This window comes from Citricoccus sp. NR2 (genome assembly GCF_027594385.1).
Taxonomy (GTDB): domain Bacteria; phylum Actinomycetota; class Actinomycetes; order Actinomycetales; family Micrococcaceae; genus CmP2.
In genome coordinates this window covers 2,108,843-2,224,185 of the sequence record NZ_CP115154.1, presented here as the reverse complement: position 1 = coordinate 2,224,185, position 115,343 = coordinate 2,108,843, and the positions used below count along the sequence as shown (strand labels likewise).

Sequence of the window (115,343 nt, the reverse complement as noted above, 5' to 3'; positions counted from 1 at the left end):
TGGAGGTCGGCAGGTTCTTGCCCACGAAATCGGCGCGGATGGGTAGCTGGCGGTGGCCGCGGTCGACCAGAACGGCGAGACGCACGGAATCGGGACGGCCAATATCAGAAAGGGCATCGAGGGCGGATCGCACGGTGCGCCCGGAGAACAGCACGTCGTCGACCAGTACCACGGTGGCACCGTCGATGCCGCAGGCGGGGATCGAGGTGGGCTGTGGGGTACGTGAGGTGGAGCGACGCAGATCGTCCCGGTACATGGTGATGTCCAGTTGACCGACGCGTTCTTCTGCGGCAAAGCTGGGGTCAATACTCGCCAGGCTCCCGGCCAGACGGCGGGCCAGCGGATATCCCCGACGCGGGATTCCGAGGATCACCAGTGAATCGGCGCCGCGGTTGGATTCGAGAATCTCGTGCGCAATGCGCTTGACCGCTCGATCAATGTCGGCCGCGGTCGCCACGGTACGGGCAGGTCGGACGCTCATCGAGAGCGCGTCTTCTTTCGGCATGCTGGAGTCAGCCACCGTCGGTCTCCTTTCCCGCCTCACAGGACGGAGTTTAAAGGAACCCTCCCCCCGTGTTCGGGGGTGGTGTTCTACGTTCTGAAGCTTAGCACCGTGGCGACGGTGCACCGTCACCGGTTACGCCAGCAACGTCGGCTTGATTTGTTGCAGTCGGCCGAGCAGTCCGTTGATGTACTCGGGCGAGGCATCCGTCGAGTAATCGCGGGCCACCGCCACTGCTTCGGCCACGGCTACCCCGTCTGGGATCTCGTCGTTGAAGAGCAGCTCCCAGGTACCCACGCGCAGGATGGAACGGTCCACAGAGGGCATCCGTTCCAGGGTCCAACCTTGAGCGTAGGTGGAAAGGATTTCGTCGATCTGCTCGCGCTCAGCCACCACCCCGTGCACCAATTCCACGGTGTAGGGGTTGATGGTCTGGTCGGTGCTGTCCCGACGCTGTTGGATCCCCTTCAGCGGATCGCTGTCACGCTGCTCTGCTTCGAAAAGGATTTCCAATGCACGACGACGGGCGCGACCTCGAGCGCTCACGGTGCTACGGTAACGCGCGGGCTGTGCCGGGTCAGAAGGTGTGGTCTCGCCGGTCATTAGTCGTTGACGCGTCCCAGGTAGTCGCCGGTGCGAGTGTCGACCTTGACCTTGGTGCCCTGCTCCACAAACAGCGGCACCTGAATGACGTAACCGGTTTCCACGGTGGCGGGCTTCGTGCCGGCTGAGGAGCGGTCGCCCTGCAGGCCCGGCTCGGTGTAGGTAATTTCCAGCACCACGGAGGCCGGCATGTCCAGGTACAGCGGGGTGCCCTCATTCATGGCGATGGTGACCTGCTGGTTCTCCAGCATGAAGTTCGCGGCGTCGCCGACCACGCTAGCGGGGACCAGGATCTGGTCGTAGGTCTTCACATCCATGAACACGTAGTCGTCGCCGTCGATGTAGAGGTATTCGTAGTCCGAGCGGTCCACGGTTGCGAACTCGACCTTAGCGCCAGCGTTGAAGGTCTTGTCAATGATCTTTCCGGAGGTGATGTTCCGCATCTTGGTGCGGACGAAGGCACCGCCTTTGCCCGGCTTGACGTGCTGGAATTCCTGCACGTTCCACAGCTGGCCGTCAATGAGCAGCACGGAGCCGTTCTTAATGTCGTTAGTCGTTGCCATGAGGCGTTCTCCTCGAAAAGTCGGTGCACCGGATTCTGGACCGCACTCCAGTGTAGTGGAAAGAACCTACTCGGCGATCTCCTGGTAGGCGGCGAAGAGCAGCGAGGTGTCCGGCACGTCGTAGGTAAAGGGCTGGGCCAGGCCGTCAAGCAAGACGAAACGCAACTGATCACCCCGGTTCTTCTTGTCCCGCTTGATGCCGTCCAACAGGGCGGACCAGCGGTCATTGCGGTAGCTGGTGGGCAGTCCAAGGCTCTCCAGAATGCTGCGGTGCCGGTCCGCGGTGGCATCATCCAGGCGCCCCACGGAACGGGCCAATTCTGCGGCGAACATCATACCCACGGACACTGCGGCACCATGGCGCCACTGATACCGTTCCGCCAGCTCGATGGCGTGGCCCAGCGTGTGACCGTAGTTGAGAATCTCCCGGCGACCGGATTCCCGCAGATCCTCGCTCACTACCTCGGCCTTGACCCGGATGGCGCGCTCGATCACGTCCCGCAATGCATCAGAATGTGGGTTGAGCACCTGGGCTGGGTCGCGTTCAATGATGTTGAGAATCTCGGGGTCGGCGATGAAGCCGCACTTGGCGACCTCGGCCATCCCGGAAACAAGCTCATTCTTGGGCAGAGTGAGCAGGGTGTCCAGGTCTGCCAACACACCGGCCGGACGGTGAAATGCCCCCACCAAGTTCTTGCCCTCGGCCGTGTTGATGCCCGTCTTACCTCCGACGGCGGCGTCGACCATGCCCAACAGAGTGGTGGGCATGTGCACCACACGCACGCCGCGTAGCCAAGTGGCGGCCACGAATCCTGCGGTATCCGATACCGCACCGCCACCAACGGAAACGATCGCGTCGGATCGGGTGAAGTCGTTTTGGCCGAGGACCTGCCAGCAGAATGCGGCCACCTGAATGTGTTTGCCCTCTTCGGCGTCCGGAATCTCTGCGGTGAGGGCGGTGAGACCGGTTTTCTCCAAGTCGTCTTTAACAAGATCACCCGTGGAGCGCAGCGCACGCGGGTGGATGATGAGCACGCGGCGCACCTGGGGTCCGAGCAGGTCGGGAAGCCGCTGTAGTAGCCCTCGTCCGACGACGACGTCGTACCCGGCAGCCTCCGTTTCTCCGGTGACCGGAATAACTGTGGCGTCTGGTGCGGCTGCGTCTGTCATGACATCCTTTCGATGATGGCGTGGGCGACCTGTTCTGTGCTCAGGCCGGAAGTGTCAATAGTGTCGTGGGAGATTTCGCGGTAGAGGCCTTCGCGTTCCCGCAGGATCCGAAGCCAGTTGCGCACCGGGTCTCCGGCGAGCACGGGACGGCCGACTCCCCCGTCCAGGCGGTCTAAAGCGGTGTGCTCGTCGACGACGAGGTTGACCACCCGGCAGCCGCGTCCAAGCCGAGACCGGGTCTGAGCCGAGAGGACCGAGCCCCCGCCGAGGGAGAGCACGAAGGGTTCGTGGTGCGAAAGCACCTCGCCCACCAGCTCTTCTTCGGCGGCACGAAAAGCTGGCTCACCATGGGCTTGGAAGTAGTCCGGGATCGGGCCGTGCACGCGGACAAACAGCTGATCACTATCGAAGCGAGCCAGCCCCAAATGGTCGGCCAGAACCGACCCTACCGTGGACTTGCCCGCCCCCATGGGACCCACCAACACAATCCGGACGGCGGCGCCGCGCTGGAACGGCGTACGATCCTGCTGGGCACTCTCCACCTCAGAAGCAATATGTCGGTGCATGTCGGTGTAGACACCGGTCGACCGACCTGGTGCCGCCGTCACTGGAGCGGATCGCCCATCGATCCCGTCGCCTCATCCTCAGAGATCGGTTCGGGGATCGGTGCCAGCGCGGCGCGGAAGGACTCAAGATTCCGGCGTGTCTCCGACACAGAATCTCCCCCGAACTTCTCCATCACGGCGTCGGCGACGACGAGTGCCACCATGGCTTCGGCAACCACGCCGGCGGCTGGAACCGCGCACACATCCGAGCGCTGGTGGTGTGCCTTCGTGGCCTGACCGGTGGACGTGTCGACAGTGGCCAGTGCCCGTGGCACGGTGGCAATCGGTTTCATTCCGGCACGCACGCGCAGCACTCCCCCGGTCGACATGCCGCCTTCGATACCGCCGGCGCGGTTCGAGGTGCGCACTGGGTCGCCCTGCTCGCCGCGAACAATCTCGTCGTGGGCCTGGCTACCGCGGCGGGTGGCGGTGGCGAAGCCGTCTCCGACTTCCACTCCCTTGATCGCTTGGATACCCATCAACGCGCCGGCCAGACGTGAATCGAGTCGACGATCCCAGTGCACGTGGGAGCCCAGTCCCACCGGAGCCCCGTATACAAGCACCTCGACGACACCGCCCAGGGTCTCGCCTTCCTTGTGTGCGGCATCAACTTCGGTCACCATGCGGGCCGAAGTGTCGGCGTCGAAGCACCGCAGCGGATCCGCGTCCAAGTAGTTGACATCGCTCGGTGCCGGCAGCACGGCATCTTCCGGGGAGCTCACGGTTCCGACAGCGGTGGTGTGTGAGACAGTAGTGATTCCGAGCTCCTGCAGGAAGGCTTGTGCCACTCGCCCCAGCGCCACACGCGCGGCCGTTTCACGGGCGGAAGCGCGCTCCAGCAGCGGACGGGCCTCGTCGAAGCCGTATTTCTGCATGCCAGCCATGTCAGCGTGGCCGGGGCGGGGACGGGTCAGCGCAGCGTTGCGCGCCAGACCCTCCAGTTCGGCCTGATCCACCGGATCCGGAGACATCACCTTCTCCCATTTGGGCCATTCGGTGTTGCCGATCTCAATGGCGATGGGTGATCCCAGCGTGGAACCGTGGCGCACGCCGCCAATCAGCGTCACCTGGTCCTGTTCGAACTTCATCCGGGCACCGCGACCATAGCCGAGACGACGACGCGCCAAGGCGTCTTGGATCTCCTGCGTGGTGACAGGGATTCCCGCGGGCAACCCTTCGATCATCCCAACCAGAGCCGAACCGTGCGACTCTCCTGCTGTAAGCCAACGAACCATGGGGTTGATTCTTTCATGTCGAGGATCCCCCTGGGGGATCATGTCGAATATCTCAGTGACGGGGAGGCAGACCTACCGCGTGGGCCATCGCCGCGGTCATAGCTGACCAGTCGACGTCGGTGTTCTCGTCAACTCGCGCGGTGAAGAGCTTCACCTGCTCCACGGCCTGATACAACAGCATTTCCAACCCGGAGACCACCTGCCCGCCGCGCTCATTCCAATCGAGAGCTAAACGGGAGGGCCAGGGATCATAAGCGGCATCCAGCAGCGGCGGCAGTGCTCCAGCTGAGATCGTGGACGCAACCTCATCCGCTGCGCGCGGTGGCAGAGTGGAGACCAGCGCCCGGTGTCCCGGGGCTTCGGTTGCGAAATCATCCAGATGACCCACGGTGGCTTCTAGACCATAACTACGAGCCAATTCCAGATGGTCCGTGGCTTTGTCTGGGGTGCGAACCAGCAGCGACACCCCGTCCATCTGCATCAGATGCGCGGCCAGAATCGCGGCTGCAGCGGTACCGCCGCCCCCGAGGATGCCCATGGTGCCGCCCACCCTGGTCGCGTCATCGCCGGCGAAGCGCAGGGCCTCGACAATGCCGTCGACGTCGGTGTTGTGCCCGGTCGCACGCCCGTCGGCGTCGAAGACCACGGTGTTAAGGAAACCCAGTCGCTGTACGCGATCCGAGAGCTCGTCCATCAGCGGCACCATCTCACCCTTGAGGGGCATGGTGACGGAGAAACCCAACCAGTCCGAGGTATTCCGGTCTTCTGAGCGGATCCCCGCGACGAATCCTGGCAGCTCGTCAACCGTCACGTCGTGCCGGCCGTAGTTGATGTCACGCTGCAAGTAGTCATAGGCGGCGGTATGCAGCGGTGGGGACTTCGAGTGGTCGATGGGGTGGCCGAGGACGGCTGCCTTCCGTTGGGGCACGGTGGTTTCTACTTTCAGCAGTAATCCGGGTTGTCTGCGCAGTACTGGCGGAATTCCTGCTGGTACTGCTGGTGCTCCGCAAGGGTTTCGGAGAACTTTGTCTCACCGGTCTCAATATTGGTCGTGATCCAGTAATAGTACGAGTTGTCCTCGGGCTCGGCCGCGGCGTCAATCGCCGCAATGGAGGGAGCACCGATCGGGCCCGGAGGCAAACCTGGGTGGACGTAGGTGTTGTACTCGTTGGACGCGTCTTGTCGCTCTTCTGCCGTGAACTGCAGGTTGCGGATGCCCAGGCCGTAGATCACCGTAGCATCGATCTGCAGCAGGCCATTGGTTTCGCTGTTGTCCGGACGCAGGCGGTTATTGATGATCCCGGCCACGCGGGCATAATCATCAGGACGCGCCTCCGCTTCGAGAATAGAAGCGATGGTGACGAGATCATACTGTTCTTGCTCGTCGGTGATGCCCAGACGCTCGAACTCCGTGATCGTCGGATCCACCGTCTGCTGAAGGATCTCCTCGGGACTCAAACCGCGTTCGAATCGGTACTGACCAACGGCGATGTAGCCTTCCAGGCTGTTGGCCTCCGCCGGGAGCCCAAAAACGGTGGGGTCCGCCGCGGCCTCTTCGAATTCCTCTACGGAATACGACGTCTGTTCTGCCAGGGCTTCGAAGACCTCGGTGATGCGCATTCCACTGTTGACGGGCACGTAATCCACGCTGGCGGCGCCGACGCGCAGTAGCACTGCGGCAGCATCCGAGGCCGGCATTTCCTCACGCAGGGCGTATTCACCGGGCTGAATGGTTTGTGTGGTGTCGACTTCGTCGAGCGCATTGAGGAACGCCTGGGTGGAAGCGACGATGTCTTCTTCCACCATGCGGTTGCCGATAACGATCGCGCCTTCGCCTGGGTTCACGGTGAAGGTGACTTCCTCGCCACCCGGTCCGGGGAAATCGTCGGGCTCGCCCAGATTGAACATGGATCGGATGCCGTAGGCCAAGCCCACCAGCACCAGGACGAACACCAACAGCGACGATGCCATCACGATCATCATGCGACGACGGCGACGCCGACGCTCTTCGAGGCGTTGCTCACTGACCGTTACTGTGCCACCGCCCACGGTCTGATACCCCGGTGCTGGAGTGACCGGCAGAATGGTCTCCGCCGCATGATGGTCCGCGTCGGCTGCGTAGTCGTCATGACCGTCATGACCGTCAACAGCAGCGTCAGCGTCTGGCCCGGCAGGTGTCCTTGTCGCCTCGGCCGGCTCAAATTCTGTGGGGTACCGGCGCTCATCGCGGGGGAACGGCGGGACGTCGCCGAGCCCGCGATCGCGGCTCGGCACCGGTGCTGGCAAAATCCGTTCAGGCGCTGGCGAGTTCTTTTCGTCCATATTACGCTCAGTGGGCTGAGGTGGTTCACCTGGCTCGGATGACCCGGCTTGCGTGGGTTTGGGCGTGGCCGCCTCTTCACGGGCCAACTGCGCGGCTCGGTCACGCTCGCGCAGTTGGCGGCGTGTTAGCGGCGGGGAGTCGCCCTCAGGACGAGGTGCATCATCACTCATGCGACTGTGCCGACCCTTCCGTGCGTTGTGGCGTTTCGGTCATGACAACCACACGCCCGATGTTCTCACCCTGAGATTGTTCCATGTCCAGGGCGTGTTGAAGAATATGAACCGCCGCCACCTGGTCGATCACCGAACGCTGTTCCCGCGTGGTTCTCCCGGCTTCATGCAGGTCACGGCTAGCGCTGACCGTGCTGAGCCGCTCGTCCACCAGGCGGACTTCGATCCCCGATTCGTTCCTGTCTAACAGTCGGCGCAGCTGTTCGGCGTACTGCACCGCATCGAGCGTGGAGGCAGTCTCCTCCCCCTGGAGATTGAGCGGGTGTCCCACGTAGATCAGGGTTGCCCCGCGCTCGACCGCTTGTTTGACGATGATGCGCTGGTCGAACCGCTTCTTGGGGTCACGGAAGAGTGTCTCCACCGGAGTGGCCAGGATTCCGCCTGGGTCACTCGCGGCCACCCCCACCCGCGCGCGACCGACGTCGATGCCCAAGCGGGCACCGCGGGGGCGCTGAGGCGGAGTGGTGGCGGTGGTGCGCATGGTGTTCAGCTCTGATTCTGCAACGTAGCGTCACGCAGGGCTTGCAGAGCCGTCTCGACCTGGTCCAGCCGGGATCCACCACCCTGGGCCAGATCGTCTTTGCCGCCGCCGCCGCCACCGAGTACACCGCAGGCGATCTTGACCAGCGCGCCAGCTTTGACACCGGCGTCACGTGCGCCCTGGTTGGTGGCTACCACCACGAGGGGACGGCCCTTGGATTCGGCGGTCATCGCGACGACGACCGATTCCTTGCCCGCTTGTTCGAGTCGCGCACGCAGGTCCATGACCACGCTGCGCAGGTCATCGGCAGACGCCACGGCGCCGAGGTGGCGGGACAACAGAGTGACGGAACCGACCGGCTCGGCGGCGTCGAGCATGCGCCCGGCTTCGGCCTGTAGCTGCGCCGAACGCAGGGTGGCCAGTTCTTTCTCCACCTCGCGCAGCTTTGCCAGGGTCGCAGCGACCCGGTCTGGAACCTGGTCGGCGGGTGCCTTCAGCATCTCGGTGAGCTGGTTGAGCAGGGTGCGCTCCGCAGCGAAGTGCTGGAAGGCGTCCAAGCCGACAAAAGCCTCCACACGTCGGTTGCCGGAGCCCACGGACTGTTCGCCGAGCAACGCAAGGGTTCCGATCTCTGTAGTGGCCCCCACGTGGGTGCCGCCGCAGAGTTCACGTGACCAAGCGCCGTTGATTTCCACCATGCGCACCTGGTCGCCGTACTTCTCACCGAAGAGCATCATGGCACCGGCCTCTTTCGCCTGGTCCAGCGACATTTCGCGGGTCACCACGGTGTGGTTGTCGCGGATGGCAAGGTTCGCGATCTCTTCGACTTCCTGCTTGGCGGCATCGCTCAGGGCATCCTGCCAGCGGAAGTCGAAGCGCAGATAGCCTTCTTTGTTGAAAGAACCGGCCTGGGTGGCCTCGTTGCCCAGCACCTGGCGCAGTGCCGAGTGGATGAGGTGGGTGCCGGTGTGGGCCTTCTGTGCGTCGAGACGACGGCGCAGGTCGATCTGTCCCAGGGCGTTGGCCCCGGCGGGCACCTCGCCCTCCTTGACGACGACGCGGTGCACGCTCAAACCCTTGACCGGCGCCTGGACGTCCTTGACCTCCAACACGAACCCGTCACCGGTGATCAGACCCGTGTCTGCAGCCTGGCCACCCGATTCAGCGTAGAAGGGGGTGGCGTCGAGGACGACGTCGAGCTCCTGACCGGACTGCCCGAAGCCAACCGGCTGGCCATCCAGCAACAGGCCTCGGATCTGTGATTCAGTGGTGTGCTCGGTGTAGCCGGTGAACACCGTGTCGCCAGCGGCGTGGAGTTCTCGGTAGGCGCTGATGTCGGCATGGCCAGCTTTCTTAGACTTCGCGTCTTGGCGGGCCCGGTCGCGCTGCTCGGTCATCAACCGGCGGAATTCGGTCTCGTTGACGCTGACTCCGGCCTCAGCGGCCATCTCCAGAGTCAAATCGATCGGGAAACCATACGTGTCGTGCAGCTCGAAAGCATCGGCGCCGGACAGGGTGCCATTGTCTGCGCGTGCGATGGACACCGCCGTTTCCAGGCGCGAGGTACCGGCCGTGATGGTGCGCAGGAAGGCCTTCTCCTCTGCGTAGGCGATCCGGGCGATGCGCTCAAAATCATTCTCGACAACCGGGTAGGTGCCCTTCATGGCATCGCGGGACACCGGCAGCAGTTGCGGCAGCACCGGCTCGGTGACTCCCATCAGGCGCATGGCGCGCACGGCACGGCGAATGAGGCGGCGTAGCACGTAGCCGCCGCCTTCGTTGCCGGGGACCACACCGTCGGAAATCAGCATCAGCGCGGAGCGGATGTGGTCGGCCACCACGCGCAACCGGACGTCGTCGTCGTAGCTGGGGTCCTGCGGGTCTTCCGAGGAGGTGTAGCGCTTGCCAGCCAGCTCGGCGGCACGGTCGAGCACCGGACGCACTTGATCGGTCTCGTACATGTTGTTGACGCCCTGCAGGATCATCGCCAGGCGCTCCAGTCCCATGCCGGTGTCGATGTTCTTGTGCTTGAGCTCGCCGATCACGTCAAAGTCCACTGCGGAGCGTACCTCACCGAGCTGGTACTGCATGAATACCAGGTTCCAGATCTCGATATAGCGGGTGTCATCCACGGCCGGCCCGCCGTCGAGCCCATATTCGGGACCGCGGTCGTAGAAAATCTCGGAGTCTGGTCCGCCGGGGCCGGAACCGCCGGTGTGCCAGTAATTGTCTGCAGCACCCAGACGCTGGATTCGCTCGGCGGGTACACCCACAACGTCGCGCCAGATGCGCTCGGCTTCATCGTCTTCCTCGTAGACGGTGACCCACAGCCGCTCCGGGTCGAGACCGAAACCGCCGTCGGCCTGAGAGGTAGTGAGCAACTCCCAGGCCATCGGGATGGCGGTCTCTTTGAAGTAGTCCCCGAAGGAGAAGTTGCCGCACATCTGGAAGAACGTGCCGTGACGTACTGTCTTACCGACTTCTTCAATGTCGGCGGTACGAATGCATTTCTGCACGCTGACAGCCCGAGAGAAGGGCGGGGTCTGCTGACCCAGGAAGTACGGGATGAAGGGCACCATCCCGGCGATGGTGAACAGCAGGGAAGGATCTGGAGACACCAGGGAGGCCGAGGGCACCACGGTGTGGTTCTTCGATTCGAAGAACGTCGTCCAGGTCTTCGCGATCTCGTGCGACTTCATTCCTGCTTATGCCTGCTTCCGGGGGTGAGACGGGTCAGTGGGAGTAACGGTGGACGACGTACGCGTGACATCCGATGCGGTGCCGGTGATGATGTCGTCGGCTTGAGTGGACCAGCCGGGAATCTCGGCGCGCAACTGGCCAATGAACGATCGGGCACCTTCGGTCAACGCGGTGGCGGCTGCCTGGCCCGCGGTACGACCGAGGTTCTCGGGCGCAAAGGTGGTGCGGAGGGATTCTTCGGCCTGCACGACGGCGGCGTCGCGGCCTTTGTTGATCAAGGAGTGTCCGAACCACCCTGCGGCGGCTCCCACTCCGATCAGCAGTACGCGCTTGATCACCGGCACGTCCTTTCCCGCAGGCCGAGCAACTCTCGTCCTGCCGTTCGTTCACACATCCTGGACTACTGTACCGAAATTCATGGAGGTTAGATGAGAACGCGGTGCAGCTGCGCCCTGATTTCCGGGGAAAAGCTTCGGCCCGGAACACCAACAGGTGTTCCGGGCCGAAGCGGTATCAACGGCTGGAGCCGTCGAGGATCAGCGTGCGTAGTACTCGACCACGAGGTTCTCTTCACAGGTCACGGGGACCTCGGAGCGCTTCGGGGCGCGAGTCAGCTTAGCCTGCAGCTTGTCGATTTCAACGTCCAGGTAGCCCGGGGTGGCGGGCAGCACTTCCTGGTGAGCGCCGGTAGCGGCGATCTGGAAGGGGACCATCTTCTCGGAGCGGGTGTGCACGTGCACCAGCTGGCCCGGCTTCACGCGGAACGACGGGCGGTCCACGCGCTGGCCGTCGACCAGGATGTGGCGGTGCACGACGAGCTGGCGTGCCTGTTGGATGGTGCGGGCGAAGCCAGCGCGCAACACGAGGGCGTCCAGACGCGACTCGAGCAGCTCGATGAGAGTCTCACCGGTCAGACCCGACTGGCGCTTGGCCTCTTCGTAGTAGCGGCGCATCTGCGCCTCACGGATGTTGTACTGAGCGCGGAGACGCTGCTTCTCCTTCAGACGCACAGCGTAGTCGGAGTCAGCGCGACGACGGGCGCGGCCGTGCTGGCCGGGACCGTACGGACGGCGCTCCATGTACTTCTCTGCCTTGGGGGTCAGAGCGATGCCGAGCGCGCGCGAGTGGCGCACGGTGCGGCGGGTGCGAAGGGTGCGGTTAGCCACGAGGGACCTTTCTTGTCATACGGCATGATCTGGTTTGTTATCGTTCGGCGACAAGGAACACCGCAGAATGGGTGAACGAAGAGCCGGCGAATCCTGGCCTCCGCAATGAATCAACACCGGAGAGCTGAGGGGCATGCCGTCGCCCGTCATTACTACCAACACGTGCTCAGTGAACACAGTTGTGCCAGACAGCAGACCATCCTAGCACGATCAAGCATTGAGCCTGAACCAGGCGACGCTAGCCCCGCTCGCCTCGAAGCAGGCGACGAAGCGCGGCCACTCGGTCCGACAGGGTTCGCTCCACGCCATTGGACGTTGGCTGGTAATACTCGCGGTCGGCCAGAGTGTCAGGCAGGTATTGCTGGGCAGCCACCGAGTGCGGGGCGTCATGGGCGTAAATGTAGCCTTTTCCGTGACCCATCGCCGCGGCCCCCGGATAGTGGGCATCACGCAGATGCAGCGGAACGACACCGCCCTTGCCCGCCTGAACATCCGCCATGGCCTTGTTGATGCCCTCGTACGCTCGGTTCGACTTAGGCGCGGTGGCCAGGTGCACCACCGCCTCGGCCAGCGGGATCCGCCCTTCCGGCATCCCGATCATCTGCACCGCTTGGGCCGCCGCAACCGCAGTCTGCAGCGCGGTCGGGTCAGCCATCCCAATGTCTTCGGACGCCGAGATGATGAGTCGTCGTGCGATGAAGCGCGGGTCCTCACCGGCTTCGATCATCCGCGCCAGATAGTGCAGCGACGCGTCCACGTCAGATCCGCGGATGGATTTAATGAATGCACTGATCACATCGTAGTGCTGATCGCCATCTTTGTCGTAGCGCACGATGGCCCGATCCATGGCGCGTGCGGCGTCGTCCAGGGTCATCGGAACCGGGCCTTCGGGGTTGTCGGCCTGGTCCAGCGCCACCCCCGCGGCTGCTTCCAGTGTGGTGAGCGCCCGACGCGCATCGCCCTGCGCCATGCGGACCAGGTACTCGACCGTCTCTTCGTCGGCGACCACTCCCCCGCCCAGACCGCGTTCGTCATCGATGGCGCGGTGGATGAGACCGGTGATGTCCTTATCGGTCAGCGGCTTCAAGGTGAGCATCAGTGATCGCGAGAGCAGTGGCGAGATCACGGAGAAGGACGGATTTTCGGTGGTGGCCGCCACCAGAACAACCCAGCGGTTTTCCACCCCGGGCAACAGCGCATCCTGCTGCGCCTTGTTGAACCGGTGGATCTCGTCGAGGAACAAAATCGTGGTGCGTCCGTGGAGGTCCCGATCGGTCAGCGCCTGATCCATGACCCGGCGTACGTCTTTGACCCCGGCGGAAATGGCGGAGAGTTCGACGAATTTTCGCCCGGTACCGCGGGCGATCACCGTGGCTAACGTTGTCTTTCCGGTCCCCGGAGGCCCGTAGAGAATCAGCGAGGAGGGTCCGGTCGCAGAACGCAGGCCCGAGGGCTCGGATTCGACCAGTTTGCGCAACGGCGAACCCGGTGCCAATAAGTGTTGCTGTCCCACCACATCGTCCAGAGACCGCGGACGCATGCGCACGGCCAAGGGGGCGGCGGAGTGTCCGGATCCGGACATGGTGGCGGATTCCACCTCAGCGGGGCCGTCGGAGGGCTCGACTCCGCCGATCGAGCTGAAGAGATCACTCACCATTCCAGCCTAGCCCTCTCCTTGACGCGGCGCATTGCGCCTCTTCGATCGAACGAGCCTGTGCCTACACTGTTCGCATGAAGGCAGTTGTACAACGAGTCCGTCGCGCCCAGGTCACCGTCGATGATGAGGTGGTGGGACAGATCGACGAACCTGGACTGACCGTACTGGTCGGTGTCAGCACCGTCGATACCGAGTCGGAGGCCGATCTCCTCGCGGAGAAGCTCTACCGGTTGCGCATCTTGGAAAACGAGGCGTCCTGCGAGAGCTCCGGTGCACCGTTGCTCGTGATCAGCCAGTTCACCCTCTATGGCGATGTCCGCCGTGGTCGGCGTCCTTCGTGGTCCGATGCGGCGCGCCCGGACCAAGCAGAGCCGCTGTACCGCCGCGTCGTCGAGACGCTACGGGGTTTTGGCGCTCGGGTTGAAACGGGACGTTTCGGCGCCATGATGGACGTCAGCTTGGTGAACGCCGGACCCTTCACGGTGCTCATCGATAGCGATGAGTTGCGTAGGCCCCGGCGCTCTACCAGCTGACGAATTACTCGGACTCGGGGGCTACTTCGTCCTTCTTCGGCTCCGGCTTTGCGTCGACGCCAGCTTCCTTCCGCTGCTGCGGGGTGATGGGAGCTGGTGCCGCGGTGAGCGGATCAAAGCCGTTGCCCGTCTTCGGGAAGGCAATGACGTCGCGAATGGAGTCGGTGCCGGCCAGCAGAGCGACGATGCGGTCCCAGCCGAAGGCGATACCGCCGTGCGGCGGAGCCCCGTACTTGAAGCCCTCGAGTAGGAAGCCGAACTTCTCATCAGCTTCTTCTTCGCTGAGGCCCATCACGCCGAACACACGCTTCTGCACATCCTGGCGGTGGATACGAATGGAGCCGCCACCAATTTCGTTGCCGTTGCAGACGATGTCGTAGGCGTACGCTAACGCCGAGCCGGGGTCCGTGTCGAAGGTGTCGAGGAACTCGGGCTTGGGCGAGGTGAACGCGTGGTGCACCGCGGTCCAGGATCCGGAGCCCACGGCAACGTCGCCGGAAGCCACCGCATCGGCCGCCGGCTCAAACAGCGGAGCGTCCACAATCCAGACGAAAGCCCAGTCCTGCTCTTCGATCGGCACCTCACCGGGGGCCTTAATGAGTCCCACACGGTGACCGATCTCCACGCGCGCTGCACCGAGCAGTGCACGAGCGTCCTTGGCGGTTCCGGCACCGAAGAAGATGCAGTCGCCCGGCTGGGCACCGGTGGCTTCGGCCAAACCGGCTTTCTCTTCGTCGGTGATGTTCTTCGCCACGGGGCCACCCAGCGAGCCGTCCTCCTGGATCAGCACGTAGGCAAGTCCCTTGGCGCCGCGTTGCTTCGCCCATTCCTGCCAGGCGTCCAGGGTGCGGCGCGGCTGCGACGCACCACCGGGCATCACCACGGCGCCGACGTAGTCGGACTGGAACACGCGGAACGGGGTGTTGCGGAAGTACTCGGTCAGGTCCGTCAGTTCCAGACCGAACCGCAGATCCGGCTTGTCAGAACCGTACTTTTCCATGGCCTCGGCGTAGGTCATTCGGCGAATCGGGGTGGAGATCTCGACCCCGATCAGTGACCACAGCGATGCGATGATCTTCTCGCCCAGGGCGATGACGTCGTCTTCCTCCACGAAGGAGGCCTCGATGTCGAGCTGGGTGAACTCGGGCTGACGATCAGCGCGGAAGTCCTCATCGCGGTAGCAGCGAGCGATCTGGAAGTAGCGTTCGACGCCGCCGACCTGGAGCAGCTGCTTGAACAGCTGCGGTGACTGCGGAAGGGCGTACCAGGATCCGGGCGCCAGGCGGGCTGGGACCAGAAAGTCGCGCGCACCTTCCGGGGTGGAGCGAGTCAGGGTCGGGGTCTCGACCTCGATAAACCCTTCCTCGTGCAGCAGGTCACGCGCAGCACGGTTGACGTCCGAGCGCAGTCGCATGATTTTCGCCGGCTGCGGGCGACGCAGGTCCAAATACCGGTGCCGCAGGCGGGCTTCCTCGCCCACCTCCACGTGTTCATCAATCTGAAACGGAAGCGGATCGGCGGTGTTGAGCACCTCGACGGTGTCGGTGATCAGCTCGATCTCGCCGGAAGGCAGGTTCGGGTTCTCGTTGCCGGCAGGACGTTTCTCGACCGTCCCGGTCACACGCAGCACGAATTCGTTACGCAGCGGATCGAAGTCCTTCTCGTCACGCACCACCACCTGGGCGAAGCCCGAGGCATCACGCAGGTCAACGAAGGCCACGCCTCCGTGGTCGCGTCGACGGGCGACCCATCCAGCCACGGTGACGGTCTGTCCAATGTGCTCGGCGTTGAGCTCGCCGAGCTGATGCGTGCGCAGCACGGTTGTCCTTCCGGTAGTGAATACTTCGCTGAAGTTTAGTTGATGTCCGACGTCGGCGCGGACACGGTCGGTGCCAGGTCCTCGGCCGCCGGAACCCACGTCTGAGGATCGGCCGCCACCTGTTCGCCGCTGCGAATGTCCTTGACCTCGTGGTTCGGTACGCCGTCGTTGATGCTGGTGAACCAGACGTACGGAATTCCGCGGCGGTCCGCGTACTTGATCTGCTTACCGAATTTCTCGGCGCGCACCGCCACTTCGGCCGCCACCCCACGAGAACGCAACAGGGCCGCCGTGTCCAGGGCGGTCTCCCAATCCTCATCCTGTGTCAGCGCGACGTACACCGCGGTGGGGACGGAACGAGAAGCCTCAGCCATCTGTTGCGAAAGCATCCGCATCACGAGACGCGTCACCCCGATGGAAAGTCCCACGCCGGGGAAGGTCCGGTTGCCCTTAGTCGCCAGCGAGTCATAACGGCCACCGGAGCAAATAGAGCCAAGCTGTTCATGTCCATCCAGCATGGTCTCGTACACCGTGCCCGTGTAGTAATCCAGACCCCGCGCGATCGACAGATCCGCCACAGCGCGACCCGGCATCCGCCGGTGCAGTTGCCCGATCACCTCGGCCAGCTCGGAAAGACCTTCTTCGAGAAGTTCATCATGAACGTCAAGGGCGCGGACCTGATCGACGAAGCTGGGATCTTCGGTCCGGATCCGGGCCAAGGCGAGTGCCTTCTGTGCTTGCTCATCGGTAGCGCCGATTTCTTCGCGCAATAGGCGAGCCACTTCGTCTTCACCGATCTTCTCGAGCTTGTCGATGCAACGGAGCACGCCTGCGGTGTCGTTCAGACCGACCCCCCGGTAGAAGCCCTCGGCCAGTTTCCGGTTGTTGATCCGAATGGTGAAATCGCCGATGGGCAGTTCGGAGAGTGCTTCGGCCATCACCAGCGCGACGTCGACGTCGTACCGGAACGGCAGCGTGCCCTCGCCCACCACGTCGATATCCGCCTGGGTGAATTCGCGGGCGCGTCCTTCTTGAGGGCGCTCGCCACGCCACACCTTCTGAATCTGGTAGCGGCGGAAAGGGAAAGCCAGGTGACCGGCATTCTCGGTTACGTAGCGGGCGAAAGGCACCGTCAGGTCGAAGTGCAGGGCCAGCCGGTTCGGATCCTCAGCCTTCTCGGGTGCCTCACCTTGCAGTCGCGATACTGCATAAACCTCTTTATCGATCTCGCCCTTGCGCAACAGCGTTCCCAGGGTCTCCACCGCACGCGTCTCGATATTGGCGAACCCATGAAGTTCGAAGACACGACGCAGCGTGTCCTGAACATGCAGTTCCACCAGCCGTTCGGCGGGGAGCCACTCGTGGAAGCCAGACAGGGACGCTTTGCGTGACATGAATCAGCACTTTCTGGTCGTGCAACGGGGACGAAGGTCATGGATTCGGCGCTCAGGCGCGGAACCCACCTGTCATTCTATGCCGTTGACGGTAGGCTGTTCGTGACCATGTTTCGTCTCGACGTGCTCAAGCCAGCACGATCCAGCACAGAGAGTTCCAGCGGTGACCCACAGTCAAGAATCCGACGTCCCCCATTCCGAAGCACAGCAGGACGTTGACGACGCTCTGAAGTCAACGGCAAGCACCGAGGCGCATCAGCCGACCGACACGCCGGCTGTTCCCGAAAAGACGGCTCCCCAGAAGCCGCGTCCCGTGCCCTCTCCGGCTTCGGTTCGCCCCGCTCAGCCCGCTTCCCCGGCTTCGATTGCCAAGCCTGCCGCCGAAGCGCATGCAGCGCAGCAACCACCGGTAGCCCCCGCCGTGCCGACTCACCGCACTGAGGTGGATGACGCACGCCAGTTTGCCGAAGTCACCGAAGACGGACATGTGGTGCTGATCGACGGCAACGATCGTATTCCCGTCGGGCAGGTTCCCGATGTTCCTCGGGATGAGGCGCTGGCCTACTTCGTGCGCAAGTACGACGACGCGATGTCGCAGGTTCTTCTTCTGGAGCAGCGTCTGGCAACGGACACCTCGACCGCTGACCTCCGCAAGGCTCTGGGACAGTTGCAGGCCACTACCGATGAACGCAAGATGGTCGGTGACATGGTGGCGCTGCGCAAGCGCATCGCGTCGCTGGAGACCACGCTGGAGGTGCGCCGCACCGTCGAGAAGGAAGCGCATCACAAGGCAGTCGAAGAACAGCGCACGGCTCGTAAAGCGATCGTCGATGAAGCGGTAACCATCTCCGAGCAGGATCCGCAGCGCACTCAGTGGAAAGACTCCTCGCGCCGCATGACCGAGCTTTTCGAGCAGTGGAAGACGACCCAGAAGAAGGGTCCCCGACTGCCGAAGCCCGAAGAGGACGAACTGTGGAAGCGATTCCGTGCAGCACGCTCGACCTTCGACAAGCACCGCCGCGCCTTCTTCTCACAGCTGGATCAGACCAATGCGGAAGCTAAGAAGGTCAAGGAACGCCTCATCGCACGTGCTGAAGAGCTATCGTCGTCCACAGACTGGGCGACGACCGCGATGAAGTACCGCGATCTGATGTCGGAATGGAAAGCCGCACCCCGCGCCTCACGCCGTGAGGACGATGCATTGTGGACACGTTTTCGTGCCGCGCAGGACGTGTTCTTCAATGCCCGGAAGTCGGCCAATGACGAAATCGACCGCGAATTCGAGGAGAACCTGAAGGTCAAGGAGGCCATTCTCGAAGAGGGCAACAAGCTGCTGCCGTTCAAGAATGTCGATCGTGCCCGGGCCGCCATCAATGAGCTGCGCGGACGGTGGGACGACGCGGGCAAGGTTCCGCGCAAGGACATCGGACGGATGGAATCTGGTTTCCGTCGTCTCGAGGAGGCTCTCTCTCAGGCGGAGCAGGAGCACTGGCAGCGGACCAACCCCGAAACCAAGGCTCGCACGAATTCCGCTCTGTCCCAGCTTGAAGACGCCATCGCCGGACTCGAGCAGGATCTGGCCCAGGCCCAGGAACGCAACGACGAGAAGGCCATCAAGAAGGCCCAGGAAGCACTCGATGCCCGCAAGCTCTGGTTGCAGACCCTGCAGGCATCTGCAGATTCCAACTGATTCTTGATCTGATGCTCCGGGGTCGTCCACAGCGCGGGCTTCCCCGGTGAGTCATCCACAGCGGTGGTCCTGTTTCGACAGGGCCACCGCTTTTTGCTGGGACGATCACTTCATGAAGAATCTCGCCATCCCGGTTCAGAGGACCGGTTCAAAGGAGGGGCAACCACCGTGGCTCTGGACTCCAGGGCCCGGCCTCATACATGCCGAGCTCCAGTCGATGGCCCGCACTGGACTACTTCGCCGCGGATTGGGCGACTGTTATGTGAGTGCGGACCAGCCCGACACGGCTGAAACTCGGGCGCATGTAGTGTCGATCATGGGGCAACGACTGATCGGTGGTTTGTGGACGGCCGAACTCCAAACGGCCCGGTGGATCCATACGGGTGGATGCCCACCCATCTGCTTCGAAGCATCCGTGCCTCGGTATCATCGGCCTTCCCGGATACCGACAGAGTTGCCGTTGAGACTGCGCCAGGGAGTCACCGGTGGCGCCCTGGTTTCAGGCAAGGGCTGGGAGACCGATGTTCAGATGATCGGGCCGGTACGGTGCACGATCCCCGAGCAGACGATGGAGGATCTTCTTCGGCTGTCGCCGATAGATGTGGACCCGGTTCAATTGCGACTACTGTTGCGTCACTGCTCTCGTGACGAGTTACTCGCTCGCTTTACCTATCGCAGTTACCAAGCCGGCATGGCTCGCGCGATCCAGCGATTGAATGAGTTGCTCGATGCGACCGCCGAGTGACGGTGTTAGGTCTTACGCTGTCCCTTATCCGAGGTACGGAAGACGTCGTAGACGCCGTCAATGCGGCGGATGGAGTTCAACACGTGCTGAAGATACGCTGGATCGCCCATCTCGAAGACGAATTGCGACTCCGCAACTCGATCCCGCCGCGTCTTCACGGAGGCCGAGAGAATGTTGACGTGGTGCTCGGCGAGAATACGAGTCACATCGGACAGCAACGACTTGCGGTCGAGAGCCTCCACCTGGATCTCCACGACGAACACAGAGTCTTGGGTCGGAGCCCATTCCACGTCGACAAGACGATCCGGCTCGGCTTTCAGGTTCTCGACGTTCTGACAGTCAGTCCGGTGCACGGAGACTCCCGAGCCGCGGGTGACAAACCCGACGATGTCGTCTGGTGGAACCGGAGAACAACAGCGGGCCAGTTTAGCCATAACTTCGCCAGTGCCCGGAATAATGACACCAGAATCTGAATGCCGACTGGGCAGACTGACCTGCGGCATCGCGCCAGTATCGAAGTACTCTTCTTGAGCCGGCTCCGGTGGCTCAAGAAGTGCCTGGATATGTTCGAAGACATTCTGGGCGGAGACGTTGTTTTCGCCGATAGCAGCGTAGAGCCCGGAGACGTCCGCCAGGCCCAGCTCTTCAGCCACCGTGCCCAATGCGTCTGTGCTCATGACTTGGCTCAGCGGCAACGATTGTTTGCGGGCGTATTTGGTCAGCGCGTCTTTTCCGACTTCGATGACTTCGTCGCGGCGTTCCTTGGAGAACCAATGCCGGATCTTGTTGCGTGCGCGGGCACTGCGTACGAACCCCAACCAATCTTGGCTGGGGCCCGCGTCTTCACTTTTCGACGTGAAGATTTCGACAGAGTCGCCATGATTGAGCGGGGAATTCAGTGGTACCAGACGCCCGTTGACCCGGGCACCGATGGTCCGGTCACCGACTTCTGTGTGCACCGAATAGGCGAAGTCCACGGGGGTAGATCCAGCAGGGAGCACTTTAATCTCGCCTTGCGGAGTGAAGACATAGACCTCGGCCGCTCCGATCTCGGTGCGCAATGAATCCAGGAAGTCGTTCGGGTCCTTGGCGTCCTTCTGCCAGTCCAGGACGGCACGCAACCAATTCGGTGTCGCGTCGCCGTTCTCCTCAGCACCAGCATCCTTATAGCGCCAGTGAGCGGCAACGCCGTATTCAGCTCGGCGGTGCATTTCATGCGTGCGAATCTGGATCTCAACACGCTTGCCACCGGGGCCGACGACGGTGGTGTGGAGCGATTGATACATGTTGTACTTCGGCATCGCAATATAGTCTTTGAACCGGCCCGGAATCGGAGACCACTTCGCGTGAAGAACACCCAGTGCCGCGTAGCAGTCCCGTACAGAATCGACCAACACGCGGACACCGAGAAGATCGTAGATCTCGTCAAACTCTTTTCCGCGCACGATCATCTTCTGATAGATCGAGTAGTAATGCTTGGGCCGTCCTGACAGCGTTGCCCGAATCTTGGCGTCACGGAGTTCGCGCTCGATCTGTTCGCTGAGCTGGGCAACATTCTGTTGCCGTTCCGGGGTTCGCTCCCCGACCAACCGGACGATCTCCGAGTACACCTTGGGCCACAATGCAGCGAAAGACAGGTCCTCAAGCTCCCACTTGATGGTGTTCATTCCGAGACGATGCGCGAGCGGCGCATAGATCTCCAGGGTCTCTTTCGCTTTGCGGGCGCTGGACTCGGGCGGCACGTAACGCCAAGTTCGGGCATTGTGAAGCCGGTCTGCGAGCTTGATCAACAGCACGCGTACATCCTTGGCCATGGCCAAAACCATTTTGCGGACGGTCTCGGCTTGCGCCGCAGCGCCAAACTTCACTTTGTCCAGCTTCGTCACACCGTCGACCAGTAGCGCCGTTTCCTCACCGAATTCGCGACTGAGCTGGTCCAGTGAGTAGCTGGTGTCTTCGACAGTATCGTGCAAAAGGGCGGCGGCCAGCGTAGTACCTGTCAGACCGAGTTCCGCCAGAATGGTCGCCACCGCGACCGGATGGGTGATGTACGGATCGCCGCTTTTCCGCTTTTGCCCCTCGTGATACTTCTCTGCGACGGCGAAAGCACGGATAACGAGATCAAGATCCGATTTCGGGTGCCGAACTTTCAACGTGCGGATCAGTGGTTCCAAGATCGGCGAGTACCCGCCGACCACTGGGCGACCGGTCAGACGCGCAAGGCGTCCTCGTGGGCGGCGAGAATTGACAGCAGCAGACGTTGAGGACGCGTCCGATGACGTAGCGTCGGTGGAATCCGTCATGTCGTCCCCTCCCCTCATGGCGCCCAAGGCGACCAAAGCATGATCCCTGTCACCGTTACCGGTGGGTGAAACATTAGTCCCAGTTGCCGCCCAATACCAATATTGGGCGTAAGGACAGCCTAGACGTGAGAGACTGCGCTGGGCTCGGTGACGGGCGCATCACCTTCACCGCTACCAGAGCGACGCTTACGCAGGATCCGCGCGTCGTGTTCCTGAACATTTTTGTCACGGCGTCGAAGCAGCGCATACAACGGTGCCTGGATGAACAAAGTCGCCAAGGTGCCAACGATAATGCCGACGAAAATCGCCAGCGAGATATCGCGCAAGGTACCCGCGCCTAGAAGCCCGGCACCAATGAAGAGAATTGAACCGACCGGCAGAATTCCGACGATCGAGGTGGTGATAGAACGTACCAAGGTCTGGTTCACCGCAAGGTTGACGTTCTCAGAGAACGTGCGTTGAACGTCTTCTTCTAGGTTGTCCGTATTTTCGCGAATTTTATCGAAGACCACGACGGTGTCATACAAGGCATACGACAGAATAGTCAGGAAACCAATGATGGCCGATGGTGTGATTTCGAAACCCGTTGAACCATAGATACCAGTCGTCAGCGCCACAACGTAAAACAGTCCGATAATGGCAGCGAGAGACATCTTCCAGGTGCGGAAATACAACGCCATAAGCAACGCGACCAGCACCACGAAAATGATCAGACCGATGGCAGCCTGCTGGCTCACCGCCTGGCCCCAGGTAGGGCCAACGAACGTGGAGGTCACATTGTCGGCACCGACCCCGTATGCCTCCTGCAGGTTCGCTGCGACCTCGAGCGTCTGGTTGTCGTCCAAATGCTCAGTCTGAACCCTCATGGTGTTAGGTGCAATGTTCGTCGCAGTGACCACGGTTTCAGGCACCACGTCGGTCACGGCGGACTCCCCCGCAGCGGGGTCCGTGTCGGATACGCCGGAGACGGTGAATTCAGATCCGCCGCGGAATTCAATGCCCATGTTGAAGCCGCCGCGGGCCAACGTGAGCCCTCCGGAGATGACGAGAAGGATGGCAGCAATGACGAACCACAGCTTCCACCGGTGAACAAAGGGATAGGACTTCTTGCCTGTGTAGAGCTCGTTGCCCCAGGTCGCCAAGCGGCTCATTTCTTTCCCTCCGACGATCCTGCGTCCACTGACTCAGATGTCTGCTGTCCCGAAGACAGTCCTAGCTGGTCTTCACGTTCCAGACGCCGTTTCTCGGCGATGGTCTGGCGACGTTGAGCTTCCTTCGAAGAACCTTTATTACGCTTACCCCGCGCGGGCGCAGCCTGCTCGACGGTCTTGAATTCGCGGACTTTACCTGCCCCCTTGTACAGCGGCTCCTGGCCGAGAAGTGAGGGATCCATTCCAGACAGCGGGTGGCCCGAGGCGAAGAATCTCGTACGTGCCAACAGCTGCATCACCGGATGCGTGAACATGAAGACGACCAAGAGGTCGGCCACGGCGGTCAGACCCAGCGTGAATGCGAAGCCACGCACGTTGCCCACGGCGGCGAAGTACAGCACCACGGCCGCTAGTAGGTTCACGGCCTTTGACACGGTGATTGTCCGCTTTGCGCGCGCCCAACCGTATTCCACGGCCTGTGCCAGTGGCCTTCCGGCACGCATTTCGTCCTTAATGCGCTCAAAGTAGACGATGAAGGAGTCCGCTGTCAGACCAATAGCAACGATAATGCCGGCGATACCGGCCAGGGACAGCCGGTAATTATCGGACCATCCCAAGAGAACGATCGCCAGGTAAGTCAGGATGCCCGCCACGACCAGCGACGACAGTGTGACCAGTCCCAGTGCACGATATTGATAGAACTGGTAAGCGGCAACGAGGATTAAACCGATCAAACCGGCTATCAGACCCCAATACAACTGGTCTTGACCCAGAGTTGCCGAGATCTGCTGCTCCGACTCGATATTGAAGCTAATCGGAAGCGCACCGTACTGCAATTGCTCGGACAGTGCCTGTGCTGTGACTTCGGTGAAGTTACCCGTGATCTGTGCCCGACCGTCTGCGATAACAGCGTTGGACGACGGAGCCGAAATGATCGTGCCGTCGAGCACGATGGCGAACTGATTGCGGGGGCTCTCCAGCGGGGTAATTCGCTGAGTGACCTCACGGAATGCGCTCGTACCTTCGCTATCGAACGACAGGTTTACGGCCCACTGGTTTGTGGAAATACCGCCCGGAGCGGAGGCCATACCGAAGTCCGCATCCGAGATCTGGGTACCGAAAACTTCAACCGGCCCCAGGATGTACTTCATGCCGTACTGCGGGTCACACGAAACCATCGGTTCATCTTCAGGCACCGGCTCACGATTTCCTTCGGCGAGGAAGGCATCACAGTCGAGCTTCTGGAATTCGTCGGCCAGTTCTGGGGTGACCCAGTTGAAATCGGAACCACTTGTCGGCTCTGCCGTAGGCTCTGGGAAATCTTCCAGTGCCGTCTGGTCCTCTTCTGGTGTCGCCGTACCCTGTGCGCCGCTGATCACCGCGCGGAATTCCATATTTGCCGACGCCTGGATCAATTCACGCGTCTGTGAGTCCGGAGTACCTGGCAAGGACACCACAACCGTGTTGCCGCCCTGAACATTGATTTCTGCTTCCGAAACGCCTGAGCCATCGACACGTTGGCGGATAATCTCCACTGCCTGGTCCATCTGCTCAGAACTGACCTGCTCTCCCCCGGCCGTCTCCGGAGACAGCACCATCTGGGTACCGCCTTCGAGGTCGAGCGCAAGAAGTGGAGCACCAGTGGTCTGGTTTGTGGCGATGCCGATGCCAAGTACGGCCGTCAGCACAACGATGATAGCTCCCAGCCATCCGAGTGTGCGTTTGGGACGGCCGGAGCTTGTCGATGAGGACATAGTGAGCTGGACTTTCAGTTAAGGCTGGGTGGACCCACCCGGGCAATACGAGGCGCTTTCAATCCGCCGCGGTGTTACTTCTGGTCCGCGTCGCCGCGGGGATCCTCAGGATTCAAGCTCGGCTTGGTGTCCTTGGAATCTGTGGTTGCGGGGCCCCCGTACTCTTCACCGTTGAGGTCGTACGTGCCATCCACATTCTCGGCCTCGGCCGACGCAGCCGGCTCGGTTGGTTCGATCACCTGACCGATGGCCTGAATGTGCACCGTGACGTTGTTTCCAGGAGACAGCTCAAGGACCACCTTGTTCTCGTCCTGGTTCACAGCGACAACGGTGCCGAAAATGCCCGCACCGGTCATCACCTCCTGGCCGGGGGCCAGCGAAGAACGGCGCTTCTGCTGTTCCTGCTGAGCCTTCTTCGAACGGCGGAACATGAAGAAGATCAGCAGACCGAAGACGGCCAGCATGATGATGAAGAAGGGGTCGAATCCCCCTGTCGGTTCACCGTCCTGGGACAGCAGGCCTGCATCGACGGTAAAAGGACTCAGGGTCATAAGGAGACACCACATTCTGTGTTCGGGACATAAGTCAACTCAGTCAGTCTAGTGCCTGAGTCTGGACTATCCCAGAAGACATGACGAGCCGAGTGCCTTCGACGGCTTCCGAGGGGCTAGTTGACCTCATCTTTGGAATCATCGTCACCATCAATGAGCGACCAGGCACCCACCACCGGGGAGTCCTTCGGCACTGACAACCCCAAGTGTTTCCATGCCGCTGGCATCGCGATACGCCCGCGAGGCGTCCTACCGAGTAGACCTTCACGCACGAGGTACGGTTCGGCGACTTCCTCGACGGTCTCCGTTTCCTCGCCGACCGCGATAGCCAAGGTGGACAGTCCCACCGGGCCGCCGCCGAATTTGAGGCACAGCGCTTCGAGAACGCCACGGTCTAAACGATCCAACCCTCTGGAATCGACCTCGTACATGTCAAGTGCGTTTGAGGCGGCCCGCGCGTCGACCTGTTCAAGCCCTTTCACCAGGGCCCAGTCGCGGACGCGGCGCAGCAGTCGATTCGCGATACGAGGCGTTCCTCGCGAACGGGAAGCAATCTCGCTGAAGGCCGCCGAGTTTAGCTGCATATCCAGCATGGCCGCGGATCGACGCAGCACGAGTTCCAGCTCATCGGAGCCGTAGAACTCCAAATGTCCGGTGAAGCCGAAGCGGTCACGAAGCGGCCCGGGCAACAGGCCCGCGCGAGTGGTCGCTCCCACAAGAGTGAAGGGCGGCAGTTCCAAGGGGATGGCTGTAGCACCCGCGCCTTTACCCACAACGATATCGACACGGAAATCTTCCATCGCCATGTAGAGCATTTCCTCGGCAGGACGAGACATGCGGTGGATCTCATCCAGGAAGAGCACCTCACCTTCGGTCAATGAGGACAAGATGGCTGCCAGATCACCGGCATGCTGAATTGCTGGACCCGAGGAGATCCTCAACGGCGCGTTCATTTCGGCAGCGATGATCATCGACAGCGTGGTCTTGCCCAGCCCAGGAGGACCCGAAAGCAAAACATGGTCAGCGCTTCGCCCACGTAGTCGGGCTGCTTCCAAGACGAGCGAGAGTTGATCACGCACGCGGCGTTGACCCACGAAGTCATGCAGGTTGCGAGGCCTCAGGGCTGCTTCAATTTCACGTTCCTCGGTGTCAGCGCCTGCACTGATGACACGATCATCGCCGCGACCTGGACCTTGGCTCACCGGCTACCTCCTGTACTGCGGTCGCGACCGAGCCGACTCAAGGTGGCTCTGAGAATACGTGCCACATCCTGGGTTTCAGCCAGTTCGGGCTCATCTCGGACGGTGGTCTCAAGTGCTTTCTGAGCATCCTTGTCGTTCCAGCCCAAGCCGGTCAGGCCGCCGACGACCTGGTCCATCCATTCTTGGCCTGCAGGCGAGGTGCCTTCTGAAGCTGCCGTCGGAGGCGCTTCAACCGGAGTGAGCTTCCCGGAGAGCTCCAGGAGAATGCGGCGTGCGCCTTTCGGCCCGATACCGGAGACCTTGGTGAACGCTTTTTCGTCGTCATGGGCCACCGCCCAGCGAACAGCGTCCGGTGCGTGAACAGCCAGGACCGCCAGAGCGGTACGGGGGCCGACTCCCGAGACACCCATCATGATCTCGAAAATCTCACGCTCGTCCGTCGTAGCGAAGCCGAAGAGCGTCATGGACTCTTCTCGAACGATCATGGAGGTCAGGACTCTGCCCTGCTCCCCTTCCCGCAAGGTCGCCAAGGTTTGTGGAGTCGCTGAGAACAGATAGCCAATCCCGGACACGTTCAACACGGCCTGGTTCAGTCCCACGTGCTCGACTGTGCCCGTCAGCGATGCAATCACCGTTGTCTCCTCTGTGTCCGTCACTTCGCTCGCTGGCAACACGGATTTGTGGTGCCACGTTCGATTCGCCACTCACAGCTTAGAACATTATTCCGATAAACATGAGGAGCGCGACCTGTGTCAGCGCGTCACCGGCTTCCGCGCTTTTCAGCAGCCAACCATGCCTGCTGGGCCGGGGTCAGTGAACCCGTCTTGTTCGCGGTCGGGAATTTGGAGGAGGTACGGCGGCTCGTCAGCTTTCCGGTGTCGAGCCCACGACCGTAGAGTCCGCCGCGCCAGGCATGGGCCACGGCCAACGCAATCGCATCGGCCGCGTCCGCCGGACGTGGTGGCTCGGCCAGCCGCAGAATACGCGTCACCATCGAGGTGATCTGATTCTTGTCAGCGTTACCGTTACCCGTCACCGCCGCTTTGACTTCGGAAGGAGTGTGCAAAGCCACGGGTACCGAGCGGCGTGCAGCCGCGGCAATGACAACACCGGAGGCCTGAGCGGTCCCGATCACGGTCGGAGTGTTGTTCTGCGCGAACATTCGCTCCACAGCCATGTGGTGGGGCGCGTACTGATCAAGCATCGATTCCACCGCCTGATCGATCACGGCCAAACGGTTACCAATCGCCTCGGTATTGGCGGAGCCCACGACTTTAACGTCTACCAAGGTGGCGGATCGGTTCTGCGCAATGTCAACGACGGCAAGGCCACATCGAGTGAGCCCGGGATCCACCGCAATGACCCGAAGTGGAGATCCGGGTTCACGCATATTTTCAGTCGTCCTTCTCGAGCTCCGCCATGACCTCGGGGCTCAGGTCAACGTTGTCGTACACGCTCTGGACGTCGTCCAGATCCTCGAGGGCATCCGCCAGCTTGAGGAACGTGCGAGCATCCGAGGCATCCAGCTCGACATGCATGGTAGGTACGAATTCCACTTCATCCGTGTCGTAGTGAATGTCTGCGGCATCCAGGGCTTCCGCTACGGCACGCAGATCTGAGGGATCCGACATGATCTCGAAGTTGCCACCCGACTCGACGACCTCTTCGGCGCCTGCTTCCAGGACCGCCATCAGGATGTCATCCTCGGTCTTGCCTTCAGCGGGCAGGCGAACCACGCCCTGCCGATTGAAGAGGAATGCCACCGACCCAGGGTCGGCGATGGTGCCACCATTGCGCGTCACCGCAACGCGTACATCGGAGGCAGCCCGGTTTTTGTTGTCGGTCAAACACTCGACCATCAAGGCAGACCCGTTGGGTCCACGCACTTCGTAGATGATCTCGGTGTAGTCGATGACCTCACCGGTTAGACCCGCACCGCGCTTCACCGCACGGTCAATATTGTCGTTGGGAACGGACTGCTTCTTGGCCTTATTGATAGCCAGGTCCAGGGCTGGGTTACCAGCAATATCAGCACCGCCGGCGCGTGCCGCCACCTCGATCGCTTTGATGTACTTAGCGAAAGCCTTAGCCCGCTTAGCGTCAATTGCAGCCTTTTTGTGCTTGGTCGTGGCCCATTTGGAATGCCCAGCCATCTACGCTCCTTTATGCCGCCGACGCCGGAAGTCCCGTGCCGACCGTTCGTGCAGAATCTGGATTCCAGTCTAGTGCCTGAGAGGACTATTGACGGTGATCCCATCCACACGAAACAGTATGGTCATGTCGAACCCCCTGCTACAGCAGTCTGAGTTGCCCTACGGCCTCCCCGATTTTCGCGCCATCAGCGATCAGGATTTTCTCCCAGCCTTCCGTGAAGCCCTCGATGAGCATCAGCGGGAGATCCGAAAAATCACCGCGTCCCCGTCCCCGGCCACGTTTGAGAACACCTTCGTCGCGTGGGAGCGTTCCGGACAGCTTTTGCGGTGGGTCAGCGCGGTGTTCTTTACGGTGCTCCCCGCGGATCGCACCGCCGCTCGTAGTGAGATCGCCGCCGTGATCGAGCCGACGTTGGCCGGACACTGGGACGCTCTCTACCTGAACGAAGAGCTATATCGCCGGATGAACGGCGTAGACATCGACCAGCTGGATGGAGAAGAGCGCTCCCTTGCAGACCACGTTTTGCGCCAATTCCGACTCCATGGCGCCGAGCTGACCAAGACCAACAGGGTCACGCTCGCTGACATCAACACGCAGCTGGCTCGGATTGGCGCCGCATACTCGCAAGCCATGATTGCGGGAAACACTGCGCAAGCCCTTCTGGTCGAACAAGAGGATTCCCTGGCTGGTCTCTCTCAGCAAGAGAAGGATGCCGCGGCCGAAGCAGCCCAACAAGCTGGGCACTCGAGCGGTTGGCTCCTCGAACTCTCGATGTTCACCTCCCAGCCGCTGCTCGCTCGACTGGAAGATCGCGAAACTCGTCGCCGTCTTTACGAAGCAGCATGGAATCGCGGCACCGCGGGTGAACACGAAACGCTCTCCTTCGCTCGCCAGCAAGCAGGACTCCGTGCACGCAAGGCTGAACTTTTGGGATTCAAGAACTTCGCAGAGTATGCGCTGGAAGACCGTACTGCTCCCACTGTGGAAGCAGTCTGGTCCCTGATCGAGAGGGCGCTGGAACCGGCCATGAGGAATGCCCGCACCGAACGCGACATTCTCCAGCAGCGTGCAGGATTCGAACTTGAGCATTGGGACGTCCCGTTCTATTCCGAACAGCACGCTGATGAGTGTTTCTCCGTGAGCACCGAGCGGCTACGTCGCCATTTCGAGCTGGATCGAGTACTGAAGCACGGAGTTTTTGAGGCTGCTCATCGTCTCTACGGAATCACTTTTCAGGAGCGATCCGACCTCCACGGATATCTTCCCGACGCCCGTGTGTGGGAGGTATTCGACCACGATGGAACCGCAATCGGACTGTTCCTCGGCGACTTCTACACCCGCCCCACGAAATCCGGTGGCGCATGGATGAATTCCATCCGTGTCGGGTCGACGGAATTCTCCGAGCAACCGATCGTCGTTAATAACCTCAACATTGCCCGACCTCACGCCGGTGATCCGACGTTACTCACCCTCGATGAGGTCACCACCCTCTTTCACGAGTTCGGACACGCGCTCCACGGACTCTTTGGACGGGCAAGGTTCGCTTCGCTCTCTGCGACCCAAGTGCCTCGAGATTTCGTCGAGTTCCCCTCACAGGTCAACGAAATGTGGATCCAGCATCCCGAGCTGCTCAGCGGTTATGCTCTCGACGTTGATACCGGCGCACCACTGAGCCAGGACATCTTGAACGCGCTCGACGACGCCGCACTGTGGGGTGAGGGCCTACGGACCTCGGAGTATCTCGCCGCCGTCATTGTGGATTTGGCGTGGCACAGCATCGGCCCCGATGAGGTCATCCCAGACCCGGAAGCCTTTGAGAAGAAAGCCCTGGCATCGCGAGGAATCGACGATTCGCTCGTCGCCCCGCGCTATCGAAGCAGCTATTTCAAGCACATTTTCGCTGGCGGAGGCGGATATGCGGCTGGCTACTACTCCTATCTCTGGGCAGAAGTGCTGGATGCCGATGCAGTGGGTTGGTTCAACACCAACGGGGGCCTATGCAGAGACAACGGGGATCATTTCCGAAACGAGCTACTCTCTCGAGGCAGTGTGCGGGATCCGCTCGAATCGTATCGTCAGTTCCGCGGGCGGGATGCCGAAGTAGAGCCGCTGCTGTCCCGCCGAGGTCTGCTCGATTAGACCGGAGCGTCCTGCGCTACTTCAAGTGCCTGCATTCCTGGCCGCGGAGATGAGAACGTGGACTTGAGCCATACACGTACAGCGGTGTCCCAGCGTTCCGGGTCCACGTTCCATTCGCGAGTGTGGCGAGCCTGAGTGAATCGAACAAAAGTCACCAGGCTTGGATTCTTCTGTGCCAGCTGCAGGCTGGGACCGACAGGTACATAGGTGTCGTCCTCTGAATGAAGGATCAGGGTGGGAACGCGCAGCTGATCAGCCCGTGATACCCAGTCCATGGTTTTGAGATCCACCGGCGCCGCCAATCCCGTGATGCGGCGGCCGGCACGAGAGGTGATCATATACTGCCCCAGTCGACCCACCGCCTCCGGTAGCCGATTCAGCCGGGCTTGATGAGCCAGAACGTCAATCCAATTGATCACCGGACCAGACAACACCAGCGCGGCTACGCGCGGAGCGAGTTTCGAGCGGTCGGTCAGTTGCAGACAAACGGCGGCACCCATAGACCAGCCGAAAAGTACGATCTCGTCGGCGCCGTGGTCCAGCGCATACTGGATAGCGGCTTCCACATCCCGCCATTCAGTGGCGCCCAAACCATACTTGCCGTCGTCCGCCGACGGAGCTTCTCCATCATTACGGTAAGAGATCAACAGTGAGGTCATTCCCATGGCGCGTGCCGTAGCAATGGCGCGAATGCCCTCGGGACGTCGTGCCCCACGCCCATGCACCATGATTGCCCAGGTGTTTGCACTCACGCTGACCTGGTCTTCATGTACATGTCGCCCACCAGCTTCCGGGCGGACCAACCATGCCGGCGCCGAGCCACGTTCCACCGGGATGGCGACGTCTTCGGCGTCGAATCCCATATCGGCGGGGGTCGGGTAAATGAAGCCTGTCCACCGGCCTCGCAAAGCGTTGGCCAAGTCGCCGCTGTAGACCTCTTCAACCACGCGTTGCACGGTTCCATCCGCGGGATCAAAGCTGGTGATGCGACCAATGCGAGCCACACCGCGGCCGCCGTCGAACACCAAGGAATAGGTTCCGGGGACGGTGGTCTCCTCCGTCGCGGGCAGGATGATCTCCTGGCTGTGCGCCACGTTCTTCACGCTGACAACGGCCAGAATCTCCAAGTCCTCGGCGTGATTTTTGACCGGGGTGACCACGGTTCGAGCGAAGACCGAGGCCAGCCCAGAGATCGTTCCGGCTACCAAAGACCCCACCACGACACCGGCCGTCGCCGCTGTAGTCGACCACCTCAACACCGGCGCAACCTCTTCAACGGTGCGACCCATATGACGGGCGACTTTCCGAGCGCTTCTTCCACTCAACAGTTTCGTCACCTTCGGTTGACCCTTCTGACCCATACCCATCATTCTCTGCATCCCGTACCAATTTTTCCAGGCCCGACCTTTCACACCATCAACACATGACCCACGGAACAAATTCACCGGATTCATCGTTGTTCAGGTGTGAGCAATGATTCAGACACCCCAGCAGACCTTCGACACGTCTCCGATGAGGAATGGCGCCAGCGACTAAGCCCCGCCGAGTACAGCGTCTTGCGTCAAGCCGGAACCGAGCGTCCCTTCACCGGCGAGTACTGGGATGAAGAAACCGAGGGGGTCTACGCCTGCCGAGCCTGCGGCGCTGAGTTGTTCCGATCGCAGGAAAAGTTCGATGCCCAATGTGGTTGGCCGTCGTTCTTTGCCCCCTTGGCCGAAGACCGCGTCGAGTACATCGAGGATTCCAGTTTAGGGATGCGTCGCATCGAGGTGCGTTGCGCGAACTGTGCTTCGCATATGGGACACGTTTTCCAGGGCGAAGGGTTCCCCACCCCGACGGATCTGCGCTATTGCATCAATTCAGTGTCCCTTCGTCTGGAGCCAGCTACATCCGCCCGAGGAAACACTGATAGCCAGATTTCTTAAACACTCAGGAGGACGTCGGTGCGGCGCGCCGCACCGGAATCCTTCAACTAGGGGTTTAACCTCGAGATGTGACCGTGATCAAGTCCTTCACACCGAGCGTTGCGGACCTGCCCGAGCCCTTCCGGCGAGCACTCCGCGGAATCCGTCAAGCCAGCATCCGCAATGAAGTGGTGTTGCACGAGATCCCAGCACCCAAACGGTTGGCACCCTACGCGGTCGCCCTCGGTGCCCAAGTTTTCGAAACGATCGGCGGCCCCGAACTCGCCACCGGACGGTTCATTCTGCTTTACGATCCAGCTGGCTCAGAGGTCTGGCAGGGAGCGTTCCGTGTGGTCACCTACATCCGCGCCTCGCTGGAGTCGGATGTCGGCACCGACCCGATGGTGGGAGCTGTGGCCTGGACGTGGCTAGTCGAAGCATTGGAAAATCACCAAGCCGACTACGATCACGCTGGCGGGACGGCCACTCGCGTGCTCTCCGAGAGCTTTGGCGGGCTAGCCACTCAGCCAGATACCATTGATATTGAGCTCCGCGCTTCCTGGACACCCGGGAGCCCGGAAGCTCAGGATCATCTCGAAGCCTGGGCCGATATGGTCTGCGCCTTCGCCGGATTGCCACCGGTGCCTGAGGGGGTCACCGCAATGCCACGTATCCGAAGGACCTGAATCATTTCGTCTCGCAACGACAACACCGCCACCTCAGAAGCAGCACCGAAACCTGAACTGGTCACCCGGCCAAAAAGTGGCACCCCCTTTATTACCGATACTTTTTCTGAATTAGAACGTTGTGCCCAAGACCTGGCAGCCGGGCACGGCCCGGTCGCCATCGACGCCGAGCGAGCATCAGGTTTCCGATACGGCCAACGGGCGTTCCTCATTCAGATCAAACGCGAGGGTTCCGGGTTGTGGCTCATCGATCCCGAGGCCTTCTCTGATCTGCGCATCATCCATGATGCGTTGCGTGGCGTTGAATGGATCCTTCATGCCGCAACACAAGATCTCCCCTGCCTCGCAGAAGTCGGGATGTGGCCCGACCGACTCTTCGATACCGAGCTGGCCGGTCGCCTGGCAGGATTCCCCCGCGTGGGGCTCGCGGCACTCTTGGAGAACAAGCTCAACCTGACCTTGGCCAAAGAACACTCGGCCGCGGATTGGTCGGTCCGTCCACTACCAGCTGATCTGCGCGACTATGCTGCGCTAGATGTTGAGTTCCTCGTCGAGCTCCGTGCCGCCATGGTCGAAGAACTAACTCAGCAAGACAAACTCGCTATTGCCGAGGAAGAGTTTGCCGCTATTCGGAAGCGCCCACTGCCGGAGCCCCGGAAGGATCCTTGGCGCAGGACCTCTGGAATCTCCTCGATTCGCACACCGGAAAAACTCGCCATTGTCCGTTCCCTCTGGACTGCTCGCGAAAATCTCGCTGAATCCCGTGACGTCGCTCCGTCACGTCTCATCAAAGACCAAGCCATCATTGCCGCAGCTACCGCAGAGCCGACGACAGTCCCGCAGTTGCTCAAACTTCCGGCGTTCGTGGGACGTGCCGCATCCAAAGAAGCCCCGCGATGGTTGCGCGCAATTCGCGAAGGACAGCGGCAGGCCGAACAGCCCGACGAATTGCCCGCATTGCGCGTCCATTCAACCACGCCGCCTCCCCCACGCGCTTGGTCGGATCGAGACCCGTTGGCCGCACGACGTTTGCAGACAGCGCGCTCATGGATCGGGAGGGCTGCCGAAGCGAACAACATGCCGACGGAGAACCTCCTTACCCCAGCGACTCTCAAAGAAATCTGCTGGCGGCCCCCGGCCAACATCACACCCGATTCAGTGCGTCATCATCTCGTTGAGTTAGGCGCGCGAAATTGGCAGGTGGAGATCGTCTCCCCCATCCTGACGGTGGCACTACTCGACCCAGATCCACTCGACTGATTTTCCTCGCACCCTGCCCACGCTCGTCTCGTTGTGTCTAAGAACACAGAACTTTGCGATACGGTGGAAGGTGCACGTCGTACTGACGAGTACACTTCACCATCGATTGATGCGCAAGGGAGAAGCATGCCCACCGAGAACACAGACCGGTTCAGCGAATTCGAGTATGTCGCGGCAGAATTCGCCGACGAGATCATCACCCACTCCGTCGTCACGGACATCGAGCTCCCCGAGAACCTCGGCCGACTGGCCCTCATCACCCTGGACAATAACGCTGGCCCCAAGCGGCCCACCACCCTCGGTCCCGGGACCTTGATCGAATTCGGGCGCGCCGTCGATGCTCAGGCAGAACGAGCCCGTGCCGGAGAAATCGTCGCCCTGGCACTGATTGGAAAGCCGGGATTCCTGGTCGCCGGGGCCGACCTCGGAAGCATGAAGTCCGTCTCGGACCCCAAGCTCGGCGAAGCCATGGCGGAGCTAGGCCACGCGGCCTACGACGGCCTGCTGGACTTTCCGGTTCCCACCTTCGCTTTCATCAATGGTCTGGCTCTCGGCGGCGGCCTGGAAATTGCTCTGGCCTGCCAGTATCGCACCGTTTCCACGCACGCCAAGGCACTGGGGCTGCCGGAGGCATACCTAGGCCTCGTCCCCGGCTGGGGAGGCGTCTTCCAGACACCGTATTTATTGGGTCCGGAGAACGCGCTCACCGTCATGATCAAGAATCCGCTGAACAACAACCGTACGCTCAACGGCAAAGCCGCATATGAAATCGGCTTAGCAGATGCGCTCTTCGACGGCGGCGATGATCCGTCCACGACCGCTCCGTTCCTCGACGCATCGGTTGCTTGGGCCACCCGAGTGCTACAGCAGGACGCCGAGACCATTGAAGCGCTAAACTCTCATCGCGACCATGATTTCTCCCCCGAAGCCTGGGATCGAGCCCTCGCCGAAGGACGCGCCATTGTTGAGGCGAAGACCGGCGGTTACGTTCCCGCTCCCGCCGAGGTCATGGACCTGTTCGAAGCAGCCCGCACCTCCACCCGTAAAGAATCAGCGAAGGCCCAGTGCGCGGCTCTGTCAAAGCTGATCGCCAGTCACGAATTCGCCAACACCGTCTACGCGTTCCTCGACGTCGTGCAGAAGCGTAGCAAGCGGCCGGCTGGGGCGCCGGATCCTCAACTGGCCCGCCCTCTCAAGAAGGTCGGGGTGGTCGGTGCTGGTCTGATGGCCGGTCAGTTGGCCCAGGTCTTCGCAACGCACCTGAAAGTTCCAGTAGTGATGACCGATCTGGATCAGGAGCGCGTGAATCGTGGCGTGGCCGCTGTGCGGGCCAACTTCGAGAAACTTGCGGCCAAGGGTCGCATCTCTGCAAGCGACGCCGAACAGCTTGCCTCGTTGATATCTGGGTCTGTTTCCCAAGACGTCTTCTCCGATGCCGACTTCGTCATCGAGGCGATCTTTGAGGAGATCGAACTCAAGAAGAAGGTGCTGCGCCAGTTGGAGACGATCGTGTCGCCAGAGTGCATTCTGGCGTCCAATACGTCGTCGCTGTCGATCACCGAAATGTCATCCGCTCTGGAGCACCCGGAGCGCATGATCGGCTTCCACTTCTTCAACCCCGTTGCCGTCATGCCATTGGTTGAGTTGGTTCGTGGACCAGAAACAACCGAGGAGGTCTTGGCTACCGGTTTCGCCACAGCTCAGAAACTGCGTAAGACGGCTGTGTTGGTCCACGATGCACCGGCCTTCGTAGTCAACCGCATTCTGTTGCGCATGATGGGCGAGGTGCAGAACTCCTTCGATGAAGGCACCGACGCCCACACCGCCGATCACGCATTGGATCCCATGGCGCTTCCCATGACGCCGTTCACCCTGCTGGCCATGGTCGGCCTCCCCGTGGCACAGCATGTCACCGAATCACTCAACACGGCCTTCGGCGATGAACGGTTCCCCGTATCTCCGAATATTCAGCGACTCATCGATGGTCAGAAGACCGCGATCTGGGCCAAGGATGATGCCTCCTCTGACGACAAGACGGAGACCATCCCTGCAGAAACCATGGATCTCATGAGCTTCGGAGATTCCCCCCAGTCCGCTGAAGAGCTGCTCACCCGGGTTCAGGATGCACTGGCAGAGGAAATCGGCTTGATGCTGGATGAAGGCGTCGTCGCCGATCCAGAAGACATCGACCTGTGCATGATCACCGGTGCTGGCTGGCCCCTGCATCTAGGCGGCATTACGCCTTACCTGGATCAGGCGGGCGCCTCAGAACGAGTCAATGGGCGTACGTTCCACTAAGCGATAGCACGCTCCCGATACGACGCGGGCTCCGACTGGCAAGTTTTCCAGTCGGAGCCCGCGTTCTTTCAGCTACCGGATCTGCTCCCGCCGAACCGCATCACCCCGTTTAAGCTCATCGTCAGAAGTCCGTTGCAGATCACGAAAGCTCTTTCGCGCGAGATTGACGCGCTTTGTGCGGTCATTCGGGTCCCAGTCTGGTTGCTCCTGGCGACGGCGGGGGTAGTACCAGTACCGCCACCACAACCACACCGCTGGCCCAACCAAGGGCAACACGAAAATGGTGGCCACCCAGATCAGGCGACGCTGGGAATCAAGCGGTGATCTCAGCAGCGAAATCACGGCTACGATCACCAGCACCACAAGTGCCACTCCGACCGCCTGAAGCAGGATTTCCAGACCGGTCGGAATCAAGGGTCCAGGAGCGGTGGTAGCGATCAAAACAGTGCGACCTTTGGTTGGGACGGAAAGAGCTCGTCCAGCTGCTTGCGTTCATCCTCATTGGGAACCCAGCGGACAGCCTGCGCATTCTGCTGAACCTGTTCAACGCGAGTAGCTCCTGCGATCACCGATGAAACGGGTTCCTGTGCGGCCAGCCAACTGAGGGCGAGGTCCACTTCCGTCAACCCTCGCACGCGCGCGAACTCCCCGTAGGCGGCCAGCTGGTCCAAGTCCGCACCGGTCACCATCTCAGTGCGAACGCGCGAGAGACGGGTGCCTTCCGGCGCAACGCCCTGGGAGTACTTACCCGTGAGCAGGCCATTAGCCAACGGGAAGTATGGCAGCACGCCTAGTCCATATGCTCGAGCTGCCGGAAGCACCTCAAGTTCCGCTCGCCGATCCAGAAGGTTGTAGTGGTTCTGCGCCGAAATAAAACGTTCTGTGCCCAGCGCGCGGGCCACGTATTCGGCTTCCGCGATTTGATAGCCGGCGCGGTTCGAATGACCGATGTAGCGGACCTTCCCGGACTGCACGAGTGCGTCCAAGGCGGAGAGAGTCTCTTCAATGGGGGTCTGCGGATCAGGAGTGTGAAACTGGTAGAGATCGATCCAGTCAGTCCCCAATCGCTTCAGGGACGCTTCGACGGCCTTGATGATGTATCGGCGCGATCCTCGAGCACCCCAGTCAGGCCCGTTGCTGCCCTGCATGTCCATCCCGAACTTGGTGGCTAGCACCACGTCGTCACGGTGACTCCCGAGCGCTGTACCCAAGCGTTCTTCGCTGAGGCCCGGCGTAGATCCATAGATGTCCGCCACGTCGAAGAGGGTAATCCCAGCCTCGAGTGCGGCGCCGACAACCTCGTTCGTTCCGTTTTGGTCTTCGGTGTGTGTGCCGGGACGCCCAAGATTATTGCATCCCAGCCCGACGACGGACACGGTGAGGCCGGAAGTACCAAGGCGGCGATATTGCATGGTCATGGGGTGCGATGTCGCTTTCTTTGAGAAGGCAGTAACTGAGTTCAGCCGCGAGCTACGGTGATTTTCGACAGCTGGACTCCGGCCGTTTTGGCGGCGGCCGGAATCTCGGCCTCGGCCTTCCGCGCGTGCACGGCCGCAATCAGCAGCTCAACCGCGTTGTCGGCCGGTCGGGTCTCCTGTACTTCGCCCAGTCCGCGCCATGCTAGACGGTGAGTCATCTCGGTCTCGAGTTTCCGAAGCAGAGTTTCTTCTACAGATGTGGGCGTGGAACCTTTGAGGCGGTAGCTCACCGTCAAGAGCTGATGGTCATCTTCCGTGAGCTCTCGGTACCCGTCCTCGATGCACTGCGCCGAGAATCCGGCGAGTAGTTCTTCGCCAGCTTCCGAGTCGATGTTGCTCTCAACTTTCGTGGTGCCCGGTTGCCCCACAGCACCGAAGTGAACGACGAACTCGGCAACAGCCTCGTCGTACCAAGCTTCACGATAATCAGTAGCGCGTGCGATCTCTTCAGAGAAACGATACGTGCGGACAATACTCACTGGGGCTCCTGTTCGATGGGTTCGGTCCAGTCTATCCGTCGGCCGGCGCCCCACGCGTCGCCCCGGTGCCGTGGTGGCATTTGATGCCCAACCCTGTGAGCAGGGCCGTGAACTGCATGCCAAGATCAGGCTGTACACGTGCCGCGATCAACGGAAACTGCTCACGTAGAGCTTCGGCCTCTAGGAGGGCATCCGTCCCACTGGCCCAACCGCCGCTGTTCAAGGCGGCACTGCCGAAGAACCACCCCATGATGGCGTCATGCGCGTCGCGGCGACTGATGGTTGCTTCTGCGCATAGCTCCATGACCGTCTCGCTGAGTTGAAAGGAGTGCAGGCCCAACACGGGAGCATGGAACATCAAGGCCAGCGTGCCAGGCTCGGCATAGAGTCGTCGGGACCGTTCCATGAGTTCTCGCAAGGCGCAATGTGCACAGTCGCGCGCGAGCGTATGAGGTTCTAGACGACCTAGCCGATCATCACCCAGTTCATGCCAGAGCTCCCCCAGATTCTTGAAGTAGGTGTAGATAGCGTTCGCCGCAATGTCCAGACGTTGAGCGATCATGCGCAACGACACCGATTCGATACGCCCCTTCTCGATCAAAAGCTCATCCGCTGCGCGTTTAATCCGTTCACGATCCAAGTCACCTCGTGGACCTCGTTTGGTCACGTTTCGCCTCCTCGACTCTTGCCAAAGCGTAGACCCCACCTTAGATTGTACAGCGTACAAATGGATCCAGGAGGTCATCATGACTACGTCGATTCCATCCCCGCGTCCAGTACGCGAATCCATTACCTACATCCTCTGTGCCACCGTGGCTTCAACACTCGTGGCGTCTCCCATGCTCCTCGGATGGTTCACGGGTGAGCTGTCCGGGCTGCTCATTCCCGTCGCGCAGCTGACACCTTTCGCCGTCGGTCTCATCTTCTTTCTGTTCTGGCGGCCCGCTTCCTTCGCGAAAGTATTCGCATTGCGGTGGAACGGCACGTGGTGGGGATTGCTCGTGGGATTCTCCGCCGTGATCGCTATTTCTGCCGTTCAGCTGCTCGTCGTCTCGTCCTCGGTTGGCAACCGCGCCCGCTGGACACGATCGTGGTTGCGCTCATCGCGGTGATCCCGTTTTGGTTGCTCCAGTCGGCGTTTGCGGTCGGGGAAGAATGGGGCTGGCGGGGCTGGCTGGTATCTCGCACCCAGGAGTTGCCGGTGGCCCGGGTGTGCGTGATTTCTGCCGTGGCGTGGACCGTCTGGCATCTTCCAGCATTGCCTTTAATCCTGCAGGATGCCCCGATCGAGGTTGGCGTCGCGTATTTGGCGTCGATTTTCTCCTGGGCTCCGGCGCTGGTGGTGCTTCGGCTCGTAACCAACTCGGTGTGGCCGGCCGTTTTTGTCCACGGTGGACTCAGTAGCCTGAGGGTCTTCATTCTCCAGTCCGTGGCCGAGTCGGGCGGGGTCAATTGGAACGTGGAAGCGCTCGGTTGGATCCTCTGGATCGGAGCTGCCGTGGTGATGTGGAAGCTGGGAAACATGAAGCGGGCCCGAGACTCAGCTCGGGCCCGCTTCAGTGAAGGGTGATCAGTAGTCGGTCAGCCGATTAGGAAGCCGCGATCTGACGCAGAACGTACTGCAGGATACCGCCGTTGCGGTAGTAGTCGGCCTCACCGGGGGTGTCGATGCGGACGACAGCATCGAACTCGGTGACCTTGCCCTCGGGGTGCGTCGCGGTGACCTTAACGGTCTTCGGCGTCTTGCCCTCGTTCAACACGGTCACACCGGTGAAGTCGAAGGTTTCGGTACCGTCGAGACCCAGGGACTCGGCGTTCTCTCCTGCAGGGAACTGCAGGGGCAGCACGCCCATACCAATGAGGTTGGATCGGTGAATTCGCTCGAACGACTCGGTGATGACGGCGCGCACGCCCAACAGCGCGGTACCCTTAGCAGCCCAGTCACGCGACGAACCGGAACCGTATTCCTTGCCACCGAGCACCACCAGCGGGGTGCCGGCCGCTTGGTAGTTCTGAGCAGCGTCGTAGACGTAGGCCTGCGGTGCGCCGTCCTGCGTGAAGTCGCGGGTGAACCCACCTTCGACGCCGTCCAGCAGCTGGTTCTTGATGCGGATGTTCGCGAAGGTACCGCGGATCATCACCTCGTGATTACCACGACGGGAACCGTAGGAGTTGAAGTCCTTGCGCTCCACACCGTTCTCCAGGAGGTAGCGCCCTGCGGGAGTGTCCGACTTGAAGGAACCGGCCGGGGAGATGTGGTCGGTGGTGACCGAGTCGCCCAGCTTCAGCAGGACGCGTGCGCCCTGAATGTCGGTGACAGGTTCCGGCTGGTGCTTCATGCCCTCGAAGTATGGGGGCTTACGCACGTAGGTCGACTGGTCATCCCACTCGAAGGTCGCACCGGTGGGGGTCTCCAGGGACTGCCAGCGCTCGTCGCCATCGAAGATGGTCCCGTATTCCTTGGTGAACATCTCGGTGTCGATCGAGGCATCAATGATCTTCTGCACCTCGGTCGGGTCCGGCCAGATGTCTTTCAGGTACACGTCGTTGCCGTCAGCGTCCTGGCCCAGAGCATCGTTCTCGAAGTCGAAGTCCATGGTTCCAGCCAAGGCGTAAGCGACCACTAGCGGCGGCGACGCCAAGTAGTTCATCTTCACGTCCGGGTTGATGCGGCCTTCGAAGTTACGGTTACCCGAGAGCACCGAAGTCACCGAAAGGTCGTTGTCCTGGATGGCCTGCGAAATCTCGGACTCCAGTGGACCGGAGTTGCCGATGCAGGTGGTGCAACCGTAGCCGACGACGTTGAAGCCGAGGCCCTCGAGGTACGGGATGAGCCCGGACTTCTCGTAGTACTCGGTAACGACGCGGGAACCGGGAGCAACCGAGGTCTTCACCCATGGCTTGGACTTCAGGCCCTTGTCCACCGCGTTGCGGGCCAGCACAGCAGCGGCCATCATCACGGAGGGGTTGGAGGTGTTGGTGCAGGAGGTGATCGAGGCGATCGAAACGGCACCGTGGTCGAGCTCGAACTCGCGGCCGTCTTCCATGCTGACACCAACCGACTTGGAAGGACGACCTGCGCCCAGTTCGTCGGTGTCGGCGTAGTTGTGGATGTCCTTGCGGAACTGTTCCTTGGAGTCGGACAGCTCGATGCGGTCCTGAGGACGCTTCGGACCCGAGATGGACGGAACCACGGTGGACAGATCCAGCTCCAGGTACTCGGAGTACTTCACCTCGACCGAAGGATCGTGCCACAGGCCCTGTTCCTTGGTGTAAGCCTCGACCAAGGCCAGGTTCTCTTCGGAGCGTCCGGTCAGGCGCAGGTAGTCGAGGGTGACCTCGTCGATCGGGAACATCGCGGCGGTAGAACCGAACTCGGGCGACATGTTGCCGATGGTCGCGCGGTTCGCCAACGGCACGGAGCCAACGCCTTCACCGTAGAACTCGACGAACTTGCCGACCACGCCGTGCTGACGCAGCATCTCGGTGATGGTGAGCACCACGTCGGTGGCTGTAGCGCCGGACGGGATGGAACCGGTGAGCTTGAAGCCAACCACGCGAGGAATCAGCATGGACACCGGCTGGCCGAGCATAGCGGCCTCGGCCTCGATGCCGCCCACACCCCAGCCCAGAACACCCAGGCCGTTGACCATGGTGGTGTGAGAGTCGGTGCCGACACAGGAGTCAGGGTAGGCGCGCAGCACGCCGTCGACCTCGCGGGTCATCACGGTGCGCGCCAGGTACTCGATGTTGACCTGGTGGACGATACCCATGCCCGGAGGCACGACCTTGAAGTCATCGAATGCGGTCTGACCCCAGCGCAGGAACTGGTAGCGTTCGCCGTTGCGCTCGTATTCGATCTCCATGTTGCGCTCAAGGGCGTCAGCGGTGCCAAAGTTGTCGATCTGGACCGAGTGGTCGATGACCAACTCTGCCGGTGCCAGCGGGTTCACTCGCTCCGGGTCACCGCCGAGATCCGCGATGGCCTCGCGCATGGTCGCCAGGTCGACGACACAGGGCACACCGGTGAAGTCCTGCATGATCACGCGAGCGGGGGTGAACTGGATTTCAGTGTTCGGCTCGTCGGCCGGGTTCCACTGTGCCAGTGCCTGGATCTGCTCCTTGGTGACGTTGGCACCATCTTCCGTGCGCAACAGGTTCTCCAGGAGAATCTTCAAGGAGTAAGGAAGGGTCTGATAGCCCTCCACTTCCTTCAGCCGGAAGATCTCGTACTTGGCGCCGTTGACGTCGAGGACGCCCTTGGAACCAAAGCTATCAACAGTCGTCACAGTGGACTCCTCTTCCCGCCCTCATCAGGGCGCTTAGCCTTACGTGCGTGATGACCCGCTACGTCCCCTCAACGCAATGCGCGAGTCAATCGCGGCGTTATCGGTGCGGTGCCGTCTGATCTGTGGGCTCAGAGCACACAGACCAGTGGCCTCCACAACATTCTAACCAGTTTCTGGAGTCATTCTGCGCGCGTGAACACGGCAACTGACTCCATGTGATGTGTGTCGGGATACAGATCGTAGACATCCGCTGAATCCAGCGACCATCCAAGTTCCCCCAGCCACCGCGTGTCGCGGGCGAAGGATGCGGGGTCGCACGAAACGTAGACGATCTTGGTCGGTGCCAGCTGATGAATCCGCTGCACCGCTGCCTTTCCGGCGCCGGAGCGTGGCGGGTCCAATACCACCGTGTCCACGGAACGACCGTCCAAGCCGCCCCGGTTGAGAGGCGCCTCGGAACGATTGATCCACGAGCCGACCACACGGTCCGTGCGGCCGTTCAAGACATAGGCCTGCGGGGTCGAGTGCAGGTTCCTGCGCGCGTCGCGGCTGGCACCAACAGAAGCCTCGACGGACAACACACAACCATCTTCACCCACGGCGTCAGCCAGGAAAGCCGAAAATAGGCCGGCTCCGGCGTAGAGGTCGGCAAGCACTTCTCCTGGTTGGGGCGACGCGGCCGCCATCACGGCGTCAACCAGCGTTGCGGGTGCTTCACGGTGGACCTGCCAGAATCCGGGGCCACTCACGCGGAAGGTCTTGGAGCCGTATTTCGCACTCGCAACGACTTCCTTGACCCAGGTACGTCCACGCAACCGGGTCAATTCGATGGGGCCGCCGAGTTTTTCCGATTCCAAGGCGACCACGGCCGAAACGGATTCGGGATAGGTGGACAGCTGTTTTTTCCACCGCTTCATGCACTCATTGAGCCGAGCGTCTTGTGCGGCTGTGTCCTTCGACGGAATCACGATGATCAGGGCTTCGTCACCCGTCGAGGGGGTGGCTACCTCAACACGATCCGCGCCGGTGAAATCAATATCCCAAAGGTGCAGGTCATCCAGGGCAGATACCGCCAGCGGGATGTTCCGCACGGGAATGGTCGTCATGCTGCGGTGCACGTGCATAGCGATGCGACCGCTGGAGGTCACAGCGAACGCGTTGCGGGTGCGCCAGTGCAGACCCGTCGGTTCGTCGGATTCGAGTCCGCTAACCCCGGCCTCGACCGTTTGCTTGCCAATGCGCGACAATGTGTCTCGGAAGACATGTGCCTTCAGTCGACGCTGATGTTCCAAGACGATGTGGCCGTATTCCGCCCCACCAATGGGTTGACGGCCGGCGTGGTAAGCGCGCAACGAATCCGCGAGCTTCCACTGGTGCGAGCGACGGAATTCCGAGGCTCGGATAATCTCGACGACGTCACCGCGCCAATACCGGGCCTTGTCACCGGTCTCGGTGAGCTGTGCGACGACGATCTCCCCCGGGATCGCGTGGCGCACGAAAATGACCCGTCCTTCGTGTCGTGCGACGCAGTGTCCTCCATGCGCCATAGGTCCGACTTCAACCGTCACCGTCTCAGGTGCTATCACTCCTGTGAGGTCTTCCGGAAGGTCAGCCTGGGCAGCTGACCGGATGGTGCTTGTCATACGCTACTTTCTCCTGCCACAACAACGGAAGGAACGGCATTGCCCAGTGTCTCCCCCACTCCTACACCGTTCCAGTGACAAGTCTACTAGCAGTTGTCCAACCCGAGAATTCGGGGCTTCGCACCCGTCAACTGGAGGGGCTTTGCTCCACTTCAGCCGCCTGTTGGTCCTTCGCCGTGGGTCGGGACACCATCCAAGCCAGCCACAGTGCCATCGCATACAGCGGGATGCCCATCAGCAGTCGCGCAGTGCCCAACGCGACGAACTCCCCAGCGAAGTACAGCGGCAATTGCACAGCTAGTCGCGCCACGAACATGGCAACGATGAACCCCGTGGCCACCTGGTAGCTGCGCCTACGTCGCGGTTGCTGGCGCCAGGCCACACCTTCAGAACGCAGGAATCCGAAAATGAGCCCCATCAGCGGCCATCGCGCGATCATTGAGATGATCATCGCAGCACCATAGATGGCGTTGGTGTAGAAACCGGGAACGAAATAGTCTTCGGCGTCGCCCGTGAACAGTGCGACAGCAACACACAGCACCACACCGGCCAGCCCGGTGAACGCCTGCAGTGGTGACTGGCGTTGGATCAGCCGGGCAATGGCGAATACCACGGCGATGGCGGTGGCGCCGATTCCAGCCGCCCAAATGTCCTCGACGAGAATAAACGCGACGAGGAAGACCGCCGAAGGCAACACCGATTCCACGAGTCCGCGCCAGCCGCCGATCGAGGCCATCAGGTCAAGCTGGCCGTCATCGTTGACGGAGGCGCGCCGACTCAATTGTTCAGCCACGGAGAGCATCTGATCAGGACGCTCGTCGTGGGGCTTGTCCTGTCTCACTAGCGAATCTCGGTGATCTCAGGCCCGCGCTTCGGCATCGGTGCCGCACTCTTCGGGGCAACGGTCTCGGCTTCGCCTTCGGCGTCCGGACGCCGTACAGGCTTCATGTTGGCCGGTGGGGTCAGCGGCAGCAGCTCTCGCGGCGGCAAGGGGGTCTCACCGCGATGAACGACCAGTTGCGCGAACATGTCCTCCAGCTCAGCAGCTGCTTCGTCACTGAAGGCTGCCTTTCCGCCGAAGACGCCGCGCACAAACCAGCGGGGGCCGTCGACGCCGATAAAGCGAGCCACCCGCCAGCCGGCCTTGCCGTCGGGCATGGCGGCGGGGATGCGGGCGAGCACCTCGGTGCCGAAGCGGCCCTCTTTTTCTCCGGCCTGAGCGCCGTCATTCTTCTTGATGGACTCGACAATTTCGGCGCGGATCTCATCCCACAGTCCGGAGGTTCGAGGCGCGGCGAAGGCCTGCACCTGCAAGGTCGACTGATTCGAGGTCAGCGTGACTCCGATGATCCGCTTGCTCGATTCTTCGACGTCCAGACGCACCGGCACTTGGGCGCGCACCGGAACCTTCAGCGCACCGAGGTCGAGCAGACCTTTGACGTCGGGACGCGTACTGCGGTCGAACGGACCCTCCTGTGCCGGAGTCTCGGCCGTGTCTTCCGTCTCCTGCAGGTGACGCAGGTTCTCAGGCAGAGACACCGTCTCAGCTTTCACATGGCGATTTCGCCCGAAGAGCATGGCGTGATTCTCCCGTTTCTGTGGTGCATTCGCTCGCGATAGTCGTTGCCCAGCCTAATACAGGGCGTTGAGCACTCCCTGGCCGAGGCTTTAGCTGGTGACGAAACCGCCGGTCGATCCGAAACCGCCGTCGCCGCGCACCGACTCCGAGAGTTCCTCAACCGGAGTGAAGGAGGCTTGGAGCACCGGCTGGATCACCAGCTGGGCGATGCGATCGCCGCGGCGCAGGGTAATGGCCTCGTTGCGGTCCGTGTTCAGCAGCGGCACTTTGATTTCACCCCGGTATCCGGCGTCAATAGTGCCCGGAGAATTCACCAAGCTCAGCCCGTGACGCACGGCCAGCCCGGAACGAGGATGAATCAGCCCGACCAGACCTTCCGGGAGGGCGATCGCAATACCGGTGGGCACCAGGGCGCGCTCCCCCGGTGCCAAGACCACGTCAACGGTGGTGCGCAGGTCAGCACCGGCATCACCGGGCAGGGCATAGCTGGGCGGCTCGATTCCGTCGTCCAGCATCTTCAGCTCCACGTGCACCTTTTCCATCTCGGGCCTCTCTTGCATCCACTCTCGTCTCGGCGACTGACTGCCAAGCTTTCCGGTCAACCGTGGACACTCTATCGCCTCTGCTGGCCGCCTCCGGCTTCCATCGAGACTCGATGCGCGGTAGGACACCGTCGATGTGGGAACCTAGTGTTATGACAGATTCGACTCCTCCTGCATCCTCGCAGCCCACCGGCGAGCTCTTCGTGGAGCGGCTTTGGCCTTCGTGGTGGCTGTGGATCGTGGCCCTGATGTTCGCGGGTCTCAGCTACATGGTGCTCGCACCCGTGGGCGTGGCCTGGGGTATCGGCGCCGCGGTGGGAATGTACCTGCTGTGCACCATCATCCTCATCGCCACCACCCCGAAGATTGTGGTCACCGAGACTACCTTGCAGGTGGGCCGCGCCGGGATCGAGCGGGAGCATCTGGGGCCGGTGACCGGTTACCGCGGCGACGACGCCACCTACCAGCGCGGACCGGGCCTGCATGGGCTGGCTTTCCTCTGCTTGCGGGGCTGGATTTCGCCGGTGGTGCGCATCCAGATCACTGACCGTCGAGACCGGACCCCGTACTGGTTGACCTCGACGCGGCGTCCCGAGGAACTGGTAGCCGCCCTGAACGGTGCCATGTTTGCCGATGTGGTCGCCGACGTCGACGCCGAACCGGACGAGAACGACATTGAGGGCCGGATTCGCCGCGAGCTGAACGAACATCACGAATACTGAGCACCTCATACCGCAAAACAACGCTAGGGCGCTTCCTCACCATTGAGGAAGCGCCCTAGCGTTTCTTCTGATCTTGGACGAGCGACCGAGGAGGCTCAGCCTTCGCAGTCGGTGCAGTACAGCAGCCCGCCCTCTTCTTTCGCTACCTGCGAACGGTGACGCACCAGGAAGCAGGAGGCGCAGGTGAATTCGTCAGCCTGGGCCGGTAGCACGCGCACCTGCAGTTCTTCGTCGGAAAGGTCCGCGCCGGGAAGCTCAAACCCTTCGGCGGCTTCGGCCTCGTCTTCATCCACCACGGCCGACTGCGTATCGGTCCGGCGCGTCTTCAACTCCTCAATGGAGTCCTCGCGGATCTCGTCTTCGTTCTTGCGTGGGGCATCATAATCGGTCGCCATTGTTTTCCCGCTCCGCTCGGTCAGCATGTGAATGGTGAGCACCTTCGCAACAACGGGTCAGTCCCCGGAATTCCCAGTGCTCGACGGCGTGAAGAATCAGCGTGTCCCGCGCTCCGTCGCCGCATGTTTCGCTGAGATTTTTCCCTAACCGCTCGGAAAACACAAATCAGGTCCTTCGAGGATCTGTCACACAAAGACCGAGAGTATCTCCAGAGGTTTTCTCACGAGGATCCTCGGCTAATCGGCGACGCACCGCGGCACAGCAATGCACCTGACATAGAATCATGGCAAAGTTCACCCTGAAAGCCATTGGAAAGCGGAGGCACGGCATGGACACACCCCAGCAGCAGCTACGTCTTGTCGGGGTGCACGAGGACGGCGAACATCTTCTGCTCTCGGACCCGCAGGGCACCGAATTCACCCTGGAGATCACCGACGCGTTGCGCGCAGCGGCAACCCGCCCCATTGGGCGTCCGTCTGCCGCAGCTGCAGATGATGCAGCCACGGTGCTGTCACCCAAGGACATTCAGGCAAAGATCCGCGCCGGTGCCACGGCCGAGCAGCTGGCCGATTCCCATGGGCTCGACCCGGCCCGGTTGCGCACGTACGAGGCGCCCGTGCTCGCCGAGCGCGGCTGGATCGCCACACAGGCCCAAGGTATTGAGGTGTCCTCCCCTCAGCCCGGCAATGATCTCTACCGGTCGGTGTTCGGTGACGACCCCGCCGCACTGGGTCCGATGGTCCGCCACCGACTCACGGCGCTGGGTTTTGATGCCAGCACCTTGCAGTGGAACGCCTGGCGCGAAGAGGGTGAAACCTCCTGGACGATCTCGGCCGAGTTCTCCACGGAGGGCGGCCGCGCCGACATCGGCGATCACCCCCCGGCGCTGTGGAGCTTCCGCCCGGCCTCGAAGCAGGTAGGCAATCTCAACCGGTGGGCACAAGTGCTCTCGGAACTGGAATCGGACTCCCCCTTCGGCACCCGCCGACTGTCGGCGGTCAACGATCATCCCTTCGACGTCGATGCTGCCCCGGCCCGGGAGCCGGAGAAACCTGCTGGTCCCCGTCCCGCCGTCGACCCTGAGGCGCAGGAAGAATTGCTCGACGTATTGCATGCCCGGCGCGGTCAGCGACTCGGCGTGGATGAAGAGGGCGACGACGAACTAGCACTGATGTTGACCCGCGAGGAGCACCCCTCCACGTGGACGCGACCGCAGCTGGTCGTGACCCCGAACGACGCCGCTGAGAACGGTGATTCCTCCGAATCCTCGGGCGCCGCAGACCAGGCTGAGACTGACGACGCGGTGACGGCTGAAGACGAGCACGTTGCTGGCACGGAGGCGGGCGATCAACACACAGAGCAGGACTCCGCGACTTGGATTCCGCGCCTGCACTCTCACACCTCGCTGAAAACGGAACAATACGAGGTGAGCTCGGAAGAGATCGAGGGGCAGACTGATGCTTTCGAGGGACTTTCCGAAGACGAGACCGGTCAGGCGTTGAAGTCTGAGCGGTCCTCCCGGGTGAAGAACCGTAAGAACCGTCCGAGCGTGCCCAGTTGGGATGAGATCATGTTTGGCACCAAGTCCGACTGACCCCAAGACCATCATCGGTTCACGAGGCCAGGCGCAGTAGCGGCACCTCGCGCTCTGCCTTCGTGGGTGCCCCGTGGTGGCCCACCATCTCGAACGCCCCCGGTTGCACACGGCGCCCGTCATAGAGCGCCAGTGGCTCAAACGGTGCCACGATCAGCTCTCCCACCCGCGGTAGCACGCGCGGATCCACCGCACCGAACCATCCCGTGTCCACCGCTTCGGCCCGGGTGAGCACCCAGGCACGGTCACCGTAGGCCCTCCCCCAGGACCGCCGGGTGGACTCGCGAACGGCGTCGCTGGCGTCGTCGGCGAAATGGAGCTGCACAAACCGTGGCTCGCCGGCGGTGAACTGCACCCCGTCGATGAGCCGCGGTTCCAACGAGTAGTCGATGCGGTGCGCCTCGGGTACGTCAATCATCCCGTGGTCGCCGGTGGCCAACAGGCCCGTGCCCGAGGGTAACTGCGCCGCCAGACGACGAGCCGCCGAGTCCAGTTCCTCGAGCACCTCCAGCCAAGCTTCAGAGCCTGGACCGGCAGCGTGACCGATCTTGTCCAGCTCATTAACGTAAAGATAGATCAACCGTCCGGGGTCTTGGGCTTCGCGTCGAGCGGCGGAGAAGCGGTCGGCCAATGATTTGGCGGGCACAAAGCGGCTCCCCGTCAGTGCCGCGCGGGTCAGCCCCGAGGCGGCGAAATTCGGCAGGGACACCGTGACCGGTTCGATTCCGAGTTCGGCTAGCCGCGTAAACACGGTGGGGTGCGGTTGCCAGAGCTCAGGAACCGTTCCGGGGTCCCAGCCGCCGAGCTGGTTCACCACCACCCCGCGATCCGGGTCGAGGACGTCGTAACCGATGAGCCCGTGTTGGCCGGGCGCCAGGCCGGTGCCCAGGGTAGCCAGGGAGGCGGCCGTCGTCGTGGGAAACGCGGAGGACAGCGTGTCTCGTGCGGCCGAGGAAAGGAACGGGGCGTGACCGGCGTAGCGTTTCAGCAGGGCGGAACCGAGCCCGTCGATCATCAACAGGCAGGTGGTCTTCACTTTCGGTAGGCGCAGAGTGTTGGGCAGAGCGGCACCGAGGCTGGCCCCCATGGAGGGTAGCACGGCAGCAAGGGACCGGCTCGGGTAGGCAGGACCGACGGGGACGGGCTGACTCATCGACCTGCCCACTGCACCGCGGCACGCCGCAGGGCACGGGAGAATGTGAGCGCCTGGTTGACCGCGGCCTGGCCTTCCGCTTCGGCGGCGACCCGCAGGGTGAGGTCTTCGCGCGAGGCGGTGCCAGTGTAGCCGTGGTCGGCGGTGCACTCGGGGTCCGCGCAGCCAGCCGGAGCCAGGTCGAGGCGCTGGCCACCGGCCCAGGTCACGGCCAGGGTGACCTCGGCGACCGCATCATTCGGGCGGTGCCGGTGAGGCTCATCATGCTGGGTGGTGAGCACCACGGAGTCCAGGCGTCGCAGCGGGATCAGCTCGGTGGCGACCTGGGCGCGCATCCGGTGTCCGGCGTCGTCGAGGGGGAAATCCGAGAGATGTACGGCGGCGAGCACGTCCTCGGTTAGCGCGAGCACGGTGATGTGCCGGTGCACGTCGTCGTAGTCGAAATGGGTGTCCACGTGCACCAGATGCTCGATGACGGCGCGCCCGTCCAGTTCCTCGCGCAACGCGTTAGCCACCAGCTGCGGGTAGAAACCGGTGCGCTCCAGGGCAGCGCTGAGTTGAGCCGTCGCATCAGGGTGTCGAGTCATGCTCACCATGGTAGCGGGCACCCCGGGGTCAGGAATCGCGCATGGCGCGGCGCGCGGAATCGGTGCGCTGCGCGGCATTGGCGACGTCGATCTCGGCTTGCAGCACAGTCACCGTCGATTCCGAGGCCAGCACCGGGTTGAACCGCATCCGCGCGACCTGCGGCAGGTCGTCTTTGAGTGCCACTATGCGGGCCAGCAGGTCCTTGAGCGCCTCGGCGTCCACCGCCGGCATGCCGGAGTGACCGAAGAGCCGGGCTGCGGCCCGCGGGGTGCGGATCATGTTTTCGAGATCCTGGTCCGTCAGCGGCGGCACCATGTGTACCCAGTCGTCCAGCAGCTCGACGGCATCTCCAGAGAGACCGAAGGACACCACCGGGCCCAGCAGCGGGTCTTCCAGGGCGGTCACGGTGCAGCCTTGGCCGGTCGGCGCCATGGTCTGGATTTCCAACTGGGGATCCCCATAGGGCGCCAGCACGGTGCGCATATGCCAGATGTTGTGACGCAGCGATTCCTCGTCCGGGATGTTGAGCCGGACCCCGCCCAAATCGAGGCGGTGGCGCAGGAATGAATCCACGGCTTTGATGGCCACGGGCCAGCCGAGCTCGTCGGCGGCGGCCACGGCCTCGTCGTCGGTGTCGAAGCTGCGCGACCCTAGAACGGAGATGCCATAACAGTCCAACAACTCCTGGGTTTGGGCGGGGTTCAGGCGCAGCAGGTCGGTACCTTGCACCCCGGCGACCCAGCCCGCGACCAGGGTCTCGGCCCGCTCTCGGTCGACGTCGGTGAGGTCGACCACGGTGCCGTGTTCGGCGTCTCGCCAGGCCCGATAGCGCACCAGCTTGGAAAGCATGGTGGCGGCTTGGCTCGGATTAGCGAAGACGGGCACCCCGGTTTGGAGCTGCACGGCGGCGGTGGCTGGGTCTGTTTCTGGCTCCGGTTCTGTGTCGGCTTCGGGGGCAGCGGGCAGGTCGGTGCGGTCGAGTACCCGCTCACCGCGGTCGGCGCCGGCGATCCCGGAAATACGGAACTCGTCGTCGAGCACCGCGGTGAAGGACGTCACCACCGTCACGGCCGAGTCTTCGCTGGCTTCGGCGATGGCTTCGGCCAGATCCGCGGTCTGGCCGGGCAGCTGATGCATCCCCGACTGGACCACGACGACCAGCCCGTCGATCTGCTGTGATTCCACGGCATCGCGTACGGCTCGTGTGAAGGAGCGAATGGCCTCGTCGACGGTGTGTCCGGCGTCGAGGGCGTCGATCAGATCCACCCGGGTGACTTTCATCCCCTGGCGCTGAGCGGCGTCGATGACGAGACGGTTCATCGCCTCCGCGTTGCCCAACACGCCGATGCGCTCACCAGCCGGAATCGGTTGGCAGGCCAGCACCTGCAGCAGGTCCATCAGATCCGAGTGGTTGTCCACCTGAATCACCCCGGCCTGGTCCAACATGGAGTTCACCGTGGCGGGCGGGGCTTGGGTGGTGCGAGTAGAGTGCCCGGGAGGGAGTCGGCGTCCCATGGCGTTGGAGCGGGAGACGATCACCGGCTTGGAACGGGAGAGCCGGCGCACGATGCGGCTGAATTTACGCGGGTTGCCGAAGGACTCCAGGTACACCCCCACCGCCGCCGAGGAGGCGTCGTCCTCGAAGTACTGCATGGCGTCGTTGCCGGACACGTCGGCGCGGTGTCCAGCGGAAATCATGGCGGTGAGTCCCAGCCCGCGGCGATGAGCCGCAGCGAACAGGGTGGCGCCGATGGCAGCCGACTGAGAAAAAACACCGATGGGGCCGCGGGCGGGCATGAACGGTGCCACTGAGGCGTTGAGGCGAGTGGCCGGGTCGGTATTGATCACCCCGGCGGAGGCGGGACCAATCACGCGCATCCCCTGGCTGCGAGCAGAACCCACCAGCCGGCTTTGCAGCGCCAAAGATTCTTCGGAGCCGTCGAACACTTCGGTGACCACCAGTAGCCCGCGCACATTGTTGCGCGCACAATCCTCGATGACAACTTCCATGCGTTCCACCGGCACCGCAATGACGGCCAGATCGATCTGCTCGGGCACTTCCTCCAGGGATCCGAGGGAAATCATCCCGGCTAGCTCCATCGCTTCGGGATTGATCCCGTAGACGGAGCCGGTGAATCCACCCTCGATGATGTTCTCCAGCAGCGCGTACCCCACGGACCCCCAGCTGCGAGAGGCACCAATGACGGCAATGGAGCGGGGGTTCAGCAGCTCGCGAACCGATTTGGCCTCGGCACGGTGCTCGCGGGATTCCATCACGGCGCGCACCTTATCCGTGGGATGGATGGAGAATTCGACCACCACGACGCCGTCGTCGAATTTTCGCGACACTTCGAATCCGGATTCTTGGAACACGGAGAGCATCTTGCGGTTTTCGGGCAGCACCTCGGCCGAGAAGCGACGGATCCCATTCTCCCGGGCGGCCGCCGCCAGGTGTTCCATCAGGATCGACCCGATGCCGCGGCCCTGATGTGCGTCGGCAATATTGAATGCGACCTCGGCTTCCAGCGGATCATCGAGGCGGTCATAGCGGCCGATACCCAGAATTTCAGCGCCGCGCAAGATCACCAGTGCCACCCGATCCACATAGTCCACGACGGTGAATCGCTGCAGTTCCTTCGCCGTCAGCGAGGACTTGTAGGTAAAGTAACGCAGGTAGATCGAGCTCTGTGATTGTCCGGCATGCATGCGCTGCACCGCCTCGGCGTCATCCGGGGTTATGGGCCGCAGGCGCGCGGTGGCACCATCGCGCAGGACGACATCGGCTTCCCAATGCGCCGGATATTCACGGTTTTGAGTCTGCTCAGCCATATGATCAGCCTAAACGCTCATCAGCCCCAGAGATAGCAAACACCGAAGAGGATCATGGCACGCACGTCGAAGAACCGCTCACAGGCTTCCTCCGCGGCAGCACCGGAGATGGTGCCGCTGGACGAGCAGAACATTCTCGACGTCGACGTCTCCTCGGAGATGGAGACCTCTTTCCTGGAGTACGCCTACTCGGTGATCTACTCCCGCGCGCTGCCGGACGCCCGCGATGGGCTCAAGCCGGTACAGCGCCGCATTCTCTACATGATGGCGCAGATGGGCCTGCGCCCGGACAAGGGTCATGTGAAGTCCGCCCGCGTGGTGGGCGAGGTGATGGGTAAGTTGCACCCGCACGGCGACTCGGCGATTTACGACGCAATGGTGCGTCTGGCTCAGCCGTTCTCGTTGCGGCTGCCGCTGGTGGACGGCCACGGCAACTTCGGCTCTCTCGACGACGGACCGGCCGCCCCACGGTATACCGAGGCACGCATGGCTCCCGCCGCGATCGCGATGACGGCGGACCTGGATGAAGACGTCGTCGATTTCATCCCCAACTACGACAACAAGTTCACTCAGCCTGAAGTACTGCCCGCGGCTTTCCCTCAGTTGTTGGTGAACGGCGCCTCCGGTATCGCCGTCGGTATGGCCACCAATATGGCCCCGCACAATCTGCGCGAGACCATCAACGCGGCCCGGCACCTGATTGCCCACCCGGATGCCACCCTGGACGACCTGATGGAACATGTTCCGGGCCCGGATCTGCCCTCGGGCGGGCGCATCGTGGGGATGCAGGGCATCCGTGACGCGTACGCCACCGGACGAGGCTCCTTCAAGATGAGAGCCAACGTCTCCGTCGAGCAGGTCTCCCCGCGCAAGACCGGCCTGGTGGTCACTGCCTTGCCCTATGGGGTGGGCCCGGAGAAGGTGATCGAGAAGCTCAAGGACGCCGTGAATGCCAAGAAGGTCTCCGGCATTGCCGACGTGCTGGACCTCACGGACCGCAAAAACGGTCTGAAGATGGTTATCGAGCTGAAGTCCGGCTTCAATCCGCAGGCCGTGCTGGCCCAGCTCTACAAGTTCACTCCGCTGGAGGAGTCCTTCGGCATTAATAACGTGGCCCTCGTGGAGGGGCAGCCGCGCACCCTGGGGTTACGCGAGTTACTCGAGGTCTACGTCGAGCACCGAATCTCGGTGGTGCGCCGCCGCACGGCGTTTCGGCTGAAAAAGAAGCAGGATCGACTACACCTGGTCGAGGGCCTGTTGCTGGCTCTGGTGGACATCGACGAGGTCATCGAGATCATCCGGTCCTCGGACGACACTGCTGCGGCACGCCAGCGATTAATGATGGTGTTCGACCTGACCGAGATTCAGGCGAATCACATTCTTGAGCTGCGGCTGCGTCAGCTCACCCGGTTCTCTCGGATCGAGCTGGAAGCAGAGCAAGACGAACTCAAGCGCGCCATTGCCGAGCTAGAAGCCATTCTTGCTTCGGATGAGCTGCTGCGCACGACGGTCTCCGATGAGCTCGCCGAGGTGGCTGAGCTGCACGGTGACGACCGGCGGACCCAGTTGCTCGAGTCGGAAAACCTGGCACCGCTGCCCACCCCGGCTGCAACGGCGAAAGCCAAAGCTGCCGGCCAGGACACCATGATGGTGGCCGATGATCCGTGCTGGGTGCTGCTGTCGACCTCCGGCCAACTGGTGCGCACGCGCGATCGGACTCCCCTGACCGGCCACGGGCGGCGTCAACGCCACGATGCCTACCGGTCCGTCGTCGCCACCACCGCACGTGGTGAAGTGGGCGCGCTGATGTCCTCGGGACGGATCCAGCGGATCAATGTGGTGGACGTGCCCAGCCTGGCCGAACCCACCGAATCCCCGAATCTGGCCTCCGGAGTGGCGGTCAAGGACTTCGTCACGCTGCAGCGCGGCGAGACACTGGTGGCCCTCGTACCCCTGAATACCGTGCTCGCACTCGGCACCCGCGCCGGTGTGGTCAAGCGTGTCCGCCCGGACTGGCCCCTGAATGCGGATGAATTCGACGCCATCGCTCTTAAGGGCAAGGACGAGGTGGTGGGCGCGGCCGCGGCCGATGACGACTCCCAGCTGGTGTTCATCACCACGGGCGCTCAGTTGTTGCGATTCTCGGCCTCCGCGGTGCGGCCTCAGGGGCGCACCGGCGGCGGGGTGGCCGGGATCAAGCTCGGCGCCGACGACCAGGTGCTGTCCTTCTCGGTGGCTCCCGACCACACAGTCACCGACGATCTGGACGCCACAGCATTGGCTGTGGTGGTGACTGTCACGGCGGGCGAGGAAGACCTGATCAGTTCTGCCGGTTCCGCAAAGGTGACTCCGCTTGCCGAGTATCCTGCCAAGGGTCGCGCTACCGGTGGTGTCCGGGCGCACCGATTGCTGAAGGGCGAATCCGGGCTGCGCACCGCCTGGGCTGGTCCGAGTCCGGCATTGGCCGCCTCCGAGAAGGGCGTAGCCCGCACGCTCCCGCTGGAGTTCGGCCGTCGCGACGGCTCGGGCATCCCGCTGGACAACGGCATCGACGTCGTGGGGCTGGGCGCAAGCCCCACGTCCGCGGCTACACGGGCGGCCGCGGACGCTGATGAGAGCATCGAACCGGCATCATCAGCACCGGTGCATGACGACAACGGTCCCGTCCAGGGCTCACTGCTCGACGGCTGAGTCCCGAGCGGCGACGGCTACACGGACGTGTGACTGTCTCTGCGGCCGAGCTCCAAGTGCTGGGTGCCACGTTCTGCGAAGCGCTCATCATGGGTCACCATGATCACGGTGTGCCCCTGCAACGCGCGGCGCAGATCATCCACCAGTTGGGCGGCTTCGTCGGCACCCAGGTGCGCTGTAGGTTCGTCCAACAGGACCGTGTGCGAGCGATTTAGCAGCGCCCGCGCCACCGCTAGGCGCTGGCGCTGACCTCCCGAGAGGAAATGGCCTCCCGGCCCCACCCGAGTGTCCAGTCCCTCGGGAGTCGCCGCCAACCACGGACCCAGCCCCACCAGCTCCAGAGTCTGAACCATCTCGGCATCGGTGGCGCGGTCTTCCGGATCGCGGGCCAGCAGCAGGTTTGAGCGCAGCGTGGAATCAAACAGGTGTGCGTCCTGGGGACACCAGGCCACCCCCGCCCCATGCTGGTTATCGTGGCTGGTGCTACCGAGACGAAGGTGCCCGGCGTGGGGTGGCAGAAAGCCCATCAGCACCGCCAATAGGGTCGATTTTCCGGATCCCGAGGGACCAGTCACCACCACGAAGTCACCTAAGCGTGCCGACAGACCGAGGTCTACGAGCACGGGGCCCTGGCCGTAATCTGCGCTGAGATGACGCATTTCCACCACACCGTCAGGGGCAGTTTCGATGCCGGTGATCGTCGGGTCGTCGCCGTTCCTGGTGATCAGCGGTGCCAATACCGCCAGCTGACGCCGCACCACTGACACCGACTGCGCGGCTGCGGCTACTTGTCCGAAGGGCTCGGCCAGCGCCAACACCATAAACACCGCCAATGCCGCGGACGGAGCATCCACCGCCTGGCTGACACAGATCCAGAGCACCGCCAGCGCGGTCAGCCCGGCCACGGTGGCGCTGAGCGATTGACCGAGACCCGCCACCCAGGCGCTGCGTTGCAACCGGGCGGCTCCGGCTCGATCTTCCGCACCGAAGCGGAAAACAAGTTCCTGTCCGGTACCGGTCCCCTGAATGTCCGCTGCTGCGGCAAACAACACAGAGGTGCGTTGCATCAACCAGCTGCGGTGTGCCGCACTGGCCGCTGTGGCGCGTCGGTCCAGTCGCGCGGCAGCCCATGGAACCAGCACCAGCCCGAACAGCCCAGCCAGCGCCACAGCCCACCACGCCGGCGGCGCCATATACGCCACCACCACGATGCTCAGCCCCCAGGCCAGCACCGCTGCCGGGATGGGAACCACCACGCGTGGCACCGCGTCTCGGAGCTCATCGATCTCCGACACCAGCACTGAGAGGGAGCCGCCAGCATGACGCAGCCGATTCCAGCCCTCGACCCGATACCCCAGTCCATCCCAGACCGCCAGCCGCACCCGGTGCGCCCACCGCAGCACGGCCTGATGCACGCTGAGTCGTTCGAGATAGCGGAACAGAGCGCGGCCAATGCCGAAAAAGCGCACGCCCACAATCACAGAGAGCAGGAACAACACCGGCGGCTCATAAGAAGCCTGTACGATCAGCCACCCCGATAGCGCAGACAGCAACGCACCGGCCAACAGCGCCGCCACCGCCCAGGCAATCCCGGAGCGGAATCCTTTCTCGCCCCAGGGCAGCGCCCGGAACATCTTGCGTAGCTGCAGCGGCTCCACTCGCTGGTTGTTCGGCGCGGCTGGTCCTGACAGTGCCACCGCATGTTCCGTGTTTGGCTGTGCATCGCCGTCCGGCACGGTCACGGACACGGCAGGGACGGGCTCGGCGACATCGAAAACGTCAACGGTATCGACAACCTCAAACACGCCACCCAGGTCACCCTGCACCAGCACGTCCGCCTCGGCGTGTAGGCGGGGATCGTGCGAGGCGACCAGCACGATGGCATTCTGGTCTCGCAGCCTGCGCAGGGCAGCACGGACGCGGGCGGCCGAGTCCGGATCCAAGTGGGCCGTCGGTTCATCGAGAAGCACCAGCCACGCCGGTCGCGCACTCTCGTCACTGCGCACCCGCACCAGGACACGGGCCATACCTAAACGCCGTGCCTCCCCCGGACTGAGATCCATACACGCCTGGTCGCCCAGGCTTTCCAATCCCAAGGTCGCCAGGACCTCCTCGATGAGTACCTCATCGGCGGAGACATCGGTGTCATGATGTGTCTGACCGCGTTCGGCGGCCAGCACCAAGCGCACTTCCTCGGCTACGGTGGCTTCGGTGAAATGTGGATGCTGATCCAGCCACGCGATGCGCCGATCCGCCAGCCCAGAGATTGTCCCCGAGACGACGATCTCGTCGTCACGCAACGCCCCGGCCAGGGCCCGTAACAACGTGGACTTGCCCGTCCCCGAGGCGCCCCCCAACACGGTCAGAGTCCCGGCAGGTGCAGTGAGCGATACCCCGCCCACGACTGCTTGACGTCCGGGTTCGTCAGATGCCTGTCGACTGCGGTAATTCAGCTGTAGCTCGTCCACGACGAGGGCATCGGCAGTACCCGATGCTGTCGTTTCAGACTCTGCGTCCAGGGCGTCTGCGAGGCGTTCTGAACGCGGTGTAGATAGTCGCTGGCGGGCGCGCCGCAGCGCCTCTACCCCGTCCTCGGCCGCGTGATAGGCCGAACCCACCTCACGGAACGGTAGGTAGATCTCCGGGGCAATGATCAAAATGAGCAGACCCACCGCCAGCTCCAGATCTCCGTCGACCATCCGCACGCCGATGAACACCGCCACCACAGCCACCGACAGGGTGGAGATCAGTTCAAGGGCGAACCCCGACATAAAGGCGGCACGCAGGGTCTTCATGGTGGTCGCCCGATACTCTTCGGCCACCGTCGTCAGCGAGGCGCGCTGCACCCCTGCCCGGCGTAGCCCCACCAACACGGGCAGCCCCCTCGCTAGCTCCACTAGGTGGTGTGAGAGTCGATCCAGCCCCTCTGCAGCCTCGTCCACGCGCTCCTCAGTGTGCCGTCCAATGAGAATCATGAACAGTGGGATCAGCGGCAGAGTCAAAAGGACGACGATCGCCGAGATTAGATCGTGCAGAAGCACCCAGAAGCCCAGCACCGCTGGCACCACGACGGCCGAAACGAGAGCCGGCAGAAAATCCGTATAGTACTGGTCCAGCTCGTCGAGCCCATGCGAGGCCAGCATGGCGTCTTCTGCAGCAGAGTCCGACGTTGAGCCCCCTTCGTCGAGGTGCCGACGCACCAGCTGAAGGCGCAACCGCTCCTTCTCCCCCAGTGCGGCGCGACGCGACATGACCTGTTGGCCCCATAGGGCAACCCCGCGTACGAGCACCCCACCCAGCCCGAGCTGCAGACTGCGCAAGAAGCCGCCCGACTCAGCCAGCGCGCCCAATTCCGAGCGTTGTTCTTCGGTGGCCGGCAGCGGGTTGAAGAGCAAATGCAGTAACCGCGATGCGTCGGGAGCCGTCAGCGCATCGGCCAGCTGGCTCAGCACTGTGGCCGCGGCGGTGGCCAGCATGATCCAGCCCGCCGATTTCACTACTGCGAGCGCGGTCAGCCAAATCAAAGCCCAGCGGCCTACCTTGGATTCCGGTAGTTCCGGCCTCACACCGGGGTCACCACATGGTGTTCGGGAATGTGCTGTTCGCTCAGGCGCTGACGGAAGATCCAGTAACTGTACGCCGTGTAGGCGAGCACCAGCGGAATGAACACCGCTGCCACCCAGGCCATCACCGTCAGCGTGTAGCCACTGGATGAGGCGGTTTCGATGGTGAGGTGGAACGCGTCGTCCAGTGTCGAGGGCAACACCACCGGGTAAAGGCTTCCGAAGATCGCGGTTACCCCGGCCGTAACCGTGACAGCCATGGCCACGAACGACCAGCCTTCGCGTTGACGTAGCGCCCAGGCCCAGGCGAGCAGCGCCGCCAGGACGGCCACCACCAGCGCGCACCAGGTCCAGACCCGGCCGGCATTGAGCACCACAAGGAGCGACCAGGCCAGGAGGGGCAGCAAGTACAGGATCCCGAAGCGGCTCAGATGCCAGCCGGCGGCTTCGCGTGGGGCGCCCAGCGTCTTGAGGCCAAGCCAAGCCCAGCCCATGGCCAAGGAAATACCCAGCACAGCGAGCCCACCCAGTACCGCATAGGGGGTCAGCCAGGCGAAGGCCCCGCCCACTCGATCGCCGTTGGCGTTGAGGGGAAGCCCCGTGGTGGTAAGCCCCAGCAACGCACCAATAAAGAAGGCCGACACCGCGGAGCCGCCAAAGAGACACCAATCCCAGATGGTGCGGGTGAACACGGTCTCAGACTTACTGCGGTAATGAATGGCCACCGCTCGCACGATCAACGCCAACAGGGTCAGCGTCAAGGGAATGTAGAGGGCGGAGAAGATCGCTGCGTACCAGAGCGGAAAGGCCGCAAACATGGCACCGGCCGCGGTGATCAGCCATACTTCGTTTCCTTCCCATACCGGTCCAATGGTGTTGAGAAGCACGCGGCGTTGGGATTCGTTGCGGGCCCACACCTTCATGAGCATGCCCACGCCGAGGTCGAAGCCCTCTAGCACCAGGTACCCGGTCCAGAGCACCGCGATAAGGATGAACCAGACTGTCGGAAGAAATTCCATCGTCATCAGCCCTTCAGAGATTCGGTGGTGATATCGGGGTGGTCAGTAGGCAAACGCGAGAACGTCTTTGTCATGGCGCTCCTCGTCGTCATTGTCTTCATCAGCTAATAGTTCGGGCATCCCGGCGGGCACTCCGCCGCGAATGTAGCGAGCCAGCAGCCAGAGCTCGACCACCAGCAGCACCGCGTAGATCAGGGTCAATGCGATCAGAGAGAAGAGGATTTCTCCCCCGGAGACGCCCGGAGATACAGCCGCGGCGGTATACATCCAGACTTGGTCGATCCCCGTAGGGTCGGGATTGGGCGCGACGACGAACGGCTGGCGCCCCATTTCGGTAAAGATCCAGCCCGCGGAGTTAGCGAAGAACGAGAAGGTGATCTGTACCAGGGCCAGGCGCATCAGCCACTTATTGGTTGGCACGGTGCCCTTGCGACCCAGCCACAATCCGATGGCAGCAGCCAGGGCAGCCATGCCACCGAAGGTGATCATCAGTCGGAAGCCCCAGTACGTCACTTCCATCACCGGCAGGTAGTCGATCTCGCTCCCAGCTCGGTCCCCGTACATGGGGTCGTCGGGAAGATGCGTGCCGTACTTCTCCTGATACTCGGGGATGAGCGTGTTGACGCCGTCCACCGGGGTGGTGAAGTCCTCATAGGCAAGGAACGAGAGCAGTCCCGGAATCTCGAAAACGCCCACGATGTCGTCACAGGTAGTCGCCCCATCGGTGTTGCGCAAATCGGCGAAAGAAAACACGGAGAACGCCGTGCCGTCGTGACACGCTGCTTCGGCCGCAGCCATCTTCAGCGGCTGCTGTTCGATCATCAGCTGTGCCTGAGCGTGACCGGAAAACGCCGTACCGAGGAACGCCACCAAGGCAATCCAGCCTCCCCAACGGAACGAAGTGCGCCACACGCGGTAGTCGGTTTCGTCGCTGGCCTTGGATCCCGTGGTGCCGACCATGACCTTTCCGTCCGCGTCCACGGAGTCGATGCCCTGCACACGACGTCGGTAGAGGTGGTACCAGGCCACACCGAAGAGGAACCCACCGGCCACGGCCAGGGCACCAAACACGGTGTGTGGGAAGTGCACGAGCAGCGTGTTGTTGGTCAGCACCGCCCAAATGTCGGTGAGCACGGGCCGTCCGTCCACCATCTCCACGCCCACGGGATGTTGCATCCACGCGTTGGCGGCCAGAATGAAGTACGCCGAGAACATGGAGCCAATAGCGGCAGCCCACAGCGAAGCTAAGTGGATCCAGGGGCGCACCCGTCCCCAACCGAAGATCCAGATGCCGAGGAACACCGACTCCATGAAGAAGGCGATTAGCGCCTCCATGGCCAGCGGTGCGCCAAAGACGTCACCGACGAAACGGGAATATTCACTCCAGGCCATTCCGAACTGGAATTCCTGGACCAGGCCGGTGGCCACACCCATGATGAAGTTGATCAGGAACAGCTTCCCGAAAAACTTGGTCATGCGCAGGTACTGCTCGTGTCCGGTGATGTGCCACATGGTCTGCATGCTGGCCAGCACCACCCCGAGACCGATCGTCAGCGGAACCATCAGAAAGTGGTAAACGGTGGTGATTCCGAACTGCCACCGGGCAAGCTCCAGAGGATCCATCGGATTCCTTTCCCTCCTTGCCACAAGACGCGTGTGAGGCGTTTCGTGTTGATGTGGCCTCTGTGACGCAGAGCCCAACGACGCACAGGCGGATAGAAGCTAGAGTTGTGGGAAGACCAGCTACGATCCAGCGGCCGTTTCGCCACCAGTGTACGCCTTTTTCTACACGTTGTAGAATTCATACTGAGGGCACCCGTCGTCGATCGTCAAACACCACGAACACACCAGGAGCACCATGTCCCTCGGACAGCTTGAACAGCAGGTCATGGACCTGCTCTGGGACCGCACCGAGCCACTGACCGCCAATGAATTGCGCGATCAGCTCATCGAGCGCTCCCCGCACGCCCCGGAGCCGGCCGTCACCACGGTGCTCACGGTCCTGACCCGACTGACGAAGAAAGGATTCGTGCTGCGCGAATCCGGGAAGCGTCCTCACCGCTTCAGGGCCGCCAACTCGCGTGAAGAACACACCGTCGAACTCCTCAACGAAGTACTCGGTGCCGTCCCCGACCGTGAGGCCGTATTGGCTCGATTCGTCGGAACCATCGGCCCCGAAGAGGCTGCCGCACTGCGCCGCGCCCTGAATTCGAGCGCGCCCGCCTAGTCCGCGCACCCTGATGACGCCTTATTTGCTCCTGGTCGCGGCCATCGCTCTGGCCTGGCCCGTACCGGTGGCCCTGTCACGGGCGTCCTGGGTGCGACGCGCTCCAGCCACCGCGATGATCCTCTGGCAGGCCGTGGGCCTGGCCGGTGGCATCACCATGATCGGCGCCCCGCTGATATGGGGGCTCGCACCCTTCGGCACCGGACTGATCAGCGCCTTGAGCGAACTCATCCATCTCGGCAGCCATGGTGGGCTGAGCGCCATTGTCGACGTCGAGGAATTCACCTCCGACCGCATTGTCGGGGTCACTCTCGGACTCGCCCTGGGAGTCCACCTCATCCTCACCCTGTTGGATGCGACCCGAAAAACGGTGCAGGAACGGAGCCGCCACCGCCGGGCCGTCCAGCTCCTCACGGCGGCTGCCCCCTTTCGCACCACTACCGATGCCACCACCGGTCAGATGCGGGTATTGCCCTTGGACCACCCGTTGGCGTACTGCCTCCCCGGAATCACCAATTCACTCACCGTCATCTCCCGGGGCTTGATCGAGCAGTTAGAACCTGCTCAACTCGATGCGGTGGTCGCCCATGAACAGGCTCACCTGCGCCAGCGCCACGATCTGCTGCGCCTGGCTTTCGAAGCCTGGAGCCGGGCCTGCGCGTGGCTGCCCACCACAGCGATCGCCCGGCAGGCAGTCACCGAACTCACCGAAATGCTGGCCGACGACGCCGCACTGCGCAAACACCGCCAACACGACCTCGTGAGCGCCATCGCCGTGGTGGCGGGCGCTGGTGCGGGTACCTCCTCAGCGACGCCCACCTCCGACCACACCGAGAACGACGACCCGAAGCACTCCTCCAGCCGCCTGGAACGCTTGCTGCATCCGCACCCGGCCCCCCCGCGGCTCTTCACGGGGACGGTCCTCGTCGTCTCCGCGATGCTCATGATCGGCCCAATCCTGCTGATCCTCATCGGCTGAAGTTTCGCGTAGAGCGTGCCCGTTACTGGTTCCTACCCAACGTTCAGGAGCGTGCCGATACACTTGAGACTTGTGCCGGGTCCGCTATGGTGACCTCAATACGCTCCACAGCGGCCGGGCACGACGCCATAGCACCCTACTGATTGAGTCGACGCCACGTGTCAGGAAACGCCACCACGATCCATCATCATGCTGCCCTGCTTTCCGTTGTGGAGGTGAGCGCGCCGATCGAAGTGACGTCCGAGGACCTCGATCAACGCATCGACTCAGTGATCAAGCGCCTGCATTTGCCCCACGGCCTGCTCCAACGCGTCGCCGGCGTCAAAGCCCGGCGGATGTGGAAACAACGCGGTGACTATCTCGACGGCGCCGCCCAGGCAGGAACCAAAGCCCTGAAAGAAGCGGGAATCACCCCCGACCAGGTCGGCATGCTGATCAATACCTCGGTCACCCGGGACACCCTGGAACCGGCAGTGTCGGTGCGGATCCATGACCAGATGGGGCTGCCGAGTTCGGCGATGAACTTCGACATCACCAACGCCTGCCTCGGCTTTGTCAACGGCATGGACCTGGCCTCCACTATGGTTGACGCCGGACACATCGACTACGCACTGGTGGTCGCCGGCGAAGACGCCAACGCCGTGCACGACGCCACCATCAAAAACCTGCACGCCAACTCCGTCACCCGTGATAATTTCCTCCAGCAGTTCGCCTCTCTGACCTTGGGATCCGGGGCCGCTGCCGCGGTCATCGGCCGGGCTGAAGCTCACCCCGAGGGCCACCGCATTCTGCGCGGCGTCACCCGGGCCGGCACCGAGCACCATCACCTGTGCGCCGGTGATCACAACGGTATGTACACCGACTCCGCGGGGCTCCTCACCAACGGGCTCCAGTTGGTGATGGACGCCTGGAACGACGCGCCAGAGGAGTGGGATTGGGCGTCGATGGACCGCTACATCACCCACCAGGTGTCGCAGATGCACACCGATGCGATCATCGACTCCGCCGGCATCGCCCGTGAGAAGATTCCCACCACGTTCCCGGTGCTCGGCAATATCGGCCCGGCGGCACTGCCCATCACGCTCGCCCGCGAAACTGATTCCCTGTCCTCCGGCGACCGCGTCCTCTGTATGGGTGTGGGCTCCGGATTGAACGTGGCCATGCTCGAAATCGAATGGTGATCAACTGATGCGTATTCCCGCCCAGCCCGCCGGTCTCCCCCACGAATTCGCCCCGGACACCGAGCTACCCGGGTGGGATCCTGCCTGGTCGCGCCTTGTCGAGGCCGACACCCACGACGGCGTCCACACCTTCCACGTCCTCGACACCGGCCCCGAGCTGGAGCGACTAGGGGTTAAGCCCGATGCCGTCATCCTCGCCGTACACGGCAACCCCACCTGGTCCTACCTGTGGCGACATGTGGCCGCAACTAGCCTCGCCACGGCCAGGGAATGGGTCGAGGCGGCTTCCACAGACAGTCCGCGCCGACGTCAGCGTCGACCCCGAATCTGGCGCCTCGTGGCCCCCGACCAGCTTGATATGGGCTTCTCCGAGAGGCTCGAGCACACCAGCTCTCCCACCCCGGGGCGTCCACGCAGCTATCGCACCTTGGCTGAGCGTCTCAGCGATCTCGACGCCGTCGTCCGCGCCCTCGGTCTCGACGTCGACGCCCAGCGGTCCACCGCACCCGTCCCGTTGTTCACCCTCGGTCACGACTGGGGCGGCGTCATCTCCCTGGGCTGGGCTGCCGACCATCAACACCTGGTGAGTGGTTCGATCTCTCTCAACACCGCGGTGCACCACGACGCTGACGAGCCGATTCCTGCCCCCTTGCAGGCAGCCCTCGCCGGGCCGGTGCTCGCCGGATCCACCGTTGTCACCACCGCGTTCCTCGATGTCACGCTCGGCCTGGGTCACCCGGGCCTCGCCTCCGAGACCAAGCACGCTTATCGTGCGCCCTATCAGGGGCTGGAACGACGCGGAGGCATTGGCGGCTTCGTCGCCGACATCCCCGCAGATGCCAAGCATCACTCGTACCAGCCGCTGCGCCATATCGCCCGTAACCTGAGCTCCTCGTCCTTGCCGACCCTTTTACTCTGGGGCGCTCTGGACCCGGTGTTCCTAGACCGCTATCAGCAGGACCTGCTGGAACGGATCCCTCAGGTTGACCTGCACCGGTACGAAACCTCTGGGCATCTGCTCGCCGAAGACCAAGACCTCGGCACCCCGATCTTTTCCTGGGCAAACGCAGTGGTTGACGAACAAAGTCGCCCGCTGGATTCCGCCGTGGCCGCGGCCTCGCCCCGACCAGCCTATCGCGCTCTGTGGTCGTTCCTGGAAGAGAAATCAGACAGCTCAGAGACCGCCCTCGTGGACATGACGGCCACCCGGAATTCGCGCCCCGACGGCGTCTCTTGGGCCACGCTGTCCCGGGTGGTCAACGCGATCGCCGTGGGTCTACGCCGCAGCGGGGTGAAGCCCGGGGACCGGGTCTCTCTGCTGGTCCAGCCCGGACGTGACCTCACCGCCGCCCTCTACGCCGTGCTCCGCGTGGGTGCCACCGCTGTGGTCGCCGACGCGGGCCTGGGAATCCAGGGCATGACGCGCGCTGTGCGTACCGCCCGCCCCCAGTGGATCATCGGCGAGCTACCGGGCCTCACCCTCGCCCGCGCCCAGCGGTGGCCGGGCCGTCGCCTCTCCGTATCCACTCTCGGCGCACCCCTGCGTGCCGCGCTGCAGGTGGAGAACAGCCTCTACCGGCTCGCGGACACCTACGACGGCCACGTCTACCACCCGACAAAGGATCATCCGGATCCCGAGCCAGCACAGACCGCAGCAATCCTCTTCACCTCCGGCTCGACCGGACCGGCCAAAGGCGTGCGATACACCCACGATCGACTCTCGGCTCTCACCCAGTTACTACGTGATAATTTCGGCGTGGTCCCCGGGTCGTCCCTACTCGCCGGGTTCGCACCTTTCGCGTTGCTGGGACCGGCGATCGGCGCCACCTCCGTCACCCCGAAAATGTCGGTCACCAAGCCCGCCACCCTCACCGCCACCGCGGTGGCCGAGGCTGCAGCCGCCGGATCCGCGACCATGGTCTTCGCGTCCCCCGCAGCCCTGCGCAACGTCGTTGCCACCGCGCCGCAGCTGAGCGAAGATCAACGTCGGCAATTGGGCACCATTTCACTCATGCTCTCCGCTGGCGCCCCGGTGGCGCCGGATCTTATGGACCAGGTACTCGAGCTGATGCCCCAGGCGGAATTCCATTCCCCTTACGGGATGACGGAATCCCTGCTCCTGGCCGACATCGACCGAGACACCCTGCGCGCCGCACACCACGAGGCCTCCACCGAACAACACGGGGTGTGCGTGGGCCACCCCGTTCCGGGCGTGGAGATCGCGATCGCGCCTCTCAACGCTGACGGCACTGCCTCATCCCAGTTACGCCGGGGTACTGAGTCCCAGGGAATCCTGGGCGAGATCGTGGTGTCGGCCCCGCACATGACCGCTGGCTACGATCGGCTCTGGTATACCGACCATCTTTCCAAGCGCGACTTCGACGGCGAACGCCAGTGGCACCGCACCGCCGATATCGGTCGCATCGACGGATCATCCCGGTTGTGGATCGAAGGCCGCCTGCAGCATGTGGTCACCACCGCCCACGGCCCCCTGGCCCCGGGCGGCCCCGAAGCCCAGATCGACACCCTCCAGGCGGTCTCCCGCAGCGCCGTCGTCGGCGTCGGCCCGCACGGCACCCAGGCAGTGGTCGCCGTGATCGAACCGACCGACCGCTCCGTCAAACCCGGGCTAGCCCCCACCTGGCTGAGCGACCAGGTGCGCGAGACAGTCGACACCCCGATCGCCGCCGTGCTCGTCACCAACCAGGTGCCGGTGGACATCCGCCACAATTCCAAAATCGACCGCACCCGACTGTCGCGCTGGGCTGACACCGTGCTCAGTGGAGGAAAGGTGAGCACCCCATGAGCTCCTCTCCGAACCACGTTCTGGTCACCGGCGCCTCGGGTGTGCTCGGTTCCGGCGTCGCCGGTGCGCTACTCGCTCAAGGCGCGGGTGTCACCACCCTGCAACGTCGCCCCGCCCAGCTCGACGGCGCCCGTGAGGTCCGCGGCTCCGTCACCGATCACGACACCGTCCGCCAAGCACTGACCGGCGTCGACACCGTGGTGCACCTGGCCGCCAAGGTCTCCGTCTCCGGTCCTGGCCACGAATTTGAGCACGTCAATGTGGAAGGCACCCGGCTCCTGCTCAACGCCGCCCGTGACGCGGGGGTGTCCCGGTTCGTCCACATTTCCTCGCCCTCCGTGGCACACTCTGGTACCTCCATCATCGGCGACGGCGCTCAACCGGCCGATCCGGTGCATGCCCGCGGCCACTACGCCCGCACCAAAGCCGCCGGTGAGTTGCTAGCGCTGGATGCAGACGCCGAAGATTTCCGTGTTCTCGTGTTGCGTCCGCACCTGATGTGGGGGCCGGGCGATACCCAACTCACCGAGCGGATCATTGATCGTTCCCGCAGTGGCCGCATGCCGATCATCGGCTCCGGTGCCGCGTTGGTGGATACCCTGTATGTGGCGAACGCCGTCGATGCTGTCCTCGCCGCCACCCGTGCGGTGGACCGCCATCACGGCGAGGCACTCGTCGTGACCAATGGTGAACCGCGACCCATCGGCGAGCTCATTCGAGGGCTGGCCCGTGCCGGCGGCTCCCCCGAGCCCGTTCTGCGCGTGCCCGCGGGACTGGCCCGCGTCGTAGGATCCGTGATTGAACGCATCTGGGAAGCGGTACCCGCCGAATCCGGCGACGGCGAGCCCCCGCTCACCCGGTTCCTGGCCGAACAACTCTCGACGGCGCACTGGTTTGATCAGCGCCGCACCCGCGAGGTCCTGGACTGGACGCCGCGTGTGTCGATCGATGAGGGCATGCGGCTTACCGCCGAGCATTACGCCGGGTAGTGAAACACTCGGACAGGGTCAAGCGTCGATCTGTTCCCGGCCCAGTTCCTCGGCGCCGGAAATGATGAACTGTTTGCGCGGCGCCACATCCGAGCCCATCAGTAGCTCGAAAATCTGCTCCGCCTGATCTGCTTCGGCAATGTTGACCCTGCGCAACGTCCGGTACCGGGGATCCATGGTGGTCTCTGAAAGCTGGTCCGCGTCCATCTCGCCCAAACCTTTGTAACGCTGAATGTCGTCCTTGTACTTGCGCCCCTCCGCGTCCAGCTTCTGTAGCACCGCGGTCAGTTCTGCCTCGGTGTAGGTGTAAATGATCTCGTTCTCACCGGAGCCGGGGGTCATCACTTCGATGCGGTGTAGCGGCGGCACGGCAGCGTAAACCCGACCGGCTTCGACCATCGGGCGCATGTACCGGAAGAACAACGTCAGCAGCAGGGTGCGGATGTGTGCGCCGTCGACGTCAGCGTCTGTCATCAGGATGACTTTGCCGTACCGGGTCGCGTCCAGGTCGAAGCTACGCCCAGCACCGCCACCAACCACCTGGATCAAGGCCGCACACTCGGCGTTGTTCAGCATGTCACCCACCGAAGCCTTCTGGACGTTGAGGATCTTGCCGCGAATAGGCAACAGCGCCTGGAAGTCCGAGGAGCGCGCCAGTTTGGCCGTACCGAGCGCGGAGTCACCCTCCACAATGAACAGCTCCGAGTTTTGGGCGTCATTGGTTCGGCAGTCTGCCAGCTTCGCCGGCATGGTGGAGGTTTCCAGGGCGTTTTTACGACGCTGGTTTTCCTTATGCGTCCGCGCCGAGATACGAGACTTCATCTCCGCCACGATCTTCTCAAGCAGCTGAGTGGTTTGCTGCTTGTCCTGCCGTTTCGACGAATTTAGCAGCTTACCCAGCTCATCGGAGACCACCTTATTGACGATCTGTTTCGCCGCGGGCGTGCCCAGAACTTCCTTGGTCTGGCCCTCGAACTGCGGCTCAGAGAGACGCACGGTCAGCACCGCGGTCAGCCCGGCCATCACATCGTCCTTGTCGATCTTGTCATTACCGACTTTGAGTTTGCGGGCGTTGGAATCGACTGCCTTGCGGAAGACCTTTAGCAAGGCCTGCTCAAACCCGGATTGATGCGTGCCGCCTTTGGGTGTGGCAATAATATTGACGAAGCTACGCATCGTCGTGTCGTAGCCGACGTCCCAACGCAGGGCAACGTCAACCTCGCACACACGCTCAAGATCCTTCATCTCAGTGTGGCCGTTCTCGCCCAACACCGGTACCCGTTCAGTGAAGGTGTCGGAGCCCTGCAGTCGCCAAATATCGGTGACCGGGTTCAGGTTGGCCAAATGATCGACGAACTCTGAGATGCCGCCGTCGTAGTGGAAGACCTCTTCCACCGGACCGTGCTCACCCGGGGTGCCGGGCACGCGCCGCTCATCACGGATCGCGATACGTAGGCCGGGCACCAGGTATGCGGTTTGGCGGGCGCGGTTCTCCAGTTCCTGATAGTTGAACCTGGCATCCGGGGTGAAAATCTGCTCATCGGCCCAGTAACGGACCCGGGTGCCGGTATAGCCACGCTTGGCTTTGCCGACGACGTCCAGGCTGGAGGAATCTTCGAAGGGTGAGAAAGTAGCGTTCGGTTTGGGATTGCTCCCGGTATCAGCGAACCGACCCGGCTCACCTCGGCGGAACGACATCTGGTACGTTTTCCCGCCACGGAATACTTGGACATCCAGACGAGAGGACAACGCGTTAACGACGGAGGCACCCACGCCGTGTAGACCGCCAGAAGCTGCGTAGGATCCTCCACCAAACTTGCCGCCGGCGTGCAGCTTCGTGAAGACCACTTCCACGCCGGAAAGTCCGGTACGTGGCTCAATATCGACAGGGATACCACGGCCATTGTCCTCGACTTCCACGGAACCATCCGCATACAAGGTGATGCTGATGGACTGACCGTATCCGGCCAGTGCTTCATCCACCGAGTTATCGATGATCTCCCAGAGACAGTGCATCAGACCGCGGGAATCGGTGGAGCCGATGTACATACCCGGGCGCTTGCGGACAGCTTCGAGCCCCTCCAGAACGGAGAGGTGCCGTGCGTTGTATTCAGTCTGTCGCGCCACTGACGTGCACTACCTTTCGCCTGATCCATCGATCTGCCCCATCGGGCACATCTCTTTACAATATCCGCAAACACCTGCAGATCACTGGAGGACGTCCCGCTGGAATCACCAATGCGCTCAGCAACCTACGCGCGGAGCGAAACACTAGCCGATATCGGCCGAACTGCGAACATTTTCCTCGCCGAGATGGTTCTATAGTGTGAAAGTAGTTCGACGAAGGAGGTCACAGTGACCACTGCAGCCACCGCAGAGAAGCCGACCATGACTGCCGCGGAGCGTTGCGACCGTTGCGGCGCGCAGGCATATGTCCGCGCTGTCCTGACGTCCGGCGGCCAACTCCTGTTCTGCGCCCACCACGCGCGCGCCGTCGAGGAGACCCTGCGTCCCCAGACGACTCAATGGCAGGACGAGACTGAGCGTCTCCACGAAGACAACCGGACTGTCGTACGCTGATCTGAGCGCACTTCAGCACCGCTGATAAAGGCGTGGCCCCACCGTTCCGGTGGGGCCACGCCTTTATGTTTGATTTTCGTGCGCGGGTCCAGGGACCCGGCCGCGTGTTTACTCGAGGTAGTCGCGCAGCACCTGGGAACGCGAGGGGTGGCGCAGCTTCGACATGGTCTTGGACTCTATCTGGCGGATGCGCTCGCGCGTAACCCCGTAGACCTTGCCGATCTCATCGAGGGTCTTGGGCTGACCATCGGTGAGACCGAAGCGCATGGCCACCACGCCGGCTTCACGCTCTGACAGAGTGTCGAGCACCGAGTGCAGCTGCTCCTGCAAGAGGGTGAAGGAGACCGCATCCGCAGGGACGACCGCCTCTGAATCTTCGATCAGGTCACCGAACTCGGAGTCGCCGTCCTCACCCAGAGGGGTGTGCAGCGAAATCGGTTCGCGGCCATACTTCTGGACTTCGACGACCTTCTCCGGCGTCATGTCCAGCTCTTTGGCCAGCTCTTCTGGAGTGGGTTCCCGACCCAAGTCCTGTAGCATCTGACGCTGCACGCGCGCCAGCTTGTTGATGACCTCGACCATGTGCACCGGAATACGGATGGTGCGAGCCTGGTCGGCCATGGCGCGGGTGATGGCCTGACGGATCCACCAGGTGGCGTAGGTAGAAAACTTGAAGCCCTTCGTGTAGTCGAACTTTTCGACCGCACGGATCAGGCCCAAGTTACCTTCCTGAATTAGGTCCAGGAACAGCATGCCACGACCGGTGTAACGCTTCGCCAGCGAGACAACCAGACGCAGGTTGGCTTCGAGGAGGTGGTTCTTGGCCCGACGTCCATCGGCGATCACCAACTCGTAGTCGCGACGCAGACGCGTGTCCTCGATGGGATTCTCTTTGATCTTGTGCTCGGCGTAGAGGCCAGCCTCAATGCGCAGGGCTAGGTCGACTTCCTGCTCGGCGTTGAGGAGAGCGACTTTACCGATCTGCTTCAGGTAGTCCTTGACCGGGTCTGCGGTAGCACCGGAGGTGACCACCTGCTGCACGGGGGCATCCTCGTCGGAATCCGAAACGACGAAACCGCCGGAGGTGGTTTCTTCTTCGGCTTTGCCCGACTTGCCCTTGGCATCGCCTTCGGTCTCGGCGGCCTCTTCCTCAGCGGCCTCTTCGGCCTCTTCGAGAACGGCGTCCTCTTCGAGCTCTTCTACGATCTCGTCAACGTCGGATTCCACCTTGGTCGGCTTTGCAGAACCGCCCTTTCCTGCCGCAGCTTTCGGAGCAGCCTTTTTCGGCGCCGCCTTCTTGGTCGTCGTCGACCCCCCAACACGAGTGCTGGTCTTGGTCGAGGACGCGGCGGACGCGGACTCCTTTGATTCGTCGGCTTGTTCTGCGGCGGACGCTTTGGCGCCAGACCGCGACTTGGCCTTCGCTGGAGTAGTAGTCACTCAGAACCTTCCTACGGCAATGTGGAGCGAACAGTGGTCTAAACCACTATGACCCTGTCAAGTCCGAAACATTTGTAAGTTGCTGTAGGCCGACCGAAAAACGGTCGGCTCAGCGACTTGCTCGCGCTTCAGACGCAGGGTCTTTAGGGGTGCAACGACCTGGACTGCGAGTTTGTTCCCGCGTATCCGAAATTCCTGAGAAAAATCGGACGGTGGTCAGATCACCCCCACAATTATTGCATGCTCGCTGCCACATCTTGGCAACCGCGACGTTCAGGCCCTACATGACGATGCCACTGATCATGTCATGCCACCGTCCGGTCGCGACCGGACCATGCGATTTTCCTGTTCAGGGCCCACGGATTAATGAGTCCGGCGCTGACTGCTTCCGCGAGTAATGAAGCGAGGCTACAGGTAACGTCCCAGGACAGCGCTTGGTCTAGCAATGCAGTGGCGCAAGTGCCGCGTCCACGCGACCATTCGATCCACGCGGCCGTCGCTGCCGTAGCGGCCGCGGCTGGCATAGAAGCCTGAGGCACCAGGTCGCTACAGTATCCACGGAGCCGGTCCAACCGTGACCAATCCGGAGATAGCCCTGTTCGGCCGGTGAGCGTTTCAGCGACCAACCACGCATTGTCTTCCGACGCCGTCGTCTCATACAGCCGGGGCAGTCCGTCAGGTACCCGGGCGGAGAAGGCCAAACCAGACACCGCTGTTTCGAACCCGAAGCACGCTCCCACGATCAACAAGTCTCGCCAGACGCTCATCCCCAGAGGAGCCACAAGGAGAGCCGCTTCCTCTGGAGCGAGAGGCCGACCATCGTTGAGCACATCGTCCCACTGACGCGTCCAGTTCCAACATGCCACCGTGTCGCCTTCATACGGTGCTGCCGGCAGCGACGCGGGATCACCACACGGCTCCGGTAGGCGAACGGCGACGTGATCCGCCTCAATGGGCTGCCCCAACAGCGTCAAGGAATCGCTGACATAGGTTCCTCGTGCCTCTTTAACGGCAGAGCCCTGTGTCGCGCAGAATCCGCGTTCTCGGCAATAGAGGTGCCAGACCCGTCGTTCGTTAATGACCCAGCTCTCGAATACTGGCAACTCGGTGAGTGCAGCCCCGCGGCGCACGCACCGGTCGATCTGCCGCAGGATTTCGGGAGGTGACCCGACCCCGCCGGCCGAGGATGACATATCGGTGGCTTTCGACTCGGCATCAAGCAAGTACACCATCAGAATCCGGTCGGATTCGATGTCGTGCTTAAGTTTCGTGGCCACGAACTGGCCGAGGCTTTGCGCCTCGTGTTCAAGCCGATCGACTTCATCCGGGTCCGCGATGCCGTGGGTGAGCGCCAATTCCATAGAAGGAAGCAGATCTCCTCGCATCACGGCACCGAGCTGACGATTGCGTATCGCAACACCCACCCACGACCGAGTCGGTTCAAAGCCAAGCGTATGGATGATGTAGGCCATCAGCTCCGCGGGCTCACGGACGGTGAGGCGCCGAGAAACGATGTCACTAGCGGGAAGTAGACCGGGGCGATGATTCGATGCGTTCATGTGCACCAGCATCGTTACGACGTGTGGTTCTTCGAGCGCCGCTCAGACCAGTTTGTGGATGACGCCCTCCACACCGAAGGGTGTGGAGCACCAAGGTGTTAGTCCTCGGAGGGAGAATCCGGCCTCGTACCGTCAGTCGCGTCCGCATCCTCTTCTCGGCTTCCCGTGTCATCCAAATTCAGGTGATCCTGTGAACGAGACGGCATAATCGACCGCGGCTGAACGTGTTCCTGAGCGTGACGCGGCTGAGAAGAGAGGTACTCTTCCACTGCTGCGCCCAGAGATTCGGCGTCCGGAACCTGTGCGTCGCGATTGAGCAACAGTGAGCGCACTTCCCCAGATTGCGTCGCATGCTGGTCGAAGTTCTGCTCGAGCCCGGTCACCATGGCCCGGATTTCCCCGGATGATTCGGTCTGACGGTCCAGCTCCAGGTCGATTTCTCGTCCCTTTTCACGCAGTTCATCGGTGGGGAGCATCCGCTCAAGTGCAGCGCCGGCGTATTCCAGAGCCGATACCGCAGCCTGCGGGTAGGTGGCGTCGGCCAGATAGTGCGGGACGTGGATGGTGTATCCGCTGGTGTCATACGAAGCCTCTTCCAGACGCAATTCCAACAGCTGTCCCACACCGGAAAGCATGCGCGCCTGCGGCGACCAGGTGCTGAGGCCGGCCACCAACTCCTCACGGCTACCGTGTGCGGTCACCCCCAGGGGGCGAGTATGAGGTACCGGTAACGGCATGGCATCCAGCATGGTCACCAGCCGCACGTCCAGCTCTTCCACCAGGAAAAGAACAGACGAGACGAACCGCTCCCACTGATAGTCCGGTTCCTGGCCAGACAAAAGCAGGAACGGTTTGCCGAGAACGTCGTTCACTAGATGCAACTGCAGCTCGGGAGCCCGGTAATCGGTGAATCGCTGACCGTCGAAGGTGATGTGTGGCCTCCGGGAGCGATAGTCAACCAACTGGTCGGCGTCGAAGCTCGCCAGGAGCTGATGGTCCAATCGTTCCAACAGGGTGTCATTCACCTGACGGGCGATATTGCCGGCGTCGAGGTGGCCGCTGAACACAGCAAGCATGCCCAGCCCGCGTAGAGGAGACTCCCCATCGACCTGGGCCGAGAGTAGTTCGCGGCCTTCCGGCTGCAGCCTAAACAGCATTCTGGGATCTTGCACCAAGGTTCCTTCCTGTGGCGACCATTTCGAGCTTTTCCATCTCAACGGCGAAGTGCCTCAGAAGTATTCCAAAGCCCCGTTAGGATGGGACCGACCCCACACCGCTGACTCACTCTCAAAAGGACGTGATCTTCGTGACCACTGCGTCAACCCCCACTTTCATCACCACCACCGGTCCGACTTTGAACGCTGTCGCCGAGGTTCCCGCTGTACAGGCACTGGTGCTTGCGACGGAATCCACTTCCGATGGTCCGCGACTGGTCGAATCTTCGGTGTTGACTCAGGAGGAAACGCAGCGGATCACTGATCTGCTCCCCGCGCTCGGAGTGCGCGGCGCTGCTGATGAAGTTCTGCGGATCCCCGCTTCAGCGGAGAGCAACTACGACGTCATGGTCCTCGCCGGTGTTGGTTCGAAGGACCGCCCTGCCCAAGGCACTCCTGCGGTCGATGGGTCGCCAGAAGGCGAGATTGCCGTCGAGAACCTTCGCCGCGCTGCCGGTTCTGCTGTTCGCAGCCTGGCCGGATTGAAGAGCGTCGCGTTCGCCTTCCCTGCCGATACCGCGGAACGCCTGGCCGCCATCACCGAAGGCGCGGCCATCGCGGCGTACTCTTTCACCGCATTCCGTTCCTCTAACTCGAGCAAAGATGCGTCCACGAACGAGGCCGACACGGATGCCGCTTCCCAGACGGAAAACGCCGGTTCTGCTCAGTCTCCCGTGGCGGAGATTTTCGTGGTCAGTGATCTGGAGGCCGTCACCGCCGCGGACATTGTACGCCGAGCCGAAACCGTGGCTCAGGCCGTTCGAGTGACCCGTGACTTCGTCAACACCCCTCCCTCGCATCTCTTCCCAGCCTCGCTCGCTGATGCGGCCGTGGATTTAGTCAAGGATCTCGACATCGAGACCACCGTGTGGGATGAAAAGCGCCTAGCCGAAGAAGGATTCGGCGGAATTCTGGGCATCGGACAGGGGTCGTCGCGTCCTCCGCGTCTGGTGCGGATGGCTTACTCCCCCGCCGATGCACAGGGCCACATCGCTCTGGTGGGCAAAGGCATTACCTTCGACACCGGTGGAATTTCGCTCAAGCCGGCCGCGTCAATGATGACCATGAAGTCGGATATGACGGGCGCGGCCACCGTCACCGCCGTCGTTGCAGCTGTTGCTCGCCTCCAGTTTCCGATTAAGGTCACCGGCTGGCTGGCTGTTGCAGAGAACATGCCCTCCGCTACGGCGATTCGCCCGTCGGATGTACTCACCACATTCGGCGGAAAGACCGTTGAAGTACTCAACACCGATGCCGAAGGTCGTGTGGTCATGGCCGACGCCTTGGTCGCGGCCTGCCAGGAAAAACCTGATGCAGTGATCGACATCGCCACTCTCACGGGTGCGCAAATGGTTGCCCTTGGTAATCGCACCACCGGTGTGATGGGCCAGGACGCGCTGCGCGAAGAACTCGTTACCGCCGGCCAGACCTCCGGAGAAAGCATCTGGCCGATGCCGATCCCCGCCAACCAGCGGGCGTCGCTGGATTCTTCCGTCGCCGATATCTCCAACATGGGCGATCGATTCGGTGGCATGCTGACCGCGGCGGCCTTCCTCCGTGAATTCGTCGGCGACACCCCCTGGGCTCACCTCGACATCGCGGGACCCTCTTTCAACGAATCAAGCGCCTGGGGATACACCCCGAAGGATGCGACCGGCGTGATGGTCCGCACACTGCTGACGTTCTTGTCCCAGCGCGCAGGAATCACTGCCTAATAACGCCGCGGACGCACAGGCGAATCACTGAAAAGCACGGTGCATTCACCCGTGCGTCATCGCTTGTTGCGAGTAGCCGATCAGCCCAATTCATAGATAAGGTTGATTTCAAAGTCTCGCAGGCTGAACATTGCCCGCAATTCATACTGGATTCCAGTACAACCGGGGCGGGAAAATCCCCGTGCCCTAACGTAGAGGAGCAACACTCGTGTCCGAAACCGCTCAGGAATTTGACGTCCTCATTCTCGGCGGTGGCTCCGCCGGCTATGGCGCAGCACTGCGAGCCGTCCAGCATGGCCTGACCGTAGGCCTGATCGAGAAGAGCAAGCTCGGCGGTACCTGCCTCCACTGGGGTTGCATCCCTACCAAGGCATACCTGCACGCAGCTGAGGTCGCCGACGAGGCACGTCATGCCTCGTCCTTCGGCGTCAACGCTACCGTCGAGTCCGTCGACATGGGCAAGGTGCGCGACTACAAGGACGGCATCGTCGCTGGCAAGTTCAAGGGTTTGTCCGGCCTGCTGAAGATGCGCAAGGTCAACGTCATCGAAGGTGAAGGCAAGCTCGTTTCCCAGAACGAGATCGAGGTTGACGGCACGCGTTACCAGGGCAAGCACATCATCCTGGCTTCCGGTTCGTACTCCAAGACTTTCGGCCTGACCGTCAGCGACCGAATCATGACCTCGACCGAGGCCTTGCAGCTCGACTACCTGCCCAAGTCCGCCATCGTCCTCGGCGGCGGCGTCATCGGTTCGGAGTTCGCGTCCTTGTGGAACTCCTTCGGGGTTGATGTCACCATTATCGAGGGCCTGGACCACCTGGTGCCCAACGAGGACCCATCGATCATCAAGATCCTGGAGCGCGAGTTCAAGAAGAAGAAGATCAAGTCCAACCTGGGCACCTTCTTCGACAAGGTTGAGGAAACCGATTCCGGCGTCAAGGTCACCTTGGCAGACGGCAAGGAATTCGAAGCCGAGGTCTGCCTCGTGGCGGTGGGTCGCGGTCCGAACACCGAGGGCCTGGGCTTTGAAGAGCAGGGCATCACCCTCGACCGTGGTTTCGTCATCACCGATGAGCGTCTCCACACCGGCGTGGGCAACATTTACGCCATCGGCGATATCGTCCCCGGCGTCCAGCTGGCGCACCGCGGCTACCAGCAGGGCATCTTCGTTGCCGAAGAGATCGCCGGCAACAACCCGCTCATCGTTGAGGATGTCAACATCCCGAAGGTCACCTTCACTGAGCCGGAGATCATGTCCGTCGGCTACTCCCAGCCCAAGGCTGAAGAGAAGTTCGGCAAAGAAAACATCGAGGTCACCGAATACAACCTTGCTGGCAACGGCAAGTCCTCGATCCTCGGCACCGGCGGCGTGATCAAGATGGTCCGTCAGAAAGACGGCGCCATCATTGGTGTCCACGGTATCGGCAAGCGCATCTCCGAGCAGATCGGTGAAGCCCAGCTCATCGTGAACTGGGAGGCGTACCCCGAGGATGTTGCAGCCTTCATCCACGCACACCCGACCCAGAACGAGTCTCTCGGCGAAGCAGCGATGGCCCTCAACGGTCATCCGCTCCACGGCTGAGCCACCCCAATATTCGGGTGGCGACGCCACCCATCACCGCATGTCCGGTGAGGAACCGGAAAACTGAGAGAGGAAACGGGACATCATGTCTGAAACCGTGAGCTTGCCAGCACTGGGTGAGTCCGTCACCGAGGGCACCGTCACCCGCTGGCTGAAGCAGGTCGGAGACCAGGTCGAGGTGGACGAGCCCTTAGTGGAAGTCTCCACTGACAAAGTCGATACTGAAATCCCTTCGCCGGTAGCCGGCGTTCTGGAAGAGATTCTCGTTGAAGAGGACGAGACCGTCGAGGTCGGGGCCGACTTGGCTCGTATTGGCGGCGGCGACGGTGCCGCGTCCGGCAGCACCGAAGATGATGCCGCAGAGGCCGAGGCAGAGGCCGAAGAAGCCCCGGCTGAGGCAGAGGACGAGCCCGAGGCAGACGAGCCCGAGGCGGAAGCCGAGGCACCAGCTGCTGACGCTGATTCCTCCGATGACGCCGGATCCGGCGGAGCCACCGAGGTGACTCTTCCTGCACTGGGCGAGTCCGTCACTGAAGGTACCGTTACCCGCTGGCTTAAGGAAGTGGGCGACGAAGTCGAGGTCGACGAGCCACTGCTCGAAGTCTCCACCGACAAGGTCGACACCGAGATTCCCTCCCCCGTAGCAGGCAAGCTGCTCGAGGTGAAGGTTGGCGAGGACGAGACCGCTGAGGTCGGCGACGTGCTGGCCCTGATCGGTTCCGGTTCCGCTGGTTCTTCGGCTCCCGCTGCTGCTCCTGCCCCGGAAGAGAAGGCCCCCGCGAAGGAAGAGGCTTCCGCAGAAGAGAAGAAGGAAGAGCCCAAGGAAACTCCCGCCGAGGCACCGAAGCAGGAGAAGACCGAGTCCGCACCGGGACCTGCCGCTCCGGACAGCGGTTCCGCTGACGAAACACGCGGTGACGGCTACGTGACCCCGCTGGTGCGTCGCCTGGCCCGTCAGCACAACGTCGATCTGTCCGCCATCAAGGGCAGCGGCGTGGGTGGACGCATCCGCAAGCAGGACGTGCTGGATGCCGCTCAGACCAAGGAAGAGGCAGCACCTGCGGACGCTCCCGCGGCAGCGCCGGCAGCCAAGGCTCCGGTGTCCTCCGTGGATCCCTCGAAGCGCGGCACCACCGAAAAGGCTCCGCGCATCCGTCAGGTGATCGCCCGCCGTATGCGCGAGTCGCTGGATACCTCCACACAGCTCACCCAGGTCCACGAGATCGATATGACTCGTATCGTGGCCCTGCGCGGACGCGCGAAGAACGATTTCGCTCAGAAGCACGGTGTGAAGCTCACCTACCTGCCCTTCATCACCCAGGCTGTGGCCGAGGCGCTCAAGCAGCACCCCAAGCTGAACGCATCCTTCGATGAAGACGCCGGCGAAATCACCTACCACGCCACCGAGGACGTCGCCATCGCGGTTGACACGGATCGTGGGCTGTTGGTTCCCGTGATTGCTGACACCGGTTCCCTGAACCTTTCGGGTGTTGCCAGCAAGATCGCCGATCTGGCAGAGCGTGCGCGCACGAACAAGATCTCCCCTGATGAGCTTTCCGGCGGAACGTTCTCGATCACCAACATCGGGTCCGTGGGCGCTCTGTTCGACACTCCGATCATCAATCAGCCGCAGGTGGCCATCCTGGGAACGGGTGCCATCGTCAAGCGTCCGATGGTGGTTTCCGATGCCGATGGAAATGACTCCATCGCCATCCGCCACATGATGTACCTGTGCCTGACCTACGATCACCGCCTCGTGGATGGCGCTGACGCAGGTCGCTTCCTGCAGACCGTCAAGGCACGGCTGGAAGCCGGCGAATTCGCCAACGAGCTCGGACTCTGAGGGGGAACACCGTAGCTCATGGAAACTGTCACACTCATCTTCGTCGCCATCCACATCATCGGCGCTGCCGCGCTGGTGGGTGGCTGGCTGGCTAAATTCAAGAACCCGACGGTCACCCTGTCCCAGTGGTGGGGCGCGATCATCATGCTGGTCACCGGCTTGATTCTGGTTGGGCTCTCCTATGTCGGTGACGGTGACGGACCAAACAACGTCAAGATCGCAGTCAAGCTTGGTTTGGCCTTGCTCGTTTTCATCACCGCGTGGATCGGTCGTCGTAAAGAGAATCGCGGTCAGCCGGTTCCGATTGGTATTGCCCACTCTGTCGGCGGGCTGTCGCTGATCAACCTCGTGATTGCTGTCGTTTGGCAGTAGTCATCCACTCAAAGGTGGGGCCGTCTCGTAATCGGGACGGCCCCACTTTTTTCTCACGATTTGCCCTGGAACATTCGGTAATGCTGCGGCAGTGTTGGTCTGAGGTCGTGCGTCGTCAACAGACGCGGGCGTGACCGACTCGATGCGCCATTCGTCGTCAATGAGCTTGGATTGAATCCAGACATGCTCCGTACTGCCCGGTGTGCGCTGCGCATCGTCCGCTGCGTCATTCGCCGAGCGCACCGCGTACGAACTCATCGTCCATTCGACCAAAACGTGGGCAGAAGCCCCCTCCACGCTGGCATCATCCACCTGAGCCGTCATCGACAACCCCTCGTAAACGATCCCCTGTTGCTGAAGTGCATCAATTAGGGCTCGATCGTCGTCGGCAGCGGCTCCCGTATCCACTGCATAGCTTCCCACCACGGACGCATCCCGCTGCGTCAAAGCCACGGCGCGACGCTCGCTCCATTGGTCCACAATGGTGTCCCAGGCAGGAGACGGTACGACTTCCGACGCCGTCTGGTCAGCACCGGCGTTCGGAACGGGTTGCGGTTCCGACCCTGACCACATGTTGCTAAGAATCATGCTGGCGCCGAGCACCGTCGCTCCGAGCCCCAAGCCCATTCTGGTGTGCGCACCTCGCATCCCCTTCTTACGCGGAACTGGCCGACGCTTCCGATGGGCGGTGGGTTGTTTCCGTCGACGCTGACGGTTGTTGCTCCGGGGTGCCCGCAAGCCGCCGCCTCGACGGCGCTGAGCGGGATGTTGTTCGCCCAGCTCGTGGCGTGTCGGAAGAAAAAGTGCGGTCCGTTCATCAACCAGAGCATGCAATTGCAATGGCTCCGGCAGCGCCCAGGAATAGCACGCAACGGAAAATTCAGTCAGTGTGGGACGCTGCCCAGGGTCTGGGTTCAGGCCGGCTTCCAGCAGTTCGGCGACCTCATCGTGCGCTTCAGGCAATAAGATCTTGAGCGCCGGTCGGCGTGCCTCGTCGCCGGGGAGTCGTCCCGTGAGGAGAAACCAACCCAATGCTGCCAGCGAATATACGTCAGCAGCAGGTTGCAAGCTAACACGGTACTCATGGATATCGAGCTCAGGAGCGCTGAAGCCCTCGGTCCCTGTCCAGCGGTCTGGGTTACTGATGCTTCGAGCTTCCCCCACGTCACAGAGTTTCGGTCTGCCCTGAGTGTCAAAGACAACGTTGCCCGGAGATACATCTCCATGAACGACTCCCTGTTCGTGGGCGTAGTCCAACGCCTGTGCCAGGGGTACCAAAACCGTCACCGCCTGGGACACTCGCAATGGTCCGAGCACCTGCACCAGACTCAATGCATCGCCGGCGGCACAATACTCCCAGAGAGTGCCTTCCCCCCTGCTCGTCTGCACCGGTCCAAGAAAAGAAACGATGTGCGGGTGGGTGAGTCCTACTGCGAAGTGCCTTTCGCGTTGAAGAGCAGCCGCGTCCGCGGTCGATCGCGGAATCTTGAGGACGCACTGCTCTTGATTCGCATTCAACGAGTCCATGACCCAGGCCTCGGCGTGCGCACCATGAGCAAGGATCCGGCGTGCCTGCCAGCCCTTCACTAACGGGGTCTCCGTCGCGTTCTCACCGTCGAGATCGGCATCTGCGTTGTCGGAAACGAACATTGCTCTCTCCATTTCTTCAGCCGTACTTCTATCGTCTCCGGAACCAACAACTCGTGTTAGAGGTTTTCCACAGGCGAATTGCCGGTAGACTAGAGGCACTATGGCCTCGAATAGCAATCACAACGACGCAACCCCTGCCCGCGCTCCTCAGAAGGACCTGAAGACCGTCAAACGCGAGCAGCGTGAGCGTCGCGCTCAAGAGAAGGCTCTGGCGAAGGCGACCAGGGCAGAAAAGAAGGCAGCGAAGAAGAACAAGAAGGGTTTCTTCAAGCAGATCGCCGAAGTCTTTTCGATGACCCGTAAGCACGACAAGACGCTCGTGCTGTGGATGGTCCTTGCGTTCGTCATCGCCCTGGTGGTCGGCCTGGGTGTCGGATTGCTCCTCAACAACTGGATCACCTGGCTGTTGATCTCGATTCCGTTCGGTCTGCTCGCGGCTCTCATCGTGATGAACCGCAAGGCTGAACGTGCCGCTTACGCGCAGATCGAAGGACGCCCGGGCGCAGCCGGCGCTGCTTTGAGCAACATCGGCCGCGGCTGGGTGGTTCCTCAGGAACCGGTGGCGATGAACGCGAAGACCCAGGATGCTGTCTACCGCGCGGTCGGACGTCCCGGTGTGGTTCTCGTGGGAGAAGGCGGCTACGAGCGAGTTAAAAAGTTGGCCGATCAAGAGCGCCGCAAGATGGCTCGTTACCTTCCCAATGTCGAGATTCGCATAGTCCAGGTCGGCAAGGGACCCAGTGAGATTGAGCTGCACGAGATCAAGCCGACTCTCAAGCGTATGAAGAAGACTCTCACCAAGCACGAAGTTCGTGCGGTCGAGAATCGTCTGGCCTCACTGCCGTCCAACAAGCTTCCAATTCCGAAGGGAATCGACCCCTACCGGATGCGCCCTGACCGCAAAGCTATGCGCGGACGCTGATCTGCGTGATTCGATGGAGCGGGCCTTGACATTTGTCAGGGCCCGTTCCATTTCCGTTACTAGTTACGGCTTTGTCGCTCCGGACTTACATCACAATCTCGACCGACTTGGCCAGACGATCATGAAGTCCGCGACCGTCGGAATCGATGATGATCAGTGGGACGATCACCATCCACAATGCGGTACGGATCAAAGAGGTCGACAAGGTGGCGTTGGCGCCACCCACTTTGACAATCTGAATGCGAGCGATGCGCTTGCCAATAGTCGTGCCCAACAGGCCGATCATGAGAATGTGCATGCCGGCAAAAACGAGCAAAGGAGCGATTTCGCTTCCGTTGAAGAACAGTGCGCCAATGCCGACGGCGATCACCCAGTCGATGATCAGGGCCAGAAAACGTCGCCCGTACCCCGCCATGGCAGCAGGCCCTTCAGGAGGTAACCCCAACTCTTGACCTGGGTAGCTACCGGCCGCGTGATGTGGAGGACCTTCAATCCACGAGCCTAAATCCTTCCGGCTGATCATCGATTCCGGTTGGTTCTTCGGCTTCTCGCCACGCTTTCGTCCCACACATGTGAGTGTACCGCCGCTAATGATTCGTTACATGTCGGAAACATTCGTGACACGATTAATTCACCGTCGCCGATAGTCTTTAGTCAAGAGTTCACCACGACAGGAGTACCTCATGTTCTCTTCTCCCGAAGAAGTCCTCGAGTTCATCAAGTCCGAGGAGATCGAATTCATCGACGTTCGCTTCACGGACCTCCCAGGCCTGCAGCACCACTTCAACCTGCCGGCCAAGTCCATTGACGACGACTTCTTCACCGAAGGGCAGCTCTTCGACGGTTCCTCCATCCGAGGTTTCCAGGGCATCGCCGAGTCCGACATGCAGCTGATTCCGGATATCGCCACCGCGTTCGTGGACCCCTTCCGTGTCCGCAAAACCCTGACGATGAACTTCTCCATCGTCAACCCCCGTACCGGCGAGCCCTACCACCGCGATCCCCGGGGTGTGGCCCAGCGTGCCGAGGAATACCTCGCTTCCACCGGTATCGCCGACACGGCAAACTTCGCACCCGAAGCCGAGTTCTTCATCTTCGATGAGGTACGCTACTCCTCCTCGCCGGAGCACAGCTTCTACCGGATTGATGCCGAAGAGGCTAACTGGAACACCGGCCGCAAAGAAGAGGGCGGAAACCTCGGCCACAAGATGTCGATCAAGGGCGGGTACTTCCCAGTCTCACCGATGGACAAGCAAGCCGACATCCGCGACGAGATTTGTGCGGTTCTCGATGAGGTCGGCCTTGAAGTCGAGCGCTCGCACCACGAAGTGGGTGCTCCCGGGCAGGCCGAGATCAACTACCGGTTCAACACGCTCACCCACGCAGCTGATGACCTGCTGAAGTTCAAATACGTCGTGAAGAACACCGCGGATGCCTTTGGCAAGTCGGCGACCTTCATGCCCAAGCCGGTCTTCGGAGACAACGGTTCTGGCATGCACTGCCACCAGTCGCTGTGGCAGGGTGGCCAGCCCCTCTTCTTCGATGAGAAGGGCTACGCCAACCTTTCCGACACTGCCCGCTGGTACATCGGCGGATTGCTCAAGCACGCCTCGGCGGTGTTAGCCTTCACCAATCCGACGGTGAACTCCTACCGTCGACTGGTCAAGGGCTTCGAGGCACCGATCAACATGGTGTACTCGCAGGGCAACCGCTCGGCCGCGATTCGCATCCCAATCACCGGTTCCAACCCCAAGGCCAAGCGCCTGGAGTTCCGCGCCCCGGACCCGTCATCGAACCCGTACCTGGCCTTCGCCGCCCAGCTGATGGCTGGCCTGGACGGTATTCGTAACCGCATCGAGCCAGCAGATCCGATCGACAAGGACCTCTACGAGCTGCCCCCGGAAGAGGCCGCTGACATCCAGAAGGCACCCGGTTCACTGGATGAGGCCCTGGACGCTCTGGAGGCAGACTACGAGTTCCTGCTCGCTGGCGATGTTTTCACCGAGGACCTGATCCAGACCTGGATCGAGTACAAGCGGGAGAACGAAATCATTCCTCTGGCAGCTCGCCCGAACCCTTTGGAATTCGAGCTCTACTACGGAGTCTGATTGTCTCCCCACAGCTGAGTTTCAATGGTGCCCGTCGAGTGATCTACTCGGCGGGCACCGCTGTTTGGTCCCAGTACCCTTTCATCGCGTCCATCACTTGGCAGTGCAACCGGTAGCTCGACCAGCCTCGATCCATCAACCAGCACCGGTCATCGCCGTCGCTGACCAGTTCATTTCGAAAGAAAGTGTCGCCTTCCAGGTCCGAATCGGTGCGCAGTTCGGCTAAAAGGGCCTCAAAACGCTGACGTGCTTCAGCATCATCGGCCACGACACCGCGTAAGACGGTGTGCAAACCATGCACCAGGCTCTGTTCGTCGACACAGCGCTCCATGACCAGCTGACAGAAGCCGTCCATGTCCATGTCACCGTGGTCAAACCCAAAAGCTGAGTCGGCCTCATAGACCACCTGGTTCAGTGGGCGACAAGCCTCCGCTCCGAATTCTTTCTGCAACACAAACTGATTCAAAGTCAGGCATTCCACCGCTTCTACCGGGTTGAACTCGCGCACCGTCTCACAGACGAAGCACTCACTAAGTTGGCTGTCTTCATCCACCAAGCACAGTTCGTCGTGCGTCAAGACGATGTCCAACAGACAATCCATGGCGCGGTTCAAAGTGCGCAGGTGATCCCACCGATGCATCAGGAACATCAACGCGACCGTGGTCCTGCTCATAACATGTCGGCAATCGGCAGCGATTCCGTCACCGTCTCCGAGTGGACTCTGATCTGGATTCAAGTCGAACGACACCATGGGCTTCTTTCTCTCGTCGGATGGGTGGTTCCATGCCATCAGCGTGGGTGCACGTTGGGAGTCGGCCGGCCCAGAGAATGGGGACAGGGGCCGGCATCCCGGCCCCTGTGGAGGACACGAAGCCGCGAATGTGTCGTGGCGTTGCTCGCCTGAGACGACAACCGAGTACAGTAGGAACCGTGTTCCGGGGTCGGTGTGATTCCGAACCGGCGGTGAGAGTCCGCGACCCCCGTGCCACGGGGCTGAACCGGTGAAATTCCGGTACCGACGGTAATGTGCTGGTACAGCGCTAGTCCGGATGAGAGGAACGCGGGGCGGTAGCGTACCGTCCCGTACCCGGCGCACCCGTCTGCAAGGAGGGCGCCGGATGACTCGTCTCAGTGATATCGACGACGCCATGGAGCGTGCCCTTACGCTGGCCCGCCGCTCCCCAGCGCTGGGACCGGACAACCAGAACCCACCCGTGGGATGTGTGCTCATCGATGCCGACGGCCGCATTGTCGCCGAAGGCTGGCACCGCGGCGCCGGTACTCCTCACGCAGAAGTCGAGGCTCTGACTCACCTGCAGCGACGTCACTCACCGGGGCTGGACCCCGCGGAACTCACCGCCGTCGTCACCCTGGAGCCCTGCAATCATATCGGCCGAACCGGACCCTGTTCGCAAGCACTGCTTGACGCCGGCATCGGCGCCGTAGCCTATGGCGCTGCGGATCCTGGGCCCGAGTCGTCCGGAGGCGCACAGCGGTTGCTCTGCAACGGCGTCACCGTCATCCCACGAATTCAAGAACAGCGTTGCCTCGGCTTGATCCGCGACTGGCTGATCCAGCTCGAGGAGCGCCCGGCTGCCGCGGTAATCGTGAAATGGGCGCAGTCGCTCGACGGCCGGGTGGCTGCGGAAGACGGCAGTAGCCAATGGATCACGTCCCCCGAGGCGCGCACTGATGTACATCACCAGCGGTCATGGGCAGATTTCATCGTGGTCGGCACCGGGACGTTGCTCAGTGACGACCCCAGCCTCACCGCACGCGACACCGACGGAGGGTTACTGGTGCCACCGGTGCATCAACCCGTTCCCGTGGTCATCGGGCACCGCCCCATCCCGGCTGAGGCTGCCGTGCTGCGTCACCCTGCGCTGGCTGCCCACGGGCTGGACGCGCCGCTGCAACTCACCGGCGACGACCTGGCTGCAGATCTGGCGAACCTGGTTGAACGCGGCGGACCCGGAACCCGTATCTTCGTCGAAGGCGGACCTCGGCTGGCCAATGCCATCCTGCGAGCCGGGCTGGCCACCGACGTGCTCGTCTACACCGCGCCTGTGTTGCTCGGCGGCCCCTACACCGCCGTCGATTCGCTCGGCGTGACCACCGTGGGAGGCGCCGTGAAGTTACGTCCCCTCACCGAGCGCTGGCTCGGCCCAGATCATGTGCTGCACGCCGTGCTGCCCACCACTTCAGCAGGCTCCCCCGCTGACGACGACAATCACACCCGCACCAAAGGAGAAAACCGTGTTCACAGGACTCGTTGAGGAGACCGGGAGGATCATCGGGCTGGAACGCCTCCCCGATGATGCCCTGCGCATCACCATTGACGCCCCGCTCGTCACCTCGGACGCCGACCACGGTGCCTCTATTTGTGTTTCCGGCGTCTGCCTCACCATTGTGCACCGGGAAGGCACCGCCTTCTCCGCCGATGTGATGGGTCAAACCCTGGCGGTTTCGGCGCTGGCCGACCGGGAGGTGGGCGACGCGGTGAATTTGGAACGAGCCGTGGCCGGAACCACCCGGCTGGGCGGGCACGTGGTGCAAGGGCACGTGGACGGTACCGCGGTGGTCTCCGTCATCACTCCGGGCGAAGTCTGGCACACGGTGCGTTTCGGTCTTGAGGATGCCGCCCTGGCACCGCTACTGGTAGACAAAGGCTCGATCACGGTGGACGGGGTGTCGCTGACGCTCAGCGCCGTGTCCTCCCCCGAGGAGGCGCAAGCATGGTTCGAGGTCTCGCTCATCCCAGAGACGCTGGCAGCGACGACGCTGGGCGGGCTGGAACCCGGCCGTCGCGTCAACGTGGAGACCGATATTTTGGCCCGGCACGTCGCCCGACTGCTGGCCTTCTCCGGGAAGGACAACCGCGCATGAGCCACGCTGCATTGCCTCTCTCCTCCATCGAGGATGCTCTGGTCGCCGTCGCCGCTGGTCGGCCCGTGATTGTCGCTGACGATGAGGACCGCGAGAACGAAGGCGACGTCATTCTCTCGGCACAGCTGGCCAGCGCCCAATGGATTGCCTGGACCGTCGCCCACTCCTCTGGGTTGCTGTGTGCGCCGATGTCCAACGACATTGCCGATCAGTTGGATCTGCCCATGATGGTGGCCCGCAACGAGGATGTGCGCTCGACTGCGTACACCGTGACCGTCGACGCCGCCCGGGGGGTCACCACCGGCATTTCCGCGCACGACCGGGCGCGCACCGTGCAGGTGCTCGCCGATCCAGAGTCGGGTCCGCGTGATGTAAACCGTCCCGGGCACATCCTCCCGTTGCGTGCGGTCGACGGCGGAGTCCGCGCCCGCGCCGGACACACCGAAGCCGCCGTCGAGCTGATGCGATTGTCAGGGCTCCGCGAGGTTGGTGTCATTGCGGAAATCGTGGCCGAGGACGGTGACATGATGCGGTTGCCTGGGCTGATCAAGCTCGGCGCCGAACACGACATCCCGGTGATCACCATCGAAGCGCTCATCTCCTATCTCAACGCGAACGAGAACATTCACCGGCCAGACGATGAGGCCGGGACCGCGCCCGCCCCGGTGAAACGCCGGGTATCGCTGCATGCCGACACGCTGGTACCCACCCACTACGGCGAACTACGCATGATGGCCTTCCGCGACCGGCGCGCCGGAGTCGAGCACCTGGCGCTGGTGAGCCCCGGCCCCGACGGCGCGCTCCCGGCCGACGGCGCCCTGGTCCGGGTTCATTCGGAGTGCCTCACCGGTGAGGTTTTCGGGTCACTGAAATGCGAGTGCGGCCCCCAACTGGAGACCGCCCTCGCGGAGATTGCCGCCACCGGTGGCGTACTGATCTACATGCGTGGCCACGAAGGACGCGGCATCGGACTAGCCAATAAGCTGCGCGCCTACCAACTACAGGAATCCGGACTAGACACCATCGACGCCAACCTCGAACTGGGTCTGCCCGTCGACAGCCGCGACTACGAGGCGGCCGCAGAAATGCTCCAGCACCTGGGACTGGCTCGCATCCGCCTGCTCACCAACAACCCTGACAAGGTCGATCAACTGCAGCGCCACGGAATCCAGGTGACCGAGCATCTCCCCCTCGTGGTCGGCCGCGGTGAGCACAATGCCGGCTACCTGGATGCCAAGCGCGACCGGTTGCGCCACACCTTGCCTTTCGTTTCTACCACCCCGAACCCCACTGAGGAGACCTTCCATGAGTAAGCACGGCGCCCCTAGCCTTACCGTCGACGCCACCGGACGCCGCGTGGCAATTATCGCCGGTTCCTGGCACCAGCAGGTCATGGCCGGGCTGATCGCGGGGGCCGAGCAGACCCTCGAGGCAGCTCACGCCTCGCACACCCTGATCACGGTGGCCGGTTCCTTCGAGATCCCCTTAGCCGCCCAGGCCGCGCTCGCCCAGGACTACGACGCCGTCGTATGCCTTGGTGTCATCGTGCGTGGTGAGACCCCGCACTTCGACTTTGTCGCTTCCGCCGTCACCGAGGGACTCACCCGGGTGCAGCTCGACGCGGGCAAGCCCGTGGGCTTCGGCATTCTCACCGTCGACGACGACGCCCAGGCACTGGACCGCGCCGGTCTCGAGGGCTCGTCCGAATCGAAAGGTCAGGAGGCCGCCGAAGCGGCACTGCATCTGGACCATGTGGTGGCCGGGCTTCGGGGTGCTCGCTGACGGCGAACAGGGAATATTGCCGGTCGACCCCACGCTGAGATCACTGACGTACAAACGATCTTTGAAAGCCGGTGCCCCGTGACCTCGCTGTCCTTCCCAATCTCGATCCTCGACCTCGCTCTGGTGCGCAGCCAGCAGAGCATTTCCGAGGCCGTGGCCGAATCGGTAGAGCTGGCCCAGCTCGCCGAACAGCAAGGGTTCCACCGCATCTGGTTCGCGGAGCACCACAACATGCCGGGCATCGCGTCGTCGGCCACCTCGGTGTTGCTGGCGCACGTGGCGGCACATACCGACCGTATCCGTCTGGGCTCCGGTGGCGTCATGCTGCCGAACCACTCACCACTGGTCATCGCCGAGCAGTTCGGCACCCTGGCCGAGCTGCACGGGGACCGGATTGACCTGGGCGTGGGCCGGGCACCGGGCACCGACCAGCGCACCCTGCATGCCCTCCGGCGTGATCACTCTTCGGCCGATTCCTTCCCCCAGGATGTTCTGGAGCTGATCGGCTACCTCGACGGCGAATCCCGCATTCCCGGCATCGATGCCTACCCGGGTAAGGGCACTCGGGTTCCGGTGTGGATCTTGGGGTCCTCCCATTTCGGCGCGCAGCTGGCGGCACAACTGGGCCTGGGTTACGCCTTCGCCTCCCACTTTGCCCCGCAGATGCTGGAGTCCGCCGCCCGGATCTACCGAGAGTCCTTCGAGTCCCAGGATGGCTCCGAGCCCTGGTTCATCGCCGCGGTCAACGTGATTGCCGCAGACACCGAAGAGCAAGCACACGCGGCCTTCGAGCAGGCCCAGCGCGACCGAATCCGGATGATGCTCGGCCGCGGCCGTTCCCTGACCGAAGACGAGGTGACCATGCTGATGCACTCCCCCGGCGGCGAGCAGGTACTGAGCATGCTCAAGTACTCCGCCGTGGGCACGCCCGAGACGGTACGCGAGTATCTCAACCAGTTCCGAGAGCGCGTCCAGGCCGACGAGCTGATCATCACCAATATGGCACCCGAGCTCTCCGCTCGGCGCCGCACCCTCGAACTGCTCGGTCAGACCCCGTAAAACCGGCGGTCGAACACGGACCGGGCGCGGCGCGTGGTGCGCAAGTAATCCTCTTCCAACTCTGAGGCGCTGCCCGGTTCGTACCCGCACCAACGGGCGATCGCTTCCAGATCGTCACGGTTGGTGGGCAACACGTCTGAGGTCTTCCCGGTCCACAAAACGCTGGCCGCACGCACCCGAGTGGCCAACCGCCACGCCTCGGCCAGCTGGCTTGATTCCTCCCGGTCCAGGGCTCCAATACTGGTCAACGCCTCTAGTGCTGGCATCGTGCCGGTCTCGTGCAGGCTCTCATAGTCTCCGGCGTGTTGCAGCTGCAGGGTCTGTACCAGCCACTCCACGTCCGAGAGCCCGCCGCGACCGAGCTTGATGTGTCGTGCCGGGTCCGCTCCACGGGGTAACCGTTCGGCTTCCACCCGCGCCTTGATCCGACGGATCTCGCGCAGCTGGGTTCCCCCCACTTCTGTGTCATAGCGCACCGAGTCTGCCCAGGCGGTGAACTCCTGCTGAAAGTCGTCCGGCCCGGCAATCGGGCGCGCCCGCAACAGGGCCTGCACTTCCCAGATCTCGCCCCAGCGGTGATAGTACTCGCGGTAAGAATCCAACGAGCGCACCAGTGGACCCTTCTTGCCCTCCGGACGCAGGTCGGCGTCGATCATCAGGAGCGGCTCAAGCGGAATTGCCGGCGTCAGTGGCGCTTTGAGCAGGGTGGTCAGCCGCTTGGCCATCTCTATGCCCTGCTTCTGAGCATCCTCCGGGGCCCCTGCACCGGTGGCTCGCTGGACGAACATCACGTCCAGGTCGGAACCGTAGGTGATCTCCCGTCCGCCTTGGCGGCCCATAGCCACGATGGCGAGATCAGCTGCGCGGTCCTCACCGGCTTCGCGCACCACGATCTTCAGAGCGGCCACCACAGCGGCCTGGTCGATATCGGCCAGGGCGTGACACACCGTTTTCAGATCGCTCACGCCCGTGGCGTCCGACAGGGCCGTGCGTAGAATCTCGCGACGACGAATCAACCGGACCTGTCGCATCGCGGAATCGGCTTTCGGATGACGCACGACGACAGCGCGCATCTCCTGCAGTTGGTCCTCCAGGCTCCGCGGCACCAGGTGCCGGTCCTGGTCCAGCCACGCCGCGGCGTCCGGGGCGTGTTCCAGCATGTCGGAGAGGAAACGTGACGAGCTCAGCACATGGCACAGTCGCTCCGCGGCCGCCGAGGAATCTCGTAGCATCCGCAAGAACCAGGGCGAGTTCCCCAGCGATTCGCTGAGTCGACGGAACCCCAGCAGCCCTCCGTCGGGGTCCGCGCCGTTGGCCATCCACGCCAGCAACGCCGGCAAGAGTTGACGTTGCAGCGTGGCCCTCCGCGACACCCCGGCCGAAAGCGCCTCGATATGGCGCATCGCCCCTACCGGATCGCGATAACCCAGGGCAGCTAGCCGCTGTTGCACCGCTTCCGGGGTCAGCTGGACCTCGTCGGCGGACAGGCTGGCCACGGAGGACAACAGTGGTCGGTAGAAGATCCGCTGATGCAGCTCCTGGACGCGACGGCGGGTCTGGTGCCAGGAGGCTTGCAGTTGCGCGGCATTCATCACCTGCGTGGCGGGCCGGTCTGCGGGCTCAATGGCCCGGGCGAGCACGCGCAGCGCCTCCTCCTGCTCCGGCATGAGGTGGGTCCGGCGCATGTGCACCAGCTGGATGCGATGTTCCAGTAGCCGCAGATACCGATAGGCCCGAGTCAGATCCTCGGCATCGGCGCGGCCGATGTACACCCCGTCGCGCAGGGCGGTGATGGCGTCTTCGGTGCCATGCACATGCAGGGTTTCATCGGTCTTGCCATGCACCAGCTGCAGCAACTGCACACTGAATTCGACGTCGCGCAACCCTCCGGCGCCGAGTTTAATCTCGCGTTCTTTGTCACGACTGGCGATATTGTCCATCACCCGCCGACGCATGGAGCGTACCTGCTCCACGAAGCCTTCGCGGGAGGAGGCATCCCACACCAGCGGATGGATGCCGTCCAGATACTGTTGAGCGAGCTCGACGTCGCCGGCAATCGGCCGGGCCTTGAGTAGCGCCTGAAACTCCCAGGTGTGAGCCCAGCGTCGGTAGTACTCCAGATGGGATTCCACCGTCCGCGTCAGCGCACCGTCTTTGCCTTCCGGACGAAGGTTGGCGTCCACTTCCCACAGCCCCGGCTCAGCGGCGGGCCGATTGATGTGCACCGAGATTCCCGCCGCCAGTTCCTCGGCGATCCCCTGGTGTTCTTCGGGCTCCTCGTGGACGAAAATGACGTCAACGTCGGAAATGTAGTTCAGCTCGCGGGCGCCGCATTTACCCATGCCGAGCACGCTCAGTCGCACCTGGTCGACGGCGTCTCCGTGCTTCTCCACGGCCTCGGCACGGGCCACCGCCAACGCTGCTTCGACCGCCGCGGCGGCAATATCCGCCAGCCAGCGAGAGACAGCGGGTTGGGCCTCCACCGGATCCGGAGACATCACATCTTGGAGGGTGATCGCCACGATCTGCCGCCGATACGCCACTCGAAGGGCCACAGCGGCATCCTTGCCGGTGAGGGTGGCCCGGGGCGGGTTCTGTGAGTCGGCATCGGCGCCGACCGCTTCCAGCAGTAGTCGCCGCACTTCCGCCGTGGGGTCCCGGTCCTCGGGTTCCAGCTCGAGACCGTACAGTGCCGGGGCCGTCGAAGCCGCCTGCTCCGGCTCGAGGATCAGGTCGAGGTGCTCGGGCCGTCGGATGAGGAACTCTGCGAGAGCTTCCGAAGCGCCCAACAGACGCAGCAGCGTCACTAGTTGCCGTTCGCCCGATGGGGTATCGGTCGACGACGGCGCTACCACCAAGGACTGCAGTTGCGGGGCCCGATCGAGTAGCCGCAAGAGCAGCAACAGTGCTTGATCAGCGTCGGCGACCGAGCGCATGGAGCGCAACAGTAGGGCGCGGTCACTGCCTTCGAGCTCGTGGGAGTCGAGGAACTGCAGGGCGCGTTCGAGGTCGGAAAATCCGGCCGCAATCAGATCGCGTCGGCGCAGCTCAGTCCCTCCGATGGTGGTCGGTCGATCGCTGGCTGGGCCTGGCACGGTCACAGAATCCCGAGATAGCGCTGCAGCTCGTAAGGAGAAACGTTCACCCGGTAGTCATCCCATTCCTGACGCTTATTGCGCAGGAAGTTCTCAAAGACCTGCTCACCGAGCACCTCGGCGACGAATTCGGAGTCTTCCATCACCCGCAGCGCATCGTGCAACGTGCCGGGCAGCGGGTCGTGACCCAGAACTCGGCGTTCGTGCGAGGTCAGTGCCGAAATGTCTTCCGCAGCTGCTTCGGGAAGCTCGTATTCTTCCTCGATCCCCTTCAACCCGGCCGAAATCAGCGCAGCATAAGCCAGGTAAGGGTTCGCCGCGGAGTCGATACCGCGGTACTCCACTCGAGCGGAACCCGCCTTGTCCGGCTTGTAGAGAGGAACGCGCACCAAAGCGGAGCGGTTGTTGTGCCCCCAAGACACATAGGCCGGGGCTTCTCCTCCGCCCCACAGCCGCTTGTAGGAGTTCACGAACTGGTGGGTGATCGCCGAGAGCTCGACCGAATGATGCAACAGCCCGGCAATAAACCTGCGGCCTGTGGTCGAGAGTTTGTACTCTGCGCTGGGCTCGTAGAAGGCGTTGGAGTCGCCCTCGAACAGCGAGAAGTGGGTGTGCATCCCGGATCCGGGGTGGTCGCCGAACGGCTTGGGCATGAAGGTGGCGTAGCTGCCCTGCAGCTGAGCGACTTCCTTCACCACGGTGCGGAAGGTCATGATGTTATCCGCGGTCGTCAGCGCATCGGCGGCGCGCAGGTCGATCTCGTTCTGACCGGGGCCGTTCTCGTGGTGGCTGAATTCCACCGAGATCCCGATGGCTTCCAGCATCGACACGACGTGGCGACGAAAATCTTGGGCCACCCCACCCGGCACGTGATCAAAGTAGCCGGCCTGATCCACCGGCACCGGCAGACCGCTGGTATCCAGGTGATGGGATTTCAGTAGATAGAACTCGATCTCGGGGTGGGTGTAGCAGGTGAACCCCATATCGGCGGCTTTGTCCAGGGCGCGGCGCAGCACATTGCGCGGGTCTGCGGCCGAGGAGGCCCCGTCGGGGGTCTGCACATCACAGAACATGCGCGACGTCGGCTCGTCCTGTCCGCGCCACGGCAGAATCTGGAACGTGGAAGCATCCGGCGCCAGCAGCATGTCTGACTCAAAGATCCGGGTGTACCCATCGATGGAGGAGCCGTCGAATCCCAGCCCCTCTTGAAAGGCGTTCTCGACCTCGGCCGGGGCCAGCGCTACCGATTTCAGTGTTCCCGTCACATCCGTGAACCACAGGCGCACAAAACGCACGTCGCGATCCTCGATGGTGCGTAGGACGAACTCTTGCTGACGATCCATCATGCCTCCGGATTGGGTGCTTTTCAGAGCGATCCGCCTGCGGGGGCGCTCTTGGACTCCACAATAGTCCCCCGCCTCTCCGCTAAGCTAACGGACATGGCCGACTCGACTCCTCGGAAATTCCGCACTGTCCATTTCCAGCAGGCAAAAGACGAAGGGCGCCGCTTCGCGATGCTCACCTGTTACGACGCGATCACCGCTGGCCTCTTCGACCAGTCTGGCATCGAAATGCTGCTCATCGGTGATTCCGTGGGCAACACGGTGTTGGGTCATGCCACCACCCTGCCGGTCACCCTGGACGACATCATCACCTTTTCTCAAGCAGTCGTCCGCGGCACCGAGCGCGCCTTCGTGGTGGCCGATCTGCCCTTTGGTAGCTACGAGGTCTCCCCTGCCCAGGCCGTGGAATCCGGCGTCCGGCTCGTCAAAGAGTCGGGCATCTCGGCGGTCAAGATCGAAGGCGGGACGGAGTACACGGATCACGTGCGCGCCCTGGTTTCCGCCGGTGTTGCCGTCATCGGACACATCGGGTTCACCCCGCAGTCGGAGAACGTGCTGGGCGGCTATCGCATTCAGGGACGCGACGACGACGCCGCGGCCGCCATGGTCGAGGACGCTCTGGCTCTTCAGGAAGCCGGGGCCTTCGCAATCCTGATGGAAATGGTGCCCGCCGTCGTGGCGCGCCGCGTGGACGAGGCACTGCGCGTGCCCACCATCGGCATCGGCGCCGGCTCCGACACTACTGGCCAGGTGCTGGTCTGGCAGGACATGCTGGGGTTGCGCCAGGGCAAGATGGCGCGTTTCGTGAAGCAGTACGCACAGCTACACACCGTCGTCACCGATGCGGTCTCCACCTACCACCGCGAGGTACTCGAGGGCAGCTTCCCTTCCGAAGAGCACGGCTACTAACCGGAGTCGTCAGGGTCTGCTCGGAGACGAGTCTTATTCGTCTTCCTCGTCCTCGTCCCAACGCTCATTGTTGGCCTGCACCTTCGACAGGGCCTGTTGTGCTGCTTCACGGGTCTCATAGGGCCCGAGCAGTTTCGACCAGTCGGACTGCGGACCTTCTTCGACCTGGTGGGTTTCTACGTTGAACCAATACTCAGTCATAGCCTCATGACTATCACACCGGTCACGCACACGATAGCGACACTCGACGCGGTTGCCCCCGCCCGCGATAGGATCGGGGGCATGACCGAGAATGATCTGCTCTCTACCGCGTCCACCACCGGCTTGGAAGCCCCGGCACCGGGAAGCGACGCCAGCCACAACCATCCGGTGGACGGGCCCGATCGAGGCCAGCCCGGCTCACGCGCGCCCCGCGGACGGCTCGTCCCGGGAACGATCTCGGCCGAGCGCTTCGTCCCGGCCCGCATTGCTCGCCCGGAATACGTCGGGAAGAAGACCGCCGACGAGGGCAAAGCCGGGGACGTCTACGATGCCGCCGGCATCGAGAGGATCCGGACCGCAGGACGCATCGCGTCCCAAGCTCTCGACGCCCTCGAAGAGTACATCCGCCCCGGCGTCACCACCGATGAGCTCGACGTCATCGCCCACCAGTTCCTCATCGAGGCCGGTGCCTACCCTTCATGCTTGTCGTACAAGGGGTTCCCCAAGTCGATCTGCACCTCGCTCAACGAGGTGGTCTGCCACGGCATCCCCGATTCCACCGTCCTGGAAGACGGAGACCTGCTCAACGTCGACATCACTGCGTACTACGACGGCGTCCACGGTGACACCAATCGCACCTTCCGAGTGGGTACCGTCGACGAAGAAACCGATCTGCTCATCGAACGCACCCATGAGGCCATGATGCGCGGCATCCGCGCGGTGAAGCCCGGGCGCGAAATCAACGTCATCGGCCGGACTATCGAGTCCTACGCCAAACGCTTCGGCTACGGCGTGGTGAAGGATTTCGTCGGGCATGGGGTCGGCGTCGAGTTCCACTCTGGGCTCATCGTGCCGCATTATGATGCCGCACCGGCCTACAACACTGTGATGGTGCCGGGAATGGTGTTTACCATTGAACCTATGATCGCGCTGGGCGGGATCGAGTGGGACCTATGGGACGACGGCTGGACCGTCACCACACGTGACCGCAGCCGGACGGCACAGTTCGAGCACACGCTCGTGGTGACCGAAGACGGCACCGACATCCTGACCCTGTCCTGATCCGTTCTCTCGACCACACCGTATATCGCTTCAAGGAGTGTCCATGGCCGATTCGTCCGGCAAGTCCAGCACCTACATCGGCATCGACATCGGTGGCACCGGCATTAAGGGCGGCATCGTCCGGCTGAAGTCGGGGCACGACACCAACGGGGAGCTACACGGTTCGCGTTTCCGGATTCCTACCCCGCGGCCAGCCACCCCGGAGCACGTGGCCGACACGGTAGCCGAGATCGTCGCCGAGCTGGATTCCCGTCCCAAGGCGCCGCAGTCGTCCAACCCGGTGGGCATCTGCTTCCCCGCGGTCATCCACCACGGGATTTGCCTCTCCGCGAACAACATCGACCCCTCCTGGGTGGGTGCCGAAGTCGCCGACCTGTTCTCGGCTCGACTGGAGCGCGAAGTACGCGTGCTTAATGACGCCGATGCCGCCGGACTGGCGGAATCGCGCTTCGGCGCCGGACTCGACAAAGCAGGCACCGTCCTGACCATTACCCTGGGCACCGGCATCGGTTCTGCCTTGGTCCATGATGGCGTGCTGATTCCCAATCTCGAGCTTGGTTCCCTGGAATTCTGGGGCGGTAGTATGGCCGAGAAGAAAGCTTCGGCAGCCGCACGTGAGCGTGAGGACCTGGACTGGCAGGTCTACGCCAAAGAGCGCCTGCAACCCTATCTGACTCACGTGGAGCGACTCTTTTCACCGGACCTGGTGATCATCGGAGGCGGCATTTCCAAGCGTCCGGATGATTTCATGCCTTACCTGTCACTGCGCGCCCCCATCGTGACGGCCGACATGACGAACAACGCCGGCATCATCGGAGCAGCGCTGTTCGCTTCCGAGGCTTCAGCCAGCAACTAAGAACCCTCGCCGAGGCGAGTGCGAAAGTGGACCGGTGGCGGCTCCGGCTTCCCCTCCGGAACCGCCACCGGCGGTTTAGCGCGTGAACAGTTTGGGCTGCAGGATCTCCCGTGCGCCCGGGTGTTCACGAAGTTCGTGGATCGCCTTCTCGAAGTCTTGTAGATTTTCGAAGTCCTGGTAGACCGAGGCAAAACGCAAGTACGCTACTTGGTCGAGCTGTCGCAGCGGTCCGAGAATGGCCAACCCCACATCATGGGCGTCAACTTCGGAGTTGCCCGTCGAGCGAATCGCCTCTTCGACTTCCTGCGCCAACACAGCCAGGTCGTCGTTGGAGACGGGACGACCTTGGCACGCCTTGCGGACACCGTTGATGACCTTCGATCGATCAAATGGCTCGGCCACACCGGAGCGCTTGACGACGGTCAGCGCGGTGGTCTCCATGGTGGTGAATCGCTTACCGCAGGACTGGCACTGGCGCCGCCGGCGAATGGCCGTGCCGTCGTCTAAGGAACGAGAGTCCACCACACGGGACTCCTCGTGACGACAGAACGGACAGTGCATACTCCAGCCTTACTTCAGACAGGGTCGATTGATGTACTTTCGTACACCCTACCCGAACAGCATATAACTACATCTTGCACTCAGACAACATGGTCAACACTAGATCTTGGGTTGAATCTTATTCGAGGCAGGACGGGCCCAAGAGCACCTTCAGATCGCCGAAGAGCGCCGGATTAGGCGTGACTCGGTAGTCAGGTCCCAATTGCATGACTTCGAGCCCGTTGGATCCGCTCAACACTAGCCGGACTTCGGTCTTGCCCGAGTGATTCTTCAGCACCGAACCGAGTTCGCTGATCACGTCCTCGGTTGCTTTGAAGGCCGGCATCGACAGCTGGACCGGTCCGTTACCGCCTTCAGCGGTGGTATCGATCAGGGTCAGTTCCTGTGCCGAGAGCACCACGGATCCATCGTCGCGGCGTTGCACACGCCCGCGTACGGCGACGACCAGGTCCTCGGCCAGCAGAGTCGCAATGGGCGCATAGACCTGGCCAAAGAACATGACGTCCATGGAACCGGCCAAGTCCTCGATCTCACAGCGCGCGTAGGCGTTACCTGAGGCCTTAGCGATCCTGCGCTCCAAGGTGGTGATCAGACCGGCGATGGTGACACTGGAGCCGTCGGCGGGCCCGTCCTCCGAGAGCACCGAGGTCACGCTGTGGTCGGCGTGCTGCGAGAGAATTCCCTCGGTACCCTGCAGCGGGTGATCGGAGACGTAGAGTCCGAGCATCTCGCGCTCGAAACTGAGCTTGGTCTTCTTGTCCCATTCCGGCAATTCGGGCACGGTGATGCCCAGGCCCATGTCGGTTTCGGCCGAGTCGTCTTCCAACAGGGAGAAGAAGTCGAACTGGTTGTTCGCTTCTTGCCGCTTCTGGGAGACGGTCGCATCCACCGCCTCTTCGTGAATGGATAGCAGGGCACGGCGCGGATACCCCAGAGAGTCGAACCCGCCGGCTTTGATCATCGATTCGATGGTGCGCTTGTTGCATACCACCACCGGCACCTTTTTGAAGAAGTCCTGGAAGGAGGTGTAGGCGCCCTTTTCCTCGCGGGCGCTGACCATGCCGTTGACGACATTGGCGCCGACATTGCGTACCGCGCCCATTCCGAAACGGATGTCCTGGCCGACAGGGGTGAAGTTCAGCGCCGATTCGTTGACGTCCGGCGGAAGCACGGTGATGCCCATGCGACGACACTCGTTGAGGTACATCGCCAGCTTGTCCTTGTCGTCGCCGACGGAGGTCAGCAGGGCTGCCATGTACTCGGCCGGGTAGTGAGCCTTCAGATAGGCGGTCCAGTAGGACACCAGCCCATAGGCAGCCGAGTGGGCTTTGTTGAACGCGTAATCGGAGAAGGGTAGCAGGATGTCCCAGAGCGCCTTCACCGCGGCCTCGGAGTAGCCCCGGTCCAGCATGCCCTGGTGGAAGGCGGCGTACTGCTTGTCCAGCTCGGATTTCTTCTTCTTACCCATGGCGCGGCGCAGAATATCTGCCTGGCCGAGCGAGTACCCGGCAACCTTCTGGGCGATGGCCATGACCTGCTCCTGGTACACGATCAGGCCGTAGGTGGTATCGAGAATTTCGCGCAGCGGCTCTTCCAGCTCGGCGTGAATCGGAGTGATCTCCTGCTGGTTGTTCTTACGCAACGCGTAGTTGGTGTGCGAGTTCGCACCCATCGGACCAGGACGATACAGGGCGATCGTCGCGGAAATGTCTTCGAAGTTGTCGGGGCGCATCATCTTCAGCAGAGAGCGCATGGGTCCACCATCGAGCTGGAACACGCCGAGCGTGTCACCACGAGCCAGCAGCTTGTAGGACTCTTCATCCTCGAGCCCCAGGTGCTCCAGGTCCAGATCGAAGTCCTTGTTCAACTTAATGTTGGCGATGGCGTCGGAAATGATCGTGAGGTTTCGTAGCCCCAGGAAGTCCATCTTGATCAGTCCGAGGCCCTCGGCCGTGGGGTAGTCGAACTGGGTGATAACCTGGCCATCCTGCAGACGGCGCATGATGGGGATGACGTCGATGATTGGTTCGGAGGACATGATCACGCCGGCGGCGTGCACGCCCCACTGGCGCTTTAGTCCCTCGATACCCTTGGCTGTTTCGAAGACTTCGGCTGCCACCGGGTCGGACTTGATCAGCTCACGGAACTCCCCCGCTTCGCCGTAGCGGGGCGCCTCTGGATCTTCGATGTCCTTCAGCGGGATGTCTTTGGCCATCACTGCGGGCGGTAGCGCCTTGGTGAGCTGCTCGCCCATGGAGAACGGCTGATCCATCACGCGGGCGGAGTCCTTCAGCGCCTGCTTGGTTTTAATGGTGCCGTAGGTGACGATCATGGATACGCGCTCGTCGCCGTATTTTTCGGTCACGTAGTCAATGACTTCCGAGCGGCGACGATCATCGAAGTCGACGTCGAAGTCGGGCATGGATACACGGTCCGGGTTCAGAAAGCGCTCGAAGATCAGTCCGTGTTTCAACGGATCCAGCTCGGTGATACGCAAGGCGTAAGCGACCATGGAACCGGCACCGGAACCACGCCCTGGACCGACGCGAATATCGTGGTCCTTAGCCCAGTTGATGAAGTCGGCCACCACGAGAAAGTAGCCGGGGAAGCCCATGGAGATGATGACGTCGAGTTCGTAGTCGGCTTGCTTGCGCACGTCCGCTGGCACCCCGTTCGGGTACCGGTAGGCCAGGCCGGAGGCGACCTCTTTGATCAGCCATGAGGTCTCGTCTTCACCCTCGGGGGTGGGGAACCGCGGCATGTAGTTAGCTTCGGTGTTGAAGGACACCTCGCACTGTTCGGCGATCAGCAAGGTGTTATCGCAGGCTTCCGGAAGCTCCTTGAACAGCTCGCGCATCTGCCGGGCGGACTTCAAGTAGTATTCGGTGCCGCTGAAGGCGAAGCGGGAGCCTCCCTGATCATACGTAGGCTCGTTGAGCTTGGAACCCGACTGAATCGCCAGCAGGGCCTCGTGGGCCTTGGAGTCGTGCTCATGCGTGTAATGAAGGTCGTTGCTAGCCACCAGGGGCAGGTCGAGGTCCTTGGCCAGGCGGAGCAGGTCGTCAATGACGCGCTTCTCCAGGTCCAAGCCGTGCTGCATGAGTTCGCAGTAGAAGTTCCCGGCGCCGAAGATGTCCTTGAACTCGGCCGCGGCTTTGACGGCTTCGTCGTACTGCCCAAGGCGCAGTCGGGTCTGCACCTCGCCCGAGGGGCAACCCGTGGTACCAATCAGGCCCTCGGAGTACTCACTGAGCAGCTCACGGTCGATACGAGGCCACTTGGCGTAGGCCGAATCCAGGGACGCGATCGAGCCGGCCTTGAAGAGATTGTGCATGCCGGTGTTGTTCTTCGACAGCAGCGTCATATGGGTGATCGCACCACCACCGGAAACATCGTCACCGCGCTGGTCTTTCTCACCCCAGCGAATACGGGTGTTGTCGCTACGGTGCTGGTGCCCCGGGGTGAGGTAGGCTTCCACTCCGATGATCGGCTTGATACCGGCGTCGGTGGCTTGCTTCCAGAAGTCGAACGCGCCGAAGAGGTAGCCGTGGTCGGTGATGGCGATAGATTTCTGACCCAGCCGGTTCGCTTCTGCGAAGAGGTCCTTCAGCTTCGCCGCACCGTCGAGCATCGAGTATTCGGTGTGGGTGTGAAGGTGGACGAATCCGCCATCCGCGTTAGCTTCAGTCTCGTTCATCGTCATCTCAGCACACACCTTTCACTTACGAGATGCTGGGGGCGCTACGAGTCTAATCTCTCGCCGCGCAACACGCTCAAGGCGTAGGAGAGATCGGGTTGGTAGTCACTGTGGTACTCGACCCACTCCCCCGTGCCCGGGTGCTCGAAGCCCAGCTGATGTGCGTGAAGCCACTGCCGGGTCAGGCCCAGTTCTGCAGCTTGGGTGGGATCTGCACCATAGGTCAGGTCGCCGATGCACGGGTGATTCATCCCCGAGAAATGGACCCGGATCTGGTGGGTGCGCCCGGTTTCCAAGGTCACTTCGACCAGGGTGGCCGGGCCAAACGCCTCCAGTGTCTTGTAATGGGTAATGGAGTCACGGCCGCCCTCGAGTACCGTGAATTTCCAGTCGTGGCCCGGATGCCGTCCGATGGGGGCGTCGATGGTCCCGTTGAGAGGGTCAGGCAGGCCCTGGACGATGGTGTGATAAATCTTCTTGGGCGTGCGGTCACGGAAAGCGTTCTTCAACGCCGTGTAAGCGTGTTCCGTGGTGGCCACCACCATGAGACCTGAGGTGCCCACATCCAGGCGATGCACGATCCCTTGGCGCTCTGCGGCCCCGGAGGTGCTGATGCGGTATCCCAGACCTGCCAGTCCTCCCACGACGGTGGGACCAGACCAGCCCGGCGATGGGTGTGCTGCTACCCCGGCAGGCTTGTCCACCACGACGTAGTCATGTTCATCGGCAATGACGTTGAGTCCGGCCACGATCTCCACCTTCACATCCAGAGGGTCGGGTTCTTCGGGAATCTCGATGACGAGCCTCGACCCTAGTGCGATCTTGGTTGACTTTCCGACGACCTCAAGAGCATCCGAGTTCGGTCCCGCCCGGACGACGCCCAGGGTGCACCACTGAGCCGCTTTCGTGCGGGAGATCCCGAGGTGCTCCGCAACGAGGGCGTCGGCACGTCCCGGGCGGTCGACGTCGAAGGTCTCAGTGTTCATTGTTGTTTTCGACTGGCTCGGAGTCGTCGTGAGGCGTGGGTTCTTTTGTGACGGCAGTGTCGCGGGAGCCATCGAGCTGCCGGCCTGTGAGCACCAGCAAGGCGATACCGATCATCGAGCAGACGATCAGGGAGTCGGCGATATTGAAGATTGCGAAGTTCGGCAGGGCTATGAAGTCGACCACGTGACCCATGCCGAAACCCGGTTCGCGGAAGAGACGGTCGATCAGGTTCCCGAGCACACCGGCGAGCAAGGATCCGAGCGCCACGGCCCAGATTTTGGAACGAACCTTGAACAGTAGGACCGTGACCACCACGGCAGCCACAGCCTGCAGGATCGTGAAGATCCAGGTGTAGTCCTGGCCAATAGAGAACGCGGCACCCGGGTTACGAATGAAGTGCCAGTGCAACAATGGAGGAATGACCGCGATTTTCTCGCCTTCGGTCATGGCGTCGACCACAATCCATTTCGTGATCTGATCGGCGGCCAGTCCGATAACAAACGGAATGAGCGCCAGCCAACCTGACCGGGCGAGACGAGGATGGTCCTCCACACGAACTCCTGTATTGAGGGACAGAGACGACAGCGGGGTCGGTCACGGCTCGCACCGTGACCGACCCCGAGACGCCGCTAATTACTGATCGACGATCTGAGCCTGGGAGTCCAGGTCCTGCAGCTGTCCTTCGATGAAGGACTTTAGGCGGCTGCGGTAGTCCCGCTCGAATCCGCGCAACTCCTCCACCTGACGCTCGAGGACGGACTTCTTCTTTTCCAGCTCGGTGAGAATCTTGCGGGATTTTTCCTGAGCGTCGGTGACCAGGCTGTCGGCCTCGATCTTGGCTTCTGCGATGATCTGATCGCGCTTGGCTTCACCCTGGGCGACGTATTCGTCGTGCAGGCGCTGAGCCATGGCGAGAACGCCAGCGGCACTGTTTGCGTCTCCGCTGTGAGCGGCTTCGGCGGCCGGAGCGGCTGCAGGAGCAGCGGCGGTAACCGGCGCGGGCTGCGTGGTCTCGGCGACGACCTCTTCGGTCTCTTCGACGACAACCTCTTCTTCAGCCTCGGGCTCAGCAGGGTCTTCTTCGGCGGCCGTTTCGCCGGACTGTCCGTCGGCAGACACCGGAGCCGGAACCGCAGCGTCAGCACCGTCGCCGGACTGCAACTCGGAGACCTTGCGGCGCAGCTCGTCGTTCTCCTGGTTCAGGCGACGCAGCTCAACAACAATCTCGTCAAGGAAGTCGTCGACTTCATCCTGGTCGTAGCCTTCACGGAACTTTGTCGCCTGGAACCGTTTGTTGACTACATCTTCCGGCGTCAGAGCCATGTGGTCACCTCATAACGTGGTCGTCCCTGCCGGGTGGCAGAATTTCTTCGGTGCGGTTGTGAGGGTCTGTCAATCTGTCTCAACAGTCTCGCTGTGCACATCTGGTGTTTACATTACCACCGCGTCGAGGTCATCGGCGAGAGCATGGAGCTTCTCGCTGCCCGAGCGGCGCGAATCGTGTCGATCAAAGCGACGATTGTGCCAGAACCAGGGTAATGGACTTAGCGAGCATGACTACGACGAAGAGGATGAGGAAAGCCACGTCAATGCCCACACCGCCCAGGTTCAATGGCGGGATCTTGGAACGCAACCACCGCAACGGCGCATCGGTCATCGAGTAAACCGCCGATGCAATGAGCAGCAGAATTCCGCGCGGCGCCCAATCACGGGCGAAAGACTGCACGACGTCGAAGACGATACGTACGAGCAGTGCCATCTGCAGCAGCATCAGCAGCAGATAGGCGGTGGCCCATACAAAAATCACGTGTTACTCCCGACGGTGAGCGGTGGTCGATCAGTTCTGGTTGAAGAAGGAGGTCTCTTCCGAAGGGGTGTTCTGCCCTTCGGTAACGACCTCGACATCGGCGGGCGTCAGCAAGAAGACCTTGTTGGTCACGCGCTCAATCGAGCCACGCAAACCGAAGACCAGGCCTGCAGAGAAATCCACGAGGCGCTTGGCTTCAGACTCTGACATATCGGTCACGTTCATAATGACCGGAATGTTGTTCCGGAAGGACTCGCCAATGCGCTTGGCATCATTGTAGGACCGGGGATGGATCGTGGTGAGCTGGTGCACTGCCTTGGATTCCTCTCGAGCCTGTGCCGCGCGCTTGATGGGGGTCACCGGTGCACGGTATTCCGTATCAACCAATTCCACAGACGAGGATGATTCACCGTCCCAGGCAGCCTGACGTGCTGCCGCGCGGTCGCTAGGTCGATTGACCGTGGCGCGCGGAGCTGCTTCGGGAGCCGACTCCGCACGCTCTTCATTGCGGGTCTCGCGCTCACGCTGCTCTGCTTCGTACTGTTCCTCGCTGTCGGCGAGACCCAAGTAGATCATCGCCTTTTTCATTCCACCAGCCATGCCAACACCTCATCCATCGTTTCTGTCGGATAATTCCGAGACTAGTTCACGGTGATGCCCACACCGTGGAGATCTGGCGCATCATGCGGGCGTGTCGCCGCGCCAGACCAGTCCCGCGAATCGACCTTGGCCCGGCGCTCTCCGGTGTGAGAACACTCGGTCGTCTTCTAGGGTGCAGACTGCACTGCGACTGACCTGGACTCCCACCCTGGTGAGAAGTGTTTCTGCGGCGCGAGGTAGATTCAAGGCGGGTGTGCCCCACGATGTAGTGGAGGCTGCGGTCGAGTGCACACCGGCAACGTCGTCACGCATCTGCTCCGGGACCTCATAACAAGACCCACAAATAGCCGGCCCAATCCACGCCGATATGTGCACCGGGTCGACACCCAGCTGCTCCAGCGTACTTTCCAGTACCCCGGAGACGAGGCCGACTCGGCCGGCATGTGCCACCGCAGTGTCCCCGTCGCGCGTCACAAATGCCACCGGCAGGCAGTCCGCCACCATGATGGCCAGTGGGGTGCCGCCTCCCCGACTGATCATGGCGTCGGCCGCGGGCGGAGTCTGAGAAGCAGTCGCTTCACCCCAACCAAGCCCCTCGGCATCCACGACAGTGGCCGAGTGGACCTGGTGCAGAAATGCAGTGGATCCGACACTGAGGCCCAAGGCTCGTTCCAAGTCCGCGCGATGAGTGCGCGCCTGCTCGAGTGAGTCAGTGGTCTGGCCCTCCAGGTGTAGTGCCAAGTTGCCGGTCTGAACCGACGTAAATCCCACGTGCACGCCGTTGCCAGCGTGGTGGTACTCGAGCAGGGTGGAGGTCACTTCAGGAAGTCGGGGACGTCCAGGTCGTCCTGGCGACGGCTCTGCGTCGTTTCGGTGACGGTGGCGACGTCAGGCTCCTGAACGGTGTCCGGAAGCGGGGTCGGCTCATCCTGGGCTGCGGGAGCTGCAGCGTGGGTAGCCTCCTGCGCCGGGGCGTCGACACGCTGTGCCGGAGCGGGGGTGCTCGGCGCAGGAGCGGCTGCCACGGCGGGCTTGGCCGGTGCTTCGTTCAACGGGTCAACGGCGTCGAAACCGGCGGCGATCACAGTCACACGCACTTCGTCTCCGAGGTTGTCGGAGATCACGGCGCCGAAGATGATGTTGGCTTCGGGGTGAGCGACTTCCTGGACCATGCGTGCGGCTTCGTTAATCTCGAACAGGCCGAGGTCCGAGCCACCTTGGATGGAGAGCAGCACGCCGTGGGCGCCGTCGATGGAGGCTTCCAGCAACGGCGAAGCAATAGCGGCTTCGGTTGCCTTGATGGCGCGATCTTCGCCCTGCGCGGCGCCGATCCCCATGAGCGCGGAGCCGGCACCCTGCATCACCGACTTCACGTCGGCGAAGTCGAGGTTGATTAAGCCGGCGGTGGTGATCAGGTCGGTGATGCCCTGCACACCGGAGAGCAGCACCTGGTCGGCCAGTTCGAAGGCTTCCATGACAGAGATGGAGCGGTCGGAGACCGAGAGCAGGCGGTCATTCGGGATGACGATCAGGGTATCGACCTCGTCGCGCAGCGCCTCGATGCCGTTCTCGGCCGAGGTGGCGCGGCGGCGGCCCTCGAAGGTAAAGGGGCGGGTGACAACGCCGATGGTCAGGGCGCCCAGGGAGCGGGCCACGCGTGCGACAACGGGTGCGCCACCGGTACCGGTGCCGCCGCCTTCACCTGCGGTCACGAAAACCATGTCGGCGCCCTTGAGAGCGTCTTCGATCTCGGTGACGTGATCTTCGGCCGCCTGGCGGCCCACCTCAGGGTCAGCTCCAGCGCCGAGGCCGCGGGTCAGCTCTCGACCGACGTCGAGCTTGACGTCCGCCGACGACATCAGCAGTGCCTGGGCATCAGTGTTGATCGCGATGAACTCGACTCCGCGCAGTCCAACTTCGATCATGCGGTTGACCGCGTTCACGCCGCCGCCGCCGACGCCGACGACCTTGATGACGGCCAGGTAGTTTTGGGGTGATGCCACGATGAGATTCCCTTGCTCGCTGTTGATGCTGAATCGTTGTGCTAAATCTGCTCGGTTCCCTTGCAGTCGTTAGGTTTCAACCCGTGGTTTAAGGTTGTCGTCGACTCAAGTTCTACTACTCAAAACGGTACGTTGAGCGCCCGAAATGACCAACCACCGTGGCGCGCGTGTCGTGAACAGAATCTCATCGGGTGACGGGGTGATCCGGGGTGGAGACGTCGTATTCCGAGACGGGTTCTTCCGGGTCGTCTTCGATGGTGAGCAGTGCGGTGAGCACTGCCGCCTTCTGTTCGGAGTCTTCGGCGTTGCCCCACAGCACGGTCCGACCATTATGCAGGCTCAGCACTACAGAGTCGACCGTTTCACCCGAAGCCGAGCGAACTTGCTTCAGGATATCTTCCGGCAATCCGCCCAAGACCTCGGTGATGGTGTTGAACAATTCTGGATCGGTGACGTCTTCCGCGGAGGACACTACGGGAAGGTCATAGGGCTGGGCGGCAGACGCCGAGAGCACGGTCAATTCGGTGCCGTGGGTATTGAAGAGCACGTATTGCGAGTTGCCGTCCGCGTCGTCCTCGGTGGGTGCCATGGCCACGGGCGGGTGTTCGTGGACATCGACGACGAGGGTGTCCGGTGGTTCGGCACGCGTGGTCACCGAATCCACGGCGGGGTGTTGTTTCAGTAGCTCGCTGACGGTGTCGTCTCCGACCTGAGGCAACGGCTGACCGACCACCGGCTCCAGCATGGACTGGGCCTGGGTGACGGGCAGCAAGTCCGTGCCGTCAATGCGCAGATGTTTGATGGCCAGCAACGGGGAAAAGTACACCACGGCGGCTAGCACCGCCAAGAGCAACACCACGATGCCACCGGCCCAATATCCCTTGCGCCGCAGCCGCCGACGACGTTCGCGCTCGGTTTCTGGGAAGGACACGACCTCCGGACCCCGTGGTTGGACCAGGCCGGAAGCGGTGGCGGTGATCGGCTCTGAGCGCCGACGGGACGTGCCCGTGTCGCTGCGATGGGTCATGCTGTCCCATCGCCGAGCGAATCGACAATGCGGGGGGCCAGTTGGTTCACGTCGCCGGCACCCATGGTCAAGATGATGTCCCCGGGGGCGGCCACCGTGCGCACTGAGGCGATGGCGGCGTCGGGGGTGGCCACTTCACGGCCGAGCGGATAGCGTTGCGGCAGTTGCTCGGAGATGATCCGGGAGGTGATCCCGGGAAGCGGTGTTTCACGCGCGGGGTAGATCTCGAGAACCCGGGCTGTGTCGGCCTCGGACAGCGCCTCCGCGAAACCATCGGCGAAGTCGCGGGTACGACTGAACAGGTGGGGCTGGAAGATGACGTGGACGCGCGCTCCGGCAGCAACCGAGTGGGCGGCACGGATGGCCGCCCGCACCTCGGTGGGGTGATGGGCATAGTCGTCAATCACGCGGATGCCGTTGACTTCGCCGTGTGCTTCGAACCGGCGGGCGGTGCCGCGGAATCGTTCCAGTCCGGCAATGATCGCTGCGGCGTCGAGTCCGGCAGTGAGTGCAGCGAGCAGCACGGCCAGGGCGTTGAGCGCGTTGTGCAATCCGGGCACCTGGAGCATGACGGTGTAGGACTGTTCGCGGTAGCGCACGGTAAGTTCTTGGCCGGCCTCACGCGGCTGCAGCGTGATCAGCTGCAGATCAGCGCCATCGGACTGGCCGTAGGTGAGCACCTGCGCGTCGGTCTGCACCGTCGTTGTGTCAGGGTCGCGCAACTGGGCGGCGAGTTCGGCCGCCCCGTCGTCATCGGCGCACAGAATGACGGACCCTGTGGTCTGGGCGGCGAAGTCGCGGAACACCTGGTGCACCGCTTCGGGGCTGCCGTAATGGTCAAGGTGGTCGGGCTCGACATTGGTGATGATCGAAATCTCGGGACGGTAATTGAGCAGCGTGCCGTCGGACTCATCCGCCTCGGCGATGAACCAGTCGCCAACACCGGAGGCGGCATTCACCCCGAGTCCGGCGACAGCCGCACCTACGGCGAAGGTGGGATCCGCGTCGGCGTGGGTGAACGCCATCGCTGCCATGGACGAGGTGGTGGTCTTGCCGTGCGTGCCTGCCACGGCCAGCACGCGGTGTCCGGCCATGGTGTAGGCCAACCCTTGGGAGCGGTGAAAGACCGGGATCCCCCGGTTTACGGCGGCGTCGTATTCGGGGTTGCCGGCCCCAGCAATGGAGGAGGCGATGACGGCGTCGATGGTGGTGTTCGTGGCCGCTTCGGCGCGGGACAGGTTCTCGGCGTCGTAGCCCACCGCCGTGGTCACGCCCAGGGCGGACAGTTCAGTGAGGATCGGGAGGTCTTTGGCGTCCGTGCCGGAGACGGTGAGGCCCTGAGCGGCCATGATTCGAGCGATGCCGGAGACGCCGACGCCACCAATACCCAGCAGGTGCACGTGACGAAGATCACCCTGGTCGGAGGCAGAAATTGATCCCTCAGCCATGCTGTCCCCCTCGTGTTGTGGCCGCGTCCTTGATCAGCTGCGCCATGGTGTCATCGGCATTCCTGATGCCCAGGGCATGCGCAGCCTGAGCCATCTTATCGACACGGGCAGGGTCTCCCAACACGGCGGGCAAGTGATCTCGCACCCAGGAGGCGGTGAAGACGGCATCGTCCACCATGATGGCCGCCCCGGCCTGAACCAGATCCTGGGCGTTGTGGGCCTGTTCGCCGTTGCCGATCGGCAGGGGTACAAGGATGGAGGCGAGCCCGGCGGCGGCGATCTCGCAGACGGTGCCGGCCCCGGCACGGGCAATCACCAGATCCGCCGCGGCGTAGACCTGTTCCAGCCCGTCCACATACTCCCGCTGGTGATACCCGGGGGCGGTGAGGGGTTCGCCGTCGTCGTTCAGCACGGTCTTGCCGCGGCCGGTGAGGTGCAGAATCTGGGCGTGTTCCAGCAGTTCGCTCAGCGCACCGGTAATGGCCCGGTTCACGGCCAGCGCGCCGGAGGACCCCCCGGTGACCAGCAGGGTGGTGCGTTCCGGGTCCAGCCCCAGGGCAGAACGTGCCTCCGCGCGGGCTGCGGGTGAGCGATCCAACTGGCTGATCTGCGTGCGCATCGGCATGCCAACGTGCTGAGCGCCGGGCAGACGGGTGCGAGCAAAGGCGATGCCAACAGCCGCAGCGCGACGGGCACCGATGCGATTGGCGAGTCCGGCGCGCACGTTGGCTTCGTGCACGACGACGGGGATGCCCATGCGACGGGCTGCTAAGTAGACCGGCGTCGACACGTACCCGCCCACGCCCACCACGACGTCGGCGTTCACTGCCCGGAGGATGTCCTGGGCTTGCCGGATGGCGGTGCGCAACCGCCAGGGAAGCCGGGCCAGGTCCAGGTTGGGACGCCGGGGCATCGGCACACGGTCAATGGTGACTAACGGGTACCCGGCAGCGGGCACGAGGTCCGTTTCCATGCCGCTGGCGGTGCCGACCATCGTGATCTCGACGTCGCCTGCGCGTTCGAGGGCACGCGCCATGGCGATCATCGGGGAGATATGCCCGGCGGTGCCGCCTCCGGCCATCACCACGTGGAGGGTTGTCATCATGCCACCGTGCCTTTTTTCGGAGTCGTTGTCGAGGGTGTGGATTCACTTTCGAGTGCGCGACGGCGCTCTTCGCGGGCGAAACTGAGCACCACGCCTACCGCCATGAGAGCCATCATCAAGGCCGAACCACCCGCAGAGATGAAGGGCAAGGGCACGCCGATCACCGGTAGCAGCCCGGTGACCATGGCGATGTTGAGGAACGCCTGCCCGATCAGCCACGCCATGATGGCTCCGGTGCACACGCGCACGAAGAGGTTGTCCGCGCGGTAGGCCACCCGGAACAAGCCGATGGTCAGCGCCACGAAGAGTCCGATGACGAGCAGCGCCCCGATCAGGCCGAGCTCCTCCCCCAGAATCGTGAAGATGAAGTCGTTTTCAGCTTCCGGGATATAGGACCATTTTTGGCGTGATTGTCCGAGTCCGGCGCCCCACCAGCCACCGGTAGCCAGCGCGTAGATGCCGTGCTCGTACTGGTAGCAGGGATCGGTGACGTGATCGCACTGCCCCATCCAGGCGTCAATACGCACGCGCCGATTTTCGGAGGTCAGTGTGGCTGCAGCCACGGCCACCAGGCCGACCGCACCTCCGGCGAAGAGATAGCGCAATCGGAATCCGGAGGTGAATAGCAGCGCAGCGAGCACGGTAAGCAGCACCAGCACGGTGCCGAGGTCTTTGCCGAGCAGCACCAGCAACACGATGAGTCCGCCCACGGGGACCAGGGGAATAACGGTGTGCCAGAAACTGGTGAGTAGCCTCTCTTTGACAGCCAGGATGTGGGCGCCCCAGACCGCCAGCGCAAGTTTTGCCGCTTCGGAAGGCTGGAACGAGAAGCCGCCGATGAAGATCCAATTCCGGTTACCGTTGATTTCTCGCCCCAGGGGTGTGAACACCAACACCAGTAGCACGATGGCCGCGATAACGAGAATCCAGGAATAGCGTCGCAGCGTATCGGGTCTCCAGCGGCTCAGCCAGAACATCATGACCAATCCGACGACGGCGTAGACGCCCTGGCTGGTCAGCGAGGCATACGAGCCCTGGCCGCCAATGTTCTCGACCGAGGAGGCCGAGAGCACCATGATCACCCCGATCGCCGTCAGCGCCAGCGTGGACGCGACGATGAGGAAGTAAGAGGTGCGTGACGCCTGCGCCCCTTCGAGCCAGCCCCAGAGCCTGTGCCACCACCGCTGGCGCGTGCTGGTCATATGCGCTCCTTCGTAGGCTGGTTCAGGTCAGGTCTTTGGTCTCCATGAGGCGGGCGACGGCATCGATGAATGTCTCCCCGCGGTGCGCATAGGACCTGAATTGGTCCATGGACGCCGCAGCGGGTGCCAGCAAGACAACGTCGCCGGGCGCGGTGAGGGCGTCGGCTTGTCGCACGGCAGACTCCATCGCCGCTGATCCGTCCTCAGTGTCTCCCACCCGCGCAGACTCCACGGGGATCTGCGGTGCGTGTCGTGCCAGGCTCTCAGCCAATTCTGAGGAGTCTCGGCCGATGAGCACGACGGCGCGCAACCGATGTCCGTGTGCCTGGATGAGCGGGTTGTAGTCCACGCCCTTCGGCAATCCGCCGGCAATCCAGACCACAGAGGTGAAGGACCCGAGCGCGGCAGCGGCTGCGTGCGGGTTCGTGGCCTTCGAATCGTTGATCCACAGCACATCATCCGCTTTGGCGACGAGCTGCAGCCGGTGGTCTCCGCCGTCGTAATGGCGCAGCCCTTCACGCACGGCCTCAGCGGGCACATCGAGGGCGCGCACCAGGGCGGCCGCGGCCAGCGCATTGGCGACCTGATGTCGTGGCGCCAAGGTTCCGATATCGGCGATGCTGGCCAGTTCCAGGGCCTGGTTCGCGCGGTCTCGAATATAGGCTCGGTCCACCAGCAGATCGTCAACCACCCCGACCATGGAGCGTCCCGGAGTGTCGGTCGTGAAGGAGATGGCCCGGCATCCCTCTTGCACGTCGGCATTTTCCACCATGCGCATGGTTACCGGCTCCTGCTCGTTGAAGACGCAGGCCAGCCGGGTGTGTTCGTAGATTTTGGCCTTGTCCGCGGCGTAGGCCTCGAAGCTGCCGTGCCAGTCCACGTGGTCTTCGGCCAGGTTGAGCACCGCGGAGGCGGCGGGTTCGATGTGGTGGGTCCAGTGCAGCTGGAAGCTGGAGAGCTCGACCGCCAGCACATCGTAGGGTTCCGGACGGCGCAGTGCGTCCAGCAAGGGAGTGCCGACATTACCGCAGGCCACGGCCTCGAGACCCGCGGCGCGGAGCATGGACTCGACCATGGTGACGGTGGTCGTCTTGCCGTTGGTTCCGGTCAGCACGATCCATTCGGCGGTCTTCTTGCCCCCACGCGTGCGCACCCGCCAGGCC

Annotated in this window: 97 protein-coding genes and 1 riboswitch (2 of these 98 running past the window's edge); of the genes, 33 read left to right on the top strand and 64 right to left on the bottom strand. The window is 62.5% G+C overall.

Features of this window, described 5'->3' with window-relative positions; translation table 11 throughout:
- From pyrR to O1A05_RS10345, 13 genes are all read right to left on the bottom strand, one after another.
- On the bottom strand, positions 1-505 hold the 5' portion of the coding sequence (pyrR, locus tag O1A05_RS10405) for a bifunctional pyr operon transcriptional regulator/uracil phosphoribosyltransferase PyrR (RefSeq protein WP_442867689.1). Its footprint begins 98 nt before the window's first position; the window shows 505 of its 603 coding nt (coding positions 1-505); the start codon lies at positions 503-505; its stop codon lies beyond the left edge, outside the window.
- 132 nt (positions 506-637) lie between these two features.
- Positions 638-1,048, bottom strand: coding sequence for a transcription antitermination factor NusB (gene nusB, locus O1A05_RS10400; RefSeq protein ID WP_270105142.1), 411 nt, complete (start codon positions 1,046-1,048; stop codon positions 638-640).
- Positions 1,049-1,104: 56 nt separating this feature from the next.
- A complete protein-coding gene (gene efp, locus O1A05_RS10395; RefSeq protein ID WP_270105141.1) occupies positions 1,105-1,668 on the bottom strand; it encodes an elongation factor P in 564 nt (187 codons plus the stop codon).
- A gap of 66 nt (positions 1,669-1,734) precedes the next feature.
- Positions 1,735-2,838, bottom strand: coding sequence for a 3-dehydroquinate synthase (gene aroB, locus O1A05_RS10390; RefSeq protein ID WP_270105140.1), 1,104 nt, complete (start codon positions 2,836-2,838; stop codon positions 1,735-1,737).
- Positions 2,835-3,404: a shikimate kinase gene (locus tag O1A05_RS10385; protein WP_270105139.1), complete on the bottom strand. Its 570-nt coding sequence runs from the start codon at positions 3,402-3,404 to the stop codon at positions 2,835-2,837. The genes aroB and O1A05_RS10385 overlap by 4 nt, the downstream gene beginning before the upstream one ends.
- Before the next feature lie 38 nt (positions 3,405-3,442).
- Positions 3,443-4,678 carry a chorismate synthase gene (aroC, locus tag O1A05_RS10380; protein ID WP_270105138.1) on the bottom strand — a complete coding sequence of 412 codons (1,236 nt, stop codon included), beginning with the start codon at positions 4,676-4,678 and terminating at the stop codon, positions 3,443-3,445.
- A 52-nt stretch (positions 4,679-4,730) separates the two neighbouring features.
- Positions 4,731-5,606, bottom strand: a complete 876-nt coding sequence (locus tag O1A05_RS10375; protein WP_270105137.1) for a shikimate dehydrogenase family protein — start codon at positions 5,604-5,606, stop codon at positions 4,731-4,733.
- 14 nt (positions 5,607-5,620) lie between these two features.
- A complete protein-coding gene (gene mltG, locus O1A05_RS10370; protein WP_270105136.1) occupies positions 5,621-7,000 on the bottom strand; it encodes an endolytic transglycosylase MltG in 1,380 nt (459 codons plus the stop codon).
- Between the two features lie 163 nt (positions 7,001-7,163).
- A complete protein-coding gene (gene ruvX / locus O1A05_RS10365) occupies positions 7,164-7,712 on the bottom strand; it encodes a Holliday junction resolvase RuvX (protein ID WP_270105135.1) in 549 nt (182 codons plus the stop codon).
- Positions 7,713-7,717: 5 nt separating this feature from the next.
- Positions 7,718-10,411, bottom strand: coding sequence for an alanine--tRNA ligase (gene alaS, locus O1A05_RS10360; RefSeq protein ID WP_270105134.1), 2,694 nt, complete (start codon positions 10,409-10,411; stop codon positions 7,718-7,720).
- A 6-nt stretch (positions 10,412-10,417) separates the two neighbouring features.
- A complete protein-coding gene (locus O1A05_RS10355; protein WP_270105133.1) occupies positions 10,418-10,750 on the bottom strand; it encodes a hypothetical protein in 333 nt (110 codons plus the stop codon).
- Positions 10,751-10,948: 198 nt separating this feature from the next.
- Entirely contained in the window at positions 10,949-11,578 is a 630-nt protein-coding gene (gene rpsD, locus O1A05_RS10350) for a 30S ribosomal protein S4 (RefSeq protein WP_270105132.1), read from the bottom strand.
- A gap of 238 nt (positions 11,579-11,816) precedes the next feature.
- Positions 11,817-13,232: a replication-associated recombination protein A gene (locus tag O1A05_RS10345; RefSeq protein ID WP_442867688.1), complete on the bottom strand. Its 1,416-nt coding sequence runs from the start codon at positions 13,230-13,232 to the stop codon at positions 11,817-11,819.
- Between the two features lie 77 nt (positions 13,233-13,309).
- On the opposite strand from O1A05_RS10345, the gene dtd reads away from it, so the two are divergent.
- Entirely contained in the window at positions 13,310-13,768 is a 459-nt protein-coding gene (gene dtd, locus O1A05_RS10340; RefSeq protein ID WP_270105131.1) for a D-aminoacyl-tRNA deacylase, read from the top strand.
- Between the two features lie 4 nt (positions 13,769-13,772).
- On the opposite strand, the gene aspS is transcribed toward dtd, so the two are convergent.
- A complete protein-coding gene (gene aspS, locus O1A05_RS10335) occupies positions 13,773-15,587 on the bottom strand; it encodes an aspartate--tRNA ligase (RefSeq protein ID WP_270105130.1) in 1,815 nt (604 codons plus the stop codon).
- Between the two features lie 35 nt (positions 15,588-15,622).
- Positions 15,623-16,981, bottom strand: a complete 1,359-nt coding sequence (gene hisS / locus O1A05_RS10330) for a histidine--tRNA ligase (RefSeq protein ID WP_270105129.1) — start codon at positions 16,979-16,981, stop codon at positions 15,623-15,625.
- Between the two features lie 163 nt (positions 16,982-17,144).
- On the opposite strand from hisS, the gene O1A05_RS10325 reads away from it, so the two are divergent.
- Both O1A05_RS10325 and O1A05_RS10320 read left to right on the top strand, forming a co-directional pair.
- Positions 17,145-18,671: a DUF349 domain-containing protein gene (locus tag O1A05_RS10325; RefSeq protein WP_270105128.1), complete on the top strand. Its 1,527-nt coding sequence runs from the start codon at positions 17,145-17,147 to the stop codon at positions 18,669-18,671.
- A 460-nt stretch (positions 18,672-19,131) separates the two neighbouring features.
- Positions 19,132-19,416, top strand: coding sequence for a hypothetical protein (locus O1A05_RS10320; RefSeq protein WP_270105127.1), 285 nt, complete (start codon positions 19,132-19,134; stop codon positions 19,414-19,416).
- Between the two features lie 5 nt (positions 19,417-19,421).
- Here the strand turns inward: O1A05_RS10320 and O1A05_RS10315 are convergent, their stop codons facing one another.
- From O1A05_RS10315 to O1A05_RS10280, 8 genes are all read right to left on the bottom strand, one after another.
- On the bottom strand, positions 19,422-21,719 hold the full coding sequence (locus tag O1A05_RS10315) for a RelA/SpoT family protein (protein ID WP_270105126.1): 2,298 nt from the start codon (positions 21,717-21,719) through the stop codon (positions 19,422-19,424).
- 119 nt (positions 21,720-21,838) lie between these two features.
- Complete coding sequence (gene secF / locus O1A05_RS10310) at positions 21,839-22,870, bottom strand: protein translocase subunit SecF (protein WP_270105125.1); 1,032 nt, start codon at positions 22,868-22,870, stop codon at positions 21,839-21,841.
- Complete coding sequence (secD, locus tag O1A05_RS10305) at positions 22,867-24,624, bottom strand: protein translocase subunit SecD (protein WP_270105124.1); 1,758 nt, start codon at positions 24,622-24,624, stop codon at positions 22,867-22,869. The genes secF and secD overlap by 4 nt, the downstream gene beginning before the upstream one ends.
- A 74-nt stretch (positions 24,625-24,698) precedes the next feature.
- On the bottom strand, positions 24,699-25,175 hold the full coding sequence (gene yajC / locus O1A05_RS10300; RefSeq protein WP_270105123.1) for a preprotein translocase subunit YajC: 477 nt from the start codon (positions 25,173-25,175) through the stop codon (positions 24,699-24,701).
- 116 nt (positions 25,176-25,291) lie between these two features.
- Positions 25,292-26,341 carry a Holliday junction branch migration DNA helicase RuvB gene (ruvB, locus tag O1A05_RS10295; RefSeq protein WP_442867687.1) on the bottom strand — a complete coding sequence of 350 codons (1,050 nt, stop codon included), beginning with the start codon at positions 26,339-26,341 and terminating at the stop codon, positions 25,292-25,294.
- A gap of 32 nt (positions 26,342-26,373) precedes the next feature.
- Entirely contained in the window at positions 26,374-27,009 is a 636-nt protein-coding gene (ruvA, locus tag O1A05_RS10290) for a Holliday junction branch migration protein RuvA (protein ID WP_270105121.1), read from the bottom strand.
- Between the two features lie 128 nt (positions 27,010-27,137).
- Positions 27,138-27,767, bottom strand: a complete 630-nt coding sequence (ruvC, locus tag O1A05_RS10285) for a crossover junction endodeoxyribonuclease RuvC (RefSeq protein WP_270105120.1) — start codon at positions 27,765-27,767, stop codon at positions 27,138-27,140.
- A 4-nt stretch (positions 27,768-27,771) separates the two neighbouring features.
- Complete coding sequence (locus tag O1A05_RS10280) at positions 27,772-28,530, bottom strand: YebC/PmpR family DNA-binding transcriptional regulator (protein ID WP_270105119.1); 759 nt, start codon at positions 28,528-28,530, stop codon at positions 27,772-27,774.
- Between the two features lie 124 nt (positions 28,531-28,654).
- Here O1A05_RS10280 and O1A05_RS10275 point away from each other — a divergent pair, with 124 nt between their 5' ends.
- Positions 28,655-30,670 carry a M3 family metallopeptidase gene (locus O1A05_RS10275; protein WP_270105118.1) on the top strand — a complete coding sequence of 672 codons (2,016 nt, stop codon included), beginning with the start codon at positions 28,655-28,657 and terminating at the stop codon, positions 30,668-30,670.
- On the opposite strand, the gene O1A05_RS10270 is transcribed toward O1A05_RS10275, so the two are convergent.
- On the bottom strand, positions 30,667-31,959 hold the full coding sequence (locus O1A05_RS10270; RefSeq protein WP_270105117.1) for an alpha/beta hydrolase family protein: 1,293 nt from the start codon (positions 31,957-31,959) through the stop codon (positions 30,667-30,669). The genes O1A05_RS10275 and O1A05_RS10270 overlap by 4 nt on opposite strands.
- A gap of 177 nt (positions 31,960-32,136) precedes the next feature.
- Here O1A05_RS10270 and msrB point away from each other — a divergent pair, with 177 nt between their 5' ends.
- From msrB to O1A05_RS10250, 4 genes are all read left to right on the top strand, one after another.
- Positions 32,137-32,595: a peptide-methionine (R)-S-oxide reductase MsrB gene (gene msrB / locus O1A05_RS10265; RefSeq protein WP_270105116.1), complete on the top strand. Its 459-nt coding sequence runs from the start codon at positions 32,137-32,139 to the stop codon at positions 32,593-32,595.
- Positions 32,596-32,663: 68 nt separating this feature from the next.
- Positions 32,664-33,260: a DUF3000 domain-containing protein gene (locus tag O1A05_RS10260; RefSeq protein ID WP_270105115.1), complete on the top strand. Its 597-nt coding sequence runs from the start codon at positions 32,664-32,666 to the stop codon at positions 33,258-33,260.
- A complete protein-coding gene (locus tag O1A05_RS10255; protein ID WP_333482015.1) occupies positions 33,261-34,520 on the top strand; it encodes an HRDC domain-containing protein in 1,260 nt (419 codons plus the stop codon). It begins immediately after the preceding gene.
- A gap of 126 nt (positions 34,521-34,646) precedes the next feature.
- Positions 34,647-36,818 carry a 3-hydroxyacyl-CoA dehydrogenase NAD-binding domain-containing protein gene (locus tag O1A05_RS10250; protein WP_270105114.1) on the top strand — a complete coding sequence of 724 codons (2,172 nt, stop codon included), beginning with the start codon at positions 34,647-34,649 and terminating at the stop codon, positions 36,816-36,818.
- 72 nt (positions 36,819-36,890) lie between these two features.
- Here O1A05_RS10250 and O1A05_RS10245 read toward each other — a convergent pair whose 3' ends face one another.
- From O1A05_RS10245 to O1A05_RS10230, 4 genes are read right to left on the bottom strand one after another with little or no spacing between them, the layout of a single operon-like run.
- On the bottom strand, positions 36,891-37,259 hold the full coding sequence (locus O1A05_RS10245; protein ID WP_270105113.1) for a PLD nuclease N-terminal domain-containing protein: 369 nt from the start codon (positions 37,257-37,259) through the stop codon (positions 36,891-36,893).
- A complete protein-coding gene (locus O1A05_RS10240) occupies positions 37,256-38,230 on the bottom strand; it encodes an aldo/keto reductase (protein ID WP_442867686.1) in 975 nt (324 codons plus the stop codon). The genes O1A05_RS10245 and O1A05_RS10240 overlap by 4 nt, the downstream gene beginning before the upstream one ends.
- Positions 38,231-38,277: 47 nt before the next feature.
- On the bottom strand, positions 38,278-38,775 hold the full coding sequence (locus tag O1A05_RS10235; protein ID WP_270105111.1) for a hypothetical protein: 498 nt from the start codon (positions 38,773-38,775) through the stop codon (positions 38,278-38,280).
- 31 nt (positions 38,776-38,806) lie between these two features.
- Complete coding sequence (locus O1A05_RS10230) at positions 38,807-39,415, bottom strand: TetR/AcrR family transcriptional regulator (RefSeq protein ID WP_270105110.1); 609 nt, start codon at positions 39,413-39,415, stop codon at positions 38,807-38,809.
- A gap of 106 nt (positions 39,416-39,521) precedes the next feature.
- Between O1A05_RS10230 and O1A05_RS10225 the strand changes: the two genes are divergently transcribed.
- Together O1A05_RS10225 and O1A05_RS10220 are read left to right on the top strand one after the other, a co-directional pair.
- On the top strand, positions 39,522-39,887 hold the full coding sequence (locus tag O1A05_RS10225) for a hypothetical protein (RefSeq protein WP_270105109.1): 366 nt from the start codon (positions 39,522-39,524) through the stop codon (positions 39,885-39,887).
- A complete protein-coding gene (locus O1A05_RS10220; RefSeq protein WP_270105108.1) occupies positions 39,866-40,345 on the top strand; it encodes a CPBP family intramembrane glutamic endopeptidase in 480 nt (159 codons plus the stop codon). Before O1A05_RS10225 ends, O1A05_RS10220 begins: the two co-directional genes overlap by 22 nt.
- 19 nt (positions 40,346-40,364) lie before the next feature.
- On the opposite strand, the gene acnA is transcribed toward O1A05_RS10220, so the two are convergent.
- The 5 genes from acnA to dut all read right to left on the bottom strand — a co-directional run bounded on the left by acnA (position 40,365) and on the right by dut (position 46,828).
- Positions 40,365-43,064, bottom strand: coding sequence for an aconitate hydratase AcnA (acnA, locus tag O1A05_RS10215; RefSeq protein WP_270105107.1), 2,700 nt, complete (start codon positions 43,062-43,064; stop codon positions 40,365-40,367).
- A gap of 179 nt (positions 43,065-43,243) precedes the next feature.
- Complete coding sequence (locus O1A05_RS10210) at positions 43,244-44,611, bottom strand: class I SAM-dependent RNA methyltransferase (RefSeq protein WP_333482014.1); 1,368 nt, start codon at positions 44,609-44,611, stop codon at positions 43,244-43,246.
- Positions 44,612-44,834: 223 nt separating this feature from the next.
- Positions 44,835-45,548, bottom strand: a complete 714-nt coding sequence (locus O1A05_RS10205; RefSeq protein ID WP_270105105.1) for a DUF3159 domain-containing protein — start codon at positions 45,546-45,548, stop codon at positions 44,835-44,837.
- Positions 45,548-46,246 carry a DUF3710 domain-containing protein gene (locus O1A05_RS10200; RefSeq protein ID WP_270105104.1) on the bottom strand — a complete coding sequence of 233 codons (699 nt, stop codon included), beginning with the start codon at positions 46,244-46,246 and terminating at the stop codon, positions 45,548-45,550. Before O1A05_RS10200 ends, O1A05_RS10205 begins: the two co-directional genes overlap by 1 nt.
- A gap of 129 nt (positions 46,247-46,375) precedes the next feature.
- Positions 46,376-46,828: a dUTP diphosphatase gene (gene dut / locus O1A05_RS10195; protein ID WP_270105103.1), complete on the bottom strand. Its 453-nt coding sequence runs from the start codon at positions 46,826-46,828 to the stop codon at positions 46,376-46,378.
- Positions 46,829-46,980: 152 nt separating this feature from the next.
- On the opposite strand from dut, the gene O1A05_RS10190 reads away from it, so the two are divergent.
- Positions 46,981-47,550, top strand: coding sequence for a DUF3093 domain-containing protein (locus tag O1A05_RS10190; RefSeq protein WP_333481981.1), 570 nt, complete (start codon positions 46,981-46,983; stop codon positions 47,548-47,550).
- A 95-nt stretch (positions 47,551-47,645) separates the two neighbouring features.
- On the opposite strand, the gene O1A05_RS10185 is transcribed toward O1A05_RS10190, so the two are convergent.
- A complete protein-coding gene (locus O1A05_RS10185; protein WP_270107558.1) occupies positions 47,646-47,945 on the bottom strand; it encodes a DUF4193 domain-containing protein in 300 nt (99 codons plus the stop codon).
- A 329-nt stretch (positions 47,946-48,274) separates the two neighbouring features.
- On the opposite strand from O1A05_RS10185, the gene sepH reads away from it, so the two are divergent.
- Positions 48,275-49,540 carry a septation protein SepH gene (gene sepH / locus O1A05_RS10180; RefSeq protein WP_270105102.1) on the top strand — a complete coding sequence of 422 codons (1,266 nt, stop codon included), beginning with the start codon at positions 48,275-48,277 and terminating at the stop codon, positions 49,538-49,540.
- Between the two features lie 19 nt (positions 49,541-49,559).
- Here the strand turns inward: sepH and O1A05_RS10175 are convergent, their stop codons facing one another.
- The 3 genes from O1A05_RS10175 to O1A05_RS10165 are packed head-to-tail and all read right to left on the bottom strand — an operon-like array spanning position 49,560 to position 54,110.
- On the bottom strand, positions 49,560-50,693 hold the full coding sequence (locus tag O1A05_RS10175; protein ID WP_270105101.1) for an alkaline phosphatase family protein: 1,134 nt from the start codon (positions 50,691-50,693) through the stop codon (positions 49,560-49,562).
- The gene (locus tag O1A05_RS10170; RefSeq protein WP_270105100.1) at positions 50,690-51,280 is read right to left on the bottom strand and encodes a DUF5998 family protein; all 591 of its coding nucleotides are present in this window, start codon (positions 51,278-51,280) and stop codon (positions 50,690-50,692) included. Before O1A05_RS10170 ends, O1A05_RS10175 begins: the two co-directional genes overlap by 4 nt.
- Positions 51,281-51,308: 28 nt before the next feature.
- Positions 51,309-54,110 carry a bifunctional acetate--CoA ligase family protein/GNAT family N-acetyltransferase gene (locus O1A05_RS10165; RefSeq protein WP_270105099.1) on the bottom strand — a complete coding sequence of 934 codons (2,802 nt, stop codon included), beginning with the start codon at positions 54,108-54,110 and terminating at the stop codon, positions 51,309-51,311.
- 54 nt (positions 54,111-54,164) lie between these two features.
- Between O1A05_RS10165 and O1A05_RS10160 the strand changes: the two genes are divergently transcribed.
- Positions 54,165-56,801: a DNA gyrase/topoisomerase IV subunit A gene (locus O1A05_RS10160; RefSeq protein WP_442867627.1), complete on the top strand. Its 2,637-nt coding sequence runs from the start codon at positions 54,165-54,167 to the stop codon at positions 56,799-56,801.
- Between the two features lie 17 nt (positions 56,802-56,818).
- Here O1A05_RS10160 and cydC read toward each other — a convergent pair whose 3' ends face one another.
- Genes cydC through O1A05_RS10145 form a run of 3 tightly spaced genes read right to left on the bottom strand, consistent with a single transcriptional unit; the run spans position 56,819 to position 63,006 of the window.
- Positions 56,819-60,367, bottom strand: a complete 3,549-nt coding sequence (gene cydC, locus O1A05_RS10155) for a thiol reductant ABC exporter subunit CydC (RefSeq protein ID WP_270105098.1) — start codon at positions 60,365-60,367, stop codon at positions 56,819-56,821.
- Positions 60,364-61,383 carry a cytochrome d ubiquinol oxidase subunit II gene (gene cydB / locus O1A05_RS10150; protein WP_270107556.1) on the bottom strand — a complete coding sequence of 340 codons (1,020 nt, stop codon included), beginning with the start codon at positions 61,381-61,383 and terminating at the stop codon, positions 60,364-60,366. Before cydB ends, cydC begins: the two co-directional genes overlap by 4 nt.
- Before the next feature lie 42 nt (positions 61,384-61,425).
- Positions 61,426-63,006 carry a cytochrome ubiquinol oxidase subunit I gene (locus tag O1A05_RS10145; RefSeq protein ID WP_270105097.1) on the bottom strand — a complete coding sequence of 527 codons (1,581 nt, stop codon included), beginning with the start codon at positions 63,004-63,006 and terminating at the stop codon, positions 61,426-61,428.
- 235 nt (positions 63,007-63,241) lie between these two features.
- Between O1A05_RS10145 and O1A05_RS10140 the strand changes: the two genes are divergently transcribed.
- From O1A05_RS10140 to O1A05_RS10120, 5 genes are all read left to right on the top strand, one after another.
- Positions 63,242-63,610 carry a BlaI/MecI/CopY family transcriptional regulator gene (locus O1A05_RS10140; protein ID WP_270105096.1) on the top strand — a complete coding sequence of 123 codons (369 nt, stop codon included), beginning with the start codon at positions 63,242-63,244 and terminating at the stop codon, positions 63,608-63,610.
- 13 nt (positions 63,611-63,623) lie between these two features.
- Positions 63,624-64,589 (top strand): M56 family metallopeptidase, encoded by a 966-nt coding sequence (locus tag O1A05_RS10135; RefSeq protein ID WP_270105095.1) that lies wholly within the window; start codon positions 63,624-63,626, stop codon positions 64,587-64,589.
- 158 nt (positions 64,590-64,747) lie between these two features.
- Positions 64,748-65,770 (top strand): 3-oxoacyl-ACP synthase III, encoded by a 1,023-nt coding sequence (locus tag O1A05_RS10130; RefSeq protein WP_270105094.1) that lies wholly within the window; start codon positions 64,748-64,750, stop codon positions 65,768-65,770.
- A 7-nt stretch (positions 65,771-65,777) separates the two neighbouring features.
- Positions 65,778-68,576 (top strand): alpha/beta fold hydrolase, encoded by a 2,799-nt coding sequence (locus O1A05_RS10125; RefSeq protein ID WP_270105093.1) that lies wholly within the window; start codon positions 65,778-65,780, stop codon positions 68,574-68,576.
- On the top strand, positions 68,573-69,565 hold the full coding sequence (locus tag O1A05_RS10120) for an NAD-dependent epimerase/dehydratase family protein (RefSeq protein WP_270105092.1): 993 nt from the start codon (positions 68,573-68,575) through the stop codon (positions 69,563-69,565). The genes O1A05_RS10125 and O1A05_RS10120 overlap by 4 nt, the downstream gene beginning before the upstream one ends.
- An 18-nt stretch (positions 69,566-69,583) precedes the next feature.
- Here O1A05_RS10120 and O1A05_RS10115 read toward each other — a convergent pair whose 3' ends face one another.
- Positions 69,584-71,692, bottom strand: a complete 2,109-nt coding sequence (locus tag O1A05_RS10115; protein WP_270105091.1) for a DNA gyrase/topoisomerase IV subunit B — start codon at positions 71,690-71,692, stop codon at positions 69,584-69,586.
- Between the two features lie 261 nt (positions 71,693-71,953).
- Between O1A05_RS10115 and O1A05_RS10110 the strand changes: the two genes are divergently transcribed.
- A complete protein-coding gene (locus tag O1A05_RS10110; RefSeq protein ID WP_270107555.1) occupies positions 71,954-72,145 on the top strand; it encodes a DUF7455 domain-containing protein in 192 nt (63 codons plus the stop codon).
- A 108-nt stretch (positions 72,146-72,253) separates the two neighbouring features.
- On the opposite strand, the gene O1A05_RS10105 is transcribed toward O1A05_RS10110, so the two are convergent.
- The 3 genes from O1A05_RS10105 to O1A05_RS10095 all read right to left on the bottom strand — a co-directional run bounded on the left by O1A05_RS10105 (position 72,254) and on the right by O1A05_RS10095 (position 76,301).
- Positions 72,254-73,585, bottom strand: coding sequence for an RNA polymerase sigma factor (locus O1A05_RS10105; protein WP_270105090.1), 1,332 nt, complete (start codon positions 73,583-73,585; stop codon positions 72,254-72,256).
- A gap of 305 nt (positions 73,586-73,890) precedes the next feature.
- The gene (locus tag O1A05_RS10100) at positions 73,891-75,144 is read right to left on the bottom strand and encodes a DUF4192 family protein (protein ID WP_270105089.1); all 1,254 of its coding nucleotides are present in this window, start codon (positions 75,142-75,144) and stop codon (positions 73,891-73,893) included.
- 98 nt (positions 75,145-75,242) lie between these two features.
- Positions 75,243-76,301 carry a PAC2 family protein gene (locus O1A05_RS10095; protein ID WP_270105088.1) on the bottom strand — a complete coding sequence of 353 codons (1,059 nt, stop codon included), beginning with the start codon at positions 76,299-76,301 and terminating at the stop codon, positions 75,243-75,245.
- 236 nt (positions 76,302-76,537) lie between these two features.
- Between O1A05_RS10095 and O1A05_RS10090 the strand changes: the two genes are divergently transcribed.
- The 4 genes from O1A05_RS10090 (at position 76,538) to O1A05_RS10075 (ending at position 81,870) form a co-directional block, all read left to right on the top strand.
- Positions 76,538-78,073 carry a leucyl aminopeptidase gene (locus O1A05_RS10090; protein ID WP_442867685.1) on the top strand — a complete coding sequence of 512 codons (1,536 nt, stop codon included), beginning with the start codon at positions 76,538-76,540 and terminating at the stop codon, positions 78,071-78,073.
- Positions 78,074-78,281: 208 nt separating this feature from the next.
- A complete protein-coding gene (lpdA, locus tag O1A05_RS10085) occupies positions 78,282-79,655 on the top strand; it encodes a dihydrolipoyl dehydrogenase (RefSeq protein WP_270105087.1) in 1,374 nt (457 codons plus the stop codon).
- A gap of 85 nt (positions 79,656-79,740) precedes the next feature.
- On the top strand, positions 79,741-81,498 hold the full coding sequence (sucB, locus tag O1A05_RS10080) for a 2-oxoglutarate dehydrogenase, E2 component, dihydrolipoamide succinyltransferase (protein WP_270105086.1): 1,758 nt from the start codon (positions 79,741-79,743) through the stop codon (positions 81,496-81,498).
- Between the two features lie 18 nt (positions 81,499-81,516).
- The gene (locus O1A05_RS10075; protein WP_270105085.1) at positions 81,517-81,870 is read left to right on the top strand and encodes a hypothetical protein; all 354 of its coding nucleotides are present in this window, start codon (positions 81,517-81,519) and stop codon (positions 81,868-81,870) included.
- On the opposite strand, the gene O1A05_RS10070 is transcribed toward O1A05_RS10075, so the two are convergent.
- Positions 81,871-83,520, bottom strand: coding sequence for a serine/threonine-protein kinase (locus tag O1A05_RS10070; RefSeq protein WP_270105084.1), 1,650 nt, complete (start codon positions 83,518-83,520; stop codon positions 81,871-81,873).
- 100 nt (positions 83,521-83,620) lie between these two features.
- Between O1A05_RS10070 and O1A05_RS10065 the strand changes: the two genes are divergently transcribed.
- Positions 83,621-84,442: a DUF4191 domain-containing protein gene (locus tag O1A05_RS10065; protein ID WP_270105083.1), complete on the top strand. Its 822-nt coding sequence runs from the start codon at positions 83,621-83,623 to the stop codon at positions 84,440-84,442.
- An 85-nt stretch (positions 84,443-84,527) separates the two neighbouring features.
- Here the strand turns inward: O1A05_RS10065 and O1A05_RS10060 are convergent, their stop codons facing one another.
- Positions 84,528-85,010, bottom strand: coding sequence for an RDD family protein (locus O1A05_RS10060; RefSeq protein ID WP_270105082.1), 483 nt, complete (start codon positions 85,008-85,010; stop codon positions 84,528-84,530).
- Positions 85,011-85,125: 115 nt separating this feature from the next.
- Between O1A05_RS10060 and glnA the strand changes: the two genes are divergently transcribed.
- Positions 85,126-86,550, top strand: a complete 1,425-nt coding sequence (gene glnA, locus O1A05_RS10055; RefSeq protein WP_270105081.1) for a type I glutamate--ammonia ligase — start codon at positions 85,126-85,128, stop codon at positions 86,548-86,550.
- Positions 86,551-86,593: 43 nt separating this feature from the next.
- On the opposite strand, the gene O1A05_RS10050 is transcribed toward glnA, so the two are convergent.
- On the bottom strand, positions 86,594-87,301 hold the full coding sequence (locus O1A05_RS10050) for a hypothetical protein (protein WP_270105080.1): 708 nt from the start codon (positions 87,299-87,301) through the stop codon (positions 86,594-86,596).
- Positions 87,302-87,477: 176 nt separating this feature from the next.
- Positions 87,478-87,615: riboswitch (FMN riboswitch) on the top strand.
- 53 nt (positions 87,616-87,668) lie between these two features.
- Between O1A05_RS10050 and ribD the strand changes: the two genes are divergently transcribed.
- From ribD to O1A05_RS10025, 5 genes are all read left to right on the top strand, one after another.
- Entirely contained in the window at positions 87,669-88,826 is a 1,158-nt protein-coding gene (gene ribD, locus O1A05_RS10045; protein ID WP_270105079.1) for a bifunctional diaminohydroxyphosphoribosylaminopyrimidine deaminase/5-amino-6-(5-phosphoribosylamino)uracil reductase RibD, read from the top strand.
- Positions 88,807-89,436, top strand: a complete 630-nt coding sequence (locus O1A05_RS10040; protein ID WP_270105078.1) for a riboflavin synthase — start codon at positions 88,807-88,809, stop codon at positions 89,434-89,436. Before ribD ends, O1A05_RS10040 begins: the two co-directional genes overlap by 20 nt.
- Positions 89,433-90,749 (top strand): 3,4-dihydroxy-2-butanone-4-phosphate synthase, encoded by a 1,317-nt coding sequence (gene ribB / locus O1A05_RS10035; protein ID WP_442867626.1) that lies wholly within the window; start codon positions 89,433-89,435, stop codon positions 90,747-90,749. The genes O1A05_RS10040 and ribB overlap by 4 nt, the downstream gene beginning before the upstream one ends.
- Positions 90,742-91,218, top strand: a complete 477-nt coding sequence (ribH, locus tag O1A05_RS10030; RefSeq protein WP_270105077.1) for a 6,7-dimethyl-8-ribityllumazine synthase — start codon at positions 90,742-90,744, stop codon at positions 91,216-91,218. Before ribB ends, ribH begins: the two co-directional genes overlap by 8 nt.
- Positions 91,219-91,305: 87 nt before the next feature.
- On the top strand, positions 91,306-92,277 hold the full coding sequence (locus O1A05_RS10025) for an LLM class flavin-dependent oxidoreductase (protein WP_270107552.1): 972 nt from the start codon (positions 91,306-91,308) through the stop codon (positions 92,275-92,277).
- On the opposite strand, the gene O1A05_RS10020 is transcribed toward O1A05_RS10025, so the two are convergent.
- Together O1A05_RS10020 and O1A05_RS10015 are read right to left on the bottom strand one after the other, a co-directional pair.
- Positions 92,265-95,372 (bottom strand): bifunctional [glutamine synthetase] adenylyltransferase/[glutamine synthetase]-adenylyl-L-tyrosine phosphorylase, encoded by a 3,108-nt coding sequence (locus O1A05_RS10020; RefSeq protein ID WP_270105076.1) that lies wholly within the window; start codon positions 95,370-95,372, stop codon positions 92,265-92,267. The two genes, O1A05_RS10025 and O1A05_RS10020, sit on opposite strands and share 13 nt — an antisense overlap.
- Positions 95,373-95,374: 2 nt before the next feature.
- Positions 95,375-96,715 carry a glutamine synthetase family protein gene (locus tag O1A05_RS10015; RefSeq protein WP_270107551.1) on the bottom strand — a complete coding sequence of 447 codons (1,341 nt, stop codon included), beginning with the start codon at positions 96,713-96,715 and terminating at the stop codon, positions 95,375-95,377.
- Between the two features lie 96 nt (positions 96,716-96,811).
- Here O1A05_RS10015 and panB point away from each other — a divergent pair, with 96 nt between their 5' ends.
- Positions 96,812-97,624 carry a 3-methyl-2-oxobutanoate hydroxymethyltransferase gene (gene panB, locus O1A05_RS10010; protein ID WP_270105075.1) on the top strand — a complete coding sequence of 271 codons (813 nt, stop codon included), beginning with the start codon at positions 96,812-96,814 and terminating at the stop codon, positions 97,622-97,624.
- 33 nt (positions 97,625-97,657) lie between these two features.
- Here the strand turns inward: panB and O1A05_RS10005 are convergent, their stop codons facing one another.
- Positions 97,658-97,825 (bottom strand): SPOR domain-containing protein, encoded by a 168-nt coding sequence (locus tag O1A05_RS10005; RefSeq protein WP_270105074.1) that lies wholly within the window; start codon positions 97,823-97,825, stop codon positions 97,658-97,660.
- Positions 97,826-97,906: 81 nt separating this feature from the next.
- Here O1A05_RS10005 and map point away from each other — a divergent pair, with 81 nt between their 5' ends.
- Both map and ppgK read left to right on the top strand, forming a co-directional pair.
- Positions 97,907-98,887: a type I methionyl aminopeptidase gene (map, locus tag O1A05_RS10000; protein WP_270105073.1), complete on the top strand. Its 981-nt coding sequence runs from the start codon at positions 97,907-97,909 to the stop codon at positions 98,885-98,887.
- A 43-nt stretch (positions 98,888-98,930) separates the two neighbouring features.
- Positions 98,931-99,743, top strand: a complete 813-nt coding sequence (gene ppgK / locus O1A05_RS09995; protein ID WP_270105072.1) for a polyphosphate--glucose phosphotransferase — start codon at positions 98,931-98,933, stop codon at positions 99,741-99,743.
- 75 nt (positions 99,744-99,818) lie between these two features.
- On the opposite strand, the gene nrdR is transcribed toward ppgK, so the two are convergent.
- The 14 genes from nrdR to murD form a co-directional block, all read right to left on the bottom strand.
- Positions 99,819-100,304 (bottom strand): transcriptional regulator NrdR, encoded by a 486-nt coding sequence (gene nrdR / locus O1A05_RS09990; protein ID WP_270105071.1) that lies wholly within the window; start codon positions 100,302-100,304, stop codon positions 99,819-99,821.
- Positions 100,305-100,422: 118 nt separating this feature from the next.
- Positions 100,423-104,007 carry a DNA polymerase III subunit alpha gene (gene dnaE / locus O1A05_RS09985; protein ID WP_270105070.1) on the bottom strand — a complete coding sequence of 1,195 codons (3,585 nt, stop codon included), beginning with the start codon at positions 104,005-104,007 and terminating at the stop codon, positions 100,423-100,425.
- Between the two features lie 38 nt (positions 104,008-104,045).
- Positions 104,046-104,987, bottom strand: a complete 942-nt coding sequence (locus O1A05_RS09980; protein ID WP_270105069.1) for an RluA family pseudouridine synthase — start codon at positions 104,985-104,987, stop codon at positions 104,046-104,048.
- A complete protein-coding gene (gene lspA / locus O1A05_RS09975; protein WP_431521099.1) occupies positions 104,977-105,540 on the bottom strand; it encodes a signal peptidase II in 564 nt (187 codons plus the stop codon). Before lspA ends, O1A05_RS09980 begins: the two co-directional genes overlap by 11 nt.
- Before the next feature lie 81 nt (positions 105,541-105,621).
- Positions 105,622-106,311, bottom strand: coding sequence for a DivIVA domain-containing protein (locus tag O1A05_RS09970; RefSeq protein ID WP_270105068.1), 690 nt, complete (start codon positions 106,309-106,311; stop codon positions 105,622-105,624).
- A 184-nt stretch (positions 106,312-106,495) separates the two neighbouring features.
- A complete protein-coding gene (locus O1A05_RS09965; RefSeq protein WP_270105067.1) occupies positions 106,496-106,795 on the bottom strand; it encodes a YggT family protein in 300 nt (99 codons plus the stop codon).
- Positions 106,796-106,825: 30 nt separating this feature from the next.
- Positions 106,826-107,395, bottom strand: coding sequence for a cell division protein SepF (locus tag O1A05_RS09960; protein WP_270105066.1), 570 nt, complete (start codon positions 107,393-107,395; stop codon positions 106,826-106,828).
- Positions 107,396-107,476: 81 nt separating this feature from the next.
- Positions 107,477-108,214 carry a polyphenol oxidase family protein gene (locus O1A05_RS09955; protein ID WP_270105065.1) on the bottom strand — a complete coding sequence of 246 codons (738 nt, stop codon included), beginning with the start codon at positions 108,212-108,214 and terminating at the stop codon, positions 107,477-107,479.
- Positions 108,211-109,398: a cell division protein FtsZ gene (ftsZ, locus tag O1A05_RS09950; protein WP_270105064.1), complete on the bottom strand. Its 1,188-nt coding sequence runs from the start codon at positions 109,396-109,398 to the stop codon at positions 108,211-108,213. Before ftsZ ends, O1A05_RS09955 begins: the two co-directional genes overlap by 4 nt.
- 184 nt (positions 109,399-109,582) lie before the next feature.
- Positions 109,583-110,425, bottom strand: a complete 843-nt coding sequence (locus O1A05_RS09945; protein ID WP_270105063.1) for a cell division protein FtsQ/DivIB — start codon at positions 110,423-110,425, stop codon at positions 109,583-109,585.
- Positions 110,422-111,873, bottom strand: a complete 1,452-nt coding sequence (murC, locus tag O1A05_RS09940; RefSeq protein WP_270105062.1) for a UDP-N-acetylmuramate--L-alanine ligase — start codon at positions 111,871-111,873, stop codon at positions 110,422-110,424. Before murC ends, O1A05_RS09945 begins: the two co-directional genes overlap by 4 nt.
- Positions 111,866-112,978 (bottom strand): undecaprenyldiphospho-muramoylpentapeptide beta-N-acetylglucosaminyltransferase, encoded by a 1,113-nt coding sequence (gene murG, locus O1A05_RS09935; protein WP_270105061.1) that lies wholly within the window; start codon positions 112,976-112,978, stop codon positions 111,866-111,868. Before murG ends, murC begins: the two co-directional genes overlap by 8 nt.
- Positions 112,975-114,180, bottom strand: a complete 1,206-nt coding sequence (gene ftsW, locus O1A05_RS09930; RefSeq protein ID WP_270105060.1) for a putative lipid II flippase FtsW — start codon at positions 114,178-114,180, stop codon at positions 112,975-112,977. The genes murG and ftsW overlap by 4 nt, the downstream gene beginning before the upstream one ends.
- A 22-nt stretch (positions 114,181-114,202) precedes the next feature.
- Positions 114,203-115,343: the 3' portion of a UDP-N-acetylmuramoyl-L-alanine--D-glutamate ligase gene (gene murD / locus O1A05_RS09925; protein WP_270105059.1), read on the bottom strand. The gene runs 374 nt beyond the window's last position; only the last 1,141 of its 1,515 coding nucleotides appear in the window; its start codon lies off the right edge, out of view — the gene reads right to left on this strand; its stop codon occupies positions 114,203-114,205.

Excerpts from the sequence above, each read along its gene's own strand:
- efp (WP_270105141.1), bottom strand. The coding sequence starts at position 1,668 with ATGGCAACGACTAACGACATTAAGAACGGCTCCGTGCTGCTCATTGAC.
- aroB (WP_270105140.1), bottom strand. The coding sequence starts at position 2,838 with ATGACAGACGCAGCCGCACCAGACGCCACAGTTATTCCGGTCACCGGA.
- O1A05_RS10385 (WP_270105139.1), bottom strand. The coding sequence starts at position 3,404 with ATGCACCGACATATTGCTTCTGAGGTGGAGAGTGCCCAGCAGGATCGT.
- aroC (WP_270105138.1), bottom strand. The coding sequence starts at position 4,678 with ATGGTTCGTTGGCTTACAGCAGGAGAGTCGCACGGTTCGGCTCTGGTT.
- mltG (WP_270105136.1), bottom strand. The coding sequence starts at position 7,000 with ATGGACGAAAAGAACTCGCCAGCGCCTGAACGGATTTTGCCAGCACCG.
- ruvX (WP_270105135.1), bottom strand. The coding sequence starts at position 7,712 with ATGCGCACCACCGCCACCACTCCGCCTCAGCGCCCCCGCGGTGCCCGC.
- alaS (WP_270105134.1), bottom strand. The coding sequence starts at position 10,411 with ATGAAGTCGCACGAGATCGCGAAGACCTGGACGACGTTCTTCGAATCG.
- dtd (WP_270105131.1), top strand. The coding sequence starts at position 13,310 with ATGAAGGCAGTTGTACAACGAGTCCGTCGCGCCCAGGTCACCGTCGAT.
- hisS (WP_270105129.1), bottom strand. The coding sequence starts at position 16,981 with ATGTCACGCAAAGCGTCCCTGTCTGGCTTCCACGAGTGGCTCCCCGCC.
- O1A05_RS10315 (WP_270105126.1), bottom strand. The coding sequence starts at position 21,719 with ATGACGGATTCCACCGACGCTACGTCATCGGACGCGTCCTCAACGTCT.
- secF (WP_270105125.1), bottom strand. The coding sequence starts at position 22,870 with ATGAGCCGCTTGGCGACCTGGGGCAACGAGCTCTACACAGGCAAGAAG.
- secD (WP_270105124.1), bottom strand. The coding sequence starts at position 24,624 with ATGTCCTCATCGACAAGCTCCGGCCGTCCCAAACGCACACTCGGATGG.
- yajC (WP_270105123.1), bottom strand. The coding sequence starts at position 25,175 with ATGACCCTGAGTCCTTTTACCGTCGATGCAGGCCTGCTGTCCCAGGAC.
- ruvC (WP_270105120.1), bottom strand. The coding sequence starts at position 27,767 with ATGCGTGAACCCGGATCTCCACTTCGGGTCATTGCGGTGGATCCCGGG.
- O1A05_RS10280 (WP_270105119.1), bottom strand. The coding sequence starts at position 28,530 with ATGGCTGGGCATTCCAAATGGGCCACGACCAAGCACAAAAAGGCTGCA.
- O1A05_RS10275 (WP_270105118.1), top strand. The coding sequence starts at position 28,655 with ATGTCGAACCCCCTGCTACAGCAGTCTGAGTTGCCCTACGGCCTCCCC.
- O1A05_RS10270 (WP_270105117.1), bottom strand. The coding sequence starts at position 31,959 with ATGGGTCGCACCGTTGAAGAGGTTGCGCCGGTGTTGAGGTGGTCGACT.
- O1A05_RS10250 (WP_270105114.1), top strand. The coding sequence starts at position 34,647 with ATGCCCACCGAGAACACAGACCGGTTCAGCGAATTCGAGTATGTCGCG.
- O1A05_RS10240 (WP_442867686.1), bottom strand. The coding sequence starts at position 38,230 with ATGCAATATCGCCGCCTTGGTACTTCCGGCCTCACCGTGTCCGTCGTC.
- O1A05_RS10225 (WP_270105109.1), top strand. The coding sequence starts at position 39,522 with ATGACTACGTCGATTCCATCCCCGCGTCCAGTACGCGAATCCATTACC.
- O1A05_RS10210 (WP_333482014.1), bottom strand. The coding sequence starts at position 44,611 with ATGGCGCATGGAGGACACTGCGTCGCACGACACGAAGGACGGGTCATT.
- dut (WP_270105103.1), bottom strand. The coding sequence starts at position 46,828 with ATGGAAAAGGTGCACGTGGAGCTGAAGATGCTGGACGACGGAATCGAG.
- O1A05_RS10190 (WP_333481981.1), top strand. The coding sequence starts at position 46,981 with ATGACAGATTCGACTCCTCCTGCATCCTCGCAGCCCACCGGCGAGCTC.
- O1A05_RS10185 (WP_270107558.1), bottom strand. The coding sequence starts at position 47,945 with ATGGCGACCGATTATGATGCCCCACGCAAGAACGAAGACGAGATCCGC.
- sepH (WP_270105102.1), top strand. The coding sequence starts at position 48,275 with ATGGACACACCCCAGCAGCAGCTACGTCTTGTCGGGGTGCACGAGGAC.
- O1A05_RS10175 (WP_270105101.1), bottom strand. The coding sequence starts at position 50,693 with ATGAGTCAGCCCGTCCCCGTCGGTCCTGCCTACCCGAGCCGGTCCCTT.
- O1A05_RS10170 (WP_270105100.1), bottom strand. The coding sequence starts at position 51,280 with ATGACTCGACACCCTGATGCGACGGCTCAACTCAGCGCTGCCCTGGAG.
- O1A05_RS10165 (WP_270105099.1), bottom strand. The coding sequence starts at position 54,110 with ATGGCTGAGCAGACTCAAAACCGTGAATATCCGGCGCATTGGGAAGCC.
- O1A05_RS10160 (WP_442867627.1), top strand. The coding sequence starts at position 54,165 with ATGGCACGCACGTCGAAGAACCGCTCACAGGCTTCCTCCGCGGCAGCA.
- cydB (WP_270107556.1), bottom strand. The coding sequence starts at position 61,383 with ATGGAATTTCTTCCGACAGTCTGGTTCATCCTTATCGCGGTGCTCTGG.
- O1A05_RS10145 (WP_270105097.1), bottom strand. The coding sequence starts at position 63,006 with ATGGATCCTCTGGAGCTTGCCCGGTGGCAGTTCGGAATCACCACCGTT.
- O1A05_RS10140 (WP_270105096.1), top strand. The coding sequence starts at position 63,242 with ATGTCCCTCGGACAGCTTGAACAGCAGGTCATGGACCTGCTCTGGGAC.
- O1A05_RS10135 (WP_270105095.1), top strand. The coding sequence starts at position 63,624 with ATGACGCCTTATTTGCTCCTGGTCGCGGCCATCGCTCTGGCCTGGCCC.
- O1A05_RS10125 (WP_270105093.1), top strand. The coding sequence starts at position 65,778 with ATGCGTATTCCCGCCCAGCCCGCCGGTCTCCCCCACGAATTCGCCCCG.
- O1A05_RS10120 (WP_270105092.1), top strand. The coding sequence starts at position 68,573 with ATGAGCTCCTCTCCGAACCACGTTCTGGTCACCGGCGCCTCGGGTGTG.
- O1A05_RS10110 (WP_270107555.1), top strand. The coding sequence starts at position 71,954 with ATGACTGCCGCGGAGCGTTGCGACCGTTGCGGCGCGCAGGCATATGTC.
- O1A05_RS10100 (WP_270105089.1), bottom strand. The coding sequence starts at position 75,144 with ATGAACGCATCGAATCATCGCCCCGGTCTACTTCCCGCTAGTGACATC.
- O1A05_RS10095 (WP_270105088.1), bottom strand. The coding sequence starts at position 76,301 with ATGCTGTTTAGGCTGCAGCCGGAAGGCCGCGAACTACTCTCGGCCCAG.
- sucB (WP_270105086.1), top strand. The coding sequence starts at position 79,741 with ATGTCTGAAACCGTGAGCTTGCCAGCACTGGGTGAGTCCGTCACCGAG.
- O1A05_RS10075 (WP_270105085.1), top strand. The coding sequence starts at position 81,517 with ATGGAAACTGTCACACTCATCTTCGTCGCCATCCACATCATCGGCGCT.
- O1A05_RS10070 (WP_270105084.1), bottom strand. The coding sequence starts at position 83,520 with ATGTTCGTTTCCGACAACGCAGATGCCGATCTCGACGGTGAGAACGCG.
- O1A05_RS10065 (WP_270105083.1), top strand. The coding sequence starts at position 83,621 with ATGGCCTCGAATAGCAATCACAACGACGCAACCCCTGCCCGCGCTCCT.
- glnA (WP_270105081.1), top strand. The coding sequence starts at position 85,126 with ATGTTCTCTTCTCCCGAAGAAGTCCTCGAGTTCATCAAGTCCGAGGAG.
- O1A05_RS10050 (WP_270105080.1), bottom strand. The coding sequence starts at position 87,301 with ATGGTGTCGTTCGACTTGAATCCAGATCAGAGTCCACTCGGAGACGGT.
- ribD (WP_270105079.1), top strand. The coding sequence starts at position 87,669 with ATGACTCGTCTCAGTGATATCGACGACGCCATGGAGCGTGCCCTTACG.
- ribB (WP_442867626.1), top strand. The coding sequence starts at position 89,433 with ATGAGCCACGCTGCATTGCCTCTCTCCTCCATCGAGGATGCTCTGGTC.
- ribH (WP_270105077.1), top strand. The coding sequence starts at position 90,742 with ATGAGTAAGCACGGCGCCCCTAGCCTTACCGTCGACGCCACCGGACGC.
- O1A05_RS10015 (WP_270107551.1), bottom strand. The coding sequence starts at position 96,715 with ATGGATCGTCAGCAAGAGTTCGTCCTACGCACCATCGAGGATCGCGAC.
- panB (WP_270105075.1), top strand. The coding sequence starts at position 96,812 with ATGGCCGACTCGACTCCTCGGAAATTCCGCACTGTCCATTTCCAGCAG.
- O1A05_RS10005 (WP_270105074.1), bottom strand. The coding sequence starts at position 97,825 with ATGACTGAGTATTGGTTCAACGTAGAAACCCACCAGGTCGAAGAAGGT.
- map (WP_270105073.1), top strand. The coding sequence starts at position 97,907 with ATGACCGAGAATGATCTGCTCTCTACCGCGTCCACCACCGGCTTGGAA.
- ppgK (WP_270105072.1), top strand. The coding sequence starts at position 98,931 with ATGGCCGATTCGTCCGGCAAGTCCAGCACCTACATCGGCATCGACATC.
- nrdR (WP_270105071.1), bottom strand. The coding sequence starts at position 100,304 with ATGCACTGTCCGTTCTGTCGTCACGAGGAGTCCCGTGTGGTGGACTCT.
- dnaE (WP_270105070.1), bottom strand. The coding sequence starts at position 104,007 with ATGACGATGAACGAGACTGAAGCTAACGCGGATGGCGGATTCGTCCAC.
- O1A05_RS09980 (WP_270105069.1), bottom strand. The coding sequence starts at position 104,987 with ATGAACACTGAGACCTTCGACGTCGACCGCCCGGGACGTGCCGACGCC.
- O1A05_RS09970 (WP_270105068.1), bottom strand. The coding sequence starts at position 106,311 with ATGGCTCTGACGCCGGAAGATGTAGTCAACAAACGGTTCCAGGCGACA.
- O1A05_RS09960 (WP_270105066.1), bottom strand. The coding sequence starts at position 107,395 with ATGGCTGGTGGAATGAAAAAGGCGATGATCTACTTGGGTCTCGCCGAC.
- O1A05_RS09945 (WP_270105063.1), bottom strand. The coding sequence starts at position 110,425 with ATGACCCATCGCAGCGACACGGGCACGTCCCGTCGGCGCTCAGAGCCG.
- murC (WP_270105062.1), bottom strand. The coding sequence starts at position 111,873 with ATGGCTGAGGGATCAATTTCTGCCTCCGACCAGGGTGATCTTCGTCAC.
- murG (WP_270105061.1), bottom strand. The coding sequence starts at position 112,978 with ATGATGACAACCCTCCACGTGGTGATGGCCGGAGGCGGCACCGCCGGG.
- ftsW (WP_270105060.1), bottom strand. The coding sequence starts at position 114,180 with ATGACCAGCACGCGCCAGCGGTGGTGGCACAGGCTCTGGGGCTGGCTC.